Raw genomic sequence first — 111,498 nt, forward strand, 5'->3', positions numbered from 1 at the left:
CGGACACCGCGGCCAGCGCACCGCCACCCGTGTGCATTCCGCCGCGCGGGTCGTCGTGCTTGTCTCCCTTGTCGTGCTCCTTGCTGTAGGAAGAGTCGTCGTGGTTCCAGTCTCCGCCGGTCGCGAAGGCGCCGGGAGCGCCGAGGGCGAGTACGGCCGATGCGGCTCCTGTGACCAGGAGCGTGCGAGCAGAACGCATCTGAGATTCCTTCCGTCACGGCCGGGCAGCTGGTGCTTCGTCAGCTGAGGTGACCCGGCCCCGACATGAATTACCGTCAGCCAACCGCCCGGCTCTCACCACTCAAGGCGCTCAGCCGGGTGAACGGTTCCGCCGGGACACTCCGGAGGAGGCACCGGTTTCAGGGCGGTGTCCGCCGACCGACCCGGCGTCAACTGACGTACGACTGCGCGCGGTTGAGAGTGGTTGACAGTGACCGCCCGGTCATCGGTCACGTGGGAGCAGGCGCACGAGCGACGCTACTCCTCCGGGTCGACGTGGGTGGGATCGGTCACCTCGGGCTGCTGGCGGCGCGAGCCGGGGGCGGCCCGGTCGGGGGTGGCCTGGCTGTGCGCGGACTGGGGCGGCGGGGGCGGCGAGGTGTCGCCGGGGGCGCCGATCCCGGCCGCGGGCAGGCGCAGGGCGAGCAGCGCGACGTCGTCACCGCGGGGCGCGATCCGCGCGAGCAGCTGGTCGCAGAAGTCGTCGACGCTCCACCCCTCGAGTCGGCGGACCAGGACGCCGGCGTGGTGGCGGAGCCGGGCCATGCCGAGGTCGATCGGGCGGTCGCGGCTCTCCACCAGACCGTCGGTGTAGAGCAGGAGGATGCTCTCCGGAGGGAGCTCCTCTCGTGCGTCGGGCCAGTCCAGACCGAGGCGCAGGGTGGCGCTCATGCCGATCAGCGGGCCGTGGCCGCCTTCCAGGTAGCGGGTGTCGCCGTCCCGGGTGATCAGCAGGGGCGGCGGGTGGCCCGCGTTGACCCAGTGGAGGCACCAGGGACCGCCTTCACGGCCTTCGACCCGGGCGAAGACGAGGGTGGCCATGGGCGCGTCGCTGGTGTTGGTGACGGCCTCGTCGAGGCGGCGCATGATCACACTGGGCGGCTCCTGGTGGTCCCAGGCCAGGGCGCGCAGCATGTTGCGGACCTCGGCCATGTGGGCGGCGGCCTGCAGGTCGTGCCCGACCACGTCGCCGATGACCAGGGCCATCACGCCGTCGGCGAGCAGGAAGGCGTCGTACCAGTCGCCGCCGACCTCCATGGCGCTCTCGGCGGGCCAGTAGCGGGCGGCCATGCGGACGTGGTCGACCTGCGGGAGGGGGGTCAGCAGCTGGCGCTGCATGGTCTCGGCGACGTTCTGCTGCTCGTGGTAGAGCCGGGCGTTGTCCAGGACCAGTCCGACGCGGCGGCCGATGTCGGCCAGCAGGGCGACCTCCGCCTCGGTGTGGGCCGGGTGGTCCCCGGCGCGGGCCACGGTGAGCATGCCGTAGGACCGTTGCCGGGTGCGGAGCGGGACGACGACGGCCGTGTGTCCGCCGAGCCGTTCGAACAGGATCCGGTGGGTGGCGGTGAGCGGGTCCTCCGGGGCGCGGAGCAGTTGCCCGGCGTTCAGCGCGACGGGCCGGTCGCCGTTGATCAGCCGGGTCAGCGCGGCGCGGGCCGGGTCCGGCAGCGAGGTCACCGGCCCCCGCAGCCGCCCCGCCCGGTGCGGGTGGGTGCTGCTGCGGACGGCGACCCGTTCGAGTACGTCCGACTGCCCCGGGTAGACGTCGACCGCCGCCCACTGGCCCAGTTCCGGCACCAGCAGCCGCAGGAGGCGGCGTAGCGTGGTCGAGATGCGCTCGGTGGGGACCAGCACCGTGGAGATCTCGGCGACCAGGTGCAGCTGGGCGCTGAGGGCCTCCAGGGCGGCGGCCCGTGCCTCGGTCTCCTCGGCGGCGCTGCGGTGCAGGCTGAAGTCGTGGAAGACGAACACCAACCCTTCCTGCCCGCTCTGGCCGACGAGCGGGGTGGCCGCCCAGATGATCGGGACCGTGGTGCCGTCGGACCGCAGGAAGTACTCCTCGCTTCCCGCCTCGGCGGGCGTTCCGTGCAGGGGGTTGCGCAGCCCGCACCGGTCGCGCGGCACGGGGGTGCCGTCGGCGTAGCGGTGCAGGAGGTCGTGGGCGTCGTGTCCGATCATGTCCTGGGCGGACCGCCCCAGCATCCGCTCGGCCCAGGGGTTCACCGAGGTGATCCGGGCGGCCCGGTCGAGGGTGAGCAGTCCCGCACCGAGATCGTGCAGGACGGCGCGGGCGAACTCGGACTCCCAGCGTGATGTCACGACCCTCACAGCCTTCTGATGCCACCCTTCCCGCCAGGTTCCCCCAGGTGGCGGGATGAACCGCCCCCAAGAGCCGGAGGAGGGTTCGGGTAGGCTCCCGGTGCCGATCTTGTGCAGGGGGTTGCGTGCATACCAGGACCACGACCGCGAGTACCGTGCTGACCTGTCTGCTGGCGGGGGCCCTCACGGTGGGGTGTGCCGGCGGCGGCTCCGGGAGCAGGTCCGCCGACGACCTGCTCGAGGACGCCAACGCCACGATGCGGGAGCTGCGGTCCGTGCGGGTCGACTCCACCAGCACGGCGGCCAAGGGCGGCACGGTCACCGTCCGGCTCGTGACCGACCTCGCCGGCCGGTGCACCGCGAGTACCACGTTCTCCCGGGGCGGCAGCCTCGACCAGATCCGGATCGGCGAGACCGACTACGTCCGCCCCGACCGCGCCTATCTGGAGAAGTGGAAGCCCGGGGGCGTCACCGGCGAACAGAAGCTGTGGATCAAGACTCCGGCGGACGCGGCGCAGCCCGGCGACGGGCTCTCCTCCTGCACACGTCCCTTCGAGTCCTTCGGTACGGCGAAGAAGGGGAGGACCACCCGCGTCGGCGACCGGGAGGCGGTCGAGCTGACCGTGACCGACGAGAAGGACAAGGGCGCGACGTACACCTTCTACGTCGCCGCTCAGGGCGAGCCGTACCTGCTCAGGGCGGTCTACGAGGGCTCCGAGTACGACACGACCACGTCCTTCGCCGACTTCGACGAGCCGCTGGACATCCGGCCGCCGAAGCCCGCCGAGGTGGTCGACGCCGACGAGGTGCTGCGGTGAGGTCCGTGCGCGGGGAGGGACTCCGCACCGAGCGGCTCGTGCTGCGCCAGTGGCGGGAGTCCGACCTGGCCCCGTGGGCCGCCATGAACGCCGACCCGGTCGTCCGCGAGCACTTCCCCGGGGTGCTCACCCGGGAGCAGAGCGACGCGTCCGTGGCCGGGTTCCGGGCCGACCTCGACCGGTGGGGCTGGGGATGGTGGGCGGTGGAGGTCGGTGCGACCGGTGAGTTCATCGGGTTCACCGGGCTCGATCCCGTGGAGGACGGCATGCCGTTCACCGGAGTGGAGGCCGGCTGGCGGCTGGCCCGTCCGGCCTGGGGGCACGGCTATGCCACCGAGGCCGCGCGGGCCGTGGTGGACTTCGCCTTCGAGGAGCTCGGGCTCGCGGAGGTCCTCGCGGTGACGACGGCCACCAATCTGCGCTCGCAGGCGGTCATGCGCCGTCTCTGCATGACCCGCGACCCGGCCGACGACTTCGACGACCCCGACGTGCCCGAGGGCCCGCTGCGTCGCAACGTGGTGTACCGGCTCCCGGCACCGGGCCGGCGGCCCGCCGACCGGTAGGTACGGCGGGGCGGGGCCCGGTCGTCTCGTACGGCGGTTGCCGCGTCGTCCGGCGCGGGATCAGGACGGGTGGCCGACGACCGTACCGTGCAGGTCGTCGGCGAGCCGTACCGCGGCCCTCATGCGCTTGCCGACCGGCTCCCGGTGCATCTCGAAGCTCTGGCAGACGGCCATGACGATCTCCAGCCCGTGCCGGCCGATCCGGCCCGGGTCCGCTCTCTCGGCCACCGGCAGCACCGGGTCGCTGTCCCACACCGTCACCTCCACCCGGTCCTCGGCCAGCTGCAGGTCGACCAGGGAGGGGCCGGGGGCGTACTTGCACGCGTTGGTCAGCAGCTCGCTGACCACCAGTTGCAGCACGTCCACCGCGCGGTCGGACACCGCGAGGCCCCCCACCGCGCGCACCTGCGCCAGGAAGCGCCGGGCCAGTTCCCTGCCCCGGGCGATGTCGCCGGGCCTGCCCTCGTACTCCGCCGACACTCTGACCAGCGCTTCCTTCAGCCGGTCCCCGTTCCGGGCAGCCCCGTCCATCCGATCCGCCCTCTTCCTGAGCCGTGACCGTTACGCCAGGCCGTCTACCCCGGAACCGGAGAAACACCGGATCCTGTGACCACGACGTCGAGCCGGGTGGCAGAGGGGCTGCCCGGCACCGGACTTGGGGGTGCCCACGTGGTGCACGACGGCAAGGAATCCGCGCGGAAGGCCGACCGGGGCCGGGCCCGGCCGGCGTGCCCGGTGGGTCGCGCGGCGGACGGGACGTGGCAGGTGCACGATTACGCCGTGGCACGTGAGCTGCTCCGCGGCCCGGGCACCGTGCAGGCCGGGCTCGGCATCGAGACGGTGGAGAAGCTCCCGCCGCGGGTCCGCCGGCCGGTGCTCTACCGGGACGGCCCCGAGCACCGCGAGCATCGCCGGCAGACCGCGCGCTTCTTCACTCCACGCCGGGTGGACGAGCACTACCGCGACCTGATGGTCCGTATCGCGGAGGAACAGCTGGCGACGCTGCGCGCGGCGGGCGAGGCACAGCTCTCCGACCTCGCCTTCAATCTGGCCATCGGTGTGGTGAGCGAGGTGATCGGCCTGCGTTACAGCAGGCCCGGCCTGCGCCGCAGGCTGGAGCGCTTCTTCCCGGAGGAGTTCGGCGAACCCGGACTGACCAGTGTGCGAGGCCTCTACTGGTTCGTGCGGCAGAACACCAACTGGCTCCGCATCCACCTGGCCGACGTCCGCCCCGCCGTCCGCGCGCACCGTCGCCGGGAGCACGACGACCTGATCTCCCATCTCCTCGCGGAGGGCTGCTCGGACGCGGAGATCCTCGGTGAGTGCCTGACGTTCGCCGCGGCCGGCATGGTGACCACGCGCGAGTTCGTCTCCCTGGCCGCCTGGCACCTGTTCTCGGACGCCGAGCTGCTCGCTCACTACCGCTCGGCGGACGAGGCGGGACGCCTCGCCACCCTCCAGGAGCTGCTGCGTCTGGAGCCCGTGATCGGCCGGCTGCGCCGACGGGCGACCCGGCCCGTCGAACTGGCCGGTCCCGACGGGCCGGTGACCGTGTGCCCCGGCGAGTACGTCGAGCTCCTCCTGGACGATGCCAACGCCGACCCCAAGGCCGTGGGCGACGATCCGCTGCTGGTCCGGCCCGCCCGGGCCGCGGAGCTCGGTGCGGGGCTGTCCTTCGGGGACGGGCCGCACCGGTGCCCGGGGGCGCACATCGCCCTCCTGGAGACCGACGTGTTCCTCAGCCGCCTGTTCGCCCTCGACGGCATCCGGATGAACGCGGAACCGCGCGTCGCGTTCCAGGAGGCGATCGGCGGCTACGAGATCCGTGGGCTGACCGTGTCACTCCCCCGGGCCGGCCGTCACTGACGGCCGGCCCGGAGTCCGTGCGGGGGCGGCGGGTGCCGGTACGGCGTCAGCCGCCCAGGGCGCCGAGGACGACGAGCTTGGCCTCGTCCTGCACCTGTCGGAGGTGGTCCGGCCCGCGGAACGACTCGCCGTAGATCTTGTAGACGTCCTCGGTGCCGGAGGGCCGGGCGGCGAACCAGGCGTTCTCGGTGGTCACCTTGATGCCGCCGATGGGGGCGCCGTTGCCCGGGGCCTCGGTGAGCACGGCGGTGACCGGCTCCCCGGCGAGGGTGTCGGCGGTGACCTGGGCCGGGGACAGCTTGGCCAGGCGGGCCTTCTCCTCGCGGGTGGCGGGGGCGTCGATGCGGGCGTAGGCGGGCTCGCCGAACCGGGCGGTGAGGGCGGCGTAGTGCTCGGAGGGGGTCTTGCCGGTGACGGCGGTGATCTCGGAGGCGAGCAGGGCGAGGATGATGCCGTCCTTGTCGGTGGTCCACACGGAGCCGTCCCGGCGCAGGAACGACGCCCCGGCGGACTCCTCGCCGCCGAAGCCGAGGGAGCCGTCGACCAGTCCGTCCACGAACCACTTGAAGCCCACGGGTACTTCGACCAGCCGGCGGCCGAGGTCGGCGGCGACCCGGTCGATCATGCCGGAGGACACCAGCGTCTTGCCGACACCGGCGTCGGCGGGCCAGTCGGTGCGGTGGGCGTAGAGGTAGGCGATGGCGGTGGCGAGGTAGTGGTTGGGGTTCATCAGACCGGCGTCCGGGGTGACGATGCCGTGCCGGTCGGCGTCGGCGTCGTTGCCGGTGGCGATGTCGAAGCGGTCGCGCCCCTCGATGAGGGAGGCCATCGCGTGCGGCGACGAGCAGTCCATGCGGATCTTGCCGTCCCAGTCCAGGGTCATGAACCGCCAGGTGGGATCGGTGAGCGGATTGACCACGGTCAGGTCGAGCCGGTGCTGCTCGGCGATGCGGCCCCAGTACGCGACGGAGGCACCGCCGAGCGGGTCGGCGCCGATCCGCACGCCGGCCGACCGGATCGCGTCGAGGTCCAGGACGCCGGGCAGGTCGCGGACGTAGGCGTCGAGGAAGTCGTGGCGGCCGGTGCCGGGCGCGGCGAGCGCCTGGGCGTAGGGGACGCGGCGTACGTCCTTCAGGCCGGCCGCGATGATCTCGTTGGCCCGGTCCTGGATCCAGGAGGTGGCGTCCGAGCCCGCGGGGCCGCCGCCCGGCGGGTTGTACTTGAAGCCGCCGTCGGCGGGCGGGTTGTGCGAGGGGGTGACGACCACGCCGTCGGCGAGGCCCGAGGTGCGGCCCCGGTTGTGGGTGAGGATGGCGTGGGAGACCGCCGGGGTGGGGGTGTAGCCGTCCGCGGTGTCCACGAGGACGGTCACGTCGTTGGCCGCGAACACCTCCAGCGCGGTGATCCGCGCCGGCTCGGACAGGGCGTGTGTGTCGGCGCCCAGGAAGAGCGGGCCGTCGGTGCCCTGTGCGGAGCGGTACTCGCAGATGGCCTGGCTGGTGGCGGCGATGTGGTCCTCGTTGAACGCCGCCACCAGGGACGAACCCCGGTGCCCGGACGTGCCGAAGGCCACGCGCTGGGCGGGCTCGGCCGGGTCCGGGTGCAGGGCGTAGTACGCCGTCACCAGCCGGGCGACGTCGATCAGGTCCTCGGGGCCGGCCGGCTTCCCCGCTCGGTCGTGCTGCATGCGCCCACTCCTCCGCATCGGTCGTGCATGTGCTCGCGCGGTCCATCTTCCCCCCTCCGGGGAGCGGTACCGGACGTTCCGGCCGGGGCCGGGGTGGTGAGCGCCGTGACCGGGGCGGAGGCAGCGTCAGATCCTGCCGCCCGTGAGCCTCGTGAGGGGACCGTGAGTGTGGCGTCCCGCCCGGCGGCCCACCGCGTACGACGCGGCGCTCAGTGCGGTGAGGCCGGCTCCCACACCCGCGGCGACGAGCCTGCGGTGGGCGACGACCGTCCACGCCGTCTTGGCCGTGGCCGCGACCTGCTCCGAGGCGGTGACGACCGCCTGGCGGCCGGCTTCGGCGCCCTTGGCCGCCGTCTGCACGGCACCGTTCGCGGCCCGGGCCGAACGCCGTGCCCCGGCCCTGGCCGCTGACGCCGTGTCACTGGCCTTGGACTCGACGGTTCGTGTGGTGACGGGCTTCTGGTTCATGTCCTTGTTCGAATCGCTCATGGACACCGCCTTGCCCCTCACTCCGACGGCAAACACGTACGGCGAACCGGGCGGTCCGCGCTCGGCGCGCGGGGCTCCGGCTCAGTCGGTCATGCCGTGGTCGGCGGGAGCTGGGCCGGGCTCACCTGTTCGCCCAGTACCCGGGCCATGAACTGCACCAGCCAGCGCTGTGCCGGGCTGCGCGAGGACTCGTGCCGTGCGTAGAGGGCGATTTCGATCGGCTCGGTCTCGAACGGCAGCCGCACCAGGCGCACTCGGTGGGAGGCGGTGAAGACCTCGCCGACGTACTCGGGGACGATGGCGACCAGGTCGGTCTGCTCCAGCAGGTAGGGCAGCATCGAGAACCGGGTGGCGTCCACCGCCACCCGCTCCAGGAGCCCGTGCACGGCCAGCACGGCTCTCGGCGCGACGTGCCCGCTGGGGCCGAAGACCGTCGCGTGGTGCTCGGCCCCGAGGTCGGCCAGCGTGACCTCGTCGCCCCGGATGCGCGGATGGTCGGCGGCGACCATCAGGACGTAGCGCTCCCGGAAGAGCGGGATGCGCACGGTCAGGTGCGAGGTGATCACCGGGGTGGCCACGAAGGCGTCGAGGTCACCGCGGCGCAGCTGGCTCTCGGCGTCCTCCACGTCGAAGGGGCGGACGGTGAACGACACCCCCGGCGCCTGCTCGCGCGCCGCGGCGAGCAGCCTCGGCAGGAGGGTGGCCTCGCCGAGGTCGGAGAGGGCGATCGTGAAGCGGCCCGACATGGTCCCGGCGTCGAAGGCGTCGCCCTGCCGGACCGTCCCGTCGATCTCCGCCAGGGCGCGCTGCAGCGGCTCGTACAGCCGCCGGGCGCCGGCCGTGGGCGTCAGGCCGCGTCCGTTGCGGCGGAACAGCTCGTCGTCGAAGTGCCGGCGGAGCTTGCCCAGGCTGTAGCTGACGGTGGGCTGCGTGACGTGGAGCGTCTCGGCGGTGGCCGTGACGCTGCCGGTCTCGTACAGGAGGACGAAGACACGGGCCAGGTTGAGATCGAAGGTGCCCATATCGATGCACTCTATATCGTGATGGCGAAACATTTATTGGTGCCCATGTCGCGGGATGCCTAGCGTGTCGGACGTCACTTCGAAAGGAACGTCCGTGCCATCCGTGCGTCGTGTCTCCCACGATTTCCTGGAGCGCCAGGGGCTCACCACCGTCTTCGGCAACCCGGGCTCCAACGAGCTGCCCTTCCTCGCCGAGCTGCCCGACGGCTTCCGCTACGTCCTCGGTCTGCACGAGGGCGCCGTCGTCGGCATGGCCGACGGCTACGCCCAGGCGACCGGCCGCCCGGTGCTGGTCAACCTGCACGCGGCCTCCGGTTCGGGCAACGCGATGGGCGCGCTGACGAACGCCGTGGCCTCCCGCACCCCGCTCGTGGTGGTGGCCGGCCAGCAGGTGCGCCCCGCCATCGGCCCGGAGGCCAACCTGGCCAGCGTCGACGCCCCGGCGCTGATGAAGCCCCTGGTCGGCTGGGCGGCGGAGCCGGCGTGCGCCGAGGACGTGCCGCGCGCCCTCGCCCAGGCCGTGTTCGAGGCGCGGTTGCAGCGGCGGCCGACGTACCTGTCCGTCCCCTACGACGACTGGTCCGCCGAGGTCGACGACAACGCCCTGGCCGTGCTCGACCGGCAGGTCCGGCGGGCCTCGGTGCCCGACGGCGAGCAGAGCCGCTGGCTCACCGAGCAGGTCGCCGCCGCCCGGCGGCCCGCCCTGGTGCTCGGCGGGGACATCGACTCGGCCGGTCTGTTCGACGACGCGGTCCGCCTGGCCGAACGGCTGGGTGGTCCGGTGTGGGCGGCGCCCTCGCAGTTCCGGCTGCCCTTCCCCAACCGGCACCCGCTGTTCCGGGGCGTGCTGCCCGCCGGGATCGCACCGATCTCGGAGGCCTTCGAGGGCCACGACCTGGTGCTCGTACTGGGCGCGCCGGTCTTCCGCTACCACGAGTACCTCCCCGGCCGGTATCTGCCCGAGGGCACCCGGCTGATCCAGGTGACGGAGGACGCCTCGGCCGCCGCGCGGGCGCCGATGGGCGAGGCGCTGGTCGCCCACCCGGGCGCGGTCGTCGACCTGCTGCTGAGGTCGCTCGACGCCCCCGGCTCGCCGGCCGGCGCGTACCGGGCGGTGCCGGAGCCGCTCACCGCCGAGGGGCCGGCCCTGCACCCGGAGCAGGTGTTCGCCGCGCTGCGCGACGAGCTGCCCGACGACACCGCGTACGTGGTCGAGTCGACCTCGACGAACTCCTCGTGGTGGCGCCAGATGGACCTGCGGCGCCCGGGCTCGTACTACTTCCCGGCGGCCGGCGGACTCGGCTTCGGCCTGCCCGGCGCGGTCGGGGTGGCGATGGCGCAGCCCGACCGCCCGGTCGTCGGGGTGATCGGCGACGGCTCGGCCAACTACGGCATCACCGCCCTGTGGACGGCCGCGCAGCACCGGGTCCCGCTGACCGTCGTGCTGCTGCGCAACGGCACGTACGGGGCGCTGCGCTGGTTCGGCGGCCTGCTCGGCGTGCCGGACGCGCCCGGGCTCGACATCCCGGGCCTGGACTTCACCCGCATCGCGGAGGGCTACGGCGTACGCGCCCGGCACGTGGGCGGCGTCGAGGAGCTGCGCGCCGCGCTCGCCGAGCGCGTGGACCACCCGCGTCTCATCCAGGTGGACACGGCGCTCACCACGCCCTCCTGATCCGACCGAACCGGCCGAGCGCCCGGAGCCGCTGACGCGCTCGGCACCCGAAGATCCCGAAGAAGGGGAAGCAGATGACACTCCTGGACAGCGACGTCTGGGGCGGGAAGTTCTTCAGCGACGGCTGGCGGGACTCCGGCTCGGAGCACCCGGTCGTCGAGCCGGCGACCGGTGACCGGCTCGGCGCGGTCGGCCTGGCCACCGCCGAGGACGCGGGCCGCGCCGCCACCCGGGCCGCCGAGGCGCAGAAGGCGTGGGCGGCGACCCCGCCGCAGCAGCGGGCCGCCGTGCTGCGCCGCGCGGGCGAGCTCTTCACCGAGCACGCCGCCGAGGTCGAGGACTGGCTGGTGCGCGAGGCCGGCTCGGTGCGGTCCAAGGCGGGCTTCGAGGTGGGGCTCGCGATCGGCGAGTGCTTCGAGTGCGCGGGGCTGCCGACGCACCCGCAGGGCGAGGTGCTCACCTCCGAGGAGGCCCGCTGGTCGCTCGCGCGCCGCCGCCCGGCCGGGGTGGTGAGCGTGATCGCGCCGTTCAACTTCCCGCTCATCCTCGGCCTGCGCTCCGTGGCCCCGGCGCTGGCCCTCGGCAACTCCGTGCTGCTCAAGCCCGACCCGCGCACCGCGGTCAGCGGCGGTGTAGTCATCGCCCGGATCCTCGAGGAGGCGGGGCTGCCCGCCGGCGTCCTGCACCTGCTGCCGGGCGACGGCGCGGTCGGCCGGGCGGTCGTGGAGGCTCCGGAGGTCCGGGTGATCTCCTTCACCGGCTCCACCCCGGTCGGGCGGATCATCGGTGAGCAGGCCGGGCGGCTGCTGAAGCGGGCCCACCTGGAGCTCGGCGGGAACAACGCGCTGGTCGTGCTGCCGGGCGCGGACGTGTCCAAGGCGGCCTCGGCGGGCGCGTTCGGCTCGTACCTGCACCAGGGTCAGATCTGCATGACGACCGGCCGGCACATCGTGCACGAGTCGCTGCTGGAGGAGTACACGGCCGCGCTCGCCGCGAAGGCCGAGGCCCTGCCGGTCGGTGACCCGGCCCGCGAGGACGTGGCGCTCGGCCCGATCATCGACCGCCGCCAGCTGGAGCGGGTGCACGGCATCGTCACGGACAGTGTGGCGGCGGGCGCGAAGGTCGCGGCGGGCGGCGAGATCGCCGGCGCCGGCTACCGCGCCACCGTGCTGAGCGGTCTGACGACCGACATGCCGGCGTGGCGCGAGGAGATCTTCGGCCCGGTCGCCCCCGTGATCGGCTTCTCCACCCTCGAGGAGGCCGCACGGATCGTCAACGACTGCGAGTACGGGCTGTCCGTCGGCATCCTCGGGGACGTCGGGACGGCGATGAAGCTCGCCGACCGGATCGACTCCGGCAAGGTCCACATCAACGAGCAGACCGTGAACGACGAACCCAACGCCCCCTTCGGCGGGGTCAAGGCCTCCGGCACCGGGTCCCGTTTCGGCGGTGCCGCGGCCAACGTCGAGGCGTTCACGGAGACCCAGTGGGTCACGGTCCGCCCGGACATCGCCGACTACCCGTTCTGATCCTTCCGGCCACCCCGCCGCCCGCCACCCGGCCGCCCCGGCCGTTCCGGCTCCGCTCACTCACACCCGTCCCCGGGGGGAGAGTCCCATGACTTCCGCCACCACGTCCGACGCGCCCGCGCAGACCGGCAGCGCCGGCACCGGCAGATGGACGGTGATCCTGTGCTGGATCACCGTCCTGCTCGAGGGCTACGACCTCGTCGTCCTCGGCGCCATCATCCCCACCCTGCTCAAGACCCACCACCTCGGCATGACCGCCGGCGACGCGACCACCATCGCGACGCTCTCCCTCGTGGGCGTCGCCATCGGCGCGGTCTGCGTCGGTCCGCTGGCCGACCGACTGGGGCGCCGCCGCCTGCTCATCGGGTCGGTGGTGGTGTTCTCGCTGTTCACCATCGTGGTGCCGCTGGCCGACTCCGTGGCGATGTTCGCCGCGCTGCGCCTGCTCGCCGGTCTGGGCCTGGGCGCGTGCATGCCGGTCTCGCTCACGATGATGGCCGAGCACATGCCGGCCAGCCGCCGGGCGCGGGCCAGCACACTGACGATGACCGGCTACCACACCGGTGCGGTGATCACCTCGCTGCTGGCCCTGCAGGTGACCGACAACTGGGAGATCCTCTTCTACCTGCTCGGCGTCGTCGGCCTCGTCGTCGCCGCCATCCAGTGGTTCAAGCTGCCGGAGTCGGAGGCCTTCGTGCGGGCCAAGCAGGACGGGGCACAGCGGGTCCCGTTCACCGAGCTGCTCAAGCCGGCGTACCTGCGCGCGGGCATCGGCATCTGGGTGGCGTCGTTCATGGGCCTGCTGCTGGTCTACGGCCTCAACACGTGGCTGCCGAAGCTGATGAACGACGCCGGCTACCCCGTGCCGACGGCCGTGACCCAGCTCCTGGTGCTCAACATCGGCGGCGTCGTCGGCCTGGTCCTCGGCGGGTTCGTGGCCGACCGGCGGGGCATCAAGGGCACCACCATGGTCTGGTTCGCGGTGTCGGTGGGCATGCTGGCGTGCCTGAGCATCAAGATGGAGAGCGACCTGCTGCTCAACGTCGTCGTCTTCTTCACCGGCGTGTTCGTCTTCTCGGCCATGGTGCTCGTCTACGCCTACGTGACGCACTTCTACCCGGCGTCCGTGCGGAGCACCGCGCTCGGTTCGGCGTCCGGCATCGGCCGGATCGGGTCGATCGTCGGCCCTTCGATCACCGGCGCCCTGGTCTCCTCGGGGATCGGTCACCCGTGGGGCTTCTACTTCTTCGCCGCGGTGGCGGTCCTCGGTTTCCTGGCCGTGCTCTCGCTGCCGCGCGCTGCGGCGGGCGGTCCGGCGGAGGCCGTGGAGCCGGCCGTCTGAGGTCTGCGGGCACGCGTGAAGGGAGCAGCCGGGTGACTCACCCGGCTGCTCCCGTCGTGCTGCTTGGGTTCTTCTCGCCGTGTTCCGGGGCGCGGCGCGCTCAGTCGCGGTCCACGTGCTCGCGCAGGATCTTGCCGTTCGTCGCGTCGACGTCCAGCGTCGTCTTGTCCCAGGTGTCGGTCGACACCACGTCGACGGACCACAGGATCTGCTGGTCGTCGTTCTCGTCCAGCTCGATGCCGGTGACGGTGCCCTTGGTCTTGTCGGTGGCCACCTTCACGGCCTGCTCCGGCGTCTGGGTCGCCTTCTTCAGCATGTCGGCGGCCTCCTGCTTGTCGTCCGCGTCCTGGTCCTCTGCCTGGGTGCGGAAGACCTTGCCGGAGACCGCGTCGACGTCGATCCGGTGCATCGTGCCGTCGGGGGCGGCGACCTTGGCCTCCCACTCCGGGGCGCCCTGGCTGGGTGCCGGGTTCGGCATGCTGGGGCTGGGCGAGCCGGTCGACGAGGTCGCCTCGGCGGACGTGGGCTTCAGTTCGAGTTCGACGAGTTTGCCCTCGGGGACCTCCTTGACGGCGGTGTCGGCCGCCTTGTCCCAGGTGACCTTCGCCTTCGGAACCAGGGCCTCGCGCTCGGCCTGGTCGTCGGTCAGGGTCTCCGAAGGAGACGGGGAGGTGGTGGTGGTGTTGGTCGGGGATGCCGTGTCGGCAGGGGGAGTGGTCTGAGCCGCCTCGGCGACACTGGAACGGGTCGTGTCGGCGTTCGTGCAGCCGGTCATCAGGAGGGCGGAGCCGCCCAGGGCACAGATGACGGCCATCGAACGAAGAGGCGGAAGACGTCGCACAGAGCTCATACACCTCTCGGTAACCGTACGAGCCGACGCCATACCGGGTGCGGGGGGAGAACCACCCCAATGGCCGACCCGCTCAGCGGACCGGTGCGAACGCCGCCCGGTCGGCCGCCGTGACGGTCCCGGGGGGACACGGGCCGACGGGGTGGGGCCCGGTGCGTTCCAGCCACTCCCGGTACGCGGTGGACTGGCGGGCCACCTCCCAGTACGCCTCCTCCAGCGCCGGGTAGACGGCGTCCAGCTCCGCCCGGGTGCGCGCGGCCAGCAGCAGGCGTACGCCGAGCGGGTCGCCGTACAGGCGTCGCACCGCCATGTCGGGGCGCGACTGGGAGCTGGGCTGGCAGACGGTCACGACCTCGCCGGTGGCGACGAGGGACGCGGCGGTGTGGTAGTCGCCGTGCAGGACACGGGGGTTGAGGCCGACCGCGCGCAGCATGCGGTGCACGCCGTCCCACTCGCCGTCGACGGTGGGGTCGACCATCCAGCGGTCGTCGGCCAGGTCGGCGAGGCGGACGGCGGAGCGGGCGGCCGCCGGATGGTCGGCGGGCAGCATGACGAACTGGGGCTCGCGCTCGACGAGGACCCGCAGCCTCAGTCCCTCGGGAACGCGCAGCGGACAGCCCTCGACCTCGTGCACGAAGGCCACGTCGAGCTGCCCGTCGGTGACCCGGCGCAGCAGTGCGTTGGCGGAGACGTCCATCTGGAGCGTCGGTTCGAGCCCCGGCTGTCTGAGCCGGCGCAGCCAGCCGGCCAGGGCGCGGCTGGCCGTGGAGCCGACGCGCAGTCTGCTGTCGCCGCCGGCCGCGGCGGCGCGGGCCTCGCGGACCAGGGTGTGCATGTCGGCCAGCAGCGGACGGGCCCGGCCGAGGACCGTCCGGCCGAGCGGGGTGGGGCGGCAGCCGGTGCGTTCCCGGGTGAACAGGGGGCCGCCCAGGGCCTGTTCGATGCGGCTCAACTGGGTGCTCAACGTGGGCTGGGTGACGCCGAGTTGACGTGCCGCCCGGTGCAGGCTGCCGGCGTCGGCGATGGCGCACAGTGCGCGGAGGTGCCTCACCTCGAGCTCCATGCAGGGAGCGTAGAGCGGAACAGTTGGTTGCGCCAGGTGAACAAAACGCGGCGGATCAGGGCGAGTTCTGCACTCCGGTCGAAGCTGATCTCCCGGGCCGCCCGGGTCCGCCCGGGGGCCTCCCGATGCCGGCCGGTCCGAGGTGATAGCCCCGTCCTATCGCCTGCTGCCATCATCACAGCGGGCTCATGGGCGCTCCACACTCACCGGTGACGACTTCTCTCCCCACTCCCCCACACAAGGAGTCATCGATGCGTGTCAGTCTGCCCCTGCTGTCCACGGCGGTCGGTCTCGGCCTGACGGCGGCCGTGCTCGGCACCGGTCCCGCCGCGACGGTCACCGCGCCCCAGGCCCCGGACCGGGCCGCCACCGTCGGCTACGAGGCGTCGGCCGGTTCCGGCGAAGACGCCCGGAACAACCGGGCGTTCTTCGAGGCGGTCATCAGGTCCGTCGCCGAGAAGCGCGCCGCCAACCCGACCTCGACGGCTGCGGTCACCGTCTACTACAGCGCCACCAACGCACCCAGCTTCCGCTCGCAGATATCCCGCTCCACCTCGATCTGGAACAGCTCCGTGACCAACGTGCGCCTCCAGGAGAGAAGTTCCGGTGCGGACTTCGCGTACTACGAGGGCAACGACTCGCGCGGCTCGTACGCCTCCACGGACGGGCACGGCAACGGCTACATCTTCCTCGACTACCGGCAGAACCAGCAGTACGACTCGACCCGCGTGACCGCCCACGAGACCGGGCACGTGCTCGGACTGCCCGACCACTACTCCGGCCCGTGCAGCGAGCTGATGTCGGGCGGCGGCCCCGGCCCGTCCTGCACCAACGCCTACCCGAACGCCAACGAGCGCAGCCGGGTGAACCAGTTGTGGGCCTACGGCTTCCAGGCCGCCCTCGACAAGGCGCTGCAGAAGACCTCCCAGCGCTGAGCGCCTGAGACGGACGTGCGCGGGAAGGGCCCGGTCGGGCCGTTCCCGCGCACGTCCGCGTGCCCGAAGACCCGGCTCACGGCCCGGGGCGGGTGTTCCGGACCGCCTGCGAGTGTTCCGGCAGGGCGGCGAGCACGGCGCGGTGGACGGCCCTGGCCAGCCGGGCGCCCCACTCGGAACGGGGGCCGGCGAAGGAGTGCACCTCCGCTCCGGGCCGCGGGGCGCGGGCGGCGACGCACACGGCGTCGGTGGGCGTGCCGGAGCAGTCGAGGCCCGAGTCCAGCAGGGCCTGCACCTTGGCCTCGGTCGCCGTCATCACCGCGTTGACCAGGGCGGCGTCGCTCAGTGCCACCGGCAGTGCGACGACGATGTTGATCGTCCCCGGTACGGCGGTCCCCGGGGTGCCTTCCTGCGACGAGGCCGCCCACCCTCGTACCGAGACGCCGGCGGTCACCACGGCTTCCGCGCCGCCGTCCCGTGCACGGCCGGCGGCGGACACGTCGGCGGCCGTCATCAGGCCCACGCCGGACCCCCGGGCGCCGGCGGCGAGGGCGAGGTCGGTCAGGTGCCGAGCGGGGTCGGTGCGCCGGTAGCCGTGGCCCACCTGGGCGTTGAGCACCCATGCGCGCTCGGCGATCCCGCCGCCCAGCACGGCGCTGCTGGCCATCCGCCAGCCCGGGCCGGGGCGCCACAACAGCGCGTGCAGCCGTTCCCCGTCCTCCGTCCGCGTCAGGCGCTCGGGGTTCAGCAGGCCCGGCCCGGTACGGGGCGGTGGCAGGAGGGCGGGCACCGGTCGGGCTCCTCGCGGGGTTCGGGGGACGGACCGGATGATCGTACTCAGCTCGGTGCTCGCCGCATCCGGCCCGCGCGGCCTCGGCTCCCCGACTCCCCTGCTCCCCTGCTCCTCGGACGGCAGCAGCGCATTGCGGACCCGGCCCCGGGCCCTTTCACTGAACTCAACTTCGCCACCAGGCGTCGGATCGGAGGCCGCAATGCTGTCCCACACCCTGGAGCATGGGGTCCTGGTCATCACCGTGGACGAGGACCCGGGAATCGCCGGGCGAGCCACGCTGACCACGCACATCACCAACCTGGTCGACGCCCACCAGCCGACCCCCGTCGTCATCGTTCTCGCCGATCAGGCCGCCGGGCACGCCGCGGTCAGTGCCGTACTCAGAGCCCACCAGTGGTGCGGCCGGCTCGGGGTCCTGATGTCCGTCGTGACCCACAGCGCGCCGGTCCGGCGGCTGCTGGAGAACAACGCCGACTCCTCGGGACCGCGCCTGGTCGTACACGCCCGCGTCGACACCGCCATCGCCACCGCGTTCACCGCGGCGGTCTAACGGGCGTGACGGGCGTACGGGAACCCGGCGGTCACGCGCCGTGCCGGCGCAGCGCGTGACCGCCGCCCGTCACTGCCGGCCGAGCCAGAGGTCGGGGCCGAAGACCTCGTAGTGGATGGCGTCCGCGGGCACGCCGCGGCGCAGCAGTTCGCCGCGGACGGCGCGCATGAACGGGACCGGGCCGCACAGGTAGACCGTGAGCCCCTCGGGCAGTTCGAGGCCGTCGAGGTCGACGCGGCCGGCCGATGCCTCGGGTGCGGCGTCACCGGGCTCCTCGTACCAGAGGTGGAGCCGGGCGTCCGGGAGCGCGCGTATCAGGTCGAGCTGCTCCTGCCGGTGCGCGTGGTCGGCGGGGGCGCGGTCGGCGTGGACGACGGTCACGGGGCGGTCGGCCCCGGTGGCGGCCAGGTGGTCCAGCATGGCCAGCATGGGGGTGACGCCGATTCCGGCGGAGGCCAGCAGCAGCGGGCCGTCGTCCTCGGCCAGGGCCAGGTCGCCGAAGGGGGCGGACACGGTGAGCACGTCACCCACGCGCGTGTTGGCGTGGAGCCAGGAAGAGACCTCGCCGTCCGGCTGCCCGTCGCCCTGGACGCGCTTGACGGTGATGCGCAGGTCGGACCGGCCGGGCGCGGCGGACAGGCTGTACTGGCGGATCTGCCGGGAGCCGTCCGGCAGTTGGGACTGGACGCTGACGTACTGGCCCGGACGGAACGGCTGCGCGGGGCGGTCGTCGGCCGGCCGCAGGACGAAGGAGACCGCGTCGGGGCTCTCCTCGCGCCGCTCGACCACCTCCATGGGGCGCCAGACCTCGCCCTCGGTGACCTGCGCCTCCTGGTAGAGGCGGGCCTCGACGGCCACGAGGGCGTTGGCCATCAGCCAGTAGACCTCGTCCCAGGCCGCGGCGACCTCGGGGGTGACGGCGTCGCCGAGCACCTCCGCGATCGCGGCGAACAGATGGCGGTGGACGATCTTGTACTGGTCGGACGTGATGCCGAGGGAGGCGTGCTTGTGCGCGATCCTGGACAGCATCGCGTCCGGCCGGGCGTCGGGGCGCTCCAGCAGCATGCCGGCGAACGCGGCGATGGAGCCCGCCAGGGCCCGCTGCTGCTCTCCGTTGGCCTGGTTCCCGCGGTTGAACAGGTCCCGCAGCAGTTCGGGGTGGGCGTCGAACAGCTTCCGGTAGAACAGCTCGGTGATGTCACCGATGGCCGCTCCTACCGCCGGAAGGGTGGCCCGGACCACGGGGACGGACTGTTCGGAGAGCACGGCGACTCCTTAATTGGTAGATGAGATTCGTGTTTTACGTCACAGGCCGGCGCCCGGCGGCCACCCGTCCGTCAGGCGGAGGGGCGGTCCGTCAGACCGATCAGGACCGGGCCGGTCGGCGAGGCGACGAGGTCGGCCACGGTCAGCGGGTCGAGCGCCGCGTAGAACGCCTCCTGGGCGTCACGCAGCGCGCCGCGCAGCCGGCAGGCCCCGCGCAGCGGGCACGGCGAGTCGCCCTCGCAGGCCACCACCTCGCCGTCGCCCTCCAGTTCGCGCACCAGCCAGCCGACCGAGGCGCGCCGGCCCAGATCGGTGAGCGTCAGACCGCCGCCGCGACCGCGCCGCGCCTCCACCACGCCGAGGTGCTGCAGCCGTGTGATGGCCTTCGCCGCGTGTGTGTACGGCACCCCCACGACCTCGGCCACTTCGCGGGTGACCGGCAGGTCGTCACCGTCCCCCAGGACCGCCAGGCGCATGACGGAACGCAGCGCCAGGTCGGTGAACTTCGTCAGCCTCACGTCCAGGACGCTATCAAATACGCATGCTAGATTCGCCTTTACTTCGGCGGTGGGCCTGTGCGATGCGTCACGACGGCCAGGGCCGGGGTCGGCCGCCCACCAGGGCGGTGCGTCGGCGCAGTCGAGCACTTCGGACGGTGACAGGCGGATGGCAGCGGAAGACAGCGGTTCCTTCCTCCCGGCGGCGGGTCCGTCGGCGGAGCCTCCTCTCCCCCGGGTCCTGTGCGACACCGCGGCGCTCCTGCCGCCCGGCGGCGACGCGGCGGCCGGCGCCCTGTGGAAGCTCGCGGAGCCGGGGCGGCAGCTCGACGCCAACGTCGTCCGCATCCCCGCGGCGGGACGGGTCGGCACCCACACCGAACCGGACCTCGACGTCCTGCTGCTCGTCCTCGACGGCGCGGCCACCCTCCTGTGCACCGACGGCGAGCGTCCCCTGGGCACGGGCGTCCTGACCTGGCTGCCCCACGGCTCGACGCGCGGCGTCCTGGCCGGCCCGGACGGGGTGACGTACCTGACGGTGCACCGGCGCCGCCCCGGCATGCGGATCCAGCCGCCCGAAGCCGCCGACCGGCTCCGGCCGGACGGCGGCTGACACCGGGGTCAGCGGGCCGGTGCGGGCCGGCGCAGGCGTCCGTCGTGCACCTCGGCGACCCGGTCGGCCGCGGCCAGATGGGCGTGGTCGTGGGTGACCAGCACGGTGGCGGTAGCCCGCTCCCGGGTGAGGCGGGTGAGGAGGCCGACGACCGCGGCGCCCCGCTCGTGGTCGAGGGCGCTGGTGGGTTCGTCGACGAGCAGCACACCGGGGTCGTTCATCAGGGCCCGGGCGATGTTGACGCGCTGGCGCTGACCGCCGGAGAGCTGGTGGGGGCGGCGGCCGGCCCGGTCCGCCATCCCGACGGCGTCGAGGAGCTCCAGCGCCCGGCCCCGGGCGGCGCGCGGCCTGCGTCCGTCGATGTGGGCCATCACCTGGAGCTGCTCGGCCGCGGTCAGTGACGGCAGGAGGTTGGCCTGCTGGAAGACGATGCCGATCCGGTGCCGGCGCAGGTCGGCCAGGTCCCCCCGGCTCATCCCGGTGGTGTCGGTGCCGTCGACGGTGACGGTGCCGGCGTCGGGGGTGATGAGGGTGGCGGCGACGGCGAGCAGGCTGGACTTGCCCGAGCCGGAGGGCCCGATGACGGCGGTGAGCGTGCCGCGCGGGGCATCCAGGGTGACCCGGTCGAGGGCGGTCAGACGGCCGTCGCCGTCGGGGTAGGTCAGGGTGATGTCGGTCAGACGCAGGCTCATCGGGCGCTCCCCAGGGCGGTCAACGGGTCGACGGAGGTGATACGGCGGACGGCGAGGCCCGCGCCGAGCCCACCGAGCAGGACCATCACGGCGGCCGGGGCCAGGACGGTGGCGGGAGTGAGAACGAAGGGGACGGCCGAGCCGGACACCGCGGCACCGATCGCGGCGGCGGCGGCCGTACCGACGAGGGTGCCGCCGGCCAGCAGGACGACGGCCTGGCCGAGCGCGTCGCGCAGCAGCCCGGCGGTGGTGGCGCCCAGGGCCTTCAGCACGGCGATGTCGCCGCTGCGCTGGATCGTCCACACGGTGAAGAAGGCGCCGACGACCAGGGCGGAGATGGCGAACAGGAAGCCGCGCATCAGTTGCAGCGAGCCGTTCTCGGAGGTGTAGGAGCCGATCGCGGAGAGCGATGCGTCCCGCGTCACGGTCTCGGTGCCCGCCGCCCGGTCCGTCGCCGCGAGGTCGGCGCCGGAGGAGGTGTCCAGGGCGATCACCGTCGCGGCGGGCCCGTCGGTGCCCGCGGTGGGTGGGGCGAGGGCCTGCCAGGTGCGCAGGCTCGTCCACACCACGGGGGTGTGGCTGAAGGAGAGGTCACGGTCGGTGACGGCGACGGTCAGCGGCCGGCCGGCGAGGGTGACGGTGTCGCCCGCGCGCACGCCGAGTTCACCGGCCGCCGCGGGCGGCATCGACGCCGTACGGTCGTCGATGCGGGCGTCGCCGGGCGCCAGGCGCGAGCCGGGGGCGACGCCGAACACGGACACCCCCGTGCTCCGGTCACCCGCGGTGGCCCTGGTGGTGGTGATGCCCAGGGGCTCGGCAGCGCGGACGCCGGGTGCCTTCGCCCACTGGCGCCACTGCGCCTCGGTGACGGTGGAGTTCGCGTACGACAGGTCCTGACCGCCGCTCGGCGCGGCGAAGGCGATGCGGTCGGCGGGCAGGGACGTGACGGCGGAGACGTTCTCCCGGGCCAGGCCGGCGGTCAGACCGGACAGCAGCCCGACGAGCAGGGTGATCAGTACGACGACGCTGCCCATCAGGGCGAAGCGCCCCTTGGCGAACGTCAGATCTCTCAAGGCGACAAACACGTCCTCGCCCGGCCTTTCGTGTGAACAACCTCGACTGAATGTCCTCGACAACGTCGACGACAGGACAACGGTGGGCGCTCGGGGGCCTCGTGGGCATCGCCCCTGGGCGGGGACTTCCAGGGCCGAAGGGTGCGGTCGGACTTGCATCTTTCGGCAGATGCCCGGCCCGGGCACGGTCCGTAGGCTGGAGTGATCGTGAACGCGCTGACTCCGACCACCCGGGCCCTGGCCTGGTGCCTGCATCTGCTCGTGGCCGGCCTGCTCGCCCTCGCGGCGGTGCGGGCGGTGACGGACGACCGGCCGCACGCGCCGGCGGTGATCGCCGTGGCCGCCGGCATGGGCGCGGTGTACGCCGTGGGCCCCGCGCTGCCCGCCGTCCGCGCCTCCCGTCGCGCGGCCGTGCTGTGGCTGGGCGCGGTCGGCGCGGTGTGGGTCGTGCTGCTGGCCCTGTCGGCCGAGGGGGTGTGGCTCGCGTTCCCGCTGTACTTCGTCCAGCTCCATCTGCTCTCCCGCCGCGCCGGACTGACGGCGGTGATCGTCACGGCGGTCGCCGCGATCACCGCGTTCGCCGCCCACCAGGGCACCTTCACCGCGGCCACGGTGATCGGCCCGGCGCTCGGAGCCGCCGTCGCCGTGGCGGTGGTGTGGGCCTACCAGACCCTGTACCGCGAGAGCGAGCAGCGTCGCCGGCTCATCGAGGAGCTCACCGCCACCCGGGCCGACCTGGCCGAGGCCCAGCGGGCCGCGGGGGTCCTCGAGGAACGCCAGCGCCTCGCCCGGGAGATCCACGACACCCTCGCCCAGGGGCTGTCCAGCATCCAGCTGCTGCTGCGGGCCGCCGAGCGGGCCCTGCCCGACCGTCCGGAGCCCGCGACCACCTACGTGGACCAGGCCCGGCGGGCCGCGGTGGACAACCTCGCCGAGGCGCGCCGGTTCGTCGCCGCCCTCTCGCCCCCGGCCCTGGACGACACCACCCTCGCCGACGCGCTGGACCGGCTGTGCGCCACCACCGGCGAGCGGCACCGGCTCACCGTCCGCTTCCGCCTCGCCGGCCGTCCCCGCCCGCTTGCCACGGCACAGGAGGTCGCCCTGCTGCGCGTCGCCCAGTCCGCACTGGCCAACACGGTCGGACACGCGCGCGCCGGTGGCGCCGAGGTGACCCTGAGCTATCTCGACGACGCCGTCGCCCTCGGCGTCACCGACGACGGGTGGGTTTCGATCCCGCCGCCGTGCCCGCCCCCGGACCAGAGGGCGCCGGCTTCGGGCTGGCCGCGATGCGGGCCCGCATGCACGCCCTGGACGGCACGCTCACCGTGGAGTCCGCCCCGGGACGGGGCACCGCGCTGACCGCCCGCCTCCCCCTCGTCCCCATGTCCGTCCCCGACGACCCCGAGGCCCAGCCGTGACCGAGACCGCGCCCACCCCGATCCGTCTGCTGCTCGCCGACGACCACCCGGTCGTCCGCGCGGGACTGCGCGCGGTGCTGGAGACAGAGGTGGGCATCACCGTGGCCGCCGAGGCCGCGACCGCCGAGGAGGCCGTCGCCCGGGCGGGCCGGGGCGACATCGACGTCGTCCTGATGGACCTGCAGTTCGGCCGGGGCATGAACGGCGCGGAGGCCACGGCCGCCATCACGGCGCGGCCGGGGGCCCCGCGCGTCCTGATCGTCACGACGTACGACACCGACGCCGACACGCTGCCGGCCATCGAGGCCGGTGCCACCGGGTATCTCCTCAAGGACGCGCCGCCCGAGGAGCTCTCCGCCGCCGTGCGCACCGCCGCGGCGGGCCGGACCGCGCTCGCGCCGACGGTCGCGGACCGGCTGATGACCCGCCTGCGCGAGCCGCACACCTCGCTGACCCGCCGCGAGACGGAGGTCCTCGCTCTGGTCGCCGAGGGCCTGTCCAACCAGCACATCGCCGAGCGGCTTCATCTGACCGAGGGCACGGTCAAGTCCCATCTGGCCCGCGTCTACGCCAAACTGGGCGTGGACTCCCGCACTGCCGCGGTCGCCACCGCCACGGGCCTCGGTCTGATCCGGCGCTGAACGGTCCGGTTCCTCCCCCGTTGGTGCGACCGGTGTTGTTGCGGCCGTCGTCTCTGGGCACTCCTCCAAGGAGCGCGGAGGCTGAGGAGAGGTGCGGTATGGAGGACTGGCGTCGGTTCGCCCAGCAGATGGCCTCCTTGGCGCGCGATCTGCTGGCCCAGGATTCGGTGAACGACACGCTGGAGCGGATCACCGGTGCGGCCACGGAGCTGGTGGAGGGCTGTGACGCCGCCGGCATCCTCATCCTGCGCGGCAACCGGGTGCAGTCGCTGGCCCCCACCGACCAGGTGGTCGTCGCCAGCGACGAACTCCAGGGACGCGTCGGGGAGGGCCCGTGCTTCGACGCCGCGCGCAGCTCCGAGGGGCAGCGGCAGTTCCGCATCGCCGACTTCACCGACCAGGCACGGCGCTGGCCCAAGTACGTCCCCGAGGCCCGCAGGCTGAACCTGGGCAGCATGATGGGGTTCCTGCTGTTCACGGAGGACGAGGACCTCGGTGCACTGAACCTCTACTCCCATCGGCCCGGTGCGTTCACCGAGGCCAGCGAGACGGCCGGCTGGCTGCTGGCCTCCCATGCCGCGGTCGCCTTCTCCAGCGCCCGTACACACGCCCAGCTGCAGGAGGCCATCGGCACCCGGCACACCATCGGCGAGGCCATGGGCATCCTCATGGGCCGGCACGACCTCACCGAGGAACAGGCCTTCGCCGCGCTGCGCCGGTACTCGCAGGACCGCAATGTGAAGCTCCGTGACCTCGCCCGCCGGGTCTGCGAGCAGGGCGGCCTTCCGCGGTGACCTCGGGTCGGCGCGGTGGGCGCCCGGGGCGAACGGCAGGACCGACGCACGAACTGTGAAACCCTGCGCCCAGCGATGAACGAGAACCTTCTCGTTCCGATCACGAACTCTCGTATAGTGATCGCCAGTTGCGCGACGGGTGAGAAGTTCTCGGCACACCCGCGCCCCGAAGGACGACACGAGGGCCGCTCCGGCGGCCTGGCGAGGACCCATTGATGACCGCGCCCGCCCGCCCCGGCGACCGCCCCGCCCCCCGAACCCTCGCGGCCGTGACCCTGCCCTGCGCGGTGGTCTCGGCGCTCGTCGTGGGCGGCGCCGCCGCCGCGGCACCGTCCTCGGTACGTGTTCCGCTCACCCTGGGCGCGAGCGCCGCGGCGATCCTGCTCTGCGTGGCCGTGACCGCGGCCGTGCACGCCGTCCGCAGGGAACGGGACACCCGCCGACTGCTGGACGCCGCCCGCGCGGACGCGGACGGACTCGCCCAGGAACGGGCGCGGCTGGCCGAGCGGGCGAGAGCGGACCAGGAGCGCCTGCGGGCGGAGGCGGAGCGTGAACGCGCGCGCCTCGTGGCGGACTTCGGCCGGGAGCGCGAACACCTCGCGGGCGGTTTCGAGCAGGAGCGGATACGGCTCGCCGAGCAGCGGGCCCAGGAGGTCGCCCGGCTCACCGCGGAGACGGCCCGGCTGCGGGAGCGGCTGGAAAAGGCGACCGGTGAGCGTGCCGCCGCGATCTCCGCGACCGCCAACGCGGCCGGCCGGATGCAGGCGCTGGCCACCGGGATGCTCGCCGACCTGCGCGCCATGGAGGAACGGCACGGCGACGAGGACGTCCTGACCGACCTGCTCCATCTGGACCACCGCACGGCGCAGGCGGGCCGGCTCGCGGACTCCGTCGCCGTCCTCACGGGGGCCCGCTCCGGGCGTCGCTGGGCGCGTCCCATCGGCATGGAGTCCATTCTGCGCGGCGCCATGGGACGTATCGCCGGCTACCAGCGGGTGCGGGTGCACTCGGCCAGCGACGCCGCGGTCGCGGGGCACGCCGCCGAGGGCGTCATGCACGCCCTGGCCGAACTCCTCGACAACGCGGCGAACTTCTCTCCGCCGACCGCCGAGGTCCACGTGTACGTCGAGGAGGTGCCGGCCGGCGTCATCGTGTCCGTGGAGGACAGCGGGCTGGTGATGGGCGAGGTGCAGCTGCGCCGGGCCCAGCAGGCGGTGTCCGGCGAGTTGGCCGGGCTGGGCGGCCTGACCGGCACCCGGCTGGGACTCGCCGTGGTGGGCCGGCTGTCGGTCAAGTACGGGCTGAAGGTGTCCTTCCGGCCGTCCGCGCGCGGCGGTACGGGGGTGCTGATGCTCGTCCCCCAGGACATTCTGAGCGGTGCCGCCGCCTCCGACGGTCCGGTGACGAGCCCCCTGCCCGCGGCCCCCGCCGCCCTGCCGCGCCCCACCGCGCCGACCGCCGCGGAGCCGGCCGGGCACACCGGCGTGGAGCCCGAACCGCTGCCCGTCCACGAGTCCGCGGACCGCGGGCCGGGCACGTCGGCGGCATCCACGGACCACGACCGGGACGCGTCGGGCGCACCCACCGACCACCACCGGCACCCGTCGGCCGCATACTCCGCCCGCGACCGGAACCACGAGCGCGATGTGTCGGGCGCACCCGCCGATCACGACCGGGACCCGTCGGCCGAGTCCGTCGAGCCGGGTGCGGGACTGCCCAAGCGCCGTCGTGGCCGCACCCTCGCCGCGGCCGAACGCGCCCGGGCCACCGCCCGGTCCGCCGAACCGCGCCCCGCCGCCCCGCCCGACGACGCGAAGGCACGCGCGGCCCGCTTCAGCAGCTTCCGCCAGGCCGTACGGGCCACCGGCCCCGCCACCTCGCGGGACGGTGCCCCACAGACGGAGCCCGCCGCACCCGCTCCCGCACCGGCCGAGACGGCCCCCGACCATCCCTCCTCCTCGCACGCGCACCCGGAAGGCGACACCACTTCATGACCGGCTCGACCACCGCCGACGAGAAGCTCACCTGGCTCATCGAGGGCCTCCTGGAGCGCACGCCGGGCGCGCGGCACGCGCTCGTCCTCTCCCGTGACGGACTCAAGCTGTGCCGCACCCCGGAGCTCTCCGTCGACCAGGCCGACCAGCTCGCCGCGATCGCCGCCGGCATCCAGTCGCTGTCCCACGGCGCCTCCGTGGAGTTCGGCGACGGCAGCGGCGGGGTGCGCTCGGCCATGACCGAGTTCTACGGGGGCGTCCTGTTCATCGTGGAGGCCGGTCAGGGCGCGCACCTCGCCGTGGTCACCGCGGAGGACGCGGACGCCGGACTCGTCGGGCACAACATGAGCGAGCTCATCGAGCAGCTCGGCGAGCACCTCACCGCGCCGCCCCGTACGTCATGAGCCGCCCGGGCAGGGACGACGCGCCCGACCGCCTGTACACCGTCACGCAGGGACGCAGCCGGTCGGGCCCCGACAACCCCTTCGACCTGGTCACCCTCGTGGTCGCCGAGTGCGAGCCGGCGCCCGGCATGCAGTCGGAGCACACGGCGATCCTGAGGATGACCGAGGCCCCGACGGCCGTGGTGGAGATCGCCGCCGAGCTGCGGCTTCCGGTGAGCATCACGAAGATCCTGCTCTCCGACCTGCACGCCGCGGGCCGCGTGAGCGCGCGTCACCCCAAGGCGGCCTTCCCCGATCCCGACATCCTGGAGCAGGTGCTCGTTGGACTCCGCAACCTCTGACGCCCGCACCCCGCTGGGTGCGTCCGCCGACAACGGCCTGAAGATCGTGGTCGTGGGCGGGTTCGGCGTCGGCAAGACGACCATGGTCCGCTCGGTCAGCGAGATACGTCCCCTCAACACCGAGGAGACGATGACGCAGGCCGGCGAGGCGGTCGACGACATCAGCGAGGTGCGCGGCAAGACCGCGACGACCGTCGCCTTCGACTTCGGCCGCATCAGCCTCGACGCGCACAACGTGCTGTACCTGTTCGGCGCGCCCGGCCAGGAGCGGTTCTGGTTCCTGTGGGACCGGCTGTTCTCCGGCACGCTCGGCGCGGTGGTCCTGGTCGACACCCGGCGCATCGACGACTCCTGGTACGCCATCGACCGCCTGGAGCACCACGGCACGCCGTTCATCGTCGCCTGCAACGACTTCGGCGGGCCCCGGCACTCCCCCGAGGCCCTGCGCGACGCCCTCGACCTGGATCCGCGGGTGCCGCTGGTCGCCTGCGACGCACGGTCCCGCGAGTCCAGCAAGCAGGTCCTGATCGCGCTGGTCGAGCATCTCCAGTCCTACTACGCCGAGCGGGCCGCCCTGCCCCGACAGGAGTTCGTGTGAGCACCGACGCCACCGACGCGGTGCCGCTCAGCGGTCCCCGCTTCCAGACCGACCCCGCCCTGCTGTACCGGCAGATGCGGCGCGAGCACGGTGCCGTCACACCGGTGCTGCTGGACGGGGGCATCCCGGCCTGGCTGGTGCTCGGCTACCGCGAACTGCACCAGGTGACCGGCGATCCCGTGCTGTTCAGCCGGGACTCCGACCTGTGGAACCAGTGGGAGAACATCCCGGACGACTGGCCGCTGCTGCCGATGATCGGCCGCAAGCAGCCGTCGATCCTCTACACGGTCGGCGAGCGGCACCGCGAACGCGCCGCGATGATCAGCAACGCGCTGGAGGCCGTCGACCCGCACGTCCTGCGCGGCCACGCCGAGCGGTTCGCCGACGAACTCGTCGACCGGCTGTGCGCCAAGGGCGAGGCCGACCTCGTCGGCGACTACGCCATGCTGCTGCCGGTCCGCGTGCTGGCCCGCCTGTACGGCTTCTCCGACGAGCAGGGACCGGCCCTGGTCACCGCCCTCAACGACATGATCGACGGCAGGGAGCGGGCCATCGCCGGGCAGGCCCACCTCGCCACGTCGATGGCACGGCTGCTGGCCGACCGGAAGGCGGCGCCCGCCGACGACGTCGCCTCCCGGATGCTGGCCGACGACAGCGGCTTCACCGAGGAGGAGGTCGCCCAGGACCTGATGGTGATGATGGCCGCGGGCCACCAGCCGACGGCGGACTGGATCGGCAACTCGCTGCGCCTGATGCTCACCGACGACCGTTTCGCCGCCTCCCTCTTCGGTGGCCGCAACAGCGTCGCCGAGGCCATGAACGAGGTGCTGTGGGAGGACACGCCCACGCAGAACGTGGCCGGCCGCTGGGCCCTGCGCGACACGCAGCTCGGTGGGCGCCGTATCCGCGCCGGCGATCTGGTGCTGCTCGGTCTGCAGGGCGCCAACTCCGACCCGCAGGTCCGCACCGACGGCTCCGCGCTCACCGGCGGCAACAACGCGCACTTCTCCTTCGGCCACGGCGAGCACCGCTGCCCGTTCCCCGCGCAGGAGGTCGCCGAGGTCGTCGCGCGCACCGGCATCGAGGTCGTCCTCGACCGGCTGCCGGACATCGACCTGGCCGTGCCCGCCGGGTCCCTCACCCGTCGCCCCTCGCCCTGGCTGCGGGGGCTGACCGAGTTGCCCGTGCGGTTCACCCCGACCACTGCCCTGGGAGGCGCGTCAGCATGACGACCGGCACCGAAGAAGCCCGGATCCCGCTGGACCCGTTCGTCACCGACCTGGACGGCGAGAGCGCCCGGCTGCGGGCGGCCGGACCGCTCGCTGCCGTGGAGCTGCCGGGCGGCGTCCCCGTCTGGGCGGTCACCCACCACGCGGAGGCCAAGGCCCTGCTCACCGACCCCCGTCTGGTCAAGGACATCAACGTGTGGGGGGCGTGGCAGCGGGGCGAGATACCCGCGGACTGGCCGCTGATCGGGCTGGCCAACCCCGGCCGCTCGATGCTCACCGTGGACGGCGCCGAGCACCGCCGGCTGCGTACGCTCGTGGCGCAGGCGCTCACGGTGCGGCGGGTGGAGCACATGCGCAAGCGGATCACCGAGCTCACCGACCGGCTGCTGGACGAACTGCCCGCGGACGGCGGCGTCGTCGACCTCAAGTCGGCCTTCGCGTACCCGCTGCCCATGTACGTCATCGCCGACCTGATGGGGATCGAGGAGGCGCGACTGCCGCGGCTGAAGGTGCTGTTCGAGAAGTTCTTCTCGACGCAGACGCCGCCCGAGGAGGTCGTCGCGACCCTCACCGAACTGGCCTCGATCATGGCCGACACGGTCGCCGCCAAGCGCGCCGCGCCCGGGGACGACCTGACCAGCGCGCTGATCCTGGCCTCCGAGGACGGCGACCGCCTGAGCGACGAGGAGATCGTCTCCACGCTCCAGCTGATGGTGGCCGCCGGGCACGAGACGACGATCTCACTGATCGTCAACTCCGTGGTCAACCTCGCCGCGCACCCCGAGCAGCGGGAGCTGGTGCTGTCCGGGGAGGCGGACTGGTCCGCGGTGATCGAGGAGACGCTGCGCTACTCGACGCCGACCTCGCACGTCCTGATCCGATTCGCGACCGAGGACGTCCCGGTCGGCGACAGGGTGCTGCCCGCCGGGGACGCGCTGATCGTGTCGTACGGCGCGCTGGGCCGGGACGAGCGGGCGCACGGTCCGACCGCGGGCGACTTCGACATCACGCGCACCTCGCCCAACCGGCACATCTCCTTCGGCCACGGCCCGCACGTGTGCCCCGGCGCGGCCCTGTCCCGTCTGGAGGCCGGCGTGGCGCTGCCCGCGCTCTACGCCCGTTTCCCGCGCCTGGACCTGGCGGTGCCGCTGTCGGAGCTGCGCAACAAGCCGGTGGTCACGCAGAACGACCTGTTCGAGCTGCCGGTCAGGCTGGCGTAACGAGGCCCGGCCGGGGCGCTTCACCCGCGGGGCGTTTGCTCCCCGCCCTGCGGGTAACTCCGGCATTCCGGACGCCGAACCCCCGGGAGTGGCCATGTGGAAGCGCAAGGACAGGAAGGGCCGTCGGACCGCGAAGCCGGTCCCCATGGAGTTGTGCGACCTGTGTGCCAGGGTCTTCCCGAAGGACGAGGCCGTGAGCGGCTATGTGCCGGACTCGTCCGCGGCGCACGCCACCAACGAGTGGTTCGACGGGCTGCGGCTCATCACCACGTGCTGCGACGATCACTTCGACGTGATCAAGGACGGGTACGCGCACCGGCCCTTCGTCGAGGAGGAGCTGTGGGCGGCGAAGCTCACCCGGGCCCTGGCCAAGGGGCCGCCCACGCTCTCCCTCGACCAGCTCGGGTGCCGGACCGGCCTCCAGACGCCGCAGATACGCGCCGCGATCGCCTGGCACAACGCGCGCATGCGCGAGCAGCAGGGCACCGACCCCTGAGCCCCGGTGGCTGGGGGCCGGGTGAGTCCCGGCCCCCAGCCGGGACCCCGGCCGGGGTCAGGACGGGCGCGTCCCGTACACGCGGTACGGCTCCGCGTCGGCCCACTTGACCTCCAGGCCGAGTCCGGGCCGCCCGGTGTCGGGGCGCAGGGCGCCGCCCTCGGGGGACAGGGTGCCGTCGAGGAGCAGGTTCTCGACGCGCACGTGGTCGTGGAAGTACTCCAGGTGCCGCAGCCGCCGTACGGCACAGAAGACGTGGGCGGACACCGCGGGGGCGCAGTGCGCGGACAGGTCGAGGTGGTGCGCGGCCGACAGCCCGGTGACCTCCAGCACGCCGGTGATGCCGCCGCACCGGGTGACGTCGGCCTGGAGGCAGTCGACGGCGGGGCCGTCGACGAGGTTGACGAAGTCCTGGGCGGTGAAGGCGTACTCCCCCGCGGTGATCTCCAGGCGGGCCGGTCCGCGCTCGCGCAGCATCCGCAGTCCTCCCAGGTCCGCGGAGGCGACGGGTTCCTCGAACCAGCGCACGTCCCACTCCGCGTGGAACCTGTGCGCCCAGTACAGGGCCGCCTTGCGGCCGAGCGCCCCGTTGGCGTCGGCGAACACGTCCGGCTCGTCGCCGACCGCCCGGCGCACGGCGGTCAGGCGCCGGGGATCCTCCTCCGGTTCCCGCGAGGTCTTCAGCTTCACTCGGTCGATGCCCTGCTCGACCCATCCGCTGAGCTGGTCGGTGAGGCGGTCCAGGGGGTAGTTGGTGAAGCCGCCGCTGCCGTAGACCGGTACCCGGTCGTGGTGGGCCGGGAGGAGGTGGACCAGCGGGAGTCCCAGCAGTCGCGCCTTGAGGTCCCACAGCGCCACGTCCACGGCGGACAGGGCCATGGCCCCGACGCCGGGACGGCCGGCGTTGCGCATGCGGACGCCCATCCGTTCCCACAGCGCGGGCGGCGCGGCGACCGGCCGGCCCGTGATCACCGGCGCCAGCACGGAGCGCACGAACGCCGCCACCGAGACGTCCCCGTAGGTGTAGCCGAGGCCGGTCCTGCCGCCGGCGTGCACCCGTACGAGGACCAGGGTCGTGGCGTCCCACTCCAGGGTGCCGTCCTGTTCCCTGCCGTCCGGTCCGTCGGTGGGGACCTCGAAGGCGTGGACGTCGAGGGCGTCGACCGTGCACTCCCCCGGCGCCTGCGCGTCCGGGCCGGTGGCCGGCTTCATCGCGTACCCCCTCGGATCGTCCGGCGAGCGGTCGGTGGGCGCGTGGTGCCCATCCGCACGCCCCGCCTCCACGGTGCCCGGTTCCCCGCGCCACCCGGCCCATGCGCAGGCCGTCCGGGTGGTGCGACGTTTGTCCGGGTGCCCCACGGGTCACTCAGTTCCGCGTCCGCGCCATCGAAAGGACGTCCTGGGAGAACCCGTGAACCGGTTGTGGCGGCCGTTCCACCGCGTGTGGGACCGGTTGGCCGCGTCCGCGCTCGTCCGGCGCGGCCGGGACCTGGAGCTGATGCACCGGGCCATGGGCTTCGCCACCCTCGCCCTGGTCACCCTGGCCCCGCTGCTCATCGTGGTGGCCGCCGCCGACCCACTGGCCACCGGCGGCTTCGCGGCCTGGCTGGCCGACGGCATGGGGCTGTCCGGCCGGTCGGCCCATGTGCTGACCGACATCTTCACCCCGCCGACCAAGGTGATCAACACCACGAGTGTGTGGGGCGGTATCGCCCTCGCCGTCTTCGGCGTGTCCTTCGCGGCGAGCGTGCAGAACGGTTACGAGCGCATCTGGGGGCTGCCCTCCGGGCCGTGGCACCGCGTCTGGCGCCAGCTGACCTGGGTGGTCGCCCTGACCGCCTACCTCTACCAGGAGGTGCAGACCAGGACCGCTCTGCACGGGTCGGCGCGGATCGCGCTGTCCACGGCGACGGGCATGCTGTTCTTCTGGTGGGCCCAGCACTTCCTGCTGGGCAGCCAGATCCGCTGGCGGGACCTGCTGCCGGGGGCGATCGCGACCATGGTGGGCCTGATCGGCCTGCGCGGCTTCTCCTACCTGGTCTTCACACCGCTCATCCTCGACAACGCGATCAGTTACGGCACGGTCGGCATCGTGCTGGTGGTGGAGTCCTGGCTGATCGGGGTCGGGTTCGTCGTCTTCGGCGGTGCGATGGTCGGGCACTGGTTCTGCGAGCACCACTGGTGGACGCGGCACATCGACCGGGAAACGGACCAGGAATGAGGGGACGACACGCTCACGCGGGCGGCCTCACCCGGGCAGACGGCGGGAGCGTCGGCGCACGCCGTCGGCCAGCGCCGCGGCGACCGCTCCGGTCGCGGCGGCCAGCGCGAGGGGCCGGCGGTGGCGGGAGAGCCAGAACTGGAGACTGCGCGGGTGTGCCTCGTCGTCGAAGACGCCGTGCGCGCCGTAGTCGGCCGGCGCGGTGTCGTCCGGTGGCTTCCAGAGGTTGACCGGCCGCGAGGGGTCGACGGGCCGGTCCGTCTGCTGCGCGTCGTAGCCGGTGCGGCCCAGGTAGCGGTCCAGCAGCCCCGGGACCAGCTTCTGGCCGAGCAGGGTGGCGACCGTGGAGCCGCCGACCCAGTACTCCCGCCGCTCGGGATGGTCCGCGGCGTACAGGACCGCCTCGGCGGCGACCTCGGGCTGGTAGACGGGGGACACCGGGCGCGGGTGCCGGGGCAGCCGGGTGAGCACCCAGCTGAACTGGGGGGTGTTGAGCCCGGGCATCTGGACCATGGTCACCCGCACCCCGCTGCGGTCGTGCAGCAGCTCGCAGCGCAGGGATTCGGTGAACCCCTGGATGGCGTGCTTGGCGCCGCAGTAGACCGCCTGGAGCGGGACGCTGCGCCGGGCCAGCGCCGACCCCACCTGGACGATGGTGCCGCGATCGCGCGGCGTCATGCGGCGCAGGGCGGCCTGGGTGCCGTGGACGAAGCCGAAGTAGGTCACCTCCGTGGCCCGCCTCAGCTCCTCGGGCCCGATCTCCGGCACGGGTGCGAAGACGGTCGAGAACGCGGCGTTCACCCAGACGTCGATCGGGCCGAGCTCCTCCTCGATCCGGGCGGCCGCCGCGTCCACCGCTTCCGGGTCGGCGACGTCCACCACCAGGGGCAGCGCGCGTCCGCCGGCCTCCCGGACCTCGTCGGCCGCCCGCTCCAGGGCGTACTCGCCGCGCGCGATCAGGGCGACGGAGCAGCCGCGGGCGCCGAAGGCCCGGGCGGTGGCCCGGCCGACGCCGCCGCTCGCCCCGGTGACGACCACGACGCCGGTGCCGTCCGCCCGGCGGGGCCCGCCGCCTCGCCGGGTCCGTCGCCCGGCGCTCACTTCCTGCCCCGGCCGGGGAGGTGCTCGGCGTACTCGGTGAGCTTCTGGCGTACGCCCTTGGTGGCGATCCCGGCGAGCTCCGGGTCGTGCAGCGCCGCCTTGATGGCCTTCTTGCCCTGGTCCTTCATGATGTGGGGCGGGATCGGCGCGATCTCCGCGTCGACCTTGAACTCCAGGACCACGGGCCGGCCGGCGGCGAGCGCCTCGTCCCAGGCGGAGCCGACCTTCTTGGGGTCGGCGCAGACGATGCCCTTGAGGCCGAGGAGTTCGGCGTAGGCGGCGTAGGGGACGTCGGGGATGTCCTGGGAGCCGGGGTACTTGGGGTCGCCGGACATGGCGCGCTGCTCCCAGGTGACCTGGTTGAGGTCCTGGTTGTTGAACACGCAGAAGACGAGCGGGGCCGGCCCGGACAGGCGGTCCAGATAGCGCTTGACGGTGATCATCTCGTTCATGCCGTTCATCTGGAACGCGCCGTCCCCGATGAACGCGATCACCGGCCGGTCGGGATACGCGAACCGCGCCGCGATGGCGTACGGCGTCCCCGGGCCCATCGTGGCCAGGGTGCCGGAGAGCGAGGCCTGCATGCCGTCGCGCAGCATGAGGTGGCGTGCCCACCAGTTGGTGCCCGAGCCGGAGTCGGCCGTCAGGATGACGTCGTCCGGCAGCCGCGGCGACAGCTCGGCCGCGACGGACTGGGGGTTGATGGTCTTCCCGAAGTGCTCGCCCGCCCAGCGGTCGCACAGGTCGTGCCACTCCCGGACGTCCTTCTCGATCTTCTCCCGCCAGCTGCGGTCCTTCTTGCGCTGGAGCATGGGGATCAGGGCGCGCAGGGTCTCCCGGGAGTCGCCGACGAGGTGCGCGTCCATCGGGTAGCGGATGCCGATCATGCGGCCGTCGATGTCGATCTCGACGCCCCGGGCCTGTCCCTCGTCGGGCAGCCACTCCGAGTACGGGAAGCTGCTGCCGATCATGAGGAGGGTGTCGCAGCCCCGCATCATGTTGTCGCTGGCCTTGCTGCCCAGCAGTCCGATGGGGCCGGTGACGTAGGGCAGGTCGTCGGGCAGGACCTGGCGGCCGAGCAGGGCCTTGGCGACGCCGGCGCCGAGCAGTTCGGCCACCTCGGCCACCTCGGCCTCGGCGTTCGCCGCGCCCTGGCCGACGAGCATGGCGACCTTGCCGCCCGCGTTGAGGACGTCGGCGGCCTTGCGGAGTTCGTCGTGGTCGGGCAGGACCCGGGGGCGGCTCCAGCCCACGCTGGAGAAGACGGAGCCGTGCTCCTTGGGCGGGGAGGGCTGGGCCTCCTCCTCCTGGACATCGTTGGGGATGATGATCGTGGCGACGCCACGGGTGGTCAGCGCGGTCTTGAAGGCGCGGTCGATCACGTGCCGGGCCTGGCCCGGGTGCACGATCATCTGGCAGTACTCGGACACGTCCGCGAACAGCTGGTCGAGGGCGATCTCCTGCTGGTAGTGGGCGCCCAGCGACAGCCGCTTCTGCTGGCCCACCACCGCCACCACGGGCTGGTGGTCGAGCTTGGCGTCGTACAGACCGTTGAGCAGGTGCACGGCGCCCGGCCCCGACGTGGCGACGCAGCACCCCACCTCGCCGGTGAACTTGGCGTGCCCGCAGGCCATGAACGCGGCCATCTCCTCGTGCCGCGCCTGGATGAACTCCGGATCCCCGTCGGCCCGGTCGAACGCGCCGAGCAGGCCGTTGATGCCGTCGCCCGGATAGCCGTACACCCGCTGGACGCCCCACTCGGACAGACGCTGGAGCACATAGTCGGCGACTTGGGTCATGGGGCTCTCCCGGGCGTGTGCGGACAGTCGGTCGGCTTGTGGAGTTGCCCGCCCCGTCGCCCGTAAACCGGCCTTGCCACTGACCCGGCCGCCGCCCGAGACCCGACCCGAGCCGCCCCGCCGGCACCCGCCGCCCGGCGCCGGTCGCCCGGGCACCGGCACGGACGGACCGCCGACGCGGTGCCGCCCGACGGGGGCGGCCCGCCGGCACGCCCCCGCACGCGACCGGCGAACAGCCACGGCGCGACGCCACCCCGGCCGGCCGTCGCCACCCCGGCACACCCCGGCGCCCGACCGCCGCCGACGTCACCCGCCCGGGCCCTCGGCCGCCGCATCCGCCGTGGTCGCTCGGCGCGATCCGGCGCCGGGGCCGGTGCGGCTGCTGCGCCGCGGCGCGGGCACGACCGGGCGCAGCGATCGCGTCCGGGTACTGTCCGGGCTTCTTCGCGCGACCGGGCCGGTCCGCGTCCGCCGGGCCCCGGGCCCCGGGCCCCGGGGCACCCGTACCGTCACCCGGGCGGTGCCGCCGTGCTCGCCCGGGTCACCAGCCGGGTCGGCACAAGCGTCGTGCCCCGCTCCGGGCCGTCCTGGCGCATCTTGCGCAGCACGGCCTGCACGCAGAGCCGCCCCACCTCGGCGAAGTCCTGATGGACGGTGGTCAGCGGCGGCAGGAAGGAGCCGGCCTCGGCGATGTCGTCGAAGCCGATGACGCTGACGTCCTCGGGGACGCGCCGGCCGGCCTCGTGCAGGGCGCGCATCAGGCCGAGGGCCATCTGGTCGTTGGCCGCGAACACGGCCGTGCACTCCTTGCGGGCGGCGAGTTCGAGGCCGGCCCGGTAGCCGGACTCCGCCGACCAGTCGCCCCGGGTGAGGGGCGGCGGGGTGCGGCCGGCCTCGGTGAGGGTGCGCCGCCAGGCGTCGGTGCGGCGCTGGGCGGCGAAGGAGCCCTCGGGCCCGCCCAGGTGCCACACCGTGTCGTGCCCGAGGTCCAGCAGATGGCGTACGGCGGCACGGGTGCCGCCGGCCTGGTCGGTGTCGACGACCGTGTAGTGGTCGCCGGCGTCGGAGTCGACCACGACGACCTGGACGTGGGGCGGCAGTTTGAGGGTCGCCGCGTCCAGCAGGTGGACCTCCATGATGACGATCACCGCGTCGACGGCGAGCTCCTCCAGCCGGGAGAACGCGCCCCGCACCTCGTCCTGGGTGGGGACGGCAACCGGCAGCAGCGTCACCGCGTAGCCCTCGCTCGCCGCGGACGTGGCGATGGCCTCCAGGGTGCGCACGTTGCCCGTGGTGGCCAGCGAGAAGGTGATGACGCCGATGGTGCGGAACTCGCCGCGCTTCAACGCCCTGGCCGCACTGTTGGGCCGGTAGCCCAGCTCCTTCATCGCCGCCAGCACCTGCTGCCGGGTCTCCTCGGTCACTCCGGCGTACCCGTTGGAGACGCGGGAGACGGTCTGCGAGGAGACCCCCGCCAGCCGGGCCACGTCCGCCATGGACGCCGTCGGCACCCGGCCGCCCCGCCGGCGTCGCGTGCCCGCGTCCCGGGCGTCCGCGACTTCCTCAGCCGTGTCCACTTGCCGTCCGCCACCTCTCTGCACTGGTCGAGTCCCGTTTCCCGAAGGACCCTTGACCGTCGTCCTCGGGGCAGTGTAGACATGCCGCCATCAAATGTTTACGTAAACATAACAGCCGTTCGACCACCGGACCGCTTCTCGCGCCGCTTGATGTTTACGCAAACATGACGAGCCTCCAGGACGTGGACGAGCGAGGAACGACATGACGACGCTGCAACCGCCGGCCGCCGCCGAGCCGCGGCCGGCCCCACCCCCGGCGAGGCGGGACCGCCGGTCCTGGACGGGGTGGGGGTTCCTCGGTCCGTTCGTGGCCGTGTTCGCCCTGGTCTTCCTCGCGCCGATCGCGTACTCGGTCTACCTCAGCCTCTTCCGCGACCAGCTCATCGGCGGGACCACGTTCGTCGGTCTGGACAACTACACCCAGGCGCTGAAGGACGAGCAGTTCTGGGCCTCGCTCGGCCGGGTCTCGCTCTTCCTGGCCGTGCAGGTGCCGATCATGCTGGGCATCGCGCTGCTGGTGGCGCTGGCCCTGGACAGCGGACGCCTCTACGGCCGGGACTTCTTCCGCATCTCGATCTTCCTGCCGTACGCCGTGCCCGCCGTGGTGGCCACCCTGATGTGGGGCTTCATGTACGGCACCCGCTTCGGTCTGCTCGGCGACATCAACAGCGCACTGGGCGTCTCGCTGCCCGACCCGCTCTCCCCCGACCTGGTGCTGGCCTCCATCGGCAACATCGTGACCTGGGAGTTCGTCGGCTACAACATGCTGATCTTCTACTCGGCGCTGCGCGTGATCCCGCACTCGTTGTACGAGGCGGCCCAGATCGACGGCGCCGGCCAGATCCGCGTGATCACGGCCATCAAACTCCCGGCCATCCGCGGCGCCCTGGTCATCGCCACGATCTTCTCGATCATCGGCAGCTTCCAGCTCTTCAACGAGCCCAGCATCCTGCAGCCCCTGGCGCCCAACGCCATCACCACCGACTACACGCCGAACTTCTACACGTACTCGCTGTCCTTCAACGGGCAGCAGCACAACTACTCCGCGACGGTCGCCATCGTCATGGGGCTGATCACCATGGTCATCGCCTACGTCGTCCAGCTGCGCGGCATGCGCAAGGGAGTGTGAAACAGCGATGACCGGTCCTGTCGTCACCGTCTCCGACCGTTCCGCGCCCGCGCCGTCCGCAGCCCAGGGCTCCGTGCCCCGGCTGCGCGCTCCCCGGCGCCGGCACTCCGCCGACAAGCCCCGGCGCAGCGTCCTGCTGACCGTCCTCACCTCACTGGTGCTGCTGTACAGCCTGGTGCCGCTGGTCTGGCTGGTCATCAGTGCCACCAAGACGCAGGAGGGACTGTCCCGTTCCTTCGGTCTGTGGTTCGACGGCGACTTCGCGCTGTGGGACAACATCACCGAGACGTTCACCTACAACGACGGCGTCTTCACCCGCTGGCTGCTGAACACCCTGCTGTACGTGGGGCTGGGTGCGGGCGGCGCCACCTTCCTCGCCGTGCTCGGCGGCTATGCGCTCGCCAAGTTCGACTTCCCCGGCCGGCGTGCCGTCTTCGCCGTTGTCATCGGCGCGGTGGCCGTGCCGGGTACCGCGCTGGCGGTGCCGACGTTTCTGATGTTCAGCAAGATGGGGCTCACCAACACCCCCTGGGCGGTGATCATCCCGTCCCTGATCTCGCCGTTCGGCCTGTATCTGATGTGGGTGTTCGCCACCGAGGCCATCCCGACCGAACTGATGGAGGCCGCCCGCATCGACGGCGCCGGCGAGGCGCGGACCTTCTTCACGGTCGCCCTGCCGCTGCTGGCGCCCGGGATCGTCACCGTGCTGCTCTTCACCATGGTCGCGACCTGGAACAACTACTTCCTGCCGCTGGTCATGCTCAAGGACCCCGACTGGTATCCGCTGACGCTGGGCCTGAACAGCTGGAACGCCCAGGCCGCGACCGCCGGCGGCGAGGCCGTCTTCAACCTGGTCGTCACCGGGTCGCTCATCACCATCCTGCCGCTGATCGCCGCGTTCCTGCTGCTCCAGAAGTACTGGCAGTCCGGACTCGCCGCCGGAAGCGTCAAGGAATAGCCCGCATGTACCCCCTCCCCACCCTCTCCCCCTTTATCTCTGCCCCTCCAACCCTCAACGGTGCCGGTTTCGGCCACGAAGAAGTGGAAGCACACCCATGCCCAAGCACTCGCGCCGCCTGCTGCGCGGTATAGGCCTCGTCTGCGCCCTCGCCCTCGGGGCGACCGCCTGCGGCTCCGACGACGGGGACTCCGGCCAGAAGGCCGTCTCCCGGGCGGACATCGATGCGGCCCTGAAGAAGGGCGGCACCCTCACGGTCTGGGCATGGGAGCCCACGCTCAAGCAGGTGGCCGCCGACTTCGAGAAGGAACACCCCGGCGTCAAGGTCGACCTCGTCAACGCCGGCACCAACAACGACCAGTACACGGCGCTGCAGAACGCCATCTCGGCGAAGAAGGGCGTCCCGGACGTCGCCCAGATCGAGTACTACGCGATGGGCCAGTACGCGCTGACCAAGCAGCTCACCGACCTCAAGGCGTTCGGTGCCGACAAGCTCTCCGCCAAGTTCTCCCCCGGTCCGTGGAACGGCGTGAAGGCCGGCGCCGACGGCGTCTACGCCCTGCCGATGGACTCCGGTCCGATGGCGCTGTTCTACAACAAGAAGGTCTTCGACAAGTACGACATCAAGGTGCCCACGACCTGGGCCGAGTACCTGGACGCCGCCCGCGACCTGCACAAGGCCGACCCGAAGGCGTACATCACCGCCGACACCGGCGACGCCGGGGTCACCACCAGCCTGCTCTGGCAGGCCGGTTCGCGCCCCTACACGGTCGACGGCACCAAGGTGAAGATCGACTTCTCGGACCAGGGCGCCAAGACGTACACCGACACCTGGCAGAAGCTCATCGACGAGAAGCTGCTCACCGACGTCAACCCCTGGACCGACGAGTGGTACAAGGGCCTCGGCGACGGCACCATCGCGACCCTGGCCACCGGTGCCTGGATGCCCGCCAACCTCGCCTCGGGCGTGAAGGACGCCGCCGGTGACTGGCGCGTCGCCCCGCTGCCGCAGTGGACCGCGGGCGGCAAGGCGAGCGCGGAGAACGGCGGCAGCGCGCTCGCGCTGCCGGAGCTCGGCAAGAACGAGGCGCTGGCGTACGCCTTCGTCGAGTACGCCAACGCGGGCAAGGGCGTGCAGACGCGCCTCGCCAACGGCGCCTTCCCGGCGACCACCGCCGATCTGCAGTCCACGAAGTTCCAGGACACCGCGTTCCCCTACCTCGGCGGCCAGCAGGCCAACAAGATCTTCGCCGAGTCGGCCGCGAACGTCGCCGACGACTGGTCGTACCTGCCCTACCAGGTGTACGCGAACTCGATCTTCAACGACACCGTCGGCAAGGCCTACGTCTCCGGCACCACGCTGACCGAGGGCCTCAAGTCCTGGCAGGACGCCTCGGTCAAGTACGGCACCGAGCAGGGCTTCACCGTCGAGAAGTAGCCCCCACCGGAAGGAACCCCATGATCTCCACCCTCCTGTCCCGTCTCCGGTCCGCAGAGGACGCCGCGCCCTCCTCCCGTCTCGCCTTCGGCGCCGACTACAACCCCGAGCAGTGGCCGCGGGAGGTGTGGGAGGAGGACGTCCGGCTGATGCGCGAGGCCGGCGTCAACGTCGTGTCGCTGGGCATCTTCTCCTGGGCCCGTATCCAGCCGGGGCCCGACACCTGGGACTTCGCCTGGCTCGACGAGGTCATGGACCTCCTGCACGCGAACGGCGTCGGCGTCGACCTGGCCACCGCCACCGCCTCCCCGCCGCCGTGGCTGACCACCGCGCACCCGGAGATCCTCCCGGTCACCGACCGGGGCGAGACCCTGTGGCCGGGCGCGCGCCAGCACTGGCGTCCGACGTCGCCGGTCTTCCGCGAGCACGCCCTGCGCCTGGTCCGGGAGCTGGCGACCCGCTACGCGGACCACCCGGCGCTGGTCGCCTGGCACGTCAACAACGAGCTGGGCTGCCACAACGTGTACGACTACTCGGACGACGCGGCCCGCGCCTTCCGCGACTGGCTGCGCGCGCGGTACGCCACGCTGGACGACCTCAACCACGCCTGGGGCACGGCGTTCTGGTCGCAGCGCTACAGCGACTGGGAGCAGATCCTGCCGCCGCGGCTGGCCGCCTCCCACCCGAACCCGACCCAGCAGCTGGACTTCAAGCGGTTCTCCTCGGACGTGCTGAAGGACCATCTGCGGGCGGAGCGGGACCTCCTGCGCGAGCTCACTCCCGACGTCCCCGTCACCACCAACTTCATGGTGATGCCCGGCACCAAGGGCATGAACTACGCCGACTGGGCGGGCGAGGTCGACTTCGTCGCCAACGACCACTACATCGTGCCGAGCGCCCAGGACCGCGACGAGCTGTCGTTCTCGGCCAACCTGACCAGCGGCATCGCGGGCGGCCGCCCCTGGTTCCTGATGGAGCACTCGACCAGCGCCGTCAACTGGCAGCCCGTCAACCTGGCCAAGCGGCCGGGTGAGCTGGCCAGGGACTCGCTGACGCACGTGGCGCACGGCGCCGACGCGGTCTGCTTCTTCCAGTGGCGGCAGTCGGCGGCCGGCGCCGAGAAGTACCACTCGGCGATGGTGCCGCACGCCGGCGCCGACAGCGACCTGTTCCGTGCGGTCACCGCGCTCGGTGACACGCTGAAGACGCTCGCGCCGGTCGCCGGGAGCGAGCGGGAGCCCGCCGAGGTCGGCATCCTCTTCGACTGGGAGTCGTGGTGGGCGAGCGAGCAGGACTCGCACCCCACCTCCCTGCTCGACTACCACCGGGAGGCGCTCGACTGGTACTCCGCGCTCCTCTCCCTCGGCATCCGCGCCGACGTCGTCACCACCGGCGCGGACCTGAGCCGCCACCGGGTGCTGATCGCGCCCGTGCTGCACCTGGTCCCGGCCGAGCTCGCCAAGGACCTCACGCGCTACGCCGAGCAGGGCGGCCACCTGGTCACCACGTACTTCTCCGGTGTCGTCGACGAGAACGACCACGTCTGGCTCGGCGGCTACCCGGGGGCCCTGCGGGACCTGCTCGGCATCCGTGTGGAGGAGTTCGGCCCGCTGCCCGCGGGGCAGACCGTGGAGCTGGACGACGGCAGCACCGGTGGGCTGTGGACCGACCACATCACCGTCACCGGGCCCGGGACCGAGGTCCTCGCCCGCTACCGCACCGGCACGCACGCGGACCGCCCGGCCATCACCCGGCGTCCGACGGGCAGCGGTTCGGCCGCCTACGTCTCCACCCGGCTCGGCGCCGACGGGCTCGCCTCGCTGCTGCCGCGGCTGCTGGAGCCCGCCGGCGTGGCGAGCGACCTGCCCGCCGAGGTACGCGGCTCGGTCGAGGCCACCGTGCGCCGGGGTCCGGGCGGCCGGTTCCTGTTCCTGGTCAACCGGACCGACGAGGCCGTGACCGTCCCCGGGGTCGCCGGAGAGGTCCTGGTGGGCGACACCGGCGCCGACGGCGTCGTCGTCCTCGGCCCCCGGGACGTCGCCGTACTGCGCACGCCCACCGCCTGAGCGCACACCCGCAGCACCCCCTCGATTCCTCGGAGCGGCACGCACCCGCTCCGAGGACCGTCCCCTCCTGCCCGGATCCGGGCAGGAGGGGCCACCGCAGCGACCACACCTTCACCGTTGGGAGCACACGATGGCACGCCGTACCCGCAGCAGACGCCTCCTCGGGGCCGCTGTCCTGACCGCCCTGGCCACGGGGGCCGCATCGATCGGCGTCCCGGCCCAGGCCGAACCGGCCTCGGCCACCGCCCCCGCCTCTGCCACCGCCTCCGCCGCATCCGTCACCGTGCGGCCGGACCCGTCGTACCAGCAGGAGGAGTTCGAGGGCTGGGGCACCAGTCTGGTCTGGTTCGCCAACGCGACCGGCGACTACCCGCCCGAGATCCGCGAGAAGCTGGCCCGGCTCCTGTTCGGCGACGACGGCCTGGGACTGAACATCGCCCGCTACAACATCGGCGGCGGCAACGCCCCGGACGTCAAGGACTACCTGCGGGCCGGCGGCGCCGTCGAGGGCTGGTGGCAGGCGCCCGCGGGCACCACCCGCGAGGACACCGACTGGTGGAGCGCCGACGACCCGGCCGACTGGAACAAGGACGCCGACGCGACCCAGCGCTGGTGGGTCGAGCGCATCAAGGACGACATCGACCACTGGGAGACGTTCAGCAACTCACCGCCCTGGTTCATGACGGTCAGCGGCTACGTCTCCGGCGGCTTCAACTCCTCCGCCGACCAGCTCAAGGCCGAGTCGGTCGACGACTTCGCCGCCTACCTGGCCGGTGCGACCAAGCGGCTGGAGAAGGCGGAGGGCATCGAGGTCGACACGGTCGACCCCTTCAACGAGCCCAACACGCCCTACTGGGGCACCACCCTGGGCGCAGACGGCGAACCCGTCGGCGGCCGGCAGGAGGGCGCCCACATGGGGCCCGAACTCCAGCGCAAGGTCCTCCAGGCCCTGGCCCCCGCGCTCCGGAAGGCGAAGGTCGGGGCGGACATCTCGGCGATGGACGAGACCAACCCGGGCACGTACGCCACGAACTGGAACGCCTACTCCCAGGCCGACCGGGACCTGGTCGGCCAGATGAACGTCCACACCTACGGCACCGGACAGCGCACCACCGTGCGCGACCTGTCGAAGGCGGCGGACAAGCCGCTGTGGATGAGCGAGGTGGGCGGCGACTGGGGCGACGGCCAGGACTTCGACGACATGCGGCCCGGCCTCGGCCTCGCCCAGCAGATCGTCGACGACCTGCGCGAACTGGAGCCCCGCGCCTGGGTGTTCTGGCAGCCCGTCGAGGACTACGACAACATGAAGCCCGGCGGCGAGTCGGCGAAGGGCGGCAACTGGGGCAGCATCCAGATCCCCTTCAGCTGCACCGCCGAGGACACCCTGGAGACCTGCCCGATCCGGACCAACACGAAGTTCGACACCGCCCGCAACTTCACCCATTTCATCAAGCCCGGTGACCGGCTGATCAAGACGGACGACACCTCCAGCGCCGCCGCCGTCACCCGCGACGGCAAGGGCGCCTCGCTCGTCCACGTCAACCGCACCACCGAGGCCCGCACGGTCACCGTCGACCTGTCGAAGTTCCGCGACGTGAGTCGCGGGGCCACCGTCACCCCGGTCGTCACCAGTGCCGACGGCAAGCTCGAGCAGCAGGCCCCGATCAGGGTGAGCGACCGCACGGCCACCTTCACCGTGCCCGCGCAGTCCGTGACCTCCTTCGAGATCGAGGGCGTCTCGGGCGTCGCCGCGGACGCGGCCCTGCTGCGCAAGGGCCACACCTACACGCTGACCGGCGTACAGAGCGGCAGGTCCGTCACCGTCGCGGCAGGCGGCACGAACCTGGTCCTCGGCACCGGGACGAGCGCCCAGCGGTGGCGGCTGAGCGCGGTGCGCCACGACAGCGGCGTGCGCGACCGCTACGTCTTCACCGACCCGGAGAACGGCACCCGGCTGGCCGTACGCGACGACGTCCCGGTGGCCGAACCCGACCGGGGCCGGCGTGACGCGGCAACCGAGTGGATCATGTCGACCACCGGGGACGGCACCTGGACGCTCGTCAACGCCGCCACCGGGCGCCTCCTCGAAGTCGGCGGCCAGGCCACCCACGAGGGCGCGGCCGTCACGACCTGGCAGCCCAACTCCGGCGCCAACCAGCGCTGGACCGTGACGGACGTGACCGCGAGCTGACCACGACACGACCCGGCCGGTCCCGTCCGCACGTCCACCGGCGGTGCGGACGGGACCGGCCGGGCGACCGCGTACCGGAGGAGGATGTGCATGACCATGGACCCGCGTGAGCGCGAAGTACGCCGCAGGATGGCGGCGCAGGAGCTGTACTCTGACGGCGCGCCCGGCCTGGCGGGGCTGGCGGAGGAACGCACACGGGGCAAGGAGCTCGCCGACGCGTACAACCGGACCGGCCCCCGGGACGAGGAGGGCCGCCGGACGCTCCTGAAGGAGCTCTTCGCCTCCCTCGGCACGGGCGTGTGGATCGAACCACCGCTGCACGTCGCCTACGGCACCAACGTGCACCTGGGTGACGACGTCTACGCCAACTTCGGCCTCACCCTCGTCGACGACGTCGAGGTCTTCGTCGGGGACCGGGTGATGTTCGCCCCGCACGTCACCATCAGCACCACCGGACACCCCGTCCACCCGGATCTGCGCCGGGACGGCACGCAGTTCTCGGCGCCGGTGACCATCGAGGACGACGTGTGGATCGGGGCCGGCGCGCAGATCATGCCGGGGGTCACCGTCGGCCGGGGTTCGGTGGTCGGCGCGGGCAGCGTGGTGACGGCACACGTGCCGCCCATGACGGTTGTCGCCGGGACTCCGGCGCGGGTGCTGCGCGAGATCACCGACGCGGACCGGGAGTGGACCCACCGTCCACCGCGCACCCTGGGCAGGGGCGGCGAGTGAACACCGACTGACCGGCAACTTCCGTCGTCCGTAGGGGACATGGCACGCCACACACACCAGTACGATGATCAAAAACCGCGGCGTAGCTTCCCCTACCGGACGACGGAGCCTGCCATGACCACCGACCCTTCCCGGCCCGGCCACATCGACACCGGCCGGGCGCACCCCGCACGTGTCTACGACTGGCTGCTGGGCGGCAAGGACAACTACCCCGTCGACGAGGCGGTGGGCGAGACACTGCCGCCGCAGGCCCGGGAAGCGGCGCGGCAGAACCGCGCGTTCATGAACCGTGCGGTGGCCCACCTCGCGGCGCAGGGCGTCGACCAGTTCCTGGACATCGGCACGGGCATCCCGACCGAGCCCAACCTCCACCAGATAGTGCAACAGGTGGTGCCTACGGCCCGGGTCGTCTACGCGGACAACGACCCGATCGTGCTGCGGCACGCGGAGGCCCTGCTGGTCAGCAGCCCCGAGGGGGCCACGGACTACATCCAGGCCGACGTCCGCGAGCCGGACCTGATCGTGCGGCACGCCCGCGAGGTCCTGGACTTCGACCGCCCCATCGCCCTGTCGCTGATCGCCCTGATGCACTTCGTCCCGGACGAGCAGGACGCCCACGGAATCGTCCGCGGCCTGGTCGAGACCCTGCCCCCGGGCAGCCACCTGGTCCTCTCGCATGCCGCGATCGACCTCTTCCCCGAGCTCGCGGAGCAGGTGATCGAGCAGTACGCGAAGGGCGGCATCCGGCTCGGCTTCCGCACCCGGGCCGAGGTGAGCCGCTTCTTCGACGGCCTGGAACTGGCGCCGCCCGGCCTGGTCACGGCGACCGAGTGGTACGGCGCGGACCAGGAGCCGCTCGCACCGGAGGAGAGCGGGATCTACGCGGGGGTCGCGCGCGTCCCCTGACGGGCGTCGGGCGACAGGTAAGGCGAACCTGACGTCCGATAATGTTCAATGTGCAACCATTAGCCGGGAGCCCCCTTCCGGCACGCACACACCTGGGAGCCGGCCTTGCCACACACGATCGACGCGACCGGAGACCGCACGGACGCCGTCACCGAGGAGGGCTGGGTCGAGCTCGGCTCGCACACCGAGCTGCGCGCGCTGCTGGGCGAGCCCTGGCCCATCGTCATCGACAAGGTCCACGAACGGCTCACGGACGAGGACCGGGACATTCTCGCCCGGTCCTCGTTCTGTCTGCTGGCCACCTCGGACGCCCGGGGCAACTGCGACGTCTCGCCGCGCGGCGACGCCCCGGGCTTCACGCACGTGCTCGGCCCCGGCACCATCGCCCTGCCCGACCGGCCGGGGAACCGGAGGGGGGACAGCTTCCACAACATCCTCGACAACCCGCACGCCGGCCTGCTCTACCTGATCCCCGGTGGCAAGGAGGTGCTGCGGGTCAACGGCCGGGTCCGCATCCTCACCGACGCGCCCTTCTTCGACGCGATGGCGCACAGGGGCAGGCGCCCGGACCTGGCGCTGCTCATGGAGATCGACGAGATCTACCTCCACTGCCCGCAGTCCCTGAACCGGGCGGGTCTGTGGAAATCCCGGACACAGCAGGCGAGTTGAGCCCCTCGCCCGCCTGCGGGCAGGAGGGGCGGAGCAGTCGCCGTCCCTACCGTGTGACCCCCGCCTCTACCAGCGCTTTTTAGGTTAGGCTAACCTTCGCCACGTGAGATCTGGTGAAGACGCAGCCGGTACCCCGCGCCTGCGCGGTCATGAGCTGTCGGCCACGGGCGTGACCGTGGCGTACGACGGTGTCGATGTCGTGCACGACGCGGCGGTCCGGCTCAGGCCCGGCGAAGTGACCGTCCTGGTGGGCCCGAACGGCAGCGGTAAGTCGACACTGCTGCGCACCGTCGCCCGGCTGCAGAAGGCCCGCAGTGCGACGCTCAGCATCGACGGCGGCACCGACGGCCTGGCGCTGACGTCCCGTGAGTTCTCGCGGTACGTCGCCCTGCTGACGCAGGCGCGCCCCACGCCCGGCGGCCTGACCGTGCGGGACGTCGTCGAGTTCGGCCGCTATCCGTACCGGGGCCGCTGGGGGCGGCCGGATCCGGACGGCCCGGCCGCCGTCGACCGGGCGCTCGCGCTCACCGGCGTCGACGGCCTCGCCGACCGCGGCGCCGACCACCTGTCCGGCGGGCAGTTGCAGCGGGTGTGGCTCGCGAGCTGTCTCGCCCAGGAGACCGGCGTGCTGCTCCTGGACGAACCCACCACCTACCTCGACCTGCGCTACCAGATCGAACTCCTCGACCTCATCCGCGACCTGGCGGACGACCACGGGATCGCCGTCGGGGTCGTCCTGCACGACCTCGACCAGGCGGCGGCCGTCGCCGACCGGATCACGCTCCTCGAAGCGGGCCGGATCGTCGCCGACGGCCCGCCCGAGGACGTACTGACGCCGGAACGCCTGACCGCCGTCTACGGCATCCGGATCGACGTCGACACCGACCCCCTCACCGGCCGGCTGCGCACCCGCCCGATCGGCCGCCACCACATACGAACCGAAAGGCTCGGCACCACCTCATGAGACGCCTCCTCCTCACCGCGGCCGCCACCACCGCCGCGGCGCTCACCCTCGCCGCCTGCGGCACCACCGAGCCCGCCGCCGACAAGTCGGAGAAGAAGGCCTCCGAGGCCATCACGCTCAAGGACGGCAAGGGCAACGAGGTGAAGCTGGACGGCCCGGCCACCAAGGTCGTCGCCACCGAGTGGAACGTGGTCGAGAGCCTGCTCTCGCTGGGTGTCGAGCCCGTCGGTGTCGCCGACGTGAAGGGCTACAAGACGTGGGACACCTCGGTCCCCCTGAAGGGCAACCCCAAGGACATCGGCACGCGCGGCGAGCCGAGCATGGACACCGTCGCCTCGCTCGCCCCCGACCTCATCGTCGCCACCACGGACCTGGCCCCCGCCGCCGTGAAGCAGCTGCGCGAGGTCGCCCCGGTGCTGGAGGTCCAGTCCGCCGACGGCGCCGGCCAGATCGACCGGATGCTGGGGAACGTCGACCTGATCGCCCAGGCCACCGGCACCACGGACAAGGCCAAGGAGATCCGCGAGGGCTTCGAGGCCAAGGTCGCCGAGGGCAAGAAGGCCCTGACCGACGCAAAGATGGCCGGCAAGGAGATCGCCTTCGCGGACGGCTACGTCGCCTCCAACCAGGTCTCGATCCGCCCCTACACCGCCACCTCGCTCATCGGTGAGGTCAACGAGGCTATCGGTCTGAAGAACGCCTGGAAGGTGAAGGGCGACGAGGCCTACGGTCTCGGCGCCACCGATGTGGAGGGCCTGACCGCCCTGCCCGAGGACGTCCAGTTCGCCTACATCGGCAACGACGAGGACCCGAACGCCACCCCGTTCACCGGCGCGCTGGCCAAGAACTCCGTCTGGACGTCCCTGCCGTTCGTGAAGGCCGGCGACGTGCACCGGCTGGAGGACGGCATCTGGATGTTCGGCGGTCCCGGGTCGATGGAGGCGTACATCGACGCCGTCGTCGGCGCGCTGACGAAGTAGCGAGGCCATGGCCGTCACCGCAACCAAACCCGCGGCCCGTCCGTCGGCGGTCCCCACCTCCCGGTCGGGCGCGGCCGCGGTGACGGCCGGGATCGTCCTGCTGGTCGCCGTCCTCGCCGTCGTCGACGTCACCCAGGGCACCGCCGCCGTCGGTCCCTCGGAGGTGTTCAAGGCCCTGACCGGGCGCGCCGATCCGGACGACGCGTCGGTGGTGGTCGCGTCCCGGCTGCCGCGCATGACCGCCGGCCTGCTGGTCGGCGCCGTCCTCGGCATGGCCGGCGCGGTGCTCCAGGCGGTCAGCCGCAATGTGCTGGCCTCCCCCGACACCCTGGCGGTGAACGCGGGTTCGTACCTGGCGCTCGGGCTGGCCGGCGCCACCGGTGTCTCGCTGCCGATGATCGCCTCCTCCGGGGTCGCCTTCGTCGGCGGCCTGGCGGCGGCGGCCGTCGTGCTCGGCCTCTCCGGCCTCGGCACGGGCACCGTCCGGCTCGTGCTCGCCGGCACCGCCCTGATGCTGGGTCTGAACTCCATGACGGAGGGCCTGCTCCTGCTCTTCCCGGAGCAGACGGAGGGCCTCTACCAGTGGAACCAGGGCAGCATCGGCCAGAACGGCTTCGACGGCGTCCTGCAGATGCTGCCGATCGCTCTGGTCGGCCTGGTCGGGCTGCTGCTGACGGCCCGCCGGGTGGACGCGCTCGCCCTCGGTGACGACGCGGCGCGCGGGCTGGGTGTCCCGGTGCGGGCCACCCGGGTCACGGTCGTCGTGCTGGCGGCGCTGCTGTCGGCCGCGGCGGTCACGCTCGCCGGGCCCATCGGCTTCGTCGGCCTGTGCGCACCCGCGCTGGTCCGCCCGCTCGCCCGCCGGTTCCGCGGCTTCGCGCGCTCCCGTACGTCCCTGCCCGTGGCCGCCCTGACCGGCGCGGCCCTGGTGCTCGGTTCGGACGTGCTGCTGCGGGCGCTGGTGGCGGACGACCGCGCGGTGTCCGTGCCCACGGGCGTGGTCACCAGCCTGGTCGGCGCCGTGTTCCTGGTCGTCATGGCGCTGCGGGTGCGGGACACCGCCGGGGCCGGTGCCCCGGACCGGCTGCGCATCCCGAGCCGGACGGTGTTCCTGGCCACGGTCGCCGTCCTGGTCGCCGTCCTGGTGGGCCTGGTGATCGCCGCGGTACTCGTGGGCGACAGCAAGCTCCTGCTCGGCGACGTCGTCAACTGGGCCCAGGGACGGGCCGGGCGGACCGTGTCCTTCGTCCTGGACACCCGGGTGCCCCGCGTGCTCGCCGCGCTGTGCGCGGGTGCGGCGCTCGCCCTGGCCGGCACGATGGTGCAGGCCGTCACCCGCAACCCGCTCGCCGAGCCGAACGTCCTCGGCGTCACCGGCGGCGGCGCGCTGGGCGCCGTGATCCTGGTGACGACCGTGCCGGCCGCGGGAACGTGGGGGGTCGCCGGTGCGGCGTTCGCGGGGTCCGCCCTCACCGCGGTCCTCGTCTTCGGGCTCGCCGCCCGGGGCGGCTTCCAGCAGAACCGGCTGGTCCTCGTCGGCATCGGCGTCGCCTCCGCGTCGGCGGCGCTGATCAGCCTGCTGATCGTGCTCACCGACCCGTTCAACGCGACCAAGGCCCTGACCTGGCTGTCGGGTTCGACCTACGGGCGGACCATGCCGGACGTCGTGCCGGTCGCGCTGGCGCTGGTCGTCGGCATCGGCGTGGCGGTGGCCCGGCGCGCCGAGCTGGACCTGCTCTCGCTGGACGAGGACACGCCGCGGCTGCTCGGGCTGCGGATCGCACCGGGCCGCCTGGGCTTCCTCGTCCTGAGCGTGGTGCTCAGCTCGACCGCCGTGGCCTGCGCGGGCACCATCGGGTTCGTGGGTCTCGTGGCCCCGCACGCGGCCCGCGCCCTCGTGGGCCGGCGGCACGTACGGGTCGTGCCGGTCGCCGTCCTCCTCGGCGCCGTCCTCGTCTGCGCGGCCGACCTGCTCGGCCGCACGGTGATCGCCCCGGCCCAGCTCGGCGCGGGCCTCATGACGGCGGTGATCGGTACGCCGTACTTCCTGTACCTCCTGGTACGCAGCCGCCGGTAGCCGGTGCACCGGGCCGGACAGCCGCTGTCCGGCCCGGTGGGCGAGGCGCGGCGCGTTTCCGTGGGCGAAGTCGTCCGTCGGGTCACCCTTGTTAGACACAGCGTCAAGTTACTGAAACGTAATAAGCCTGACGCTACCCGCGGTAACCCCTGGCCGGTTACGGTCCCGTCACCCCACAGGAGCAACGCGACCACGGCCCTGCCCCCACCGCACCGCGGACGACCGGGTTGCGGCCCTTCCCCAGGAGGTTCGCCATGCCCCCACGCACGCGCATGCTCGCCGCGGCCATCACCGCGGCGCTCGCCCTCGGCGCCCAGGCCGCCCCGGCCGCCCCGGCCGCAGCGGCCCCGGACACGACCTCGGACGTGTCCCGCGGCGTCGAGATCCCCGCCTTCTACTCCCCGCCGTCCGAACTCCCGGACGCCGACGGCACGCTGATCCGCACCGAGCCGCTCCCCCTCGCGCTCAGCCTGCCCGGTCTCGACGGGCCCCTCCCCGGCCGGGCGACCCGGCTGATGTACAAGTCCACCGACGCGAGCGGCGCACCGGTCGCCGTGACCGGCGCCTACATCGAACCCGCCACACCATGGCGCGGTGAGGGACCGCGGCCCCTGGTCGTCGTCGCCCCGGGCACCATGGGCCAGGGCGACCAGTGCGCCGCGTCGATGGGCCTGGAGCACCCGCTGCGCATCAACGGCGAGACGGTCTCGGTGGGTTACGAGGACCTGTCCGTCTACCGGCTGCTGGCCCGCGGCGTCGCCGTCGTCGTCACCGACTACGTCGGCCTCGGCGCGACGGACCGGCTGCACACCTACGTCAACCGCGTGGACGAGGCCCACGCCGTACTGGACGCGGTACGCGCCGCACGCGCCCTGGACTCGGCGTCGGTCACCGCCGACTCGCCCGTGGGCCTGTTCGGCTACAGCCAGGGCGGCGGTGCGGCCGCCGCCGCGGCCGAACTCCAGCCGTCCTACGCCCCGGACGTCGAACTGGCCGGCACCTACGCGGGTGCGCCGCCCGCCGACCTGACGGAGGTCACCGAGGCCATCGACGGAAGCGACCTGGCGGGCGCGCTGGGCTGGTCCCTCAACGGCTTCCTCCAGAGCGAGCCGTCCCTGCGGCCCATCGCCGACCGGTACATCAACGCCGCGGGAAAGGAGGCGCTGACGGACCTGTCGACGATGTGCATCGGCGACGCGCTCTTCTCGTACGGCTCCGACAGCAGCACGGCCTGGACGAAGACCGGGCAGTCGCTGAGCGACATCATCCGGGCCGAGCCCGCACTGCAGGCCTTCCTCGACAAGCAGCGCATCGGCACCCTGAAGCCGAGCGGCCCGGTGCGCGTGGCGACGGGCGTCAGCGACGACCTCGTCCCGCACGAGCAGGCGCGCCGGCTGGCCGTCGACTGGTGCGCCGAGGGCGGGCAGGTCACCTACGTACCCGTCCTGCTCCCGGGCGTCGGCAGCGGCCTGCTCAACCACGCCGCTCCGCTCCTCACCGACCAGGGCGCCGCCGTCTCCTGGCTCACCGACCGGCTCTCCGGGAAGCCGGCCGGATCCAACTGCCGGAGCATGCCCGTGCAGCCCTGAGCCCCACCCGGCAGACGCACCCGAGGACCCCGGCGCCGCCGCGCCGGGGTCCTCGCGCGTATCGGCTCGGGCTGCGCCGGACGATCACTGCGGCACAGAATTCGCTCAGGCGAACGTGGTGACGCGACAGAAAGGCAGCGGCGTGGAGAACGCGAAGCCTGACGGCGGGTCCGGTCCCCCGGGCCGGGTGAAGATGCCGAGTACGGTCGCGCACCTGCCGCGGCAGGTGCGCGAGGAGCTGTCCCGACGGCTCCGACGCAACAAGCGGGCCTTCCGCGAGGAGGACGTCCAGGTGGTCGAGGGGCCCCTGCTGAAACGCGCGGTGGGGGCCTCGGCACTCGGCAACTGCATGGAGTGGTTCGACTTCGGCATCTACAGCTACCTGGCCGCCACCATCGGGAAGGTCTTCTTCCCCGGCGCGTCCCCGGCGGCGCAGGTCATCTCGTCCTTCGCCACCTTCGCCGCGGCGTTCGTCGTGCGTCCGCTCGGCGGCCTGGTCTTCGGCCCGCTCGGGGACCGCCTCGGCCGGCAGAAGGTGCTCGCCACCACCATGATCCTGATGGCGATCGGCACCTTCTCGATCGGGCTGATCCCCAGCTACGCCACCATCGGCATCGCCGCCCCGGCCCTGCTGTTGCTCGCCCGAATGGTCCAGGGCTTCTCCACCGGTGGCGAGTACGGCGGCGCCACCACCTTCGTCGCCGAGTACTCACCCGACCGCCGGCGCGGCTTCCTCTCCAGCTGGCTCGACTGCGGCACGTTCGTCGGCTACGCCCTGGGCTCGGCGCTGGTCACCGTCCTGAACCTGACGCTGACCGACGCCCAGATGCTCTCCTGGGGCTGGCGCCTGCCCTTCCTGATCGCCGGTCCGCTGGGCCTCATCGGCCTGTACATGCGGCTCAAACTGGAGGAGTCCCCCGCCTTCCAGCAGCAGCTCGACGTGCACGAGAAGAGCCTCGCCCAGGAGTCGGCGGGCAGCGAGTTCAAGACCATCGTCAAGGACCACTGGCGTCCGCTGCTCGTCTGCATGGGCCTGGTGCTGCTCTACAACGTCACCAACTACATGGTCACCGGCTATCTGCCCACGTACCAGACGGAGGTCCTGGACCGCTCCAGCGCCTTCGCCGACGTCCTGGTGCTGATCGGCATGGTGTGGATCGTGCTGCTGATCACCTTCCTCGGCCGGCTCAGCGATCACGTCGGCCGGCGCCCGCTCTACGCCGTCGGCGCCGCCGCGATGATCGTCCTCGCCGCACCGGCCTTCCTGCTCCTGAAGGCCGACGGCACGTGGGCGCCGGTCGCCGGGATCCTGCTGCTGTCCAGTCTGCTGGTCTGCTTCGCCGCGCCGAGCGCCGCCACCCTGCCCGCGCTGTTCCCGACCGCCGTGCGCTACGCGGCCATGGGCATCGGGTTCAACTTCGCCGTCGCGGCCTTCGGCGGCACCACTCCGCTGTTCACCGAGGCCCTGGTGAACATCACCGGCAATGACATGATGCCCGCCTACTACCTGATGGTGGCCGGTGTGATCGGCCTGGTGACCGTGAGGTTCCTGCCGGAGAGCGCGCAGGTGCCGCTCCACGGCTCGCAGCCCATGGTCGGCTCCCGGGCAGAGCAGCGGGAGCTCATCACCACCTCGAAGGACCTCTACAGCTTCTCCAAGGAGCGCACGGAGGCCGGTTGAGGGGACGCCGGGAGACGACCCCGGCGCGCGAACCGCAGCGTCGCGCCCGACCCGAGGGCGACCCCGGCGCAGACCAGGGCACTGCCCACGGCCTGCGCGGCACCGTAGGAGCCCGTGCCGACGAGCGGTGCCGTGCAGGCGGCGGCGACGGGGATCAGGCCGGAGAACAGGGTGGCGCGCTCGGCACCGATCCGCTGCATGCCCATGTACCAGCACACGAACCCGACGACGGTGACCACCGCCGCCTGCCACAGCAGCGCGCCCGTCTCGACCGCGTCCGGCCGCCGCAGCCACCCGGAACCGTCGGCCAGGACGCCGGCCACCGCCGACTCGACGGCCGCGATCCCGCACACCACGGTGGACAGCAGCCGCGGGCCCAGGGGCCGCAGCACCGGCACGGCGAGGACGGCGAAACCGACCTCGCCGACCAGGGCGCACACGGAGAAGGCGATGCCCGCGCCGTCGGTGCGCCCCCAGCCCTGGACCGTGAAGGCGCCCACGGCCACGAGCAGGGCCCCGTACAGCACGGCGCGCTGCGGCCGGCGCCCGTCCAAGAGGGGGACGAGGACGGCGACCACCACGGGCGCACAGCCGACGAACACCCCGGGAACGGCCGGTTCCGCCGTGCGTTCCGCGGCGAGGACGGCCAGGTTGAAGCCGACCATGCCGACGGCCGCGAGCAGCGCGAGACGCAGCCATCGGCCGGGACCGAGCATGCGCAGCCGGGCCGTGGCGCCGGGCCCGGCGAGCGGGATCAGCAGCAGGAACGCCAGACCGTAGCGCAGGAACTGGCCGCCCGCGTACGGGTAGTCGCCGAGCAGGCTGTTGGCGGTGAAGGACCCTCCGACGAGGACACAGGCGAGCGCGGCGAGCAGGGCGCCGCGCGTGGTGGTGGAGTTCATGACCACGACGCTAGAAAGCCGGGCGGCCCGTCACGGGGTCCACTTCAGGGGCGTCATCGGGGACCAATCGGCGACGGCGGCCCTCACACGGGCGCCACCCTTTCTCCATCACGTGCATGTCCCGGGAATCGGGGTAGTCGGAACGTCCCGGTGCCAACACATCGGTAAAGGACGGGACTTGAGGGAAATAGACAGACCCGTGACGAACAGATCGGTAATGAACGGACATGGGAAAGGACTGCCCGTGCACACCAGCAAAGTGGCGACCGCTGTGGCGACCGCGACCGTCTCCGTCGCCTTACTGGCCGGCTGCGGCGGCGATTCCGGTGGCGAGAGCAAGCCCTTCGAGGGACAGAGCGCCGACGACATCGCAGCCAAGGCCGTCGAGGCCACCCAGCAGGCGAAGTCCATGCACATGAAGGGCGACACCCGCTTGGAGGACGGCAGCACCGTCACCATCGACGTCTCGGTCGACCAGGAGAAGAACTGCCAGGGCACCATCGCCACCGGCGAGTCCGAGGCGGACGTGCGGCACACCGAGGCGACCCTCTACCTGCGCGGCGACGAGCAGTACTGGCGCAGCGCCCTTGCGCAGCAGCCCGACGCGGCCCAGAAGATGGTGCCGAAGCTGCAGGGCAAGTGGGTGAGGATGCCGGCGAACGACGCCACGACCGCCGGTGTCTGCGACAAGCAGGGCTTCATCGCCGCCATGGACGAGGACAAGTCCGAGCGCCGGGGCATGAAGCGCGGCTCCACGACGGAGGTGAACGGCGAGCAGGCCCTGAAGCTGACCAAGGAGGCCTCCGGCGGCGAGAAACTCGCCCTGTACGTCGCCACGGAGGGAGAGCCGTACATCCTGAAGACCACGACCGAGGGCGGCAAGAACCCCGGCAGCGTCACGTTCAGCGAGTACGGCGAGCCGGTGAGCCCCGAACAGCCGCCGGCCGACCAGACGGTCGACCTGAAGGAATTCGCGGGCGAGCAGCAGACCTGACGCCCTAGGCGCTCCCCGCCTCCCCTCGCTCCCGGTCCGAGGCCGGCCACACATAGGGCAGGTCGTCCGGGACCCCGGGGAACAGCCCGGCGTACACGGCGGGGTCCTTGCGCACCAGAGCCGACCGGTGGCTGCGGTGGAAGGCCTCGTCACCGAGCCAGGGCGGCAGTTCCCCGGCATCCGCGAGCTCCCGCTGGTCCCGCACCGGTTCGCCCGGGCGGCACGCGGCCAGACCGGCGACGAGGGAGGCCGCGCAACTGTCCTGGTGGCCCTGCTCGCGCCAGACCCGGCAGATCTCCAGGCCGTACCGGACGAGTGCCTCCTCGTAGCCCGTCCACATGGTGACCGCCGGGTGCCGGCGCCAGCCGTAGCCGGGCACGGTCAGACCGCGCAGCACCTGGAGCGCCTCGACCCGTTGCTTGCCGAGCCGGCGGCGGTCGAGGGTGAGGGCCGACTCGCGGAAGCCGGGGTGGGGAAGGAAGGTCTGCATGCGCTACACCCCCTTCTCCCGCGCCGCGCGGTCGGCCAGGCCGCCCGCGCCGAGCGGACCGGTCGGGTCCGTGGCCCCCTCGGCCTCCAGCCGGGGGAGGTCGCGCCGGGAGATCCGCAGCACGACGGGCGGCAGGGCGGTGCGCGCCGCCTGGGCCAGGCGCAGCCAGCCCGGCACGTACACCGCGGTACGGCGGCGCTCCATGGCGCCGACCACCCGGGCGGCGACCTCGTCCACCGGGAAGGTGCGGCGGGCCGGGGCCGGCAGGTGCGCGCGCAGTTCGCGCAGGACCGGGTACCGGTCGGCGTCGCGGATCATGTCGGTGTCGATCCAGCTGAGGTAGGCGATGCCCACGGCGACGCCGTGATGGGCCACCTCGGCGCGGAGCGAATGGGTGAAGGCCTCCACGCCCGCCTTGGAGGCGCAGTAGGCGCTCATCATGGGGACGGCGCCGAGCGAGGCCAGAGAGGCGATCTGGAGGTGGTACCCCGCCGTGCCGATCAGGTCCGGCAGAAAGGCCCGGGCGGTGTGGGCGCTGCCCGTCAGGTTCACGTCGACCACGCGGCGCCACTCGGCCGGGTCCGAGGTGGCGAACGGCCCGCCCTCCGCGACACCGGCGTTCGCCACCACCACCGACGGCGGTCCCAGGTGCCTGCGCACCTCGTCGGCAGCCTCGTCCAGCGCGGCGGCGTCGGTGACGTCGGCCTCGACGGCAAGCGCCGGCGTCGGCAGGGCTGCCGCCAGGGCGTCCAGCCGCGGCTTCTCGTGGCCGAGCAGGGCGAGCCGGGCGCCTCGGCGGGCGCAGGCGTGCGCCAGGGCCGCGCCCAGTCCGCGGGCGGCGCCGGTCACCACGACGGTGCGGTGGTTCAGGGGGCTGCCGGTCACCGTTTGTCGCCCGCCCGGTCGCGGCCGGTGAGGGCGCGCTGCACCCGCGTCAGACCCCCGAACCGGTGCTGGCGCAGCGCGGCCCGCGCGGCGTTGGCGCCGGGCGCCCCGTGCACGCCGCCGCCCGGGTGGGCTCCCGCGGAGGCGAGGTAGAGGCCGGCCACGGGGGTCTCCGGCCGGCCCGTGCCGGGCAGGGGCCGGAAGACGAGTTGCTGGTGCATGGCGGTGGTGCCGCCGTTGATGGCACCGCCCTCCAGGTTGGCGTCCATGGCCTGGAGCGTCGGCGGGGCCAGCACGCGCCGGGCCCGGATCAGCGTGCGGAAGCCGGGCGCGAAGCGTTCCACCTGGCGCTCGACGCGGTCGGCCATGATCTCCTGCTCCTTGGTGTCCCAGCTGCCGGTGATGCCCTCGTCGCCGGCGTCGGCCCGGACGTCGTGCGGGACGTGGGTGTAGGCCCAGGCGGACTCCGTACCGCTGGGTGAGCGGGTCGGGTCCGTGGTCGTCATCTGGCCGAACAGCGCGAAGGGGCGGTCGGGGACCTGCCGCATGGCGATCTGGGCGGCGAAGCGGGTCAGCTCGTCGAGACCGTCGGCCAGGTGCACGGTCCCGGCCCGCGCGGCGTCCTCGCACCGCCAGGGCACCGGGCCGTCCAGCGCCCAGTCCACCTTGAAGGTGGCGAAGTCCCACTGGAAGCGCCGCAGGTCGGCGAGGACCTGGCCCGGCAGGTGCTCCGGTGCGACGAGTTCCCCGTACAGGGCGGGCACGGACACGTCCGCGAGGACGGCCCGCCGTGCCGCGACCGTCTCCCCGCCGGCCGTGCGTACGCCGATCGCGCGGCGGTCGCGGACCAGGACCTGCTCGACGCGCCGTCCGCAGCGCAGGGTGCCGCCGCGGGCGCGCAACCGGTGGACCAGCGCCGCGGTGAGGGCGCCGGAGCCGCCGACCGGCACGGGAAAGCCGTAGGTCTGTCCGAGCATCGACATCAGCCAGCCGAAGCCGCCGCTGCCGGCGGCCTCCGGCGCGAGGTCGGCGTGCAGGGCGTTGCCGGCCAGGAGCAGCTTGCCGCCCTCGCCGCGGAACTCCTCCTCGCCCAGGCGGCGCACCGGCAGCACCAGGGTGCGCGCCAGCCTGAGCCCGCCCCCGCCGCGCAGCCGCAGGGCCAGCCGGGCGCCGGCCCGCACCGGGGGGAAGGGGGTGAAGAGGGCGTCCAGGATGTCGGCACGGTAGCGGTCCCACACGTCGTGCAGGCGGTCCCAGGCGGTGCCGTCCCCGGGCGCGAAGGCCTCCAGGGAGGCGGCGGTGGTGCCGACGTCGCGGTCGAGGACGGCGCACGTGCCGTCGGTCAGGGGATGGGCCAGGACGTGGGGCGCATGGGACCAGCGCAGCCCGTGGTCCTCGAGCCGCAGTCCGGCGAGGACCGGGGAGGCGGCGGCGAGCGGGTAGAAGGAGCTGAACAGGTCGTTGACGAACCCGGGCGCGACCTCGCTGTCGTGGCGCACCGCGCCGCCGGGATCGGGCTGTTCCTCCAGGACCTCCACGCTCCAGCCGGCGTCCGCCAGCAGGTTCGCCGCCACCAGCCCGTTGGGGCCGGCCCCGATCACGATCGCGTCAGGCACGGCCGGCTCCCGGCACGAACTCCACGGATCCGTCCTCGTCCGCCGGGTCCGACCGGCACCGGTCGCCGGCCTCGGACTCGCACAGCTTCGCCAGCCTGGCAAGCATGGCGCGGTGCCGCACCTGGATGAACGCCTCGACGCCTGCGTTGTGCAGCAGTCCGCCCGGGCCGCGCAACGGGTGTTCGTCCACGATCACCAGGCACTGCTCGCCCCACGGACGCAGCTCGATGGCGATCCGGGCGGTGCCGAGCGCGCCCGCCTTCGCCTCGAGCTCCAGCAGGGAGCCCTCCACGCAGTGTCGGACGACCGACTCGTTGTTGAGCCGCAGCGGCCCGAGGCGCACCTGGTAGGCGATCGTCGCGCCGACCTGGGGCCACTGGCCCGACTTGGGGGTGACCTGCGACGGTCCCACCACCCACCGCACGTACAGGTCGCCGTCCGCGAGGACGTCCCACACCGCCTGCGGGCTCGCCTGGACCAACCGATGCCGCACCGCCATGCGTGCCTCCCGCATCCACAAGCCGTCACTGCAAGGACGCAGCACTGAGTGCCCCGTCCGGGACCGGCCAACCCGGGCCCGGGCGGACGGGCCGCGGGCCCTCCCTGACATCTGTCAGGTACCGGCCGCCCCGGCACCCGCCTAACGTCCCCGAGGGGGCGGTCGCCGCTCCCGCACACGCCGACACAGGCACCATCGCCGACACAGGAAAAGAGGGGGCCCATGAACCGCCGATCGCTCACGACCCTGACGGCCGCGGCGGGCGTCGCCGCCGCACTGGCACTGTCCGCCGTCCCGGCCCAGGCCGCACCGCACTCGGGCGGGAACTACGGCGCCTACGGCATGGAGGGCCAGTACCCCACCGTCTCCAGTTGCGCGGGCACGTTCCGGCAGGTCGGCGCCACCCGGTACGCGGAGGGGATGGCGCTGAAGTACTTCTACTCCGCCACGTGCGGGTCCTTCGCACGGATCGAGAACTCCCGGGCCAACTGTGCCGCCGTACTGGAGCGCTCGAACTCCGGCGCGGGACGCGCGGACGGCTGGGTCTCGGAGACCGTCGATCCGGGCATCACGTACGCCTACACGAAGATCGGCAACAACCTGAGCGGCCGGGTCTCGCGTGCGCTGCTCACCTGCGACGGGCACGTCTGGGCGCAGACCGGCTGGTACTGAGGCCCCGCGTGGCCACGCCGCGCCGTGCCGGCCACCCGGCCGGCCGGCGCGGCGACGCGCGTACGGCTTCGGCTCTGGCCCGGTCGTGTGCGCGGGGAGGGGGAGGCGGGGCCGGCCGAAGTGATCCGGCGTCAGCGGGCCGACGTACACGCGCTCCGGAAAGGCCCTGCATTGGCATGGACCTGATGACACTGGCCTGGCTAAGCTCGAAGCGACCCGATGAGAGCGCTCTCAGACTGCGGTTGTTCCACCCCACCTTGCTGGAACGACGAAGGGCAACTCCCGTGAGACGCAGCAGACTCAGGCACCTCGGCCTGGCCGGCCTCCTCGTGCTCGGCAGCCTGACCGCCGTCGGCACGCTGCCGGCCTCGGCGGCCGGCTCCCCCACCCCCTCGGCCGGGGAACCGGCCGCCTCCGCCGGTCTTCTCGAAGCCATGCAGCGGGACTTCGGCCTCACCGCGGCCGAGGCCGAGGACCGGCTCGCGGCCGAGCGCCACGCCACCGACCTCGAGCCCACGGCACGACGGGCCGCCGGGAAGGCCTACGGCGGCTCCTGGTTCGACGCCGAGGCCGGCCGGCTGACCGTGGCCGTCACCTCGGACGCAACGCCCGCGACGGTACGGGCGGTCCGCGCCACCGGCGCGCACGTCCGCACCGTCGAGCACAGTGAACGGCAGCTCGACGCCGCCAAGACGCGCATCGACCGCCTGGACGCACCCGCCGGAGTCAGCGGCTGGCACGTCGACCCGGCCGCCAACGCGGTGATCGTCGACGTGGTGTCGGGCGAGCATGCCGACAACGATGTCCGGCGCTTCGTGGACCGGGCCCGCGAGGCCGGCCCGGTCACGGTGCGGACGGTGCCTTCGGCGCCGCGGACCTTCGCGGCGGGCACGGTCGGCGGCGACCCGTACTACACCGGCAACGTCCGCTGCTCCATCGGCTTCTCGGTGCACGGCGGGTTCGTGACCGCCGGGCACTGCGGCCGGGCCGGCGCCGGGGTCAGCGGCTGGGACCGCTCGTACATCGGCACGTTCCAGGGCTCGTCGTTCCCGGACAACGACTACGCCTGGGTCAGCGTGGGCAGCGGCTGGTGGACGGTGCCGGTCGTCCTCGGCTGGGGCACGGTCCCCGACCGGCTCGTGCGCGGCTCGAACGTGGCCCCCGTCGGCGCCTCGATCTGCCGTTCCGGCTCCACCACGCACTGGCACTGCGGCACCGTGCTGGCCAAGAACGAGACGGTCAACTACAGCCAGGGCGCGGTGCACCAGATGACGAAGACCAGCGTCTGCGCCGAGGGCGGCGACTCGGGCGGCTCCTTCATCAGCGGCGACCAGGCACAGGGCGTCACCTCGGGCGGCTGGGGCAACTGCTCGAGCGGCGGTGAGACCTGGTTCCAGCCCGTCAACGAGATCCTGAACCGCTACGGGCTGACCCTGCACACCGCCTGACGGGGGGCGGTGGGGAGGCCTCCGCCGCACACCCGGCGGGGTCCTCCCCCACCCCCACCCCCGCCCCGCGGCCCGACGGCGCTACCCGTCCCGAACCGGCCACCGCGCCCGACCCGCCGCAGGTGGCCCGGGCGTGCACGCGACGGACCGACGGCGTGCCGACGAAGGCCGCGCATTCGTCACACGTCCCCCGGCTCCCCCTCCGGGCCGGCCGTCGCGGGCCGACGGCAATGCACGCCCCGAGACCGGCCACGCGCCCCACCCGCCGCAGGTGGCCCGGGCGCGTGCACCCGATGGGCCGACGCCGTGCCGACGAGGGCCGCGCACGTGTCAGACGTCCCCGGGCTCCGGGCCCTCCGGGCCGGCCGTCGCGTTCAGTCGGCGGTAGGCGGCGCGGGCATGGGCCAGGCGGGACAGGGCCGTGCCGACGACGGCCGCGGTGAGGAGGCAGGCCAGCCAGAGCGCGTCCCGCCGGCCGGCCCAGGTCAGGGTGCCGGCCGGCGGAATGGCGAAGCCGTTGAGGGACAGCCAGCACAGGACGGCCGTCCCCGGCGCGGCCGTGAAGCGGGCCCGGAGCCCGAGGACGGCCGCCAGCACGGAGAGCACGGCCAGTGCCAGCCCCGGACGGCCCGCGCCCACGGTGCCGTTGAGAAGCGCCACCAGCACGAACGCGCCGCCGAAGGCGCCCGCCCACACCAACGGATCGGCGACCGGCCGGGGAACCGGTCTCGCACCGTCGGCCAAGGGCACCCACTCGATCATGCTGACGGCTCCTTCCGGTCCCGGACGGCTCCGACCACGACATCGGACACCGGCCCTGCGGGCAGATTGTCCCACCGGTGCGCGGGGCGACGTGACGGCCGGGGTGGTCCCCGGGGACACCGGCCGGGCCGCCGGGACCGTACCCGGCCCTACCGCTCGGCCTCCGCGTGCGCCGAGGTCGAGGCGGAACCCGACGCGGACAGCGACGCGTCGTCGTCCCTCGCGTCCTCGCCGGAGCGGTCGGCCGGCGCCTCGGCCCGCCGACGGACGCCGGGCAGGATGCCGCCGACTGCCCGCAGGGCGCCGGCGAGCAGGTGCGCCCGCGCCGCGACGATGGGACCGAGGACGGCGAGGACCAGGACGTAGCCGGCTATGAAGGGGGCGAGCCGCCCGTCCAGTCCCGCGCCCGCGGCCATCGCGGCGAGGATCAGCGCGAACTCCCCGCGGGCGACCAGGGTGGTGGCGATCTCCGCGGCGGGCTGGGAGCCGTAGCGGTACACGCGGGCGACGCACAGCCCGGCGAGGACGTTCATGACGACGGTCAGTGCCGCCGCCGCGGCGACCGGGCCGGCGACGGACGCGAGGTCGCCGGGGTCGATGGCGAGCCCGAAGGCGAAGAAGAAGATCGCCGCGAAGGCGTCCCGGAGGGGGTGCACGAGTTCTCGGATCCGGGGTCCGGAGGGGGTGCCGGCGAGGATCAGACCCACCATGAAGGCACCGATGGCGTCGGCGACGCCGAGGACCTCGGAGACCCCGGCGACGAGCACCGCGGCGCCGAGGAAGCTGATGACGAGCAGTTCGTCGTCCCGGGTCGCGATGAGGCGGCCCACGAGCCTGGTGCCGTAGCGCGCCGCGGCGGCCAGGACCAGCAGGAAGCCGAAGGCCTTGCCGGCCTGCAGGGCCATGTCCCAGGCGCCGTGCGCGCCCGCGATGATCGGCTGGAGGGCGGCCAGATACAGCGCGAGGAAGATGTCCTCGACCACGATGACGCCCAGGATCAGACGGGTCTCGGGCCGGCCGATCCGGCCCAGGTCGATGAGGATCTTGGTGACGATCGCGGAGGACGAGATGCCGAGCACTCCGGCCAGCACCAGCGCCTCCCGCACCCCCCAGCCGAGGACGAACCCGAAGCCGAGTCCGGCACCGACGTTCAGCAGCAGATAGACCCCGCCCGCGGTCAGCAGCCGTTTGCCGCCGCTCTTGAGGTCGTCGAGGTGGAACTCCAGGCCCAGGTAGAAGAGCAGCAGCACCAGTCCGAGCGCGGAGAGCATCTCGAAGTCGTGCGCGTCCTCGACCAGGACGAAGCCGGGTGTGTGCGGGCCGAGCAGGATGCCGGCGAGCATGAACAGGGGAATCGTCGGAAGTCCGATCCTGCCGCCGAGGCGGGCGAGGAACGCGGCGGCCAGAAAGGCACCGCCCATGGCGAGCAGGGTGTCAGCGTGTCCCACGGGTCACCGCCTTCGACCGTGCGGAGGGTCGGGAGGGCTTCACTTGACGGGGATGGATGCGGGTTCTCCTTCATCTGTGACGCGTCATCTGTCGTACGGACGGACGCCGTCGGCGGCGCCGCTGCCACGACACCGCTCCCGGAACCGACGGGACGCCGACCGGACGGCGACGTGCACGGACGGACGGATGCCCGAACCGGGCCCCGCCCGCGGCATTACGCCACGATGACCACCGGCCGCCTCGGCACTCGGGGCGCGGACGGCGCACCCGGAACGAACCACGCGGCAACGCCCGCGAAACGGGCGGGACGGGGCTTCCCTGCAACGTCCCCGGCCCCCGAAAGAAGCCCCCGGGGCACGGCGTCGCTCCACGGTCACACGCGGGGCGGGCCCGCGGCCATCGGGGACGGCACCCAAATCCCCCGGTGGCCGACACCCATCGGCGGACCGGGACGGCCGGGCCTGCGGCTTCCCCGCCACGGCGGCATGCCGTCCGCCCCGCCGCGGGCTGCGACGGGGCGGACGGTTTGCGGACGGTCCGTCAGCACGGCGAGGTTGCCATCAACTTCTCGAAAGAAGCCATGCAGTCCGGGCAGTGACGTGCCCGTTCGCCGTCGGATGCCTCGATACGTTCGCGGAGCTTCTGTCCGCACAGAGTGGCCGCGGCCTGCTTGGCCATTACGTGCCACACCAATGCTCCGCCCATCTTCTCCGGGCCCACGCACATTTCGTACATGATCGGCCTCCCAGCCTGGACGCCGCTGACACACTCCAGGAGACACCGGATCGGCCGTGACCAGTAGCGCTCGGGGGCCATTCGGGTGACGGCCGCTTCGTCCACCCGGGTCGGCGACACACCCGGACGGCTGCAAACGATCAGCCAACCGGCGGTACACCGGTGGGTGCGTGACATGGCGTCGACGCAGGCGGGCGGGCGTCGGCTCGCCCTGACACTTGTCAGGGACACCGATGTCCCGGGCGTCCCTACAGTGCTGAGTGCAAGCCGCCGGACCCCGTGCGGGTTCCCTCGGCGGCCCCATCGGCACAGGGGGAATCACCACATGACCGTTCGCCCGTTCACCAGGGTCGCGCTGGTCGGGGCCAGGGCGCTCGCGCTGCTCGGCCCGCTCACCGCGACGACCGCCGCCGCGGTCTCCGACGGCGGCCGGGGTCCCGACCGCGTGCCGACGGCGCCCTACGCGGTGGAGCCGTACGAGACCGTCAACGTCCGCTCCGGCCCGGCCCGTTCGTACGACAAGGTCGGCTCCGCCGCGGCCGGCCGGCCGCGCGGCGCCTGTTGCTCGGCGCGCTGCCGACCCGAGAACCCAACAAGGGGGAATCACCCATGAAGCGACTGATGCGCCACTCCGTCACCGCGCTGGCCGCGGCCGCACTCACCGTCGGCGCGCTCGCCACCACGGCCCAGGCCGCCCCGGCGGCGCCGAGCGGCGGGGACCCGACGCTCACCGACGTCTACATCTGGGCCACGAACGTCAACCTGCGCCAGCACCCCACCACCGACTCCAACGTGCTCGCGGTGCGCTCCACCTACTGGCTGGACGCCGTCTGCCAGAAGCAGGGTCAGAACGTCGACGATCCCGCCGTCGGCAGCAACAGCTGGTGGACGGCCGTGCAGGAGTTCTCGGGGAGTGACATCGCCTGGGTCAACAACCTGTACCTGAGGGGCGGCGAGAAGATCGCCGGCGTCCCGGACTGCTGACGGACGCCGAAGCATCGCACGGGACAGGGGCGGGCCGGTTCACCGGCCCGCCCCGCGCGTTCAGTAAAGCTTGTTCACGGCCGTCCGCGTGGTGGCCTTGAAGTCGGCCACCTGCGCGTGCTCGAAAGTGCCCATCTGGCCCCACTGCACGACGGTGACGGTCCTGCCGTCGCGGCCGACCGAGAACAGGCCGATGTCGGAGGCGCCCCACTCGGCGACCGTGTGGACGCCGTAGACGTGCGCGCCCTCCTCCACGGCGAGCCGGCCGTAGTACTTCTGTGTGGCGGTGATGTCGGGGTACTGCTCCATCACCCTGCGCGCGCAGTCGGCGAGGTCCGCGCGCAGCAGGGCGGCGAACTCCTTGGCCCGCCGCGTGGTGCGCTCGACGACCGTGACCTGGAGGGCGCCGGTGTCGTACTCGGTCCAGTACCGGCGGTGCGACGCGGTGGACGGCAGCGCGTCGCCCACGCACATGGGCAGCGGGTCGGGCTGCCCGGCGGTGACCGGCCCCGCGTACCAGCCGGAGGTGGGGTGCGGCGGCAGTTCGGCCGGCTGCAGGAAGGCGGGCTGGCCGGGCTCGGGCGTGGCCGCGGTCGCCGGGACTGCGGCCACGGCGACCGCGGAGCCGGCCACCAGGGCGGCCACGGCGAGGCGGACTCCGCGGGCACGGACTCCTCGGGCAGGGACGTGCATGGTTCCCCCAAGATCGGTTCGTCGGTGTCGTTCGGACTTTCCCTGTACGACCCGACATGACCGTCATGGGTTGCCTTTTCATCCGTTACGGATTCGTCCCGGATGTCACCGACGGGCCACGACGGCCCGCCCGTCACCCGGCCGCGTGGTCGGTGCGCATCCGCACCTGCTCCTCCAGTCGGCGGAGGCTGGTGTCGAGGGCGTCGGTCACCGCGCGCTGCCCCGGGTCGTGCCCCTCGTCGAAGAACGACAGGTGCACCGTCACCTCACTGGTCCCGCTGTCGAGGCCGGCGACCTGGAGCCAGCCGGCGTAGCTGCCCTGGTCGCGGGTGCCCCATTCGAGCCGCATCTGCTCGGGCCGGGCGCTCAGCAGCGCGGAGGTGTCCTGGTCGGTGCGGTCCTCGTGCACGGTGACCGCGGGCGGCTCCTCGGGCTCGACGTGCAGGTCCCGGGGGAGCCAGGTGTCCAGCTGCCCGACGTTCGCGGCCTGGTCGAAGATCTGCTCGGGCTGTGCGGGCATGGTGCGAGAACGCTCGTACTCGGTCATGTGGCACCACTCCTCGGCGCTCGGGGTCGTACGAAGTGACGCGTGCCCTGTCCGTCCGGACCGAAGCGCGCGGCAGGGGATCCTCTCGGCAGGTGGTCCGCACGACGGGCGAGGCGGTGCGCACGGTGACAGACTGCTGGCGCGACACCCCGTCACGACAGGTTCCTCGACCACCGACGAGGGGAGGCAAGGTGTCGACGTCCCGGGCGAGCGACGCACTGCTCCTGGAGTTCCTCGCCGATCCGGCCCATCTGACGCTGGACCTGGGCGAGGCCGTGGCCCGCTGCGCCACGGCCCTGGACCTGCAGCAGGCGGTGGTCTACCTGGTCGACCTGCAGCAACGGCAACTCATCGCACAGACCCACGTGGCGTCCCCCCTCCCCGTCGACGACTCGCTCGCGGGCTGGACCTACCGCACGCAGTCCCTGCGGGTGGAGGAGTCCGAGACGGGCGGCGTCACGGCGTGGCTGCCCCTGCTGGACGGCGCCGAGCGGCTGGGTGTGCTGGCGGTGCACTCGTCGGCCCTCACCGCGGACACGCTGATCCGGAGCCGGGCGCTGGCCTCGCTCCTGGCGATGATGATCAGCTCGAAGCGGGCCTTCGAGGACTCCCTCGTCCGGCACACCCGCGCGGAGCAGATGCAGCTGCCCTCCGAGATGCTGCGCGCGTTCCTGCCCCCGCGCACCATCGGCAACGCCCACGTCGTGTCGACGGCCGTCCTGGAACCGGCCTACGAGATCGGTGGCGACGCCTTCGACCACTCCCTCACCGGCACGACGCTGCACGTGGCGGTGATCGATGCCATGGGACACGACCTCGCCTCGGGGCTGACCAGCGCGGTGGCGCTGGCCGCCTGCCGCAACGCCCGGCGCAACGGGGCCGAGCTGCCCGAGCTCGTGGAGTGCGTGGACGACGCGTTGTCGCGCTGGCTGCCGGACCAGTACTGCACCGCGGTCCTCGCCCAGCTGGAGTTCGAGACCGGTCTGCTGCGCTGGTCCAACTGCGGCCATCCAGCGCCGCTGCTGATCCGGGGCGAGGAGTTGCTCGTCGACGCCCTGGAGCGGGAGGCCGATCCTCCGATGGGCATGCCGGCCCGCCTGTCCTCCGAGCCGCGGCGGACGTACGAGACGCGTCTGGAGCCGGGTGACCGGGTGCTGCTGTACACCGACGGGGTGACCGAGGCGCGCACCAGGGAGGAGAAGCTGCTCGGGCTCGAACTCTTCGCCGACTACGTCATCCGGGCCACCGCCGGCGGCCAGCTGGCGCCGGAGACGCTGCGGCACCTGATCCACTCGATCCTGGACTCGCAGGCCGGCCGGCTGCGGGACGACGCGACGATCCTGATGTTCGAATGGCGGCCGCCGAGGTGACGACGTCCCGGCGGTACGGGCGCCCGGCGCGTCAGACCGGGTGTCCCCGCGCCCGCAGCCAGCCGTGGACGGTCTCCTTGTCGGCCGGGGTGATCCGGACCGGGCCCTCGACGTAGGGGCCCTCGTCCTCGGTGAAGCCGGTGTCCGTGATCCTGGCCGTGACCCAGGTGGCCAGGTCCTGGGCGGCCTGCTCGGACAGGGCACCGCGTTCCCAGGCGGTGCGGGCCTCGTGCGCCGCGGCGCGGTCGTGCCGCTCGGTCTCCGCCAGCCAGGCCGCGACCAGGCGCTCCACGGTCCGGTGGTCCTGCCGCTCGTCGTTCCCGCGTTGCTCGTCGTTCGTGCCTCGGTTGTCGCTCATGGCGCCCGAGTGCCCGGAATCCACCGGGAACGTCTCACACCGGCGACCGTTCTCGTGTCGGCGGTACCGCGCCGGGTACCCGCACTGCCAGGGAGGGCCGGCGGCCCGGTCGGCAGACGGCCCGCGGCCCGGAAAGGGGACAGTGATGACGCAGCCCGCCGACGACCACGCTCTCGACCAGCGCGCCGGCGTTTCCGAGCTCCGTCTGGCAGCGGGGGACCCCGGACTCGTCCCCCAGAACGACGCACGCCACGAGGATCTCCCGCTCGACCGCAACCAGGCGATCCTCCAGGCGGCCAAGCAGGTGGGCTCGATCCTGAAGAAGAACGAGCACCCGTTCGCGCTGGCCGGCAGCGTCGCCGTCTACGCGCACGGCGGCACCCAGAACCTCCAGCACGACGTCGACTTCTGCATCCGGCCCGACGACGCGGAGGCCGTCGCCGCGACGCTGCGGGAGGCCGGCCTGGCGGTGTACACGCCGCCCGAGGACTGGCTGCTGAAGGCCAACTGCCTGGGCCAGCAGGTCGACCTCATCTTCGAGCTGGCGCACGAGCCGGTCACGACGGAGCTGCTGGACCGGGCCCAGGAGCTCTCGGTCGACTCGGTGCTCATGCCGGTCCTGTCGCCGACCGATCTGCTGCGCGGTCTGCTGGCGGCCTTCTCGGAGCACCACTGCGACTTCGGGGCGGTGCTGCCGATCGCCCGCACCCTGCGGGAGAAGATCGACTGGGACGAGCTGCGCCGGGACTGCGGTCAGGCTCCGATGCCGGCCGCCTTCTTCTTCATCCTCGAACGCCTGGAGATCATTGCTCCGGCCGGCCCCGCGAAGGAGGAGCAGCGATGAACGACCCCGTCGCCCATCCGGGCCCCGCGGCGAGCGGCACCGCTGCCGCTGCCGCCGCCGGGAACGTCGAGTACCGGGTCGCCCACCTGCACGACCGGCTCGCCGCGGAGGAGCTCGGCGAACTCGGCGTCCGGGCCGAGATCCGGGCCGGAGCGATCGTGATCACGGGCACGGTGCCCTCCGCGCAGTGCCGCGAGACCCTGCTGCGCATCGCCCACGAGGAGCTGGCCGGACTCACCCTGCACACCGACGTCGTGGTGGCGGAGACGACCGGCCCCGACCATGCGGAGGAGCTGTGATGATCCGCGTCGCCGCCGTCGGAGACATCCACATGGGGCCGGACAGCCAGGGACTGCTGCGGCCCGCCTTCGAGACCCTGCCCGACTGTGCCGACCTGCTGCTGCTCGCGGGGGACCTGACCCGGCACGGCACCCCGGAGGAGGCCCGGGTGGTGGCCCAGGAGGTGCGCGGCCTGCCGGTGCCGGTGGTGGCCGTCCTCGGCAACCACGACCACCACGACGAGCAGCCCGAGAAGGTCACCGCCCTCCTGCAGGACGCCGGCGTGACGGTCCTGGAGGGCGAGGGGACCGTCGTGGAGTGCGCCGGGACCCGGGTGGGCATCGCCGGGACCAAGGGGTTCGGCGGCGGTTTCGTCGGGCGCAGCGCGGGAGAGTTCGGCGAGCCGGTCATGAAGGAGTTCGTCCGGACCACCCGCCGTTCGGCGGACAGTCTGTACGCGGCACTGAAGGGGCTGGCCGAGGAGGGCTGTGCGGCCCGGGTGGCGCTGACCCACTTCTCCCCCGTCGCGGACACGCTCGCCGGGGAGCCGCTGGAGATCCATCCGTTCCTCGGCAGCTATCTGCTGGCCGAGGCGATCGACACGGCCGGAGCGGACCTGGCCGTCCACGGCCACGCCCACCTGGGCTCGGAGCACGGGATGACGGCGGGCGGGGTACGGGTGCGCAACGTGGCCCAGCCGGTGATCCGCCGGGCCTTCAACGTCTACCGGCTGGGCGCCGACTGATCACCGACCGGCGCCTCCGGACCGGGCGGTGTCCTGCGTCGTGCGTCCCAGGCAGGTGACGTCCGCGGGGTCCAGGCCGGCCGCCTCGATCACGTGGAAGCCCATCCGGTCGTAGAAGGCCCTCGCCGGTTTGTTGGCCGTCGCCATGACCAGGTGGACGGCCGGCACTCCGCGCTCCCGCAGCGCCCGCCAGAGCGTCCGCATCAGCGCCCGGCCGTGTCCGCGGCCCTGCCACGCGGGCAGCAGGTCGATGTGCAGATGGGCCGGGTACGCGGCCAGCTCGGGGACGATCATCCGCTCCGGGTCGTGCAGCAGTCCGGCGATCACCTCGTCGAGGGTGGCGGGGGCCTTCTCCGGCGCCGGGTAGCGGTCCGCGAACCGCGGCAGCCACTGGGCGCGGAACGCCTCGGCGAAGCGGGGGGTGTCCGCCGTGCCGAGGATGTAGCCGACCGCCTGCCCCTGTCCGTCGTCCAGCACGAAGGCCAGGTCGGGGTCGAAGTGGACGTAGGGGGCGGCGAAGACGGCGGGCAGGACGGCCGGGTCGGCGTACACGGGCCGGCTGTCCCGGCCGTTGTGCCCGGTGCGGATGCAGATGTCGTCGAGGGCCGGGGCGTCGGCGGGACGGTACGGGCGTACGGCGGCAGTCGGGGTCACCGCAGCATCCTGACTCATTGGGAGCGCTCCCACAAGGGTGCGGTGGGCGATGCCGCGCCGGGCGCCGAATGGCGGCGGCCGGTCCGGGCACCCGATGATCCCAGTGGGCGCACCCTCGGTACGCCCCGATGCCCCTTGGACGGGATCGATACAGCGAGAGAGAGCGAGAGAGCGTCATGAGTCTTTTGCGTATGGTCGGCCGCCCGATGCTCGCCTCGATCTTCGTCGGGGGCGGGCTGCAGTCGCTGCGCAGGCCCGGGGACGTGGCCCCGGCCGCCGAGCCGGTCGTCCGGCCGGTGACCGAGCGCGTGGCGGTGCTGCCCGACAGCACGGAGCAACTCGTACGGCTCAACGGCGCCGTGCAGGTCGTGGGCGGGGCGCTGCTCGGGCTCGGCCGCTGTCCGCGCCTGGCGGCGCTGGCCCTCGCGGTGACCCTGGTCCCCACCACGCTGGCGGCGCACCGCTACTGGGACGCGCAGGACCCGTCCGACCGCGACCAGCAGCGCATCCACTTCATGAAGAACCTGTCCATGCTGGGCGGTCTGCTGATCGCGGTCGACGACACCGGCAGTGCCCCCTCGCTGCTCTGGCGCAGTCGGCACGCCGCCCGCGACCTGCGGCACGACGCCCACCTGGTGCGCCGCTCGGTCCGGGCCACCGCCCGCCCCGCGGCGGCCGCGGGCGGCGCCCGGGCCAGGCTGGGCGTCTGACCCGCACGTCGCACGAAGCGGGCGTTAGCCCACCGGCTGCGGGGGGGACCCGACGCCCGTGGCGGGGCGGTCCCGCAACCGCCACGGACCTGCTGGAGGTGAACATGGGACACGGAGGAAACGTCATCGACGAGCTGACGACCGATCACCGTGAGGTCGAGGAGCTCTTCGGCAAGATCGAGGCGCTGCCGTCCGGTCACAAGGACCGCAAGCTGTACGCCGACCAGGCCACGATCGAGCTGGTCCGGCACTCGGTGGCGGAGGAGGCGTATCTCTACCCCGCCGTGCGCGAGCACGTGGCGAACGGGGGCGCCCTCGCGGACAAGGAACTCGAGGACCACGCCCAGGCCGAGCAGATCATGAAGGACCTGGAGGGCTGCGCGGCGGACGACGCCGAGTTCGACCGGTTGATCGGCATGCTGATGAGCGAGATCCGTGAACACGTCGCCGACGAGGAGGGCAACCTCTTCCCGAGGCTCCGTGAGGCATGTCCCGCGGAGGCTCTGGACAAGCTGGGCGACAAGGTCCGTCAGGCGAAGAAGACGGCGCCGACGCGGCCGCACCCGTCCGCCCCGGACAAGCCGCCCATGAACAAGCTCCTCGCGCCGGGTGCGGGGATGGTGGACCGGGTACGGGACGCGCTGTCGGGACGGGGGAAGTCCGGCTGAGAGCACGCACCGGCCCGTCGTGTCAGGGGCCCGTCGCCGTGGCGACGGGCCCCTGACACGCGTCGCACGGGGTCCGCCGCGGGCGGATGCTGTGATCAAGCACACTCCGCGCGCCAAGTGGGGCAGGGCGAGGGGGTGTTGTCCCCGTGCGGGCGAGTGGGGCGGTGTACGTCGGCGAGGACTCGCCGGTCCCTTCTGCCACGATGGTCCGCGCCGTCATCCGGCTCAGTGGAGCGGTCGCGCAGCGCAGCCGGCCTCTCGCTCCCGTCCCTTTCCCCTTCCGGGTCTCACGACTCGCCTTCGAGTGGCGCACTGTGTCTTCTTCCCCTGCCCCCGCCCCGCCGGCGTCCGCGCCGCCTCCCGCCTCCGCACCGTCCGAGGCCGTGTCCCGTTCGCCGTGGCGGTCCCTGAGGTACCGCAGCATGCGCTGGTGGTCGGTCGCGAACTTCGTGTCGAACGCCGGTACGTGGATGCAGCTCACGGTGCAGAACCTGCTGGTTCTGCAGATCACCGGGTCCGCCGCGGCGACGGGTCTGTCCATGTCCGTCCAGGCCGCGCCCGCGCTGCTGATCAGCGTGTTCGGCGGTGCGGCCGTCGACCGCTGGCCGCGGAAGCTGACCGCCGCGATCAGCCAGGCGCTGCTCGGCACGGTCGCGTTCGTGACGGCCGTCATGGTGGCGCTGGACCGGCTCGACGTGACCTCCCTGATGGTGCTGGCCGCGGTGACCGGCGTCGTCGCCACCGTGGACGGGCCGGCGTGCTCGCTGCTGGGCAACGATCTCGTCCCGGCCGAGGACGTGCCGTCCGCGATCGGGGTGGGCGCGCTGGTCCATCAGGCGGGCCGGCTCACGGGCGCCGCGCTGGCCGGGGTGACGGTCGGTTTCCTCGGCACGGCCGCCGCCTACGCCGCCAACGGCCTGTCGTTCCTGTTCGTGGCCGCGGTCATCCCCTTCCTGCGTCCGGCGCGCGGGGCGGTCAAGCACGTCGGGAGGGTGAAGCGCCGCGGCGAGGCGGACACCATGAGCGTGCGGGAGGGGCTGGCCTTCTTCGCGCGCCGTCCCCGGCTGCTGGCGCTGGCCGGTGTCACCGGGGTCAGCGCGGTCTTCGGGCGCAACTACCAGCTCACCCTGGCCGTGCTCGTCACCGGACCGCTCGCGGGCGGCGCCGGGTCGTTCGGCACGGTCTCCACCGTGCTGGCGGCCGGGGGCATCCTCGGCGCGGTCCTGGGTGCCCGGCTGCGCCGGCCCTCGGTGCGGATCGTGGGCGCGCTGGCGGCGGCCGGCGGGCTGCTGCAGGTGGTGGCGGGCCTGTCGCCGTCGCTGGCCGTTCTGCTGGTGATGGTGCTGCCGATGGCCGTGGTGGAGTCCGTGTCCGACACCGCGGGTACGGCGGTGCTCCAGACCGACCCGCCCGCGCACATGCGGGGCCGGGTACTCGGGGTGTGGGGCAGCATCGGCACGGTGTGGAGCCTCGGCGGACCGCCGGCGCTCGGCCTGCTGATGGAGTTCGCCGGCCCCCGTGGCGCCCTGGTCGCGGGCGGACTGATCATCGCCGCCACCATCGGCACGGGCCACCTGCTGCGCGAACGCCGGACCACGGCACCGGTGGCGGTGCGGGCAGGGGATGCGGACACGCCCGAACCGGCGGCCCTGCAAACGGCCGCCTGAGCCTCACGGCCGGGTGTGGTGGGCGTCTCCGGGGGCGGGTCAGGCGACGAGTTCCCGGCCGGGGTCGTCCAGCCGGTCGACGAGCTGGGCGTGGTGGAGTTGGGCGACGGGCGCGACGAGGTCGGGGTGGCGCAGCAGCGCCGTCGCCCGCCGGTCGCGGTCGTCGGGGGCGAGCAGACGGCGGAACTCGCCCGGCGCAGCGGCCGTCGTATCGGCCGCCAGGGCGGCCACCGCCCGGGCGGCGAGTTCCGGGTCGGTCAGCAGGCAGGCCGCCCAGCTCCCGACGACCTCGTCCACCCAGGTCCGCCAGGCGTCCGCGTCCGGGTCGGCGGCCGGGTTCCCGTCCGCGCCGGTGATCCAGTCGAGCCGGGCGGATCCGCCGGGGCCCGCCATGCCCATCAGCGCGGCGTCCATGGGGGTCGGGTAGCGCAGCCGGGCGGCGACGGTCACGGCCTGCCGCGCCTGGACCTCGCAGAGGGCGGAGGCCAGCGCGCCGCCGGACGCCGGATAGGCGTACGTGAGCCACTGGGCGGTCGCCGCGATGACGGGAGAAAGGTCTGCTTGCACTGCCGGGCCGTCCGAACTGCTCGTCGTGGGGACAGGAAGTCTGGTCGTCGTGGGACACGGTCCGTGTACGTCGTGGGACGCGGTCCGTGAAAACGGTAGCCCGCCGGGCACGGCGCGGAACATGGCCCGGCTCTCGTCGACGGCGTGGTCTGCGACACATCTCGGACACATCGCCGCCCGGCAGGAACGCGCGCACGCCCGGCCCGCTCCCTGCCCCTCACCGGTGCCCGGCGGCACTCACTGGGTCGCCTCGACGATGCAGCGCCGCAGCTCCTCGACCGCCTCCGGGGCGCCCTCGACCGTCGTCCCGTCGTCACCGTCGGCGTCGTGGCGGTTCCACAGCCGGCGCAGCACGGCCTGCGGGGAACCGCTCAGCGTCACGTCGGCCGTGCCGTCGCCCGCGCCGTCCGTCACCGTGAACTCCCCGGGACCGGTCCGCACCCGCCAGGCCGTGTCCCCGGCCCGCACCAGGAAGGTGCGGCCGGGCGAGGCGTCGAGGACGTCGGTGAAGTACTCGCCCCACTCGGCGACGGAGTAGCCCGCGAAGATCTTGAGCAGTTCGTCGATCCCGTCCACCGCGAGATCGTCCGGGACGGGTGCGACGGGCTGTCCGGTGGCGAGCTCGGCGTCGATCCGGTGGACGACGGTCTCCTGCGCCATCCGCCGGATCCAGAAGCCGACGCTCTGGTCGGGGCCGTACCAGGTGGCGGCCGGGGCCTCGGGAGCGCGGACGGCGAACTCGGCGCGCAGCGCGGTGTACCCGCGGTCGAGCAGCGCCGCCGGCTCCTCCTCGGCGAACTCCTTCGGCGGCCAGTCCTCGCGCTCGACGCCGTCGCGCATGGCGACGGTCTTGTGCAGGTAGACCTCGCCGACGTGGCGGGTCAGGTCGGCGACGGTCCAGCCGGGGCAGGTCGGCACCGGCGCGCCGGGGTCGGCGTCGGCGACGACCCGCAGGCGGTCGTAGTCGGCGGCGAGACAGTCGAGAAGGCGGGTGAACTCCATGCGGCAGAGCCAAGCACACGCTCAGTGGTCCGTCACGGCGTTTGTTGTCCTCCCGGCAGCGGTCCGCTCACCAGGCCCCGCTGGGGAGCGCGGGACGGCGGACGGCTTCCGCGGCGTCCCGCAGATGCAGGGCGACCGTGATCAGGGCCCGCAGAGCGGACGGACGCAGGCTCTGGGCACTCTCGGCGGCCAGCACCAGCAGGCAGCCCGCGGCCTGCTCGACGACCGGCACCGAGAACGCGAAGTCGTCGCCGTCGGCCCCGCGGAACGCCCGCCAGGGGGTCGCGGCGCCGTCGATGGCCTTCTGGACCGCCTGCTCGAGGTGCTGGGCGGCCTGCTCGCACACGGGGGCGGGCAGGATGATGGTGCGATGGAACGCTGAACTGGTCATAATCCCACTGCTCCCCCGCACCCGGGTCCTTCGATCGCCGTACCGGCCGTTTTTCACCGGGTCGGCCGCAGCCGGTCCTGGCCCTGTCTAGGCTGGTGGCCGTGTCTCCCCCCACCTCGCCCTCGGTCGCCGCGGCCCGGTTCACCGGGCGCACGGTGACCGGTGAGCGCCGGCTGTCCGGATCGCTCGCCGAAGTCACCCTCGACGACGGGCGCACGGTGATGGCCAAACGCGGCGACGGCACCGGAGCGGCGCGGGCCGAGGCCGCCGGGCTGCGTTGGCTGGCCGAGGCCGGCACGGTACGGGTCCCGGCGGTGCACGGCGACGACGAGCACTGGCTGGTCACCGACCGCGTGGCGCAGGGGCGGGCCGGTGCCGGGGCGGCGGCCCGGTTCGGCCGGGACCTGGCCGCCCTGCACGCCGCCGGGGCGCCCGCGTTCGGGGCCCCGCCGCCCGGCGGACCCGCGGAGGCGTTCATCGGGCTCGCCCCGATGCGCAACGTCACCGGGGACGACTGGCCGCGCTGGTACGCCGAGCACCGGGTGCTGCCGTATCTGCGCGACGCGGTGGACGCCGGGACCGTCCGGCCGGACGAGGCCGCCGACGTCGAGCGGGTCTGCGAGCGGCTGCCCGAGCTGGCGGGTCCCGCCGAGCCGCCCGCCCGGCTGCACGGCGACCTGTGGAACGGCAATGTGCTGTGGGGCGCCGACGGGCACGTCCACCTGATCGACCCGGCCGCGCACGGCGGGCACCGGGAGACCGACCTGGCGATGCTGAGCCTCTTCGGCTGCCCGCATCTGGACCGTGTCCTGGCGGGCTACCAGGAGGCCGCGCCGCTGGCCGACGGCTGGGCGGGCCGCGTCGGCGTGCACCAGCTCTTCCCGCTGCTGGTGCACGCCGTGCTGTTCGGACGCGGCTACGCCGAGCAGGCCCTCGCGGTCGCCCGGAGGGCCCTGTCCGCCGGCTGACCGTTCACCGGGTCAGGGGGTTCACGGTCACGGGGTCAACGGTCACGGGTTCACCGTGTCACCACGTGCCGCTCGTCGGGGACGCAGTGGGTCATGGTCAGCCCCGCGACGTCGCGGGGCGGGTTCTTGCCCAGGTTCGCCAGCCGCTTGCGGTCCTCCTCGGTGAGGTCCTGGCTCGCCAGCGGCTCCAGGCCCGCCACGTCCTCGGGAGTGATCCCGAGGCCCTCGCCGACCCGCAGGCCGAGGTCGTTCTCGACGAGCAGGAAGTGCCAGACCATGCGTTCCTGCACCGGCCGGTCGCACTGCGACAGGAGGGTGACGAAGTTCTTCACCAGGTCGTCGCGCTCCCACTCCTCCAGCAGCAGGTAGCGCTGGCCGGCCTGCAGGTAGTCGTTGGTGCGCGGGATGCGCTTGCGGGTGAGCCGGCCCCGGATCTCCGGCCCCTGCTCGTCGTGGGTGGGGTAGTGGGCCTCGCGCAGGCTGCCGTCGGTGATCGACGGTTCGTAGTTCACCGCCGGGTTGTCGCCGCCGTCGACGTGGTAGGCCATCTGGCCGTCGCGCTGGTTGGTGTTGACCTCCGCGTGCTTGGCCTGGTTGACGGGCAGTTGGAGATAGTTCGGGCCGACCCGGTAGCGCTGGGTGTCGCTGTAGGAGAACGTCCGGCCGACCAGCATCTTGTCGTCGGAGAAGTCCAGTCCGTCGACGAGGACGCCGGTGCCGAAGGAGATCTGCTCGTTCTCGGCGAAGAAGTTGTCCGGCATCCGGGTCAGGACCATCCGGCCCACCGGCTTCGGCGGGAAGTCCTGCTCGGGCCAGGTCTTGGTGTCGTCCAGCGGGTCGAAGTCCAGCTCCGGGTGGTCGTTGTCGTCCATCATCTGGACGAGGAGCTCCCATTCGGGATGTTCGCCGCGCGCGATCGCCTCGTAGAGGTCCTTGGTGGCGTGCCCGAGCGAGTCGGCCTGGACGTTGGCCGCGTCCTCCTCGGTCATGCTGCGCACACCCTGCTTGGGCATCCAGTGGTACTTGACCAGGAAGGTCTTCCCCCCGGCGTTCACCCACTTGTAGGTGTTGACGCCGAAGCCCTGCATGTGGCGGTAGTCGGCCGGGATGCCGCGCGGGCTGAACAGGTTGACCAGCATGTGCATCGCCTCCGGCGTCTGCGACATGAAGTCGAAGATGCGGCGCGGCTGCTGCTCGAAGGTCACCGGGTCGGGCTTGAGCGCGTGGATCACGTCCGGGAACTTGATCGCGTCGCGGATGAAGAAGACGCCCAGGTTGTTGCCGACGAGGTCCCAGTTGCCGTCCTCGGTGTAGAACTTCACCGCGAAGCCGCGGGGGTCGCGGGCGGCCTCGGAGGAGTCTCGTCCGCCGATGACGGTGGAGAACCTGACCGCCAGATCGGTGCGCTTGCCCTCGTCCTGGAACAGCTTGGCCCGGGTGTACCGCTCGATCGGCTCGTCGCCCCACTTGCCGTACGCCACGAAGCAGCCGTACGCCGTCACCCCGCGGGCGTGCACGACGCGCTCGGGGATGCGCTCCCGGTCGAAGTGGCTGATCTTCTCCAGGAACTGGTAGTTCTCCAGAGTGGCCGGTCCGCGGGCGCCGACCGTGCGCTGGTTCTGGTTGTCGTAGACGGGGTGCCCCTGCCGGTTCGTGAGCACCTTGCGCTCGTCGCCCGGAGCGGGGCCCTGGCTCGATACGTCCGTCATGGTGGGGGCTCCTTCGACTCGTTGCTGCCCGCAGACAAGGCCCTGAGCTGCGAGGCGGCCGTCGGCCGCGCAGATCGGCGCCCCGGGTACCCACGGCGAGCCGTCCGATACACACCGTTTTACACAGGTTTCCCGCCTCGCGCACCGAGGGCCCGGACGCCCAGGCCACCTGGACGTCCGGGCCCCGCGGGCGGGTCGCGTCAGCTGCCGTTCAATCGGGCGCGCAGCAGTTGCTTGCCCAGTTCGGCGCCCTTGCGGCTGTCCGACTGGGCCTTGCGGAACAGCTCCGCGACCTCGGTGTCCTTGGTGCGCTCCGCGTCCTGGATGTACGTCTCCAGGCGCAGCGCGTTGTTGAGGCACGACTCGACGTACCAGATGAGGTTGTAGTCCTTGTCCTGCGTGCCGGTCACGCCGCCGGTCTCCGTGCCGCTGGTCATGCGGGCCTCCTCCTCGAGGTGGGATCCGAAGTGCGGGCCGGGTACCCGGGGCCTCACGGGACACACAGCTCCACGAGGGCACGGTCACCACGAGGGCACGGTCGCCGCGGGGGCGCGACCGGTCCCCCGTTCCGGTCGTGCCTCCCGCGGCCCGTCGAACCTACGTGGACGGCTCGGCCGTTGTGAATCGTGCCGATGCCCGCTGCCGGGCCGGACGGGCTCACCCGTGCACAGGTGAGTCCGGATGGTCCGGTTTCGTCCCGTGCAGGCGGGGCTGCTCGAGGTCGCCCGCCGCCAGATGGGCGAGCACGACCTCGTACAGGTCGCTGCCGGCCGCGAGCAGCCGGCGTTCGAGGACGGGCTCCGCGCTGCGGACGTGCTCGCGCACGGTCTGGGCGTGGAAGCCGAGCGACCGAGCGGCCCGCTCCGCGTTGCCGCCGACGGCGATCCAGGCGCGCAGCGTGCGCCGCAGGTTCCGGGCGTCCGGCTCCAGGCGGCCGAGCAGGTCGTCGGCCCAGGTGCGCAGCGCGGGCCCGGTGAGCAGGTCGGCGAGGTGGGCGCCGCCGGGTCGTACGGCGGCGCCGTCGGCGAGGTACTGGTCGAGACCTGCCTGGGCGTTCAGGGCCAGGTGGACGGTGGCCCGCACGGCCAGGTCGGTGAAGTCGGTGCGCAGCAGTGTCTCGACCCGGTCCATGCGGGCGCGGACGGTGTTGCGGCTGACGCCGAGGACCTTCGCGGTGGCGACGGCGGTGAACTCCAGGCCGAGCCGGGTGGTGGCCAGGAGCTCGGCGCGTGTGTGGTGCGGCAGGGTGTCGAGCGGGCGCAGCACCTGGGCCGTCCAGCCGTGCAGCGCCGCCGGGTCCATCAGCCGCTCGGGGTGGGTCCGCTCGGCGTACACGGCCGCCTTCTGCGGACGGAACCGGGCAACCGCCAGCGCGCTCACGGCCTGCGCGTACGCCGTGGCGGTGCGGGCGAGGCTCTGCCGGGCGCTGCCGCCGAGGAAGACGCCGGGGAGCCGGCCGACGAGCGTGCGCAGATCCTGGCCGGCCGTGTCGCGGGGCGTCAGGACGATCACATGGCCGTCCATGGCCGGGCACCGCACGACCAGCGCCCGTTCCCCCGTCGCCGACAGGCACTCCTCGGCGAGCCGGTCGCGGTCCCCGGGGCTGCTCTCCACGACGTAGACGCAGGCCGTCTCGGTGTCGAGGAGGCCCGGCCAGAGTCCGGCGGCCACGCGGCGGGCGGAGACGGTGTCCTCGACCATCAGCAGTTGCAGGATGGCCAGGCGCAGGTCGGAGGTGGCCCGCCGCAGCCGGAGCCCGGCCGCGGCCGACTCGTGGCCGGCCAGCAGGAGCTCCACCACCTGGGCGGTGTGCGTGACGATGTCGAAGGCGCGCCGGTCGAAGGGCGTCTCCCGTGCCACCGCGAGGACGGCGGCCGGCGCCGGGTGGGACCGCTCCACCCGGACGAGGCGCAGATGGCGGCCCCGGTCCTCCAGGGCGGCGGAGGCGATGCGGCCGGTGGTGAGGTGGGCGACGAGGTCCTCGTCGAGCGGGACGCGGGTGCCGGCCAGCAGGCGTCCGGTGCCGTCCTGGAGGGAGACGGCCGCGTGCACGGCTCCCGCGAGCCAGGCCACGACCCTGGGTACGTCGCGTGCGGTCGGCCGCAGGTGGTCGAGGAGTTCCTCCGCCCATCCCGCCCGCCCGCCGTCGGCTTCCTGCCGCGGTGTCCCGTCGTCTCGGCCCGCCACGTCGGCCTTCTCCTCGTCCTCGCTCCGACCTCGGCCCAGGCCGGGGACGTTACCTCATGCCCCTGCGGCCCGGCAGGCCCCGCGTGACGGTGGGCGGCATGACCGGACCTGCTGGGTCCGCAGGCGTGGGCGGCATAAGCTCGGTGAATGGCGAAGTACTTCGACGTGCACCCCGACAACCCCCAGCCGCGCAGCATCGCCCAGGTCGCCGACAGCGTCCGCTCGGGCGCGCTGATCGCGTACCCCACGGACTCCTGCTACGCGCTGGGCTGCAGGCTGGGCAGCCGCGACGGGATCGACCGCATCCGGTCGATCCGGGCCCTGGACAACCGGCACCACTTCACCCTGGTGTGCCAGGACTTCGCGCAGCTCGGCCAGTTCGTACAGATCGACAACGACGTGTTCCGGGCGATCAAGGCATCGACCCCGGGCAGCTACACCTTCATCCTCCCGGCGACGCGGGAGGTGCCGCGCATGCTCCAGCACCCGAAGAAGAAGACCGTCGGCGTGCGCATCCCCGACCACGTCGTCACCCAGGCCCTCCTTGCGGAGCTCGGTGAACCGCTGCTGTCCAGCACCCTCCTGCTGCCCGGTGAGGACGAGCCGATGACCCAGGGGTGGGAGATCAAGGACCGGCTCGACCACGTGGTGGACGCGGTGATCGACTCCGGGGACTGCGGCACCGAGCCGACGACGGTCGTCGACTTCTCCGGCGGTGAGGCGGAGATCGTGCGGCAGGGCGCCGGCGACACGACCCGGTTCGAGTAGCGGGCCCGGCCGAGGGGGCCGCCTCGGTCCCCTGCGGGGCGTGCCAGGATGACCATGATCCGCCGGAGCCGCCGGCGGCTCGTCCATCCGGGCACGACAGAACCGAGGCACGACAGAGAGGCAGCCCGCCATGACCGCCGTACAGGGAACCGCTGTCGACCTCCCCACCGAGGACGGCACCGCAGACGCCTACCTGGTCCACCCCGCCGACGGGGGACCGCACCCCGCGGTCCTGTTCTTCATGGACGCCTTCGGGCTGCGTCCGCGGCTGAGGGCGATGGCCGACCGGCTGGCCGGTGCCGGATACACCGTCCTGGTGCCGAACCTCTTCTACCGGCAGGGGCGGGCCCCGGTCGTGGAACTGCCCGCGTTCATCGGCCCCGAGGCGCGGCCCGGGCTCTTCGAGCGCATCGGACCGGCCTTCCACGCCCTCACGCCCGAGCGGGCGATGCGGGACGCCGGGGCCTTTCTGCGGTGGCTGGCGCAGTGCCCGGCGGCGGCCGGCGGCCCGGTCGCGCTGACCGGCTACTGCCTGGGCGCCGGGATCGCCCTGCGCACCGCCGGCACGTACCCGGACCGGGTCGCCGCGGCGGCCGGCTTCCACGGCTCGCACCTGGCGGCCGAGGACCCGCAGAGCCCGCACCTGTCGGCCGAACACATCACCGCCGAGCTGTACTTCGCCCACGCGGACCAGGACCCGTCCATGCCGCCCGAGCAGCAGGAGCGTCTGACGCAGGCCCTGACCGCGGCCGGGGTCCGGCATCGCTGCGAGGTGTACGACGGTGCGCAGCACGGCTACACGCAGGCCGACACCTCGGCGTACGACCCGGAGGCGACCGAGCGGCACTGGGAGGCGCTGCTCGACCTCCTGAAGCGGACGCTCTGACCGGGTGCGGGCGGCGGGGTCACCAGCGGCCCGGCTCGCTGCCGGTGACCGGCTCGGACGGGGTGCCGTCGACCCCGGCGGGTACGTCGCCTGCGAGCATCACCCGGTGCATGGTCCGGGGGTGGCCGAGGTGGGCGTTGTCGCTCGGCGCGAGGTGGATCGTGGCCCGGTTGTCCCAGAACGCGACACTGCCCGGCTCCCAGCGGAAGCGGACGGTGTACTCCGGCCGGGTCGCCTGCTCCAGCAGCATCTCCAGGATCGCCGCGCTCTCGGGGCGGGAGAGTCCGGCGATCTGCTCGACGTAGTAGCCGTTGACGAACAGCACCCGCTCCCCGGTCTCCGGGTGGACGCGGACCAGCGGGTGCACGGTCGCGGTCTGGTGGTCCAACAGGTGCCGGACGTAGGCGTCGTCGCCCGGCCGGGGCTGGTAGCCGACGCCGAGGCGGTGTTCGGCGCGCAGGGTGTCGACGAACGCGCGCATCGGGGCGGACAGTCCGGCGTAGGCGGCGGCGAGGTTCGACCAGGTGGTGTCGCCGCCGTACGGCGGTACCGTCTCGGCGCGCAGGATCGTGGCGGCCGGCGGGTCGACGCGGGCGCCGTGGTCGCAGTGCCAGCCACGGAGCAGCGTGTGGCGCCGGCGTCGCAGCCACTCGTCGTGCTCCATCCCGAACCGTCCGCCGAGTTCCAGCCGGTCGGCGGTGGTCTCGATCTCCGGGAAGCCGGCCGGCGAGGCCTTGCCGCGCCAGGGCAGGACCACCGGCTCGCCGAAGAGACGCGCGAACGCCACGTGTCCGGCGTGGTCGAGGCGCTGGTCCCGGAAGAACACCACCTTCCAGCGCAGCACCGCCGCCCGGATCGCCGCGACCTGCGCCGCGGCGAGGCCTTCGGCCAGGTCGACGCCGCCGATGTCGGCGCCGATGTGACCGGCGGCCGGTTTGACCTCGATCCCCGCGGCCTCGGCCGCCTCACGTTCCGCCAAGGCCCTGTCCGTCGTCATGCGCCCTCCGTCGGTCGCTCGTCCGGTCGGTCGATCCACGTGGCTTGCTCCCGCAGAGATCGTGGCAGAAGGCCTGCCGCGCCGTCCGGTTGATCACCACTCACCCCGTGGGTGACGCTGGACGGGCGGCAACCGCCGCACTCGGTCGAGGAAAGGTCCCACGGTGATCAGCATCCCGACGCACACGCTCAACGACGGCACCACGCTTCCCGCCCTGGGTCTGGGCACCTGGCCGATGAAGGACGACGAGGCCGAGCGGGCGGTCCGCGAGGCCCTGGAGACGGGTTACCGCCTGATCGACACGGCGACGAACTACCGCAACGAGACCGGTGTGGGCCGCGGGGTGGCCGGCAGCGGCGTCCCCCGCGAGGACATCGTGGTGACGACCAAGCTGCCCGGCCGGCACCACGGCTACGAGGAGACGCTCGCCTCGTTCGAGGAGTCCCGCGCCCGGCTCGGCCTGGAGTACGTGGACCTGTATCTGATCCACTGGCCGCTGCCCCGGGTGGACAAGTACGTCGACTCCTGGAAGGCCATGGTCAAGCTGCGCGACGACCAACTCGTGCGCTCCATCGGCGTCTCGAACTTCACGGCCGGTCACATCGAGCGGCTCGAGAAGGAGACCGGTGTCCTGCCCTCCGTCAACCAGATCGAGCTGCACCCGCTCCTCCCGCAGGAGGAACTGCGCGCCTTTCACGAACGCAAGGGCATCCGCACCGAGAGCTGGAGCCCGCTGGGCCGCGGCAGCAAACTGCTGGACGATCCGGCGGTCGTCGCGGTCGCCGACGCGCACGGTGTGACGCCGGCCCAGGCGGTCCTGCGCTGGCACACCCAGCTCGGCGCGGTACCCATCCCGAAGTCCTCCGACCCCGCACGGCAGCGGGCCAACCTCGACGTGTTCGGCTTCGCACTGGACGCCGGTCAGATGCGGGCGGTCGCGGACCGGGCACACCGGCGGATCGGCGGCGACCCGGAGGTGCACGAGGAGTTCTGACGGGGTTGCCGGCACGGGCCGTCCTCGCCGCGAAGAGCCGGGAGCCGTGGCTCACTGGGCGGGCAGCGGCTGTTCGGCCCAGATGGTCTTTCCGCTGCTCGTCTGCCGGCTGCCCCAGCGCTGGGTGAGCTGGGCGACCAGCAGCAGGCCCCGGCCGCCCTCGTCGTAGGCGTGGGCCCGCCGCAGGTGGGGTGAGGTGGCGCTGCCGTCGGAGACCTCGCAGATGAGGGTGGTGTCCCGGATGAGGCGCAGCTGGATGGGCGGTTCGCCGTACCGGATCGCGTTGGTGACGAGCTCACTGACGACGAGCTCGGTGACGAACGCCTCCTCGCCCAGGCCCCACTCCCCCAGCTGCTCGACGACGTCCCGCCGGACGGCGGCCACGTGCGCGGGGTCGGACCGGACGTCCCAGGTACGGATCCGGTCCGTGCCCAGCGCCCGGGTGCAGGCCAGCAGCAGCGCCACGTCGTCGCCGGGCTCCTCCGGCATCACGGCCTTGAGCACGCTGTCGCACAGCGCGTCGAGCGAGTTCGCGGGCGCGGTCAGCGCCCGGCACAGCTCCGCGGCGGCATGGTCGACGTCGCGGTCGCGGTCGTCGAGGAGGCCGTCGGTGTACAGGGCGACGACGGAGCCCTCGGGCAGCACCAGCTCGGTCGCCTCGAACGGCAGCCCGCCCACGCCGAGCGGCGGCCCGGCGGTCACGGGGACGAGTTGTGCGGTGCCGTCGGGCAGGACGACGGCGGGCGCCGGGTGGCCGGCGGCGGCCAGGGTGAGGACCCGGGTGACGGGGTCGTAGACGGTGTAGAGACAGGTGGCGCCCAGTTCGGCGATCTCTGCGCCGTCGTCGCCGGCCGCGAGGTGGGTGACGAGGTCGTCGAGGTGGGTGAGGAGTTCGTCGGGGGGCAGGTCGACGTCGGCGAGGGTGCGCACGGCCGTGCAGAGGCGGCCCATGGTCGCCGTGGACGGGATGCCGTGGCCGACCACGTCGCCGACGACGAGCGCGACCCGGCTGCCGGACAGCGGGATCACGTCGAACCAGTCGCCGCCGATGCCGGCCGCGGAAACGGAGGGCAGATAGCGGTGGGCCACCTCGACCGCCGCCTGTCCGGGCAGACCTCGGGGCTGCAGGCTGTGCTGCAGGACGAGTGCGGTGGCGCGCTCGCGGGCGAAACGGCGGGCGTTGTCGACGCAGACCGCGGCCCGGCTGGCGAGTTCCTGCATGAGGACGGCGTCGTCGTCGGCGTACGGTGCCTGCGGCCTGGTGCGGACGGCCAGCACCACGCCCAGGGTGGTGCCGCGGGCCATCAGCGGCACCGCCAGGGCGGAGCAGACACGCTCCCGGTAGGCGCGGTTGTGCGGGGCCTGCTCATTGCGGATCCGCATCCACCGGTCGAAGTCCGGGTCGCCCGGGCCGGTGCGCACCGGCCGCCCCTCTCTCAGCGCCTGCGCCGAGGCCGAGCACGGCGGGTGGACGTCGATCTCGCCGAGGTGCACGGAGGCCCTGGGAAAACCGTCGGTGGTGACGCTGTGCGCAACGCGGCGCAGCCCGGCGTCCTCGGCCGGCACGACGAAGGGCCGTTCGGTGTCCAGGACCCAGTCGAACAGGTTGACGGCGGCGAAGTCGGCGAATCGCGGCACGAGGAACTCGATCAGTTCCTCGGTGGTGCGCACGACGTCCAGGGTGGTGCCGATGCCGGTCGCGGCCTCGCTCAGCAGGGTCAGTCGTTGGTGCGCCCGGTGCTGGTCGGTGCTCTCGAAGCCCGCGGCGACCACGGCGGCCACTTCCCCCGACGCGTCGCGGACCGGCCACATCTCGATCACCCAGGCGTGCTCGCCGAGCCGGGAGGAGGCGGACGTGAAGGTCTCGTAGCGGACGGGGCGGCCGGTGTCGACGACCTGCCGCAGGTGCACCCCGATCTGCACGCCGTCCAGGTCCACCGCCTCTATGACGTCCGGCAGCCGCCGTCCGATGATGTCCTCCTCCGGCATACCCAGCATCCGGCGCGCGGCTTCGTTGACCCGCAGGTAGCGATGCCGGGTGTCGTGGACGGACATCGCCAAAGACGCCTGCCGGAAGACCTCCCCGGTCAGCAGAAACGTTTCCGAGTCGGGCGGTTCGACCGTCACCATGTATCCCGCCGGGGTGCCGGTCACCCCCAGCAGCGGACTGGCGCGCAGGGTCAGCGCGACGGTGGACCCGTCCCGGTGGCGGAGCAGGACCGTGCCCGACAGCGCGGCCGGTGGCCCGGGCGGCACCACGCCGGCGAGCAGGTCGCGCGCGGGCCGGCCCACCGCCTCCTCGGCCGGATAGCCGGTCAGCCGCCGGGCGCCCTCGCTCCACCCCGTCACCGTGCCGTGCACGTCCAGGGTCGCCGCGGCGGAGGCCTGCTCCATAGCGTCCAGGATTGACCCTTTACAGCCCGGTTTCAACCGCGACGGAGCGCAAGTGGCGCCCTACCCGTGGTGAGCACGGAGTGCGGCCAGGGCACGGTCGGCGTGCGTGTTCATCCGCAGCTCGCTGCGGACGACCTCGAGCAGGGTGCGGTCCTGTCCCACGACGAAGGTGACGCGCTTGGTGGGGGCCAGGCTGAACCCTCGTGCCACCCCGAAGAGCGCGCGGACCGCGCCGTCGGTGTCGGACAGCAGCGGCATGCCGAGGGTGTGGCGTCCGGCGAACTCCTGCTGCCGTTCGACGGGGTCGCCGCTGACGCCCACGGGACGGGCGCCGACCGCGGCGAACTCGGCGGCGAGGTCACGGAAGTGGCAGGCCTCCGCGGTACAGCCGGGGGTGAGGGCGGCGGGGTAGAAGAACAGCACGACCGGGCCGTCGGCGAGCAGCTCGGACAGGCGGCGCGGGGTGCCGGTCTCGTCCGGCAGCGTGAAGTCCTCGACGGTGTCGCCGACCGCCGGGATCCGGCTCACGACCGGCCCTCGCCGGCCTTGGCGACGCCGCGGGCCCACAGCACGAGCGGCACCTGCACCGGCAGCCGACCGTAGGCGGCGGCCCGCTGCGGCGCGGGGCGGTGCCGCCAGTCCACGGCCATCTTGACGTTGGCGGGGAACACGCCGACGAAGAAGGCGGCCGTGGTCAGCGCGGCGGCCTTCCGGGTGCGCGGCAGCGCGATGCCCGCGGCCAGCGCCAGTTCGGCGGCGCCGCTGGCGTACGTCCATGCCCGGGGGGTGCCCGGCAGCCCGCGCGGCACGATCGCGTCGAAGGTGCGGGGCCGGGTGAAGTGGGCGACGCCCGCGGCGGCCAGCAGGCCGGCGAGCAGCAGGGGTGAGCGTTCGGACCGGGACACGGTTCCTCCTCCGGTGGGCCTGCCGCGCGATATTACTCGACGGTAAGGAGCACGGACGTCGCGGCACTCGAGAGGCCGCCGTCCCGGCACACAGGGGCGGACAACGCTCGCCGGAATTGGCCGGGTGTAGTGCACACGTTCCGACGGGCATGTGGTTAGCTTAGGCTAGCCTAACCTTAGCTGTTGACGATTTCGTCGGCAGTCACTCGCCCCTGCCCGCCCTCCGACCTGCGGTTGACGGAGAACGCCGATGACCACGCTCCCCCGCCCCACTCCCCGCGGTGCCGCCACGCCGGACGTCCGCCCGGTCCGGGTCACCGGCCCGCGCCTGGCGCGACTCCTGGAGGAGGCGGAGGGAGCCGACGACCCCCGGCGGACGGCCCTGGCGGCCGAGTTCTGGAGCGAGACGGAGCGCCTGGGCACCCCGCTCATGGAGGAACTCGACGGCGAACCCGGCCACCGGGCGGTCACCTTCCTGTGGCGGGGCCACCGCACCACGCGGCAGGTGCTGTTGTTCGGCAGCCACCTCACCGACCGTGACCACCTGGCCGGTTCCCTGCTGGAACAGGTGCCCGGCACCGACGTCTGGCACCTGGGCCTGAGGCTGCGCGCCGACCACCGCGGCTCGTACCGGCTGGCCGCGGACATCTCGCTCGGCCCGCCGCCCTCGGACCCGGACGGCCTCCAGCAGCGGCTGCGGTCGCTGACCGCCTTCGCCGCGGCGGATCCACTCAACGGCCGTATCGTGCCCACCCGTTGGCACCTGATGGACGGCTCGGTCTTCGCGCTGCCCGACGCCCCCGCCCAGCGGTGGGCCGGGCGGCGGGGCACGGTCCCGGCCGGGCGGGTCGAGCGGCACCGCGTCCCGGGCTCGGCTCCGGTCGGCGACCGGGACGCCTGGGTCTACCTGCCGCCGGGCCACGAGCGCGGCAGCGGCGCGCCCCTGCCGGTCGCGGTGCTGTGCGACGGTGACATGTGGTTCGGGCGGCTCGGGTTCGGCGACACGCTGGACGCGCTGATCGCCGACGGGTCGCTGCCGCCGCTCGTCGTGGTGGCCCCGGACGCCGTGGACCGGCGTACCCGCTGGCGCGACCTGGGCTGCCGGGAGCCGTTCGTCACCTTCCTGGCGGACGAGGTACTGCCGTGGGCGGCCGGCCGCTGGCCGCTGGTCACGGACCCGCGGCGGACCGTGGTCGCCGGGCAGGGCCTCGGCGCCCTGACCGCCCTGTACGCCGCGTACCGGCGTCCCGACCGGTTCGGCAACGTGCTCGCCCAGTCCGCCTCGCTGTGGTGGCGACCCGGGCTGCCGCCGCCGGGCGCGGCCGAACCGCCGCTGTACGGCACCCCGTGGCTCGTCGGCCGCTACGCCTCCGGCGCCTCCCGCCCGGTGACGGTCCACCTGGACGTCGGGCTGCACGAGGGCGCCGCGGTCGACCACCACCGCGCCCTGTACGACGCGCTGCGCGCGGCGGGCCACCGGGTCACCTACGACGAGTTCAACGGCGGCCACGACTACGCCTGCTGGCACGGCGCCCTGGCCGACGGCCTGGTCCGTGTGCTGGGCGACCCCGCGTCCTGATCTCCCCCACTCATCCCCCTTCCGTATCGCCCCGACCCTCTGTGTCCCAAGGAGCAGTCCCTTCATGTCCCCTGCCTGGCCTGCCGGCCCTGCCCGGCCTGCCTTTTCCGCCGGCGCCTCCCACAGAACCGTTCCGGCCCGTGCCCTCCCGGACGGCCCGACGAAGGCGGTCGCCTCGTGAGTGCCGGTCTCGACGGCCGGCTCGCCCTCGTGACGGGGGCGGGGCGGGGCATCGGCGCGGCGGTCGTCTCCGCGCTCGTCGAGCAGGGCGCCCGCGTCGTCGCCACCGACCTCACGGCCGACGGCGTCGAGGCACTCGCCGGCCGGCACCCGGACCACGTCGTCGCCCGCCCCCTGGACGTCACCGACGCCGCCGCCGTGGAGGCCCTGGTCGAGGCGACCGAGCGCACCGACGGCCCGCTGGACATCGCCGTCAACGTCGCCGGGATCCTGCGCGGTGCGGACGTCGTCGAGCTCCGCGACGAGGACTGGTCGGCCACCTTCGCGGTCAACGCCGACGGCGTCTTCCACGTCTCGCGCGCCGTCGCCCGCCGCATGGCCGACCGCGGCCGGGGCAGCATCGTCACCGTCGCCTCGAACGCGGCCGGCGTTCCCCGCGCGGGCCTCTCCGCGTACGCGGCCTCCAAGGCCGCCGCCGTGATGTTCACCAAGTGCCTCGGCCTGGAGGTGGCCGGGCGCGGCGTGCGCTGCAACACGGTCTCCCCCGGCTCGACCCTCACCGACATGCAACGCGCCCTGTGGACGGCCGGGGACGAGACGGCGTCGGCGCGGCGGGTGATCGAGGGCGACCCGGCCACGTACCGCACGGGCATTCCGCTCGGCCGGATCGCCGACCCCGCCGACATCGCCGACGCGGTCGTCTTCCTGGCCTCCGACCGCGCCCGGCACATCACGATGCACGACCTGTACGTCGACGGCGGCGCGACCCTGCGGGCCTGATCCGGCCCCGGGCTCTCCACCGCCTCACGTCCTCCCCCACTGGAGACAGCCATGTCCCTTTCCCTGCACGACACCACGCACGACATCACGCACGACATCGCGCACGGCACCGCACATGAAGCCGCGCACGCCACCGCGCACCGAACGGCACCCGAACCCGCGCACAAGACCCTGCCCGGCGCCGCGACCGCTCTGCTGGAGGCCTACCGACCGGCCACCGACCGCTTCCTCGCCACGCCCCACCGGACCCTGCTGGGCCGCGGCACCGCCGCCACCGTCCCCCACGACTCCCGCCCGGCCGCCGCACGGGTGCGTGAGGTGCTGGACGGGCTGCGCCGCCCGGGCGCCCCGGCACCGGTCGTCGTGGGCGCGCTGCCCTTCGCCCCGGACGCCCCGCCCGCGCTGGCCGTGCCGGACACCGTGCGCTGGGCGCCGCCGCTGCGCGAGGACCCGCTGATCGCCCTGCCCGTGCCCCACGACGGGCAGCGGCCCGAGTGGGCGGTGCGGGAGGTCCCGGCGCCCGAGCGGTACGGCGAGGCGGTCGCGGCGGCGGTCGCGCGGATGCGCGCCGGGGAGTTCGACAAGGTCGTCCTCGCGCGCACCCTCGAGCTCACCTCCCCCCACGAACCGGACCTGCCGGCCATGCTGCGCCGCCTGGCCCGCCGCGACCCCGCCGGCTACACGTTCGCCGTGCCGAGCGGCCCGGGCCGCACCCTGATCGGCGCAAGCCCCGAACTGCTCGTCGCCCGGCAGGGCGGCCGGCTCACCGCCAACCCCCTCGCCGGCTCGGCGCCGCGCAGCACCGACCTGGCCGAGGACGTCCGGCGCGCGGTCGCCCTCCTGGAGTCCGAGAAGGACCTGCACGAGCACGCCGTCGTCGTGGCCGCCGTACGGGAGGCGCTGGCACCGTTCTGCGCCTCGCTGGAGGTGCCCGAGCGGCCCACGCTGGTGCGTACGGCGGCCATGTGGCACCTGTCGACCACGGTCACCGGCGAGATCGCCGACCCCGGGGTGACCGCGCTGGACCTGGCGTCCGCGCTGCACCCCACCCCGGCGGTGTGCGGCACCCCCACCGAGGTGGCGCGGGCCGTGATCGCCGAGTCGGAGCCCTTCGACCGCGGCGCCTACACCGGCATGGTCGGCTGGCAGGACGCCGACGGCGACGGCGAGTGGGTCGTGACGATCCGCTGCGCCGAGGCCGAGGGGCGGGCGCTCAGGCTGTTCGCCGGCGCCGGGGTCGTGGCCGCCTCCACGCCGCAGGCCGAGACCGCGGAGACCGCCGCCAAGTTCCGTACGTTCCTGCACGCCGTGGGGGCCTCGCTGTGACGCTCACTCCGGGCGTGGACGCGCCCACCTGGCCGGCCGACTTCGCCGAGCGCTACCGCGCCGCGGGCTACTGGCGCGGCGAGACCTTCGGCGGCATGCTGCGCGAGCGCGCCGAGGCCCACCCCGACCGGATCGCCCTGGTCGACCCGGCCCCCGAGCGGCGGACCTGGACCTACCGGGAGCTGGACGAGCGGGCCGACCGGCTGGCCGCCGGGTTCCTCGCCCGCGGCATCGGCAAGGGCGACCGGGTCGTCGTACAGCTCCCGAACACCGGCGAGTTCGTCGAGGTGGTCTTCGCCCTGTTCCGCATCGGCGCGCTGCCGGTGTACGCGCTGCCCGCGCACCGGGAGACGGAGATCGGCCACTTCTGCTCCTTCGCCGAGGCCGTCGCGTACGTCGTCCCGGACGTGCACGCGGGCTACGACCACCGGGAACTCGCCTCCCGCATCCGGCAGCGGACACCGGGCCTGCGGCACGTGTTCGTGGCCGGCGACCCCGGTGAGCACACCGCGCTGTCCGAGGTGCCGTGCGATCCGTCCGGCGCGTTCGACGGGCCGGAGCCGCACGAGCTGGCGTTCCTCCAGCTGTCGGGCGGGACGACGGGCGTGTCCAAGCTGATCCCTCGCACCCACGACGACTACCTGTACTCGCTGTGGGGCTCCAACGAGATCTGCGGCGTCGACGGCGACACCCGCTTCCTCGTCGTCCTGCCCGCCGCGCACAACTTCCCGATGAGCTCGCCCGGCTGGCTGGGCGTGCTGTACGCGGGCGGCACGGTGGTGCTGTGCCCGAAGCCCGACCCGGACACCGCGTTCCCGTTGATCGCGCGGGAGCGGATCACGATGACGGGCCTGGTGCCGCCGCTGGCCCTGGTGTGGACGCAGGCCGCGACCGAAACCTCGCACGACCTGTCCAGCCTGGAGCTGACGCTCGTCGGCGGCGCCAAGTACAGCGAGCAGGCGGCCCGCCGCCTGGAACCGGCGCTGGGCTGCCGGCTGATGCAGGTCTTCGGGATGGCCGAGGGCCTGGTCAACTACACACGGCTGGACGACGACACCGAGACGGTCGTCACCACGCAGGGCCGGCCGGTCTCCCCGGACGACGAGATCCGCATCGTCGACGACGCGGGCGACGACGTCGCCGACGGCGAGTTCGGGCATCTGCTGACCCGCGGTCCGTACACGATCCGCGGCTACTGGCGGGCCCCGGAGCACAACCGGCGGGCGTTCACCGAGGACGGCTTCTACCGCACCGGTGACATCGTGCGCCGCACCCCGACGGGCCATCTCGTCGTCGAGGGGCGGGCCAAGGACCAGATCAACCGGGGCGGCGAGAAGATCGCGCCGGAGGAGGTCGAGAACATCATCCTCGCCCACCCGTCCGTGCACGACGTGTCGGTGGTCGCGGTGCCCGACGCGTACCTGGGCGAGCGCTCGCTGGCCTACGTCGTCCTCCGCGACGGCGCCGAGCCGCTGCGGCCGGTCGCGGTCAAACGCTTCGTGCGTGAGCGCGGCATCGCCGCCTACAAGGTCCCCGACCTCGTCGAGTTCGTCGACGTCTTCCCGCAGACCGGCGTCGGCAAGATCAGCAAGAAGCAGCTGCGTTCCGCCGCCGAACCGTCCTGACCGTCAGAAGAGGTCCTTTCTCCATGGCACTTCCCGCCATCGCCCCCTATCCGCTCCCGGCGCCGGACGAACTCCCCGCGAACCGCGTCTCCTGGACCGTGGACCCGGCACGTGCCGTGCTGCTGGTGCACGACCTCCAGCAGCACTTCCTGTCCGCCTTCCCGCCCGGCGGACAGCCCCTGACCGGCATGCTCGGCAACACCGCCCGCCTGCTCGCGGAGTACCGGCGCCGCGGCGTGCCGGTGGTGTACTCCGCCCAGCGCGGCGGCCAGACGCCCGAGGAGCGCGGCCTCCAGCTCGACTTCTGGGGTCCCGGTGTCGCCGACGACCCCGAGAGGCTCGCCACGCCGCACGCCGTGGCCCCCGAGGACGGGGACACCGTGCTCACCAAGTGGAAGTACAGCGCCTTCGTCCGCACCGGGCTGGCGGACCTCCTGCGGGACACGGGACGCGACCAGCTCGTGATCGTCGGCGTGTACGCGCACATCGGCGTGCTGATGACCGCCGCCGACGCGTGGCAGCGGGACGTCCGGGCGTTCGTCGTCGCCGACGCCGTCGCCGACTTCTCCCGCGCGGACCACGACATGGCGCTGCGCTGGGCCGCCGGCCGCTGCGCGGTCGTCACCACCACCGACGCGCTCCTCCAGGAGGTCTGAACCCCATGGCACCCACCCCGCCCGCCCCGCTCACCGTGGAGAAGATCCGCGCCGACGTCGCCGACTGCCTCGGCGAGGACCCGGCGGACATACCCGTGGACGAGAACCTCGTCGACCACGGCCTCGACTCGGTCCGCGTCATGGCCCTGCTGGAACGCTGGCGCCGCGAGCACGGCGTCACCGCCGGCTTCGCGGACCTCGCCGAACGCCCGGCCATCGAGGCCTGGGCACCCCTGCTGGGGGCGGTATGACCGTCCTCGCCGTGACCGGACTCCCGCTGACGGCGGCCCAGTCGGGCATGTGGTTCGCGCAGGCCCTGGACCCCCTCAGCCCCGCGCAGAACACCGCCGAGTGCCTGGAGATCGACGGCCCGCTCGATGCCGGGCTGTTCGCCGACGCCCTGCGCCGGGTGGCCTCGGAGTCCGAGGCGCTGCGGGTCGTACGCGTCGAGGACACGCCCGACGGGCCCCGCCAGTACGTCGCCGACGCGGTCGAACTGCCCCTGACCGTAGGGGAGTCCGCTACCGAGGCCGAGGCCGATGCGTGGATGCGGGCCGACCTGGCCGAGCCGTTCGACCTGGCGCGCGGGCCGCTCTTCCGGCACGCCCTGTTCCGCGTCGGCGAGGACCGCTGGCTGTGGTACCAGCGCATCCACCACCTCGTCATGGACGGTTACGGCTACTCGCTGCTGGTGCGCCGCACCGCCGAGGTGTACGCCGCGCTCGCCCGCGGCGAGCAGCCCGCCCCGCGCGCCTTCGGCACCCTCGCCGACCTGATCGCGGACGACACCGCGTACCGCGCCTCACCGGCCTTCGAGGCGGACCGCGCCCACTGGGCCGAGGCGTTCGCCGACCGGCCGGAGGCACCCCGGCTCGCGGGGCGCGGCGCGCTGCCGTCCCGTACCTTCCTGCGCCGCAGCGCCCACCTGTCCCCGGAGACCACCGGGCGGCTGCGGGACCTCGCCGCCCGCCTCCGCGCGACCTGGCCGGACGTGCTGATCGCCGCCCAGGCCCTCTACACCTCCCGCGCCACCGCCCGCGCGGACGTGGTGCTGGGCCTGCCGATGATGGGCCGGATGGGCTCGGTGTCGCTGCGGGTGCCCGGCATGGTGATGAACGTGCTGCCGCTGAGGCTGGCCGTCTCCCCCGAGGCGACCTTCGCCGAACTCGTCCGCCAGGTGGTGCTCGGCATCCGCGAGCTGCGCCGCCACCAGCGCTACCGCTACGAGGACATCCGCCGCGACCTGGGGCTGCTGGGCGAGAGCCGCGCCCTGGTCGGCCCGCTCGTCAACGTCATGCCCTTCGACTACGGCGTGGACTTCGCGGGCGCCCCGGCCCGCGCCCGGAACCTGTCCGCGGGCCCGGTGGACGACCTGACGGTCAACATCCACGACCGCGCGGACGGCCGCGGCCTGCGCATCGACCACGACGGCAATCCGGCCCTGTACGACGAGGCCGGCCTCGCCGCGCACCAGGACCGGTTCCTGCACCTCGTGGACCGGCTCGCCGCCGGCGACCCGCACCTCCCCCTCGCCGGGCACGCCGTGACCACCGAGGCCGAACGGACCCTGGTCCTGGAGGAGTTCAACCACACCGACCGCACCCTGCCGCCGACCACCCTCGTCGGACCGATCGAGTCGCAGGCCGCCCGCACCCCGGACGCCACCGCGCTGGTGTACGGCGGCACCACCCTGACCTACGCGGAGCTCAGCACCCGCGCCAACCGCCTGGCCCGGCACCTCCAGTCCCTCGGCGCCGCGCCCGGGGCGGTGGTCGCCGTCTCGGTGCCGCGCTCGGTGGAACTGGTCGTGACGCTGCTCGCCGTGCTGAAGTCGGGCGCCGCCTATCTGCCGCTGGACCCGGACTATCCGGCGCCGCGTCTGACGTACATGCTCCGGGACGCGGCACCCGTCTGTGCCGTCACCGACCGCGCCGGGCGCCTCCCGGACGGCACGGGCACCGAGGTGGTCGTCCTGGACGGCCTCGACGTGTCCGCGTACGCGCGGACGAACCCGCCGCGCGCGCTCACCCCCGCCCATCCCGCGTACGTCATCTACACGTCCGGTTCCACGGGCCGTCCCAAGGGTGTCGTCGTCCCGCACCGGGCGATCGACAACCGGCTGCGGTGGATGCAGCACGCCTACGGGCTCACCGCCGCGGACCGGGTGCTGCAGAAGACGCCGTCGTCGTTCGACGTGTCGGTGTGGGAGTTCTTCTGGCCGCTGCGGGAGGGCGCGGCGCTGGTCGTCGCCGAACCGGGCGGCCACAAGGACCCCGCGTACCTGGCCCGGCTGATCCGCGAAGAGACGGTGACCACCTGCCACTTCGTGCCGTCGATGCTCCAGGTGTTCCTGGCCGCCGCGGAGGCCGGCGGGTGCGGGGACGTGCTGCGCCGGGTGTTCTGCAGCGGCGAGGCCCTGCCCCGGGAGACCGCGCAGGCCTTCGCGCGTACCCTCCCGGACGTCGAACTGCACAACCTCTACGGCCCGACGGAGGCCGCCGTCGACGTCACGTACCACGCCTGCGACCCGGCGGTCCCGGGCCCGGTACCGATCGGCCGGCCGGTGTGGAACACCCGCCTGTACGTGCTGGACGCGGCCCTGCAACCGTGCCCGCCCGGGGTGCCCGGCGAGCTGTACCTCGCGGGCGTGCAGCTGGCCGACGGCTATCTGGGCCGACCGGAGCTGACGGCGTCGCGGTTCGTGCGCGACCCCTTCGGGCCGGCGGGCAGCCGCATGTACCGGACGGGCGATCTGGCGCGCTGGACCGCCGGGGGCGAGGTCGAGTACCTCGGCCGCACCGACCACCAGGTCAAGCTGCGCGGGCAGCGCATCGAACTCGGCGAGATCGAGGCGGCGCTCGCGGCCCGGCCCGGTGTGGGCGGGGCGTGCGCCGTGGTGCGGGAGGACCGTCTCGTCGGCTATGTGACCGGCGACGCCGATCCGGCCGAGGTGCGGGCCGCGCTGGCGCGCGAGTTGCCGGAGCACATGGTCCCGGCGGCCGTCGTGGCCCTGGAGGCGTTCCCGCTCTCGCCCAACGGCAAGCTGGACCGCCGTGAGCTGCCCGCCCCGGTCTTCGCCGGCGGTGCGGGCACCCGCGCCCCGGCATCCGCCCGCGAGGAGGCGCTGACCCGGCTGTTCGCCGAGGTGCTGGAGGTGGATGCGGCCGGCCCCGACGACGCGTTCTTCGACCTGGGCGGGACCTCGCTGCTCGCCGTGCGGCTGGTGACCCGGGTCCGGGAGGAGTTCGGCACGGAGCTGACCATCGGCTCCCTGTTCGAGGCGCCGACACCGGCCGCGCTCGCGGGCCGGCTGGGGGCGGCCGGACCGTCGGCCGAGGACGCGCTCGGCGTCGTACTGCCGCTGCGCGCCGAGGGCGAACGGACACCGCTGTTCGGCATCCACCCGGCGGGCGGCCTCGCCTGGTGCTACGCCGGGCTGACGGCGCGGCTCGGGCCGCAGCAGCCCGTGTACGGCATCCAGGCCCGCGGCCTGGCCGGCGACGAGCGGCTGCCGGGCACCCTCCAGGAGGAGGCGGAGGACTACACCCGGCAGATCCGCGGCATCCAGCCGCACGGCCCCTACCGGCTGGCGGGCTGGTCGGTCGGCGGGGTCCTCGCGCACACCGTGGCGGTGCTGCTCCAGCAGGAAGGTGAGGAGGTCGAACTCCTTGCGCTGCTGGACGCGTTCCCCTCCGAGCAGTGGCGGGAGCGGCCCGCGCCGGAGGAGGGCGACGCGCTCACGGCGGTGCTGCGCATGGCGGGCTTCGACCGCACCGGCGAGCGCACCCGCGAGGACGTCCTGGCCACGCTGCGCCGGGCGGGCAGTCCGCTCGCCGGGCTCTCCGACCGCGCCCTGTCCCGGATCGTCGACATCGTGCCGAACCACGCCCGCATGATGCGCGAGCACGAGCACGGCGTGTACGACGGCGACGTCCTGTTCTTCACGGCGGCCGCCCCGCGCGCCGAGGACTGGCTGACGCGCGAGGCGTGGCGGCCGTACGTCGGCGGGGCGATCGTCAACCACGACCTGGACTGCACCCATCCGCAGCTGATGCGGGACCGGTACCTGGACGACATCGCGGCGGTGCTCGCCGCGCGTCTGAAGGAACTCGGCGCGTGAGCCCCGTGAGGCTTGAAGTTAGGGTAGCCTTACCTTAGTTGATCACGCGTCGTGTTCCGTGCCGGCTGTCGCCGCCCCGACGCGTCCTCACTCCCCCGGGCCGAGGAAGTCGGTCCCGGACCCCGAAGCAGACCCCCGAGAAAGGGAGTTCCCTCACCATGTCCAGCCCTGCCACCCGCACCCACCGCCACCGCACCGCGCTCACCGCGGCCGTCGCCGTGGCGGTCGCCGCGGGCAGCACCCTGACCCTGGCGGGCACCGCGTCCGCCGAGTCCGCCGGCTCGACGGTCACCACCGCGAAGCTCACCAAGGGCCTGTACCAGTCGGCCTACTCCGAGCGGAACAACGTGCTGTGGGTCACCGCCGCCGTCGGCCGCCCGCCGGTCACCGAGTCGCACCTGCTGAAGGTCGACCCGAAGACCCTGGAGATCGAGGGCGACATCACCCCGCCGGTCACCGACACCGCCACCGGTGCCGTCGAGGCCGTCTACGGCGTGGCCGTGGACGACGAGCACAACACCGTCTGGACGACGAACACGCGCAACAACACCGTCGCCGTCTACAGCCAGCGCACCGGTGAACACCTGGCCACCCTGCCGAACGTCGGCCACGCCCGCGAGATCGTGGTCGACGAGAAGCACGACACGGTGTGGGCGAGCGGCTTCAGCGACGGCACCCTGGTCGCCTTCGACTCCAAGACCTTCAAGGAGAAGGAGCGCGTCACCGTCGAGGGTTCCGGCCCGACCGGCCTGACCGTCAACGAGAGGACCGGCACGCTCTACGCCGCCGACCTGGGCAACGACCGGCTCATCGAGCTGGAGCGCGGCTCCGGGACCCCTCGCTTCATCACGGTCGGCGACGGCCCCATCTCGGTGTCGCTGTCCAAGAACGGCAGGACCGCCTACACCGCCGACCAGACCGCGGGCACCCTGTCCGTGGTCGACCTGAGGACGGGCGCCGTCACCAGGTCCGTGGCGACCGGCGCGGGCGCCCTGTCGGTGGAGACCGACGAGCGCTCCGGCGACGTCCTGGTGGTCAACCGCACCGCCGCCAACGTCACCCGCGTCGACGTGAAGGAGGGCGTCGTCGAGGAGACCATCGCCACCGGCACCAACCCCAACCACGTGGAGATCACCGACGGCACCGCCTACGTGGTCGACAAGTCCGGGGCCACCGCGACCGAGGACACCGTGACCCGGATCCGCCTCGCCCGCTGATCCCCACCCGTCACCACGCGCCCGTCACTCCCCGGCCCGGGGCGTGACGGGCGCCAGCCACATGCCCACGATCGCGTCGACGAGCCCGTCCGCGGCGTCCTGCCAGCTGGCGCGCGGAGTGGGGCGGTTCTCGGCGAGGGCACGCTCCCGCTCGGCCGCCGTGTGCACGATGAGGTGACGGACCATGTCCCCCCGCTCGGCCCGGACCTCGTCCGGCAGTTCGGGCATGCACCGGGCCCGCCCCTCGATGATCCTGCGCAGGGACTGCGAGGCCCGGGACTCCTCCACCATGATCTGCCGCAGCGCGGGGTCCGTCATGACCTGCGCGCAGAAGCGGGCGTACCAGGTCGGGCTGCCCAGCGCGGCCAGGTGGTCGTACTGCGGCCTCACCAGGCAGTCCACCCAGTCCCGCAGGTCCGTCGAGTCGCCGAGGGCGGCCAGCTGCCGGGCGCGCAGTTCCTCGACGCGTTCGTAGTGCCGCTGCGCGATGGCGCGCACCAGGTCGGCCTTGGTACCGAAGTGGTAGCCGACCGCGGCGTTGTTGCCCTGCCCGGCGGCCTCGCTGACCTGGCGGTTGGAGACCGCGTACACCCCGTGCTCGGCGAAGAGCCGTTCGGCGGTGGTCAGGATCAGCTGCCGGGTCGCGCCCACCTGTTCCGCCCGTACCGCCCTGCCCGCCATGCTCACCACCGCGCCGGGACCTTCCTTCGCGCCCCGCGCCGGCCAGTCCCTCGAGTCGCCGCAGGTCCGCCGCCGGGCGGCGCCTTCCACGGAAGCCTACGCAACGCCGGACTCCGGGCGGTGCGCGGCCCGGATGCGCGGGCTCCGGCTCCCGCCCCTTAGAGTACGTCAAGCGACTGACTTAAAAGTGTCCCGCGGTGCAGTCCGCGCTTGTGACTCGAAAGGCTCCTCCATGCCCGCTTCCCCCGCCGCGCCACGGCCCAACGCCGTGGTGGCGGTACTGGCCCTGGCCGGGATCGTCGTCTCGCTGATGCAGACCCTGGTCATTCCGATCGTTCCCGAGCTGCCGAAGCTCCTGGACGCACCGGCGTCGGACGCGGCGTGGGCGGTGACCGCCACGCTGCTGGCCGCCGCCGTGGCCACGCCGGTCGTCGGCCGGCTGGGCGACATGGCCGGCAAGCGGCGCATGCTGCTGCTCAGCCTGGTGCTGCTGATCGCCGGCTCGGTGGTCTGCGGACTGAGCGACACCCTGGTCCCGATGGTCGTCGGCCGCGCCCTGCAGGGCCTGTCGGCCGCCGTGATCCCGCTCGGCATCAGCATCATGCGCGACGAGCTGCCCGCCGAGCGGCTGGGCGGCGCCACCGCCCTGATGAGCGCCTCGCTCGGGGTCGGCGGCGCGCTCGGTCTGCCCGCCGCCGCGCTGATCGCGGACAACCTCGACTGGCACATGCTCTTCTGGGTCTCCGGCGCGCTCGGCGCCGTCGCCCTGGTGCTGGTGCTGGCGCTCGTGCCCGAGTCGGCGGTGCGCACCGGTGGCCGCTTCGACCTGCTAGGCGGCCTCGGCATGGCGGCCGGCCTGGTGTGCCTGCTGCTGGCGATCTCCAAGGGCGCCGACTGGGGCTGGACCGGCGGCACCACGCTCGGCCTGTTCGCGGCGGCCGTGGTGATCCTGCTGGTGTGGGGCCGCTGGGAGCTGCACACCGCGCAGCCGCTGGTGGACCTGCGCACCACCGCCCGCCGCCAGGTGCTGTTCACCAACCTGGCGTCCATCGCCATCGGTTTCTCGATGTTCGCGATGTCCCTGGTGCTTCCGCAGCTCCTGCAGTTGCCCGAGGCGACCGGTTTCGGTCTCGGCCGCTCGCTGCTGACCGCCGGCCTGGTGATGGCGCCGTCCGGCCTGGTCATGATGGCGTTCGCCCCGGTCTCCGCCGGCGTCTCCAGGGCTCGCGGCCCGAAGGTGACCCTGATGATCGGCGCCCTGATCGTGGCGGCCGGGTACGGGCTGAACATCCTCCTGATGTCCGAGGTCTGGCACCTGGTGCTGGTCTCCTGCGTCATCGGCGCGGGCATCGGCTTCACCTACGGCGCCATGCCGGCCCTGATCATGGGCGCGGTGCCGGCGAGCGAGACGGCCGCCGCGAACAGCCTGAACACCCTCATGCGGTCCATCGGCACGTCGGTCGCCAGCGCCATCGCCGGGGTGATCCTGGCCCAGATGACCATCAGCCTGGGCGGCTTCGCCCTGCCGTCCGAGAACGCCTTCAAGGTGGTCATGGCCATCGGCGCGGGCGCGGCCCTGCTCGCCTTCGTGATCGCGTCCTTCATCCCCGGGCGCCGTCCGGTCACCGCGGTCGCGTCTTCGGGCTCGGCCGACGGGGTCGAGGCCGACGCCGCCCCGGTGCGCTGACGCGCTCCCCGTACGGCACGGACGGCGCCGGTCCCGTGGCGGACCGGCGCCGTTCGGGCGAACCTGGCGGACGACGCGCGTGACGGCCCACGGGTGCGTCGAGAACAGACCCGTGGAGCTGCCGCAGATCCCTCCCATGCTCGCCACTCCCGGCACCCTGCCGCCGGCCGCGCAGGACGCGCGCTGGGCCTACGAGACCAAGCAGGACGGCCAGCGCGTGGTGGTCTACCTGCCCGGCGACGGCCGCGTGCTGCTGCGCGCCCGCTCCGGCCAGGACATCACGGCCGCCTATCCCGAACTGGCCCCGCTCGCCGGCGCGCTCGGCGCCACCCCCGCCGTACTGGACGGCGAGGTGCTGGCCCTGGACGAACGGGGCCGCGCCGACTTCCAGCTGCTCCAGTCGCGCATGGGCCTCGCGCACGCGCCGGGGCGGGCGGCGCTCCGGGCGGCGAAGGTCCCCGTCCATCTGGTGCTGTTCGACGCCCTGCACCTGGGCCCCCGCTCCCTCCTGCGCCTCCCCTACACCCGCCGCCGCGAGCAGCTGGCGGACCTCGCCCTCGACGGCCCCTCCTGGTCGACCCCGGCCGCGCTGGTCGGCCACGGCGAGCAGGCCCTGCGGGCCACCCGCGAACACGGTCTGGAGGGGCTGGTGTGCAAGCGGCTGGACTCGGTGTACGAGCCGGGGGTCCGCTCCCGGGCCTGGATCAAGATCCGCAACATGCGCAGCGAGGACGTCGTGGTGGGCGGCTGGCTGCCCGGCAAGGGAGGGCTCACCGGCCTGCCGGGCGCCGTGCTGGTCGGCCAGCGGGCGGCGGGCCGGCTGCGCTACGTCGGCGGGGTCGGCACCGGCTGGAGCGCGGCCGAGCGCACCGAGCTGGCCGCGCTGCTGCGGGCCGCCGCGACGGACGTGTGCCCCTTCGACCCGGTGCCGTCGGTGCCGGGAGCGCGCTGGGTCGTGCCCCGGCTGGTCGGCGAGGTCCGCTACAGCACCCGCACCCGGGAGGGCATGCTGCGCCAGCCGTCCTGGCTGCGGCTCCGCCCGGACCTCGCACCGGAGGACTCGGCCGCGGACCTTCCGGACGACCCGGCGTGACGGCGTGACGGCGTGACCCTGTGACAGCGCGTCAAGTATTGGGCTGCCCTTCACCGCGGGGACGCCCGTGGCTCTTGGCACGGAAGTGAAATGACGGGACCCTGAACTCCCTTTCCCCCCACAGCCGTTGTGCTGCGCCCGGAAACAGAGGAGGACGCGGTGTCGTCGCGTACCACCACCCGCCGCAAGAGATGGCTCACCGTACCGCTCGGTGCCCTCGCCCTGGTCGTCGCCTTCCCCTCCAGCGCCTTCGCCGCCCCGCCGCCGGGGCTGCCCGGGAACGCCGACAGCCTGGAGCGCGCGTACCAGCCCGCCTTCGACTACGACACCGACGGCTGCTACCCGACACCGGCCATCGGCTCCGACGGTGCGGTCAACGGCGGGCTCAACCCGACCGGCGCCCTGAACGGCAACTGCCGGGACGCGGCCGACCTGGACAACACCAACGGCTACGCGCGCGCCACGTGCAACAACGGCTGGTGCGCGTACATGTACGGCCTCTACTTCGAGAAGGACCAGGCACTGCCCGGCAGCAGCCTCGGCGGGCACCGGCACGACTGGGAGCACGTCGTGGTGTGGGTGCAGGACGGCACCGTCCAGTACGTCTCGACCTCGAACCACGGCTCGTTCAGCGTGCACGCGAGGTCGGCGGTCCGGTTCGACGGCACCCACCCGAAGATCGTGTACCACAAGGACGGCATCAGCACCCACTGCTTCCGCCTGGCGACCTCGGGCGACGAGCCGCCGGAGAACCACAAGGGCGGCTGGCAGTACCCGGCCCTGGTGGGATGGAACGGTTATCCGGCCGGACTGCGCGACAAGTTGAGCTCCTACGACTTCGGCAGCGCCACCTTCGGCCTCAAGGACGGCAGCTTCGCCTCCCACCTGGCGGCCGCCAAGCCCTCCGGCATCCCCTTCGACCCGAACGCCTGAGCCGACCGCGGCCGAAAGGGGGCCGGTCGAGGGGGCCGGTCGAGCGAAGCACGGGTCCCGGGCGCCCCTGGGAGCACTATCGTGTCCGCATGTCCGTCCCCGAGCTGATCCGTATCGTCTCCCGCGACTCCCCCATGGCCCTGGCGCAGGTCGAGCGCGTCCGGGCCGAGTTGGCGGCCCTCCATCCCGGCGTGCGCACCGAGGTCGTGCCGGTGAAGACCACCGGTGACAAGTGGCTGGGCGACCTGTCGCAGGTGGAGGGCAAGGGCGCGTTCACCAAGGAGGTCGACGCCGCGCTGCTGTCGGGCGAGGCCGATCTCGCGGTGCACTGCGTCAAGGACGTGCCCGCCGACCGGCCGCTGCCGGCGGGCACGGTGTTCGCCGCGTTCCTGGAGCGGGACGACGTCCGGGACGCCCTCGTCCACCCGGACGGGCTGACCCTGGACGAGCTCCCCGCCGGGACCCGCGTCGGCACCTCCTCGGTGCGCCGCGTCGCCCAACTGGCCGCCACCCACCCGCATCTGAGGTGCGTTCCGTTCCGGGGCAACGCCAACCGGCGGCTCGCGAAGCTGGCCGCCGGCGAGGCGGACGCCCTGCTGCTCGCGGTCTCGGGCCTGGAGCGCATCGGCCGCCCCGACGTGATCAGCGAGGTCCTGTCCACCGAGACGATGATGCCGCCCATCGGCGCGGGCATCCTCGCCCTGCAGTGCCGTGAGGGGGACGCCGCCCTCATCGACGCGGTCAGCGGCCTCGGTCACCCGGACACCCATCGGGAGGCCACCGCCGAGCGCATGTTCCTGCACGTCCTCCAGGGGCACTGCAACAGCCCCATCGCCGGCCACGCCCGCGTGGACCGGAGCGGTGAACTCTCCCTGCGCGCCTGCGTCTTCACGCCGGACGGCAAGACCCGGCTGAACGCCCACGAGTGGGCCGGCCGGCTGGACCCGGCCACGCTCGGCACGTCGGTCGCCGTGGCCCTGCTGCGTCAGGGCGCCCGCGAGATCATCGACGGCATCGCGCACTAGGGCCTGTCTGACAGTTCCCGTCGTCGCCCGGAGGGCGGCCCCGGGGCGTCAGGTGCGTGCTCTCGGCGCGCCGGGCGCAGACCCTCGTACTGGACGTACTTGGGTCTGCGCCCGGCGCGGCGAGAGTGCGTGCATGGCGTCGCGGGGCAGACGGGAATTGTCAGACAGGCCCTAGGCCTGTCGGCCGGGGATCAGGCGGTGCCCTCCTCCGCCTGGTCCCGCAGGAAGGTGCTCACCTGGTGGGCCAGACCGTCGTCGCGCACCGCGCCCGTCAGGGCCCCGGTGGCCCCCTCGTGCAGCCCGAGTCCGCCGGTCCACAGCCGGCGGTCGGCCCACTCCTCGTCCACCCGGACCTGCACCTGCACGTCCACCTGGCCGAGGCTCGCCTCCGGGCCGGCCGCGTAGAGCACGGCGGTGGCCCGGCGCAGCGGGTAGACGTCGAAGCCCTCGATGAACTGGGAGTTGCGCCAGTCGAGGAAGGCGCTCTCCCCGTCGGGCCCGATCCGCACGTCGATCTGGCCGTCCTCCAGGTGGATGCCGAGGTGCCGGCCGCCCCGGTTCTCCACGGTCACCCGGACACAGAAGTACGTCAGCCCCTCGGCGGCGTCGTCGGGTCCGCGCGGCGGCTCGGCCTGCTCCAGACGGTGGACGCGGACCCGCAGACCGGCGTGCTCGTCGTACTCCTGCCAGTCCCCGACCACGTTCGGCTCGTACACGATGCCCCTCTCGACCTCTCGACGCTGCTTCCTATCTGTGCGCTCAGCGCACTGTCAAATGCGCAGAATGCGCCGTGGCCAGGCACTTCGCACCCGTCTGATCGGTGATCAAGCGTTGCGCAGCGACGATCCGCCGGCGCCCGCCGAGGGCGATCACCCGGAGCGTGCCACACATCACGTTCCGCAGCGCCGCCGCCACGATCACCGGCCTGCGTCCGTTCAGGTGGCCGTCCGGGGCATTCGCGCTCAGTATCCATATATACGAGGATTTGCCAGCGCCCCTGCTGAGGGAGGTGCGCACCATGCGTATCGCCGGCGGAACCAAGCCCCACCCCCACGACGACGCCCCCGACACCGCCGCGGCGTTCGAGCGGCTCGCCACACTGCCGGAGGGAGCCGAGCGCACGGCGTTGCGGGACGAGCTGATCCAGGTCTGGCTGCCCATGGCCGAGCGGATCGCCGTCCGCTTCCGGGGCCGCGGGGAGAACCTCGAGGACCTCTACCAGGTGGCGGCGCTCGGTCTGGTCAAGGCCGTCGACCACTACGACCCGGAACGCGGCCACGCCTTCGAGGCGTACGCCGTACCGACCGTGACCGGCGAGATCAAGCGGCACTTCCGCGACCACATGTGGACCCTGCACGTGCCGCGCCGCATCCAGGACCTGCGCAACCGGGTGCGCAAATCGGCGAAGGAGCTGGCGCAGATCACGCCGGGACGCGCCCCCACGGTCGAGGAGATCGCCGAGCACGCGCAGCTGACCACGGTCGAGGTGCGCACCGGCATGGAGGCGCTGGAGTGCTTCTCGGCCCTCTCGCTGGAGGCCGAGATGCCCGGCACCGACGGGTACGCCCTGGGGGACGCGCTCGGCGGCCCGGACCCGGCCTTCGACACGGTCGTGGACCGGGTGGCCGTCCGGCCCTGTCTGGAGGCGCTGCCCGAGCGCGAGCGCACCATCCTCTACCTGCGCTTCTTCGGCGGGATGACGCAGAGCCGCATCGCCCAGCAGCTGGGCATCTCCCAGATGCACGTCTCCCGGCTGCTCAGCGGCTGCTTCGACCGGATCCGCGAGGAGATCCTCGCGGAGGCGCGCTGAGGCCTGCCGGGTCCCGCTCCGGCCTGCCGAGGCCCGTCACCGCTCCGGCGGGGCCGGGGTGCCGGGGATCTGCGTCGGGCCGTGCCGGTCCAGGCTGTCCTCGAGGGCGGCGCCGATCTCCGGGGGCATCACTCCGGTGCGCCCCCAGATGAGTATCATTTCGGCCACATTGCGCAGTTTGATGTTCGTATGCTGGGAAACTTCCTTCAGGACGAGCCACCCCTGGTCGGGTGTGACGCGGCCGAGAGCGACGATCATCCCGATCGCCTGGTCGACGACGGCGTGCGAGACGACCGCCTCCTTCAGCTGCCGGACCTGTTCCTGCAGCTCGAAGATCTGGTCCGAGGCCCAGTCCGTGGGCATGGTCACCTCCGGATCCGGCGGGTCACCGCCGCCTGTGCCGCGCGGGACGGCTCCGAGGCCTCCATCGTGGTCACATGTGCCCCGCGGCGCCACTGGGCCGTCCGGGGCGCGTCCACCACCGTTTCGGCGCCCTCGCCGGGGTACTCGACAGGCGCCCGCCGCACTCCCGGTCGGACACTGGTGTGGAGCCGGTGGCTGCCGGTGGACGAGACCAGGACACGACTGCCATGAACCACGACACGACCTCCCCCGCCGGCGGGGACAGCCTCCTGTCCACGCACTCCGTGTACGGGGCCCCCTGCTGGGTGAGTCTGACCAGCCGTGATCTGCAGGCCACCGAGGATTTCTACTCCGCCGTGCTGGGCTGGCGGTGGCGGCCCGGCAAGCTGGGCGACCCGTTCCGGATCGCCCTGGCGGACGGGGTGCCGGTCGCCGGGATCGCGGCCGTCGCCGCGATGTGGCAGATGGCGGTGGCGTGGACGCCGTACTTCGCCGTGCGCAGCGCCGACGAGGCGGTCTCGCGGGCGGCCGAGCGCGGCGGCACGGCCGCGGTCGGGCCGATCTCCCTCCCGCCCGGGCGGGCGGCGCTGCTGGCCGACCGGGACGGCGCGACCTTCGGCATCTGGGAGGGCGAGCTGTTCTCCGACTGGGAGACCTGGCGCACCTCGCGCCCCGCCTTCATCCGGCTGCACACCCGCGACGCCTTCGACGCCGCCCTGTTCTACGGCCAGATCTTCGACTGGGCGTCGGGGTCCAGCGGCTGCTGCGAGGTCCGGTACGAGGGTGACGAGGTGGTGCTGCGCAGTCAGGGGGACGTCGTGGCACGCATCGAGTCGGGCGCGCTGGAGGCGGCGCCCGACCCGGCCATCCGGCCGCACTGGCAGGTGCACTTCGCGGTCGAGGACGTCGCGGCCTGTGCCCGTACCGCGGAGCGGCACGGCGGCAGCGTGCTGTCGCTGGGCGGCGACGAGGCGGTACTGCGCGACGCCGACGGCGCGCAGTTCACGGTGACCGCGCGCCTCGGCGGCTGATCCCACGGCTCACCGGCCGGTGCGGGAGGGCCGGGAGAGCAGGACCAGGCTGCGCGGCCCGACGGTCAAGGCGGTGCCGGCCTTGTGCTCCGCCTCGTCCGGGGTGTCCTCCGGGTCGGCCGTGTCGATGACGGTCGTCCAGCGCTCCCCGTAGGTGACGTCGGGCAGCCGGAAGTCGGCCGGCTCCCAGTGACTGTTGAGCAGCAGCAGGAAGGAGTCGTCCACGACGGGCCGGCCGCACGGGTCGGGTTCGGCGATGGCGTCGCCGTTGAGGAAGACGCCGACGGCGTGCGCGTCGGAGCGCTCCCAGTCGTCGTCGGACATCTCCCGGGCATCCGGCAGCAGCCACACCAGGTCGGGCAGCGGCTGGTCCGCGTGGGTGGCCGTCTCGCCGCGGAAGTAGCGTCGCCGGCGCAGCACGGGGTGGTCGGCACGCAACGCGATGAGGCGCCGGGCGAAGTCCAGCAGGCCCCGCTGCTCCGCGTCGAGGCGCCAGTCGATCCAGGAGATCTCGTTGTCCTGGCAGTAGGCGTTGTTGTTGCCCCGCTGGGTGCGGCCCAGTTCGTCGCCGTGGCAGAGCATCGGGATGCCCTGGGAGAGGAGGAGCGTGGCGAGGAGGTTGCGCTGCTGGCGACCGCGCAGCTCCCGGACGGCCGGGTCCTTGGTCTCGCCCTCGGCGCCGCAGTTCCAGGACCGGTTGTGGCTCTCGCCGTCCCGGTTTCCCTCGCCGTTGGCCTCGTTGTGCTTGTCGTTGTAGGAGACGAGGTCGCGCAGGGTGAACCCGTCGTGCGCGGTGACGAAGTTGACGCTGGCGCGGGGGCGGCGCCGGCTGTGCTGGTACAGGTCGGAGGAGCCGGTCAGCCGGGAGGCGAACTCGCCGAGCGTGTGCTCCTCGCCTCGCCAGAAGTCCCGTACGGCGTCCCGGTACTTGCCATTCCACTCCGACCACAGCTGCGGGAAGTTGCCCACCTGGTAGCCGCCCTCTCCGAGGTCCCACGGCTCGGCGATCAGTTTGACCCGGCTGATCACCGGGTCCTGCTGGATGAGGTCGAAGAACGCCGACAGCCGGTCCACCTCGTGGAACTGCCGGGCGAGGGTGGCCGCGAGGTCGAAGCGGAAGCCGTCGACGTGCATCTCGGTGACCCAGTACCGCAGCGAGTCCATGATCAGCTGGAGGACGTAGGGGTGCCGCATCAGCAGGCTGTTGCCGGTGCCGGTGGTGTCGTAGTAGTGCTGCCAGTCGCCGTCCACCAGGCGGTAGTACGACGCGTTGTCGATGCCTCGGAAGGAGAGGGTGGGCCCCTTCTCGTTGCCCTCGGCGGTGTGGTTGTAGACCACGTCGAGGATGACCTCGAGGCCGGCCTCGTGCAGGGACTTGACCATCGACTTGAACTCGGTGACCTGCTGGCCGCGGGTGCCGAGGGCGGCGTAGCCGTTGTGGGGTGCGAAGAAGCCGATGGTGTTGTAGCCCCAGTAGTTCGCCAGGCCGCGGTCCTGGAGCACGCCGTCGTGCACGAACTGGTGCACCGGCATCAGCTCCACGGCACTCACGCCGAGGGACCTGAGGTGGTCCACGATCGCGGGGTGCGCCAACCCGGCGTAGGTGCCGCGCAGTTCGGCGGGCACGTCGGGGTGGGTGCGGCTGAGGCCGCGGACATGGGCCTCGTAGATCACGGTCTCCGAGTACGGGCGCCGCGGCGGGCGGTCGTCGCCCCAGTCGAAGTACGGGTCGGTGACCACGCCGAGCATGGTGTGCCCGGCGCTGTCACCGGGGTCGGGCCTGCCCTGGGCGCGTTCGAAGAGGGAGGCGTGGTTGTCCACCCGCCCGTCCACGGCGCGGGTGTACGGGTCGAGGAGCAGCTTCGCCGGGTTGCACCGGTGGCCCACGGCCGGGGCCCACGGACCGTGCACCCGGTATCCGTAGCGCTGCCCCGGGCCGACGCCGGGCAGGTAGCAGTGCCAGACGAAGCCGTCGACCTCGGGCAGCGGGACGGTGCTGTGGGTGCCGTCGTCGTCGACGAGGACGAGGTCGACGCGTTCGGCGACCTCGCTGAACAGCGCGAAGTTGGTGCCCTGTCCGTCGAACACGGCCCCCAGGGGGTAGGGGTGCCCGCTCCACACGGGCGACCCCTTCCAGTTCGGCCTGGCGCGGGTCACCGGGCCGCCTCCAGTACGCCGCTCGTGGTGCCCACAGGGCCGGCCAGCCGCGCGACCGGCATGATCTCGCGCGGGACCTCCAGCCCCTCCTGCGTGATCGGCTCCGGCGCCGTCGCCACCAGCGGGACGCGTTCGCCGGCCCGGGCGCGCTGCGAGAACCAGATGACCTTGGCGCCGGTGTCGGCGGCGCAGCAGCCCCAGCCGTCGCTGGTGGCGGCGAGGTGCTGCAGGCAGGTGCGCAGGTCCTGGTCGGGACGGAGCGCGTGGTCGTTGCCCCCTACGGCGGTGATGAGGTGCTGGTGGTTCCACCACATCTCGATCGACGTGTTCTTGTCGCTCGCGTGCTCGTCGATCGCCCGCAGCAGCATTTCGGCGCCCGAGCAGACGGGTTCGACGAGGTTCTCCAGGTCCCAGAACCGGAGGTGAGCGGCCAGGATGCGCCTGACCTGTCCGACCCGTTCCGGGCTGACTTCCACGTCGAGGTGGTAGTAGCAGGGCACTGCGGTCTTCATCGTCGTGGCTCCTCACCGCGAAAGCTCCCGCTCCTCTCGTCCCTTGGGGGACGAGCTCCCCGAACACGAAGCGTGAGCGCTGATCGCTTCTGAGTCACTCCAGAGTGGGAGCAGTAGCCCATTCGTGCA

105 protein-coding genes and 2 pseudogenes are annotated in these 111,498 nt (G+C 73.1%); 63 read left to right on the forward strand and 44 right to left on the reverse strand.

The annotated features are described in order from the left end of the window. Together ACIGO6_RS25520 and ACIGO6_RS25525 are read right to left on the reverse strand one after the other, a co-directional pair. Nucleotides 1-199 (reverse strand): annotated as a pseudogene (locus ACIGO6_RS25520) (hypothetical protein); the annotation flags it as partial. Between the two features lie 278 nt (nt 200-477). Further along, nucleotides 478-2,328 (reverse strand): SpoIIE family protein phosphatase, encoded by a 1,851-nt coding sequence (locus tag ACIGO6_RS25525; protein WP_399879850.1) that lies wholly within the window; start codon nt 2,326-2,328, stop codon nt 478-480. Between the two features lie 116 nt (nt 2,329-2,444). Here ACIGO6_RS25525 and ACIGO6_RS25530 point away from each other — a divergent pair, with 116 nt between their 5' ends. Both ACIGO6_RS25530 and ACIGO6_RS25535 read left to right on the forward strand, forming a co-directional pair. Further along, on the forward strand, nt 2,445-3,137 hold the full coding sequence (locus ACIGO6_RS25530) for a hypothetical protein (protein WP_399879852.1): 693 nt from the start codon (nt 2,445-2,447) through the stop codon (nt 3,135-3,137). Further along, on the forward strand, nt 3,134-3,700 hold the full coding sequence (locus tag ACIGO6_RS25535; protein WP_399879853.1) for a GNAT family N-acetyltransferase: 567 nt from the start codon (nt 3,134-3,136) through the stop codon (nt 3,698-3,700). Before ACIGO6_RS25530 ends, ACIGO6_RS25535 begins: the two co-directional genes overlap by 4 nt. Before the next feature lie 60 nt (nt 3,701-3,760). Here the strand turns inward: ACIGO6_RS25535 and ACIGO6_RS25540 are convergent, their stop codons facing one another. Continuing rightward, nucleotides 3,761-4,231, reverse strand: coding sequence for an ATP-binding protein (locus ACIGO6_RS25540; protein ID WP_399879855.1), 471 nt, complete (start codon nt 4,229-4,231; stop codon nt 3,761-3,763). 138 nt (nt 4,232-4,369) lie between these two features. Here ACIGO6_RS25540 and ACIGO6_RS25545 point away from each other — a divergent pair, with 138 nt between their 5' ends. Further along, nucleotides 4,370-5,566, forward strand: coding sequence for a cytochrome P450 (locus ACIGO6_RS25545; RefSeq protein ID WP_399880095.1), 1,197 nt, complete (start codon nt 4,370-4,372; stop codon nt 5,564-5,566). 46 nt (nt 5,567-5,612) lie between these two features. Here ACIGO6_RS25545 and pgm read toward each other — a convergent pair whose 3' ends face one another. The 3 genes from pgm to ACIGO6_RS25560 form a co-directional block, all read right to left on the reverse strand. Beyond that, nucleotides 5,613-7,253, reverse strand: coding sequence for a phosphoglucomutase (alpha-D-glucose-1,6-bisphosphate-dependent) (gene pgm / locus ACIGO6_RS25550; RefSeq protein ID WP_399879857.1), 1,641 nt, complete (start codon nt 7,251-7,253; stop codon nt 5,613-5,615). A gap of 126 nt (nt 7,254-7,379) precedes the next feature. Further along, entirely contained in the window at nt 7,380-7,742 is a 363-nt protein-coding gene (locus tag ACIGO6_RS25555) for a hypothetical protein (protein ID WP_399879859.1), read from the reverse strand. Between the two features lie 89 nt (nt 7,743-7,831). Continuing rightward, a complete protein-coding gene (locus tag ACIGO6_RS25560; protein WP_399879861.1) occupies nt 7,832-8,764 on the reverse strand; it encodes a LysR substrate-binding domain-containing protein in 933 nt (310 codons plus the stop codon). A 94-nt stretch (nt 8,765-8,858) separates the two neighbouring features. On the opposite strand from ACIGO6_RS25560, the gene mdlC reads away from it, so the two are divergent. The 3 genes from mdlC (at nt 8,859) to ACIGO6_RS25575 (ending at nt 13,310) form a co-directional block, all read left to right on the forward strand. Beyond that, nucleotides 8,859-10,439: a benzoylformate decarboxylase gene (gene mdlC / locus ACIGO6_RS25565; protein ID WP_399879863.1), complete on the forward strand. Its 1,581-nt coding sequence runs from the start codon at nt 8,859-8,861 to the stop codon at nt 10,437-10,439. A 74-nt stretch (nt 10,440-10,513) separates the two neighbouring features. Then, the gene (locus ACIGO6_RS25570; RefSeq protein ID WP_399879865.1) at nt 10,514-11,968 is read left to right on the forward strand and encodes a benzaldehyde dehydrogenase; all 1,455 of its coding nucleotides are present in this window, start codon (nt 10,514-10,516) and stop codon (nt 11,966-11,968) included. Nucleotides 11,969-12,056: 88 nt separating this feature from the next. After that, on the forward strand, nt 12,057-13,310 hold the full coding sequence (locus tag ACIGO6_RS25575) for an MFS transporter (RefSeq protein ID WP_399879867.1): 1,254 nt from the start codon (nt 12,057-12,059) through the stop codon (nt 13,308-13,310). A gap of 100 nt (nt 13,311-13,410) precedes the next feature. On the opposite strand, the gene ACIGO6_RS25580 is transcribed toward ACIGO6_RS25575, so the two are convergent. Continuing rightward, entirely contained in the window at nt 13,411-14,124 is a 714-nt protein-coding gene (locus tag ACIGO6_RS25580; protein ID WP_399879868.1) for a PepSY domain-containing protein, read from the reverse strand. A gap of 109 nt (nt 14,125-14,233) precedes the next feature. Further along, on the reverse strand, nt 14,234-15,223 hold the full coding sequence (locus tag ACIGO6_RS25585; protein ID WP_399879869.1) for a LysR substrate-binding domain-containing protein: 990 nt from the start codon (nt 15,221-15,223) through the stop codon (nt 14,234-14,236). Nucleotides 15,224-15,474: 251 nt separating this feature from the next. Between ACIGO6_RS25585 and snpA the strand changes: the two genes are divergently transcribed. Beyond that, on the forward strand, nt 15,475-16,158 hold the full coding sequence (gene snpA, locus ACIGO6_RS25590) for a snapalysin (RefSeq protein ID WP_399879871.1): 684 nt from the start codon (nt 15,475-15,477) through the stop codon (nt 16,156-16,158). Between the two features lie 76 nt (nt 16,159-16,234). Here the strand turns inward: snpA and ACIGO6_RS25595 are convergent, their stop codons facing one another. Further along, on the reverse strand, nt 16,235-16,948 hold the full coding sequence (locus ACIGO6_RS25595; protein WP_399879873.1) for an adenosylcobinamide amidohydrolase: 714 nt from the start codon (nt 16,946-16,948) through the stop codon (nt 16,235-16,237). 202 nt (nt 16,949-17,150) lie between these two features. Here ACIGO6_RS25595 and ACIGO6_RS25600 point away from each other — a divergent pair, with 202 nt between their 5' ends. Next, nucleotides 17,151-17,501, forward strand: coding sequence for a hypothetical protein (locus ACIGO6_RS25600; protein WP_399879874.1), 351 nt, complete (start codon nt 17,151-17,153; stop codon nt 17,499-17,501). 69 nt (nt 17,502-17,570) lie between these two features. Here ACIGO6_RS25600 and ACIGO6_RS25605 read toward each other — a convergent pair whose 3' ends face one another. Further along, nucleotides 17,571-18,767: a globin domain-containing protein gene (locus ACIGO6_RS25605; RefSeq protein WP_399879876.1), complete on the reverse strand. Its 1,197-nt coding sequence runs from the start codon at nt 18,765-18,767 to the stop codon at nt 17,571-17,573. A gap of 71 nt (nt 18,768-18,838) precedes the next feature. Then, the gene (nsrR, locus tag ACIGO6_RS25610) at nt 18,839-19,285 is read right to left on the reverse strand and encodes a nitric oxide-sensing transcriptional repressor NsrR (RefSeq protein WP_399879878.1); all 447 of its coding nucleotides are present in this window, start codon (nt 19,283-19,285) and stop codon (nt 18,839-18,841) included. 148 nt (nt 19,286-19,433) lie between these two features. Between nsrR and ACIGO6_RS25615 the strand changes: the two genes are divergently transcribed. Continuing rightward, nucleotides 19,434-19,877 carry a hypothetical protein gene (locus tag ACIGO6_RS25615; protein WP_399879880.1) on the forward strand — a complete coding sequence of 148 codons (444 nt, stop codon included), beginning with the start codon at nt 19,434-19,436 and terminating at the stop codon, nt 19,875-19,877. 8 nt (nt 19,878-19,885) lie between these two features. Here the strand turns inward: ACIGO6_RS25615 and ACIGO6_RS25620 are convergent, their stop codons facing one another. Beyond that, entirely contained in the window at nt 19,886-20,569 is a 684-nt protein-coding gene (locus ACIGO6_RS25620) for an ABC transporter ATP-binding protein (RefSeq protein ID WP_399879881.1), read from the reverse strand. Beyond that, nucleotides 20,566-21,654 carry an ABC transporter permease gene (locus ACIGO6_RS25625; RefSeq protein ID WP_399879882.1) on the reverse strand — a complete coding sequence of 363 codons (1,089 nt, stop codon included), beginning with the start codon at nt 21,652-21,654 and terminating at the stop codon, nt 20,566-20,568. The genes ACIGO6_RS25620 and ACIGO6_RS25625 overlap by 4 nt, the downstream gene beginning before the upstream one ends. Nucleotides 21,655-21,849: 195 nt before the next feature. Here ACIGO6_RS25625 and ACIGO6_RS25630 point away from each other — a divergent pair. The 10 genes and pseudogenes from ACIGO6_RS25630 (at nt 21,850) to ACIGO6_RS25675 (ending at nt 30,777) form a co-directional block, all read left to right on the forward strand. Then, nucleotides 21,850-23,060 (forward strand): annotated as a pseudogene (locus ACIGO6_RS25630) (sensor histidine kinase). Continuing rightward, nucleotides 23,057-23,701: a response regulator gene (locus tag ACIGO6_RS25635; protein WP_399879884.1), complete on the forward strand. Its 645-nt coding sequence runs from the start codon at nt 23,057-23,059 to the stop codon at nt 23,699-23,701. Before ACIGO6_RS25630 ends, ACIGO6_RS25635 begins: the two are co-directional and overlap by 4 nt. Before the next feature lie 98 nt (nt 23,702-23,799). Beyond that, the gene (locus ACIGO6_RS25640; RefSeq protein ID WP_399879886.1) at nt 23,800-24,495 is read left to right on the forward strand and encodes a GAF and ANTAR domain-containing protein; all 696 of its coding nucleotides are present in this window, start codon (nt 23,800-23,802) and stop codon (nt 24,493-24,495) included. 215 nt (nt 24,496-24,710) lie between these two features. After that, the gene (locus ACIGO6_RS25645; protein WP_399879887.1) at nt 24,711-26,489 is read left to right on the forward strand and encodes an ATP-binding protein; all 1,779 of its coding nucleotides are present in this window, start codon (nt 24,711-24,713) and stop codon (nt 26,487-26,489) included. Then, the gene (locus ACIGO6_RS25650; protein ID WP_399879889.1) at nt 26,486-26,893 is read left to right on the forward strand and encodes a roadblock/LC7 domain-containing protein; all 408 of its coding nucleotides are present in this window, start codon (nt 26,486-26,488) and stop codon (nt 26,891-26,893) included. Before ACIGO6_RS25645 ends, ACIGO6_RS25650 begins: the two co-directional genes overlap by 4 nt. After that, nucleotides 26,890-27,234, forward strand: coding sequence for a DUF742 domain-containing protein (locus ACIGO6_RS25655; RefSeq protein ID WP_399879890.1), 345 nt, complete (start codon nt 26,890-26,892; stop codon nt 27,232-27,234). The genes ACIGO6_RS25650 and ACIGO6_RS25655 overlap by 4 nt, the downstream gene beginning before the upstream one ends. Further along, nucleotides 27,215-27,832 carry a GTP-binding protein gene (locus tag ACIGO6_RS25660; protein ID WP_399879892.1) on the forward strand — a complete coding sequence of 206 codons (618 nt, stop codon included), beginning with the start codon at nt 27,215-27,217 and terminating at the stop codon, nt 27,830-27,832. The genes ACIGO6_RS25655 and ACIGO6_RS25660 overlap by 20 nt, the downstream gene beginning before the upstream one ends. Next, nucleotides 27,829-29,061: a cytochrome P450 gene (locus tag ACIGO6_RS25665; RefSeq protein WP_399879893.1), complete on the forward strand. Its 1,233-nt coding sequence runs from the start codon at nt 27,829-27,831 to the stop codon at nt 29,059-29,061. Before ACIGO6_RS25660 ends, ACIGO6_RS25665 begins: the two co-directional genes overlap by 4 nt. Then, entirely contained in the window at nt 29,058-30,281 is a 1,224-nt protein-coding gene (locus tag ACIGO6_RS25670; protein ID WP_399879895.1) for a cytochrome P450, read from the forward strand. The genes ACIGO6_RS25665 and ACIGO6_RS25670 overlap by 4 nt, the downstream gene beginning before the upstream one ends. A 94-nt stretch (nt 30,282-30,375) precedes the next feature. After that, entirely contained in the window at nt 30,376-30,777 is a 402-nt protein-coding gene (locus tag ACIGO6_RS25675) for a hypothetical protein (protein WP_399879897.1), read from the forward strand. A 57-nt stretch (nt 30,778-30,834) separates the two neighbouring features. Here the strand turns inward: ACIGO6_RS25675 and ACIGO6_RS25680 are convergent, their stop codons facing one another. Then, nucleotides 30,835-31,989 (reverse strand): enolase C-terminal domain-like protein, encoded by a 1,155-nt coding sequence (locus ACIGO6_RS25680; protein ID WP_399879898.1) that lies wholly within the window; start codon nt 31,987-31,989, stop codon nt 30,835-30,837. A gap of 199 nt (nt 31,990-32,188) precedes the next feature. Here ACIGO6_RS25680 and ACIGO6_RS25685 point away from each other — a divergent pair, with 199 nt between their 5' ends. After that, on the forward strand, nt 32,189-32,998 hold the full coding sequence (locus tag ACIGO6_RS25685; RefSeq protein WP_399879899.1) for a ribonuclease BN: 810 nt from the start codon (nt 32,189-32,191) through the stop codon (nt 32,996-32,998). Nucleotides 32,999-33,025: 27 nt separating this feature from the next. Here ACIGO6_RS25685 and ACIGO6_RS25690 read toward each other — a convergent pair whose 3' ends face one another. From ACIGO6_RS25690 to ACIGO6_RS25700, 3 genes are all read right to left on the reverse strand, one after another. Continuing rightward, nucleotides 33,026-34,099, reverse strand: a complete 1,074-nt coding sequence (locus ACIGO6_RS25690; RefSeq protein WP_399879900.1) for an SDR family oxidoreductase — start codon at nt 34,097-34,099, stop codon at nt 33,026-33,028. Then, nucleotides 34,096-35,898, reverse strand: coding sequence for a thiamine pyrophosphate-requiring protein (locus ACIGO6_RS25695; RefSeq protein ID WP_399879901.1), 1,803 nt, complete (start codon nt 35,896-35,898; stop codon nt 34,096-34,098). The genes ACIGO6_RS25690 and ACIGO6_RS25695 overlap by 4 nt, the downstream gene beginning before the upstream one ends. 509 nt (nt 35,899-36,407) lie before the next feature. Continuing rightward, the gene (locus tag ACIGO6_RS25700) at nt 36,408-37,475 is read right to left on the reverse strand and encodes a LacI family DNA-binding transcriptional regulator (protein ID WP_399879902.1); all 1,068 of its coding nucleotides are present in this window, start codon (nt 37,473-37,475) and stop codon (nt 36,408-36,410) included. 202 nt (nt 37,476-37,677) lie between these two features. Between ACIGO6_RS25700 and ACIGO6_RS25705 the strand changes: the two genes are divergently transcribed. The 13 genes from ACIGO6_RS25705 to ACIGO6_RS25765 all read left to right on the forward strand — a co-directional run bounded on the left by ACIGO6_RS25705 (nt 37,678) and on the right by ACIGO6_RS25765 (nt 54,855). After that, nucleotides 37,678-38,604 carry a carbohydrate ABC transporter permease gene (locus ACIGO6_RS25705; RefSeq protein WP_399879904.1) on the forward strand — a complete coding sequence of 309 codons (927 nt, stop codon included), beginning with the start codon at nt 37,678-37,680 and terminating at the stop codon, nt 38,602-38,604. A 7-nt stretch (nt 38,605-38,611) separates the two neighbouring features. Beyond that, complete coding sequence (locus ACIGO6_RS25710; RefSeq protein WP_399879905.1) at nt 38,612-39,562, forward strand: carbohydrate ABC transporter permease; 951 nt, start codon at nt 38,612-38,614, stop codon at nt 39,560-39,562. Between the two features lie 97 nt (nt 39,563-39,659). Beyond that, nucleotides 39,660-41,000 (forward strand): ABC transporter substrate-binding protein, encoded by a 1,341-nt coding sequence (locus ACIGO6_RS25715; RefSeq protein ID WP_399879907.1) that lies wholly within the window; start codon nt 39,660-39,662, stop codon nt 40,998-41,000. A 20-nt stretch (nt 41,001-41,020) separates the two neighbouring features. Continuing rightward, nucleotides 41,021-43,066: a beta-galactosidase gene (locus ACIGO6_RS25720; protein WP_399879909.1), complete on the forward strand. Its 2,046-nt coding sequence runs from the start codon at nt 41,021-41,023 to the stop codon at nt 43,064-43,066. A gap of 130 nt (nt 43,067-43,196) precedes the next feature. Next, nucleotides 43,197-45,257: a glycoside hydrolase gene (locus ACIGO6_RS25725; protein ID WP_399879910.1), complete on the forward strand. Its 2,061-nt coding sequence runs from the start codon at nt 43,197-43,199 to the stop codon at nt 45,255-45,257. Between the two features lie 90 nt (nt 45,258-45,347). Beyond that, nucleotides 45,348-45,989: a sugar O-acetyltransferase gene (locus tag ACIGO6_RS25730; protein ID WP_399879912.1), complete on the forward strand. Its 642-nt coding sequence runs from the start codon at nt 45,348-45,350 to the stop codon at nt 45,987-45,989. 114 nt (nt 45,990-46,103) lie between these two features. Further along, entirely contained in the window at nt 46,104-46,895 is a 792-nt protein-coding gene (locus ACIGO6_RS25735) for an SAM-dependent methyltransferase (RefSeq protein ID WP_399879914.1), read from the forward strand. Nucleotides 46,896-47,000: 105 nt separating this feature from the next. Then, a complete protein-coding gene (locus ACIGO6_RS25740; RefSeq protein ID WP_399879915.1) occupies nt 47,001-47,564 on the forward strand; it encodes an MSMEG_1061 family FMN-dependent PPOX-type flavoprotein in 564 nt (187 codons plus the stop codon). A 103-nt stretch (nt 47,565-47,667) separates the two neighbouring features. Further along, nucleotides 47,668-48,528, forward strand: coding sequence for a siderophore ABC transporter ATP-binding protein CdtA (gene cdtA, locus ACIGO6_RS25745; protein ID WP_399879917.1), 861 nt, complete (start codon nt 47,668-47,670; stop codon nt 48,526-48,528). Next, nucleotides 48,525-49,508 (forward strand): iron-siderophore ABC transporter substrate-binding protein, encoded by a 984-nt coding sequence (locus ACIGO6_RS25750; RefSeq protein ID WP_399879919.1) that lies wholly within the window; start codon nt 48,525-48,527, stop codon nt 49,506-49,508. Before cdtA ends, ACIGO6_RS25750 begins: the two co-directional genes overlap by 4 nt. Before the next feature lie 7 nt (nt 49,509-49,515). Then, a complete protein-coding gene (locus ACIGO6_RS25755) occupies nt 49,516-51,585 on the forward strand; it encodes an iron ABC transporter permease (protein WP_399879920.1) in 2,070 nt (689 codons plus the stop codon). Between the two features lie 254 nt (nt 51,586-51,839). Beyond that, nucleotides 51,840-53,174 (forward strand): lipase family protein, encoded by a 1,335-nt coding sequence (locus tag ACIGO6_RS25760; protein ID WP_399879921.1) that lies wholly within the window; start codon nt 51,840-51,842, stop codon nt 53,172-53,174. A 193-nt stretch (nt 53,175-53,367) separates the two neighbouring features. Beyond that, nucleotides 53,368-54,855: an MFS transporter gene (locus ACIGO6_RS25765; RefSeq protein ID WP_399880097.1), complete on the forward strand. Its 1,488-nt coding sequence runs from the start codon at nt 53,368-53,370 to the stop codon at nt 54,853-54,855. On the opposite strand, the gene ACIGO6_RS25770 is transcribed toward ACIGO6_RS25765, so the two are convergent. Next, nucleotides 54,819-55,757 carry a DMT family transporter gene (locus tag ACIGO6_RS25770; RefSeq protein ID WP_399879923.1) on the reverse strand — a complete coding sequence of 313 codons (939 nt, stop codon included), beginning with the start codon at nt 55,755-55,757 and terminating at the stop codon, nt 54,819-54,821. The two genes, ACIGO6_RS25765 and ACIGO6_RS25770, sit on opposite strands and share 37 nt — an antisense overlap. Before the next feature lie 244 nt (nt 55,758-56,001). Between ACIGO6_RS25770 and ACIGO6_RS25775 the strand changes: the two genes are divergently transcribed. Next, nucleotides 56,002-56,751: a hypothetical protein gene (locus tag ACIGO6_RS25775; protein ID WP_399879924.1), complete on the forward strand. Its 750-nt coding sequence runs from the start codon at nt 56,002-56,004 to the stop codon at nt 56,749-56,751. 4 nt (nt 56,752-56,755) lie between these two features. Here ACIGO6_RS25775 and ACIGO6_RS25780 read toward each other — a convergent pair whose 3' ends face one another. The 4 genes from ACIGO6_RS25780 to ACIGO6_RS25795 are packed head-to-tail and all read right to left on the reverse strand — an operon-like array spanning nt 56,756 to nt 60,241. Continuing rightward, on the reverse strand, nt 56,756-57,241 hold the full coding sequence (locus ACIGO6_RS25780) for an MSMEG_6728 family protein (RefSeq protein WP_399879926.1): 486 nt from the start codon (nt 57,239-57,241) through the stop codon (nt 56,756-56,758). Nucleotides 57,242-57,244: 3 nt separating this feature from the next. Further along, on the reverse strand, nt 57,245-58,126 hold the full coding sequence (locus tag ACIGO6_RS25785) for an SDR family oxidoreductase (protein WP_399879928.1): 882 nt from the start codon (nt 58,124-58,126) through the stop codon (nt 57,245-57,247). Beyond that, nucleotides 58,123-59,742 carry a phytoene desaturase family protein gene (locus ACIGO6_RS25790; protein ID WP_399879930.1) on the reverse strand — a complete coding sequence of 540 codons (1,620 nt, stop codon included), beginning with the start codon at nt 59,740-59,742 and terminating at the stop codon, nt 58,123-58,125. The genes ACIGO6_RS25785 and ACIGO6_RS25790 overlap by 4 nt, the downstream gene beginning before the upstream one ends. Then, nucleotides 59,735-60,241: an SRPBCC family protein gene (locus ACIGO6_RS25795; protein WP_399879932.1), complete on the reverse strand. Its 507-nt coding sequence runs from the start codon at nt 60,239-60,241 to the stop codon at nt 59,735-59,737. The genes ACIGO6_RS25790 and ACIGO6_RS25795 overlap by 8 nt, the downstream gene beginning before the upstream one ends. Nucleotides 60,242-60,463: 222 nt before the next feature. On the opposite strand from ACIGO6_RS25795, the gene ACIGO6_RS25800 reads away from it, so the two are divergent. Continuing rightward, nucleotides 60,464-60,913 carry a hypothetical protein gene (locus tag ACIGO6_RS25800; RefSeq protein ID WP_399879934.1) on the forward strand — a complete coding sequence of 150 codons (450 nt, stop codon included), beginning with the start codon at nt 60,464-60,466 and terminating at the stop codon, nt 60,911-60,913. 284 nt (nt 60,914-61,197) lie between these two features. Then, nucleotides 61,198-62,361 (forward strand): S1 family peptidase, encoded by a 1,164-nt coding sequence (locus tag ACIGO6_RS25805; protein ID WP_399879936.1) that lies wholly within the window; start codon nt 61,198-61,200, stop codon nt 62,359-62,361. A 330-nt stretch (nt 62,362-62,691) separates the two neighbouring features. Here ACIGO6_RS25805 and ACIGO6_RS25810 read toward each other — a convergent pair whose 3' ends face one another. Next, a complete protein-coding gene (locus tag ACIGO6_RS25810; protein ID WP_399879938.1) occupies nt 62,692-63,123 on the reverse strand; it encodes a hypothetical protein in 432 nt (143 codons plus the stop codon). A 149-nt stretch (nt 63,124-63,272) separates the two neighbouring features. Beyond that, the gene (locus ACIGO6_RS25815; RefSeq protein WP_399879939.1) at nt 63,273-64,571 is read right to left on the reverse strand and encodes a cation:proton antiporter; all 1,299 of its coding nucleotides are present in this window, start codon (nt 64,569-64,571) and stop codon (nt 63,273-63,275) included. A 1,061-nt stretch (nt 64,572-65,632) separates the two neighbouring features. Here ACIGO6_RS25815 and ACIGO6_RS25820 point away from each other — a divergent pair. Together ACIGO6_RS25820 and ACIGO6_RS25825 are read left to right on the forward strand one after the other, a co-directional pair. After that, entirely contained in the window at nt 65,633-65,920 is a 288-nt protein-coding gene (locus tag ACIGO6_RS25820) for a hypothetical protein (protein WP_399879941.1), read from the forward strand. Further along, the gene (locus tag ACIGO6_RS25825; RefSeq protein WP_399879943.1) at nt 65,917-66,291 is read left to right on the forward strand and encodes a peptidase M23; all 375 of its coding nucleotides are present in this window, start codon (nt 65,917-65,919) and stop codon (nt 66,289-66,291) included. The genes ACIGO6_RS25820 and ACIGO6_RS25825 overlap by 4 nt, the downstream gene beginning before the upstream one ends. Nucleotides 66,292-66,351: 60 nt before the next feature. On the opposite strand, the gene ACIGO6_RS25830 is transcribed toward ACIGO6_RS25825, so the two are convergent. Beyond that, nucleotides 66,352-66,984 (reverse strand): hypothetical protein, encoded by a 633-nt coding sequence (locus ACIGO6_RS25830; RefSeq protein ID WP_399879945.1) that lies wholly within the window; start codon nt 66,982-66,984, stop codon nt 66,352-66,354. Nucleotides 66,985-67,117: 133 nt separating this feature from the next. Then, complete coding sequence (locus ACIGO6_RS25835) at nt 67,118-67,531, reverse strand: SRPBCC family protein (RefSeq protein ID WP_399879948.1); 414 nt, start codon at nt 67,529-67,531, stop codon at nt 67,118-67,120. Between the two features lie 191 nt (nt 67,532-67,722). Between ACIGO6_RS25835 and ACIGO6_RS25840 the strand changes: the two genes are divergently transcribed. Further along, entirely contained in the window at nt 67,723-68,901 is a 1,179-nt protein-coding gene (locus tag ACIGO6_RS25840) for a PP2C family protein-serine/threonine phosphatase (protein WP_399879951.1), read from the forward strand. Nucleotides 68,902-68,932: 31 nt separating this feature from the next. Here ACIGO6_RS25840 and ACIGO6_RS25845 read toward each other — a convergent pair whose 3' ends face one another. After that, entirely contained in the window at nt 68,933-69,259 is a 327-nt protein-coding gene (locus ACIGO6_RS25845; protein WP_399879954.1) for a hypothetical protein, read from the reverse strand. A 145-nt stretch (nt 69,260-69,404) separates the two neighbouring features. Here ACIGO6_RS25845 and ACIGO6_RS25850 point away from each other — a divergent pair, with 145 nt between their 5' ends. Genes ACIGO6_RS25850 through ACIGO6_RS25860 form a run of 3 tightly spaced genes read left to right on the forward strand, consistent with a single transcriptional unit; the run spans nt 69,405 to nt 71,127 of the window. Further along, nucleotides 69,405-70,103, forward strand: a complete 699-nt coding sequence (locus ACIGO6_RS25850; protein ID WP_399879956.1) for a nucleotidyltransferase family protein — start codon at nt 69,405-69,407, stop codon at nt 70,101-70,103. Further along, nucleotides 70,100-70,402: a BON domain-containing protein gene (locus tag ACIGO6_RS25855; RefSeq protein ID WP_399879959.1), complete on the forward strand. Its 303-nt coding sequence runs from the start codon at nt 70,100-70,102 to the stop codon at nt 70,400-70,402. Before ACIGO6_RS25850 ends, ACIGO6_RS25855 begins: the two co-directional genes overlap by 4 nt. Beyond that, nucleotides 70,402-71,127, forward strand: a complete 726-nt coding sequence (locus tag ACIGO6_RS25860; RefSeq protein WP_399879962.1) for a metallophosphoesterase — start codon at nt 70,402-70,404, stop codon at nt 71,125-71,127. The genes ACIGO6_RS25855 and ACIGO6_RS25860 overlap by 1 nt, the downstream gene beginning before the upstream one ends. Here ACIGO6_RS25860 and ACIGO6_RS25865 read toward each other — a convergent pair whose 3' ends face one another. Then, a complete protein-coding gene (locus tag ACIGO6_RS25865; protein WP_399879964.1) occupies nt 71,128-71,781 on the reverse strand; it encodes a GNAT family N-acetyltransferase in 654 nt (217 codons plus the stop codon). Between the two features lie 176 nt (nt 71,782-71,957). Between ACIGO6_RS25865 and ACIGO6_RS25870 the strand changes: the two genes are divergently transcribed. The 3 genes from ACIGO6_RS25870 (at nt 71,958) to ACIGO6_RS25880 (ending at nt 74,826) form a co-directional block, all read left to right on the forward strand. Continuing rightward, nucleotides 71,958-72,491 carry a DoxX family membrane protein gene (locus tag ACIGO6_RS25870; RefSeq protein WP_399879967.1) on the forward strand — a complete coding sequence of 178 codons (534 nt, stop codon included), beginning with the start codon at nt 71,958-71,960 and terminating at the stop codon, nt 72,489-72,491. A 104-nt stretch (nt 72,492-72,595) separates the two neighbouring features. After that, nucleotides 72,596-73,159: a hemerythrin domain-containing protein gene (locus tag ACIGO6_RS25875; protein ID WP_399879970.1), complete on the forward strand. Its 564-nt coding sequence runs from the start codon at nt 72,596-72,598 to the stop codon at nt 73,157-73,159. Nucleotides 73,160-73,581: 422 nt separating this feature from the next. Then, nucleotides 73,582-74,826, forward strand: coding sequence for an MFS transporter (locus ACIGO6_RS25880; RefSeq protein ID WP_399879973.1), 1,245 nt, complete (start codon nt 73,582-73,584; stop codon nt 74,824-74,826). A 39-nt stretch (nt 74,827-74,865) separates the two neighbouring features. Here the strand turns inward: ACIGO6_RS25880 and ACIGO6_RS25885 are convergent, their stop codons facing one another. The 3 genes from ACIGO6_RS25885 to ACIGO6_RS25895 all read right to left on the reverse strand — a co-directional run bounded on the left by ACIGO6_RS25885 (nt 74,866) and on the right by ACIGO6_RS25895 (nt 76,786). Beyond that, nucleotides 74,866-75,393 carry a hypothetical protein gene (locus tag ACIGO6_RS25885; protein WP_399879976.1) on the reverse strand — a complete coding sequence of 176 codons (528 nt, stop codon included), beginning with the start codon at nt 75,391-75,393 and terminating at the stop codon, nt 74,866-74,868. Nucleotides 75,394-75,630: 237 nt separating this feature from the next. Further along, a complete protein-coding gene (locus tag ACIGO6_RS25890) occupies nt 75,631-76,395 on the reverse strand; it encodes a maleylpyruvate isomerase family mycothiol-dependent enzyme (protein WP_399879978.1) in 765 nt (254 codons plus the stop codon). 67 nt (nt 76,396-76,462) lie between these two features. Continuing rightward, complete coding sequence (locus tag ACIGO6_RS25895) at nt 76,463-76,786, reverse strand: hypothetical protein (RefSeq protein ID WP_399879980.1); 324 nt, start codon at nt 76,784-76,786, stop codon at nt 76,463-76,465. A gap of 95 nt (nt 76,787-76,881) precedes the next feature. Between ACIGO6_RS25895 and ACIGO6_RS25900 the strand changes: the two genes are divergently transcribed. Then, nucleotides 76,882-77,754 (forward strand): fructosamine kinase family protein, encoded by an 873-nt coding sequence (locus tag ACIGO6_RS25900; RefSeq protein WP_399879983.1) that lies wholly within the window; start codon nt 76,882-76,884, stop codon nt 77,752-77,754. 50 nt (nt 77,755-77,804) lie between these two features. Here ACIGO6_RS25900 and ACIGO6_RS25905 read toward each other — a convergent pair whose 3' ends face one another. From ACIGO6_RS25905 to ACIGO6_RS25915, 3 genes are all read right to left on the reverse strand, one after another. Then, nucleotides 77,805-79,463, reverse strand: a complete 1,659-nt coding sequence (locus ACIGO6_RS25905; RefSeq protein ID WP_399879986.1) for a catalase — start codon at nt 79,461-79,463, stop codon at nt 77,805-77,807. 200 nt (nt 79,464-79,663) lie between these two features. Continuing rightward, nucleotides 79,664-79,900, reverse strand: a complete 237-nt coding sequence (locus ACIGO6_RS25910; protein ID WP_399879990.1) for a hypothetical protein — start codon at nt 79,898-79,900, stop codon at nt 79,664-79,666. A 220-nt stretch (nt 79,901-80,120) separates the two neighbouring features. Beyond that, nucleotides 80,121-81,650, reverse strand: coding sequence for a helix-turn-helix domain-containing protein (locus ACIGO6_RS25915; protein WP_399879993.1), 1,530 nt, complete (start codon nt 81,648-81,650; stop codon nt 80,121-80,123). A 147-nt stretch (nt 81,651-81,797) separates the two neighbouring features. On the opposite strand from ACIGO6_RS25915, the gene ACIGO6_RS25920 reads away from it, so the two are divergent. Then, nucleotides 81,798-82,418, forward strand: coding sequence for an L-threonylcarbamoyladenylate synthase (locus ACIGO6_RS25920; protein ID WP_399879996.1), 621 nt, complete (start codon nt 81,798-81,800; stop codon nt 82,416-82,418). Between the two features lie 130 nt (nt 82,419-82,548). Then, complete coding sequence (locus ACIGO6_RS25925; protein ID WP_399879999.1) at nt 82,549-83,304, forward strand: dienelactone hydrolase family protein; 756 nt, start codon at nt 82,549-82,551, stop codon at nt 83,302-83,304. 19 nt (nt 83,305-83,323) lie between these two features. Here the strand turns inward: ACIGO6_RS25925 and ACIGO6_RS25930 are convergent, their stop codons facing one another. Next, entirely contained in the window at nt 83,324-84,301 is a 978-nt protein-coding gene (locus ACIGO6_RS25930; RefSeq protein WP_399880001.1) for a TauD/TfdA dioxygenase family protein, read from the reverse strand. A 163-nt stretch (nt 84,302-84,464) separates the two neighbouring features. Between ACIGO6_RS25930 and ACIGO6_RS25935 the strand changes: the two genes are divergently transcribed. Continuing rightward, nucleotides 84,465-85,295, forward strand: coding sequence for an aldo/keto reductase (locus ACIGO6_RS25935; RefSeq protein WP_399880004.1), 831 nt, complete (start codon nt 84,465-84,467; stop codon nt 85,293-85,295). A 51-nt stretch (nt 85,296-85,346) separates the two neighbouring features. On the opposite strand, the gene ACIGO6_RS25940 is transcribed toward ACIGO6_RS25935, so the two are convergent. The 3 genes from ACIGO6_RS25940 to ACIGO6_RS25950 are packed head-to-tail and all read right to left on the reverse strand — an operon-like array spanning nt 85,347 to nt 88,594. Then, nucleotides 85,347-87,689 carry a SpoIIE family protein phosphatase gene (locus ACIGO6_RS25940; protein WP_399880006.1) on the reverse strand — a complete coding sequence of 781 codons (2,343 nt, stop codon included), beginning with the start codon at nt 87,687-87,689 and terminating at the stop codon, nt 85,347-85,349. 60 nt (nt 87,690-87,749) lie between these two features. After that, complete coding sequence (locus tag ACIGO6_RS25945) at nt 87,750-88,217, reverse strand: peroxiredoxin (RefSeq protein ID WP_399880009.1); 468 nt, start codon at nt 88,215-88,217, stop codon at nt 87,750-87,752. Next, the gene (locus ACIGO6_RS25950) at nt 88,214-88,594 is read right to left on the reverse strand and encodes a DoxX family protein (RefSeq protein WP_399880011.1); all 381 of its coding nucleotides are present in this window, start codon (nt 88,592-88,594) and stop codon (nt 88,214-88,216) included. The genes ACIGO6_RS25945 and ACIGO6_RS25950 overlap by 4 nt, the downstream gene beginning before the upstream one ends. A 250-nt stretch (nt 88,595-88,844) precedes the next feature. On the opposite strand from ACIGO6_RS25950, the gene fes reads away from it, so the two are divergent. The 8 genes from fes (at nt 88,845) to ACIGO6_RS25990 (ending at nt 100,077) form a co-directional block, all read left to right on the forward strand. Then, entirely contained in the window at nt 88,845-90,173 is a 1,329-nt protein-coding gene (gene fes, locus ACIGO6_RS25955; RefSeq protein ID WP_399880014.1) for an enterochelin esterase, read from the forward strand. Between the two features lie 177 nt (nt 90,174-90,350). Further along, entirely contained in the window at nt 90,351-91,133 is a 783-nt protein-coding gene (locus tag ACIGO6_RS25960) for a 2,3-dihydro-2,3-dihydroxybenzoate dehydrogenase (RefSeq protein WP_399880017.1), read from the forward strand. A 51-nt stretch (nt 91,134-91,184) separates the two neighbouring features. Then, a complete protein-coding gene (locus ACIGO6_RS25965) occupies nt 91,185-92,459 on the forward strand; it encodes an isochorismate synthase (protein ID WP_399880020.1) in 1,275 nt (424 codons plus the stop codon). Next, complete coding sequence (locus ACIGO6_RS25970; protein WP_399880023.1) at nt 92,456-94,084, forward strand: (2,3-dihydroxybenzoyl)adenylate synthase; 1,629 nt, start codon at nt 92,456-92,458, stop codon at nt 94,082-94,084. Before ACIGO6_RS25965 ends, ACIGO6_RS25970 begins: the two co-directional genes overlap by 4 nt. A gap of 23 nt (nt 94,085-94,107) precedes the next feature. After that, nucleotides 94,108-94,740, forward strand: a complete 633-nt coding sequence (locus tag ACIGO6_RS25975) for an isochorismatase family protein (protein WP_399880026.1) — start codon at nt 94,108-94,110, stop codon at nt 94,738-94,740. Nucleotides 94,741-94,745: 5 nt separating this feature from the next. Continuing rightward, nucleotides 94,746-94,991, forward strand: a complete 246-nt coding sequence (locus tag ACIGO6_RS25980; RefSeq protein ID WP_399880028.1) for a phosphopantetheine-binding protein — start codon at nt 94,746-94,748, stop codon at nt 94,989-94,991. Further along, nucleotides 94,988-98,860 carry an amino acid adenylation domain-containing protein gene (locus ACIGO6_RS25985; RefSeq protein ID WP_399880030.1) on the forward strand — a complete coding sequence of 1,291 codons (3,873 nt, stop codon included), beginning with the start codon at nt 94,988-94,990 and terminating at the stop codon, nt 98,858-98,860. Before ACIGO6_RS25980 ends, ACIGO6_RS25985 begins: the two co-directional genes overlap by 4 nt. Before the next feature lie 158 nt (nt 98,861-99,018). After that, on the forward strand, nt 99,019-100,077 hold the full coding sequence (locus ACIGO6_RS25990) for a YncE family protein (RefSeq protein ID WP_399880033.1): 1,059 nt from the start codon (nt 99,019-99,021) through the stop codon (nt 100,075-100,077). Nucleotides 100,078-100,101: 24 nt separating this feature from the next. Here ACIGO6_RS25990 and ACIGO6_RS25995 read toward each other — a convergent pair whose 3' ends face one another. Next, nucleotides 100,102-100,758 (reverse strand): TetR/AcrR family transcriptional regulator, encoded by a 657-nt coding sequence (locus ACIGO6_RS25995; protein ID WP_399880035.1) that lies wholly within the window; start codon nt 100,756-100,758, stop codon nt 100,102-100,104. Nucleotides 100,759-100,990: 232 nt separating this feature from the next. On the opposite strand from ACIGO6_RS25995, the gene ACIGO6_RS26000 reads away from it, so the two are divergent. From ACIGO6_RS26000 to hemC, 4 genes are all read left to right on the forward strand, one after another. Continuing rightward, a complete protein-coding gene (locus ACIGO6_RS26000; protein ID WP_399880037.1) occupies nt 100,991-102,445 on the forward strand; it encodes an MFS transporter in 1,455 nt (484 codons plus the stop codon). Nucleotides 102,446-102,557: 112 nt separating this feature from the next. Next, nucleotides 102,558-103,538 (forward strand): ATP-dependent DNA ligase, encoded by a 981-nt coding sequence (locus tag ACIGO6_RS26005; protein ID WP_399880100.1) that lies wholly within the window; start codon nt 102,558-102,560, stop codon nt 103,536-103,538. Nucleotides 103,539-103,697: 159 nt separating this feature from the next. Continuing rightward, nucleotides 103,698-104,471 (forward strand): NPP1 family protein, encoded by a 774-nt coding sequence (locus ACIGO6_RS26010; RefSeq protein ID WP_399880040.1) that lies wholly within the window; start codon nt 103,698-103,700, stop codon nt 104,469-104,471. A gap of 89 nt (nt 104,472-104,560) precedes the next feature. Continuing rightward, a complete protein-coding gene (gene hemC / locus ACIGO6_RS26015; RefSeq protein ID WP_399880042.1) occupies nt 104,561-105,496 on the forward strand; it encodes a hydroxymethylbilane synthase in 936 nt (311 codons plus the stop codon). Nucleotides 105,497-105,687: 191 nt separating this feature from the next. On the opposite strand, the gene ACIGO6_RS26020 is transcribed toward hemC, so the two are convergent. Together ACIGO6_RS26020 and ACIGO6_RS26025 are read right to left on the reverse strand one after the other, a co-directional pair. Next, nucleotides 105,688-106,212 (reverse strand): hypothetical protein, encoded by a 525-nt coding sequence (locus ACIGO6_RS26020; RefSeq protein ID WP_399880044.1) that lies wholly within the window; start codon nt 106,210-106,212, stop codon nt 105,688-105,690. 43 nt (nt 106,213-106,255) lie between these two features. Then, a complete protein-coding gene (locus ACIGO6_RS26025) occupies nt 106,256-106,516 on the reverse strand; it encodes a hypothetical protein (RefSeq protein WP_399880046.1) in 261 nt (86 codons plus the stop codon). Between ACIGO6_RS26025 and ACIGO6_RS26030 the strand changes: the two genes are divergently transcribed. Next, nucleotides 106,515-107,306 carry an RNA polymerase sigma factor SigF gene (locus ACIGO6_RS26030; RefSeq protein ID WP_399880049.1) on the forward strand — a complete coding sequence of 264 codons (792 nt, stop codon included), beginning with the start codon at nt 106,515-106,517 and terminating at the stop codon, nt 107,304-107,306. The genes ACIGO6_RS26025 and ACIGO6_RS26030 overlap by 2 nt on opposite strands. Before the next feature lie 36 nt (nt 107,307-107,342). Here the strand turns inward: ACIGO6_RS26030 and ACIGO6_RS26035 are convergent, their stop codons facing one another. Further along, nucleotides 107,343-107,669 carry an ANTAR domain-containing protein gene (locus ACIGO6_RS26035; protein ID WP_399880051.1) on the reverse strand — a complete coding sequence of 109 codons (327 nt, stop codon included), beginning with the start codon at nt 107,667-107,669 and terminating at the stop codon, nt 107,343-107,345. A gap of 227 nt (nt 107,670-107,896) precedes the next feature. On the opposite strand from ACIGO6_RS26035, the gene ACIGO6_RS26040 reads away from it, so the two are divergent. Continuing rightward, nucleotides 107,897-108,700 (forward strand): VOC family protein, encoded by an 804-nt coding sequence (locus ACIGO6_RS26040; RefSeq protein ID WP_399880053.1) that lies wholly within the window; start codon nt 107,897-107,899, stop codon nt 108,698-108,700. Between the two features lie 9 nt (nt 108,701-108,709). Here the strand turns inward: ACIGO6_RS26040 and glgX are convergent, their stop codons facing one another. Together glgX and ACIGO6_RS26050 are read right to left on the reverse strand one after the other, a co-directional pair. Continuing rightward, entirely contained in the window at nt 108,710-110,857 is a 2,148-nt protein-coding gene (glgX, locus tag ACIGO6_RS26045; RefSeq protein ID WP_399880055.1) for a glycogen debranching protein GlgX, read from the reverse strand. Beyond that, the gene (locus ACIGO6_RS26050) at nt 110,854-111,369 is read right to left on the reverse strand and encodes a pep a2 (protein ID WP_399880058.1); all 516 of its coding nucleotides are present in this window, start codon (nt 111,367-111,369) and stop codon (nt 110,854-110,856) included. The genes glgX and ACIGO6_RS26050 overlap by 4 nt, the downstream gene beginning before the upstream one ends. Nucleotides 111,370-111,498 lie beyond the last annotated feature (129 nt).

It is taken from the genome of Streptomyces sp. NPDC053750 (assembly GCF_044544295.1).
GTDB lineage: Bacteria > Actinomycetota > Actinomycetes > Streptomycetales > Streptomycetaceae > Streptomyces.

What these genes read in the sequence shown, in the direction of transcription:
- ACIGO6_RS25540 (WP_399879855.1), bottom strand. Translation starts at nt 4,231, where the DNA reads ATGGACGGGGCTGCCCGGAACGGGGACCGGCTGAAGGAAGCGCTGGTC.
- pgm (WP_399879857.1), bottom strand. Translation starts at nt 7,253, where the DNA reads ATGCAGCACGACCGAGCGGGGAAGCCGGCCGGCCCCGAGGACCTGATC.
- ACIGO6_RS25555 (WP_399879859.1), bottom strand. Translation starts at nt 7,742, where the DNA reads ATGAGCGATTCGAACAAGGACATGAACCAGAAGCCCGTCACCACACGA.
- ACIGO6_RS25560 (WP_399879861.1), bottom strand. Translation starts at nt 8,764, where the DNA reads ATGGGCACCTTCGATCTCAACCTGGCCCGTGTCTTCGTCCTCCTGTAC.
- ACIGO6_RS25570 (WP_399879865.1), top strand. Translation starts at nt 10,514, where the DNA reads ATGACACTCCTGGACAGCGACGTCTGGGGCGGGAAGTTCTTCAGCGAC.
- ACIGO6_RS25575 (WP_399879867.1), top strand. Translation starts at nt 12,057, where the DNA reads ATGACTTCCGCCACCACGTCCGACGCGCCCGCGCAGACCGGCAGCGCC.
- ACIGO6_RS25580 (WP_399879868.1), bottom strand. Translation starts at nt 14,124, where the DNA reads ATGGCCGTCATCTGTGCCCTGGGCGGCTCCGCCCTCCTGATGACCGGC.
- ACIGO6_RS25585 (WP_399879869.1), bottom strand. Translation starts at nt 15,223, where the DNA reads ATGGAGCTCGAGGTGAGGCACCTCCGCGCACTGTGCGCCATCGCCGAC.
- snpA (WP_399879871.1), top strand. Translation starts at nt 15,475, where the DNA reads ATGCGTGTCAGTCTGCCCCTGCTGTCCACGGCGGTCGGTCTCGGCCTG.
- ACIGO6_RS25600 (WP_399879874.1), top strand. Translation starts at nt 17,151, where the DNA reads ATGCTGTCCCACACCCTGGAGCATGGGGTCCTGGTCATCACCGTGGAC.
- ACIGO6_RS25615 (WP_399879880.1), top strand. Translation starts at nt 19,434, where the DNA reads ATGGCAGCGGAAGACAGCGGTTCCTTCCTCCCGGCGGCGGGTCCGTCG.
- ACIGO6_RS25620 (WP_399879881.1), bottom strand. Translation starts at nt 20,569, where the DNA reads ATGAGCCTGCGTCTGACCGACATCACCCTGACCTACCCCGACGGCGAC.
- ACIGO6_RS25640 (WP_399879886.1), top strand. Translation starts at nt 23,800, where the DNA reads ATGGAGGACTGGCGTCGGTTCGCCCAGCAGATGGCCTCCTTGGCGCGC.
- ACIGO6_RS25645 (WP_399879887.1), top strand. Translation starts at nt 24,711, where the DNA reads ATGACCGCGCCCGCCCGCCCCGGCGACCGCCCCGCCCCCCGAACCCTC.
- ACIGO6_RS25650 (WP_399879889.1), top strand. Translation starts at nt 26,486, where the DNA reads ATGACCGGCTCGACCACCGCCGACGAGAAGCTCACCTGGCTCATCGAG.
- ACIGO6_RS25655 (WP_399879890.1), top strand. Translation starts at nt 26,890, where the DNA reads ATGAGCCGCCCGGGCAGGGACGACGCGCCCGACCGCCTGTACACCGTC.
- ACIGO6_RS25670 (WP_399879895.1), top strand. Translation starts at nt 29,058, where the DNA reads ATGACGACCGGCACCGAAGAAGCCCGGATCCCGCTGGACCCGTTCGTC.
- ACIGO6_RS25675 (WP_399879897.1), top strand. Translation starts at nt 30,376, where the DNA reads ATGTGGAAGCGCAAGGACAGGAAGGGCCGTCGGACCGCGAAGCCGGTC.
- ACIGO6_RS25680 (WP_399879898.1), bottom strand. Translation starts at nt 31,989, where the DNA reads ATGAAGCCGGCCACCGGCCCGGACGCGCAGGCGCCGGGGGAGTGCACG.
- ACIGO6_RS25695 (WP_399879901.1), bottom strand. Translation starts at nt 35,898, where the DNA reads ATGACCCAAGTCGCCGACTATGTGCTCCAGCGTCTGTCCGAGTGGGGC.
- ACIGO6_RS25705 (WP_399879904.1), top strand. Translation starts at nt 37,678, where the DNA reads ATGACGACGCTGCAACCGCCGGCCGCCGCCGAGCCGCGGCCGGCCCCA.
- ACIGO6_RS25710 (WP_399879905.1), top strand. Translation starts at nt 38,612, where the DNA reads ATGACCGGTCCTGTCGTCACCGTCTCCGACCGTTCCGCGCCCGCGCCG.
- ACIGO6_RS25715 (WP_399879907.1), top strand. Translation starts at nt 39,660, where the DNA reads ATGCCCAAGCACTCGCGCCGCCTGCTGCGCGGTATAGGCCTCGTCTGC.
- ACIGO6_RS25720 (WP_399879909.1), top strand. Translation starts at nt 41,021, where the DNA reads ATGATCTCCACCCTCCTGTCCCGTCTCCGGTCCGCAGAGGACGCCGCG.
- ACIGO6_RS25725 (WP_399879910.1), top strand. Translation starts at nt 43,197, where the DNA reads ATGGCACGCCGTACCCGCAGCAGACGCCTCCTCGGGGCCGCTGTCCTG.
- ACIGO6_RS25730 (WP_399879912.1), top strand. Translation starts at nt 45,348, where the DNA reads ATGACCATGGACCCGCGTGAGCGCGAAGTACGCCGCAGGATGGCGGCG.
- ACIGO6_RS25735 (WP_399879914.1), top strand. Translation starts at nt 46,104, where the DNA reads ATGACCACCGACCCTTCCCGGCCCGGCCACATCGACACCGGCCGGGCG.
- ACIGO6_RS25750 (WP_399879919.1), top strand. Translation starts at nt 48,525, where the DNA reads ATGAGACGCCTCCTCCTCACCGCGGCCGCCACCACCGCCGCGGCGCTC.
- ACIGO6_RS25755 (WP_399879920.1), top strand. Translation starts at nt 49,516, where the DNA reads ATGGCCGTCACCGCAACCAAACCCGCGGCCCGTCCGTCGGCGGTCCCC.
- ACIGO6_RS25760 (WP_399879921.1), top strand. Translation starts at nt 51,840, where the DNA reads ATGCCCCCACGCACGCGCATGCTCGCCGCGGCCATCACCGCGGCGCTC.
- ACIGO6_RS25765 (WP_399880097.1), top strand. Translation starts at nt 53,368, where the DNA reads ATGCCGAGTACGGTCGCGCACCTGCCGCGGCAGGTGCGCGAGGAGCTG.
- ACIGO6_RS25770 (WP_399879923.1), bottom strand. Translation starts at nt 55,757, where the DNA reads ATGAACTCCACCACCACGCGCGGCGCCCTGCTCGCCGCGCTCGCCTGT.
- ACIGO6_RS25780 (WP_399879926.1), bottom strand. Translation starts at nt 57,241, where the DNA reads ATGCAGACCTTCCTTCCCCACCCCGGCTTCCGCGAGTCGGCCCTCACC.
- ACIGO6_RS25795 (WP_399879932.1), bottom strand. Translation starts at nt 60,241, where the DNA reads ATGGCGGTGCGGCATCGGTTGGTCCAGGCGAGCCCGCAGGCGGTGTGG.
- ACIGO6_RS25800 (WP_399879934.1), top strand. Translation starts at nt 60,464, where the DNA reads ATGAACCGCCGATCGCTCACGACCCTGACGGCCGCGGCGGGCGTCGCC.
- ACIGO6_RS25810 (WP_399879938.1), bottom strand. Translation starts at nt 63,123, where the DNA reads ATGATCGAGTGGGTGCCCTTGGCCGACGGTGCGAGACCGGTTCCCCGG.
- ACIGO6_RS25820 (WP_399879941.1), top strand. Translation starts at nt 65,633, where the DNA reads ATGACCGTTCGCCCGTTCACCAGGGTCGCGCTGGTCGGGGCCAGGGCG.
- ACIGO6_RS25825 (WP_399879943.1), top strand. Translation starts at nt 65,917, where the DNA reads ATGAAGCGACTGATGCGCCACTCCGTCACCGCGCTGGCCGCGGCCGCA.
- ACIGO6_RS25830 (WP_399879945.1), bottom strand. Translation starts at nt 66,984, where the DNA reads ATGCACGTCCCTGCCCGAGGAGTCCGTGCCCGCGGAGTCCGCCTCGCC.
- ACIGO6_RS25835 (WP_399879948.1), bottom strand. Translation starts at nt 67,531, where the DNA reads ATGACCGAGTACGAGCGTTCTCGCACCATGCCCGCACAGCCCGAGCAG.
- ACIGO6_RS25845 (WP_399879954.1), bottom strand. Translation starts at nt 69,259, where the DNA reads ATGAGCGACAACCGAGGCACGAACGACGAGCAACGCGGGAACGACGAG.
- ACIGO6_RS25850 (WP_399879956.1), top strand. Translation starts at nt 69,405, where the DNA reads ATGACGCAGCCCGCCGACGACCACGCTCTCGACCAGCGCGCCGGCGTT.
- ACIGO6_RS25855 (WP_399879959.1), top strand. Translation starts at nt 70,100, where the DNA reads ATGAACGACCCCGTCGCCCATCCGGGCCCCGCGGCGAGCGGCACCGCT.
- ACIGO6_RS25860 (WP_399879962.1), top strand. Translation starts at nt 70,402, where the DNA reads ATGATCCGCGTCGCCGCCGTCGGAGACATCCACATGGGGCCGGACAGC.
- ACIGO6_RS25870 (WP_399879967.1), top strand. Translation starts at nt 71,958, where the DNA reads ATGAGTCTTTTGCGTATGGTCGGCCGCCCGATGCTCGCCTCGATCTTC.
- ACIGO6_RS25875 (WP_399879970.1), top strand. Translation starts at nt 72,596, where the DNA reads ATGGGACACGGAGGAAACGTCATCGACGAGCTGACGACCGATCACCGT.
- ACIGO6_RS25880 (WP_399879973.1), top strand. Translation starts at nt 73,582, where the DNA reads ATGCGCTGGTGGTCGGTCGCGAACTTCGTGTCGAACGCCGGTACGTGG.
- ACIGO6_RS25890 (WP_399879978.1), bottom strand. Translation starts at nt 76,395, where the DNA reads ATGGAGTTCACCCGCCTTCTCGACTGTCTCGCCGCCGACTACGACCGC.
- ACIGO6_RS25895 (WP_399879980.1), bottom strand. Translation starts at nt 76,786, where the DNA reads ATGACCAGTTCAGCGTTCCATCGCACCATCATCCTGCCCGCCCCCGTG.
- ACIGO6_RS25905 (WP_399879986.1), bottom strand. Translation starts at nt 79,463, where the DNA reads ATGACGGACGTATCGAGCCAGGGCCCCGCTCCGGGCGACGAGCGCAAG.
- ACIGO6_RS25910 (WP_399879990.1), bottom strand. Translation starts at nt 79,900, where the DNA reads ATGACCAGCGGCACGGAGACCGGCGGCGTGACCGGCACGCAGGACAAG.
- ACIGO6_RS25920 (WP_399879996.1), top strand. Translation starts at nt 81,798, where the DNA reads ATGGCGAAGTACTTCGACGTGCACCCCGACAACCCCCAGCCGCGCAGC.
- ACIGO6_RS25925 (WP_399879999.1), top strand. Translation starts at nt 82,549, where the DNA reads ATGACCGCCGTACAGGGAACCGCTGTCGACCTCCCCACCGAGGACGGC.
- ACIGO6_RS25930 (WP_399880001.1), bottom strand. Translation starts at nt 84,301, where the DNA reads ATGACGACGGACAGGGCCTTGGCGGAACGTGAGGCGGCCGAGGCCGCG.
- ACIGO6_RS25940 (WP_399880006.1), bottom strand. Translation starts at nt 87,689, where the DNA reads ATGGAGCAGGCCTCCGCCGCGGCGACCCTGGACGTGCACGGCACGGTG.
- fes (WP_399880014.1), top strand. Translation starts at nt 88,845, where the DNA reads ATGACCACGCTCCCCCGCCCCACTCCCCGCGGTGCCGCCACGCCGGAC.
- ACIGO6_RS25965 (WP_399880020.1), top strand. Translation starts at nt 91,185, where the DNA reads ATGTCCCTTTCCCTGCACGACACCACGCACGACATCACGCACGACATC.
- ACIGO6_RS25975 (WP_399880026.1), top strand. Translation starts at nt 94,108, where the DNA reads ATGGCACTTCCCGCCATCGCCCCCTATCCGCTCCCGGCGCCGGACGAA.
- ACIGO6_RS25980 (WP_399880028.1), top strand. Translation starts at nt 94,746, where the DNA reads ATGGCACCCACCCCGCCCGCCCCGCTCACCGTGGAGAAGATCCGCGCC.
- ACIGO6_RS25985 (WP_399880030.1), top strand. Translation starts at nt 94,988, where the DNA reads ATGACCGTCCTCGCCGTGACCGGACTCCCGCTGACGGCGGCCCAGTCG.
- ACIGO6_RS25990 (WP_399880033.1), top strand. Translation starts at nt 99,019, where the DNA reads ATGTCCAGCCCTGCCACCCGCACCCACCGCCACCGCACCGCGCTCACC.
- ACIGO6_RS25995 (WP_399880035.1), bottom strand. Translation starts at nt 100,758, where the DNA reads ATGGCGGGCAGGGCGGTACGGGCGGAACAGGTGGGCGCGACCCGGCAG.
- ACIGO6_RS26000 (WP_399880037.1), top strand. Translation starts at nt 100,991, where the DNA reads ATGCCCGCTTCCCCCGCCGCGCCACGGCCCAACGCCGTGGTGGCGGTA.
- hemC (WP_399880042.1), top strand. Translation starts at nt 104,561, where the DNA reads ATGTCCGTCCCCGAGCTGATCCGTATCGTCTCCCGCGACTCCCCCATG.
- ACIGO6_RS26030 (WP_399880049.1), top strand. Translation starts at nt 106,515, where the DNA reads ATGCGTATCGCCGGCGGAACCAAGCCCCACCCCCACGACGACGCCCCC.
- ACIGO6_RS26025 (WP_399880046.1), bottom strand. Translation starts at nt 106,516, where the DNA reads ATGGTGCGCACCTCCCTCAGCAGGGGCGCTGGCAAATCCTCGTATATA.
- ACIGO6_RS26035 (WP_399880051.1), bottom strand. Translation starts at nt 107,669, where the DNA reads ATGCCCACGGACTGGGCCTCGGACCAGATCTTCGAGCTGCAGGAACAG.
- ACIGO6_RS26040 (WP_399880053.1), top strand. Translation starts at nt 107,897, where the DNA reads ATGAACCACGACACGACCTCCCCCGCCGGCGGGGACAGCCTCCTGTCC.
- ACIGO6_RS26050 (WP_399880058.1), bottom strand. Translation starts at nt 111,369, where the DNA reads ATGAAGACCGCAGTGCCCTGCTACTACCACCTCGACGTGGAAGTCAGC.